Raw genomic sequence first — 115,343 nt, 5'->3', positions numbered from 1 at the left:
CGAGCGACGAGACGGAGACTCCGGCGCATCCTTCGATGTCGCCCGCCGCGGTCGCGTACCCGTTGGCGAAAGCCGTGACCGCGACCGCGCCGGGAACAGCGAGCGGAGCGCCCCAGCCGGCTCCGGCGTTCGATGTGCGATACACCGTGTGATTTGCACAGAGCACCGCGGCAGACGAGGCGTCCCGTACGGCGAGCCCAACCATCGACGGGCAGGGCGCGGGCACATTACCTTGCGGGGAGTGCACGGTCGTGGGACTGCTCGGGTCCAGGTACCACGACCCGGTCAGCTGATCGTTGTAGGTCGCCCAGTTGGCGCCGGCAACGTAAGTACGCATGTATTGCACCGCACAACTCGGCTTGTCGAGGGTGATCGCCGCCGCTTCGGTGTTGGATGCCACGGTGATGCGCAGCACCGACGATGCACCCGACAGGCTACCCGCGTCGGCCGGCTGCCACGTCCCTCCGCCGTCGGTGGTGTGTTCCAGACCGGCGGCCGTGGCGGGGCACGCACCAGTGGTGGCGCGCCAGGCGACCTGATCATCCAACGCCGACAGCACGCGCGTCGGTGCCACGGCGTTCGGAATCGCCGCCTGCGTCTTCGTTGCGGTGGGAGTCGGACGAGGCGTGGACGCATTCGTCGCGACTGCGGTCGCCGGATCTTTCCGCGCCTTCGGCGAGGCGTTCACAGAAGCGAGGGCCCACGCGACGAGAAGCACGTCCACCACAACGAAGACGATCAGACCCGCGATCGCCCAGGTTCGACCAGGGCCATACATCCGCCCAGGCACACTCGTTCGTCTCGTCCGCGCCACCGGCTACTCCTGCGCGAACGCCGCGGTCGCATCGAGCATCACAGATACGATCGAACGCACGGCTTCCACAGTGGTGCGCACGGAACTCTCGTAGACCGCATCGTCTTGTCGATAGGGGTCGACAATGTCGTCGTCGTCCGGGTTTTCCAGAGGGGCCACAACCCCCCGATTGGATGCGGCGATCGCCACTAGCGTCGTTGCGCGCTGCACGGCGTCGCCGACCGAGGCGATCTCGGCTTGGTCGTCGATGTTCAGCGTGGCCAGGAGCCGCTCGAACTCGCGCAAGGTGAACGTGTACTGAGATGCCCTCGGCAGAGTCTCCACTACACGGCGCCGATGGTCGCGCGATGCGGTGAGCACGAGGTCGGCATCGCGAAGTTGCTCGACGGTAAGCTGGCGGGCACGGTGCTTCGAAGGATCTCCGCCGGACTGCGCCGAGTAGCGCGCGGCACGTTCATCCATAGGCCGCCCGACCAAGGCCTCGGTGCCTGCGCTGTTCACCGCCACATCGAGCCCGTCGAGGCCGACTCGGAGTAGCTGCTCCGCAAGCGGTGACCTGCAGATGTTTCCGGTGCAGACGGTGAGGATGCGGAACCCGCTCATGCCCGCGCCGCTCTGCGGGTGCTGCGTGGCGCCTCCTCGACGCCTTCAGCGAACTCGTGATCGATCCCATAGCCGTACTGCCCGTAACCGTAGGAGTCCGGGCCCTTCGTGGGCAGCATGGTGATGACCATGCCGACCAATCGGCTGCCCACGTGCTCCAGGGCGCGCACGGCACCGGCGAGCTCGTTCTTCTTCGTCTGGCCGGAGGCGACCGTGATGATGGCTCCGCCGGTTATCTTGCTGACGACCGCGGCATCCGTCACCAGTAGCAGGGGCGGGGTATCGATCAGTACAAAGTCGAACGTGTCGGTGAGAGTGCCGAGCAGCTGGGACATAGCCCGCGAACCCAGCAGCTCGCTCGGGTTGGGCGGGATTCGCCCGGCCGGGAGCACATACAACTGGCCCCGACCCCACTTCTGCATCACGTCGGCTAGTTCCGCGCGGCCGATCAAGACATCCGTCAACCCGACGGCACCCTCGATGCCCATGTACTCCGAGATCTTCGGAAGACGCAGATCACCATCGACGAGCGTGACCTTGGCACCGGTCTCCGCGAGCGCGATCGCCAGGTTCGCCGCGGTGGTGCTCTTGCCCTCGCCCGGAACGGAGCTGGTGATCACGTAGCTGCGGGGACCGTCGCCGATGTTGATGAACTGCAGGTTCGTACGAAGGCTGCGGAACGACTCTGCCCGGGGGTTGCGTGGATCGGTGTGCACGATGAGCGGCCGCTTCTGCGCGTTCGGGTCGAGGCTGATCCCTCCGAGGATCGGTCGGTCGGTGACCTGTTCGACATCGTGGGAGGAGTGGATGCGCGTATCGAGCACGTTGCGCAGTACGGCCACAGCCACCCCGACGGCGAGTCCGATGAGCAGGCCGAGCGCGACGTTCAACGGGATCTTCGGGCTCGACGGGGCATCCGGTGCCACGGCCGCCTGCACGGTCTGAACGTTCACCAGGCTCACGCCGCCGGCCGGCTTCTCGAGCTTGTTGGTGACGATGTATGCGGTGTTCTGGCCGATGGAGTTGGCGATCTTCGCGGCGAGTTGTGGATCGTTCTCGGTCACCGTGATGTCGATGAGCACCGTGTTCAGAGGCGACTGCGCCGACACCTTCGTCGCGAGTTGGCCCGACGTCGTCTTCAGATCGAGATCTTTGATCACCCGATCGAGCACCGCCGAGCTACTGACGACGCTGACGTAGCTGGTCACCGCCTGCTGCGCGAAGTTGGTGCCCTGCACCAGATCGCTCGTGCCGCTTGTGCCGTTGTCGCCCGCACGTACTGACACGTACAACTCGGTCTTCGCCTGGTACTCCTTCGTAGCAAGCAACGAGTAGCCGGCGGCGATGGCGACACCGGCCAGCGCACAGACCACGATGAGAATCCAGCTCTTGTGCAGGATCCTGAGATAATCACGCAATTCCACGTGTCAAAACCTTCCCCGAAACACGGCATTCGCCGCGAAGGCCGCCCGCAAAATCGTCTCATGGACGGGATCGGATTGCGCCAGGGCGATCACAGTTCGGAGCGCGACCACGCCTTCTCCTGCCGCCGATCCGTTCAGGCGCAACGGCAACGATGAGGGCCTGTCAGGTAGCTAGACTACCGTCGGCCCGGGCCCGAAACCGCTTGACCCTGTACCCCGTAAACAGGGGGCATGCGCGCGTGGCGGGCGCGAACTGGGGACCGGTGAATCGTCCGGGCGATGAACGACGAGCCGTGCTCCTCCCGTACGAGCACGCGAAAAAGGGGCCGGGCCCGAAGGCCCGACCCCTTTCGAGATCGACGTAGCGAAGGCTACTTGATGATCTTGGTCACCGTACCGGCACCCACGGTGCGTCCACCCTCACGGATGGCGAAGCCGAGGCCCTCCTCCATGGCGATCGGCTGGATCAGCTCGACCGTCATGTCGGTGGTGTCGCCGGGCATGACCATCTCGGTGCCCTCAGGCAGCGAGATCACGCCGGTGACGTCGGTGGTGCGGAAGTAGAACTGCGGACGGTAGTTCGCGTAGAACGGGTTGTGGCGGCCACCCTCATCCTTCGACAGGATGTACGCGGTGCCCTCGAACTGGGTGTGCGGGGTGACCGAGCCGGGCTTCGCCACGACCTGGCCGCGCTCGACATCCTCGCGCTTGGTGCCACGGAGCAGCAGACCACAGTTCTCACCGGCCCACGCCTCGTCGAGCTGCTTGTGGAACATCTCGATGCCCGTGACCGTGGTCTTCTGCGTCGGGCGGATGCCGACGATCTCGACCTCGGAGTTGATCGCGAGAGTACCGCGCTCGGCGCGGCCCGTCACGACGGTGCCACGACCGGTGATGGTGAAGACATCCTCGATCGGCATCAGGAACGGCTTGTCGCGGTCACGCACCGGGTCGGGGATGGACTCGTCGACGGCCTCCATGAGGTCGAGGATGGACTGCGTCCACTTCTCGTCGCCCTCGAGCGCCTTCAGGCCCGACACGCGCACGACCGGCGCGTTGTCGCCATCGAAGCTCTGGCTCGACAGGAGGTCGCGAACCTCGAGCTCGACGAGCTCCAGGATCTCCTCGTCGTCGACCATGTCGGCCTTGTTAAGCGCGACCAGCAGGTAGGGAACGCCGACCTGCTTGGCGAGCAGAACGTGCTCACGGGTCTGGGCCATCGGGCCGTCGGTCGCCGCGACCACGAGGATCGCGCCGTCCATCTGAGCGGCACCGGTGATCATGTTCTTGATGTAGTCCGCGTGACCCGGGGCGTCGACGTGCGCGTAGTGGCGCTTCGGAGTCTCGTACTCGACGTGCGAGATGTTGATCGTGATACCGCGCTGGCGCTCCTCAGGAGCGGAGTCGATCGACGCGAAGTCACGGGGGACGTTCACGTTCGACGGGTACTTGTCAGCGAGCACCTTCGAGATCGCCGCAGTAAGCGTCGTCTTTCCGTGGTCGACGTGACCGATCGTTCCGATGTTGACGTGCGGCTTGGTCCGCTCGAACTTGGCCTTAGCCACTGTGGGTCCTCCTCAGGACTCTCGTGTAGAAGCTGCGGGCGGCATGGACCGGCCGGACATTCTACGGGGATCAGGGATATGTTACGGGATATTGCTGGGGTGTTACTCGCCCTTGGCCTTCTGGATGATCTCGTCGGCCACAGCCTTCGGGACCTCCGCGTAGCTCTCGAACGACATGGAGTAGACGGCCCGGCCGGAGGTCTTCGAACGAAGGTCTCCGATGTAGCCGAACATCTCCGACAGCGGCACGTGCGCCCGCACCACCTTGACGCCCTGAGCATCCTCCATGGCCTGAATCTGACCACGGCGTGAGTTCAGGTCGCCGATGACGTCGCCCATGTACTCCTCGGGCGTGCGCACCTCGACCGCCATCAGCGGCTCGAGCAGCACCGGGTTGGCCTTGCGAGCGGCCTCCTTGTACGCCATCGAACCAGCGATCTTGAACGCCATCTCGGACGAGTCGACCTCGTGGTAGGCACCGTCGAGCAGCGTCGCCTTGACGCCGACGGTCGGGTAACCGGCGAGCACGCCGACCTGCATGGCATCCTGGATGCCCGCATCGACCGAAGGGATGTACTCGCGCGGAACGCGGCCACCGGTGACCTTGTTCTCGAACTCGTACGTCGTCTCGGCGGTGACCTCCAGCGGCGCGAGCGCGATCTGCACCTTCGCGAACTGGCCGGATCCACCGGTCTGCTTCTTGTGCGTGTACTCGAGCTTCTCGACCGTCTTGCGGATGGTCTCGCGGTAGGCAACCTGGGGCTTGCCCACGTTCGCCTCAACTTTGAACTCCCGCTTCATGCGGTCGACGAGGATGTCCAAGTGCAGCTCGCCCATACCGCCGATGACGGTCTGGCCGGTCTCCTGGTCGAGCTCGACGCGGAACGTCGGGTCCTCTTCGGCGAGCTTCTGGATGGCCGTGCCCAGCTTCTCCTGGTCGGCCTTCGTCTTCGGCTCGATCGCGACCTTCAGCACCGGCTCCGGGAACGTCATGGACTCCAGCACGATCTGCTGGTTCGGGTCGCACAGCGTGTCACCGGTGGTGGTGTCCTTCAGGCCGATCACCGCGTAGATGTGGCCTGCGGTCACCGCGGCGACCGGGATCTCCTTGTTGGCGTGCATCTGGAAGATCTTCCCGATGCGCTCCTTCTTCTGCTTGGTCGAGTTGATGACCTGCGCGCCGGACTCGAGGTGGCCCGAGTAGACGCGGATGTAGGTCAGGCGACCGAAGAAGGGGTGCACGGCGATCTTCGAGACCAGCGCGGAGAACGGCTCGGTGGCATCCGCGTGACGCTCCAGCACCTTCTCGGGGTCGCGCACGTCGTGACCCTGCACGGCGGGCACGTCGAGCGGGCTCGGCAGGAAGTCGACGACCGCGTCGAGCATGGGCTGCACACCACGGTTCTTGAACGCGGAGCCGCACAGCACCGGGTAGATCTCGTTGTTCACGGTGAGCTTGCGGATGGCCGCCTTGATCTCGGCGACAGTCAGCTCCTCACCGCCGAAGTACTTCTCCAGCAGCTCGTCGCTTGTCTCCGCGACGGTCTCGAGCAGAGCGTGACGGTACTCCTCGGCCTTCTCCTTGAGGTTGGCCGGGATCTCCTCGATCTCATAGTGGGCGCCCATGGTCACGTCGCCCTTGGCGTCGCCCGGCCACACCAGCGCGCGCATCTCGATGAGATCCACGACGCCGACGAAGTCGTTCTCGCTGCCGATCGGCAACTGCAGCACGAGCGGCTTGGCACCGAGACGGTTCACGATCGTGTCGACGGTGAAGTAGAAGTCGGCACCCAGCTTGTCCATCTTGTTGACGAAGCAGATGCGCGGCACGTTGTACTTGTCCGCCTGACGCCACACGGTCTCGGACTGGGGCTCGACGCCCTCCTTGCCGTCGAACACGGCGACCGCGCCGTCGAGGATGCGCAGGCTGCGCTCCACCTCGACGGTGAAGTCCACGTGACCGGGGGTGTCGATGATGTTGATCTGGTTCTTGTTCCAGAAACAGGTGACCGCGGCAGACGTGATGGTGATGCCGCGCTCCTTCTCCTGCTCCATCCAGTCGGTGGTCGAGGCGCCGTCGTGCGTCTCGCCGATCTTGTGGTTGACGCCCGTGTAGAACAGGATGCGCTCGGTGGTTGTGGTCTTACCGGCATCGATGTGCGCCATGATGCCGATATTGCGGACCTTCTGCAGGTCGGTGAGCACGTCTTGTGCCACGGGGATTCCTCCGGAGAAAGATTGGTGTGATTTGCCGGCCGACTGAGCCGGCGCGCGGGGCGGGGAAAGGGCATCCTGCCGCCCCGTGCGTCCGTTCAGATACAACCCGTTTCGGGGCCGTTTTGTTCCGGCTAGGGAGGCGGATATCTACCAGCGGTAGTGAGCGAACGCGCGGTTCGACTCGGCCATCTTGTGCGTGTCTTCGCGACGCTTGACGGCGGCACCGAGACCGTTGGAGGCATCCAGGATCTCGTTCATGAGACGCTCGGTCATCGTGCGCTCGCGACGGGCCTTCGCGTAGCTGGTGAGCCAGCGCAGGGCGAGAGTGTTCGCGCGGTGCGGCTTGACCTCGACCGGCACCTGGTAGGTCGAACCACCGACGCGGCGGCTCTTGACCTCAATGGTGGGGCGCACGTTGTCGAGCGCCTTCTTGAGCGTGGCGACGGCATCCTGACCGTTCTTGGCGGCGACGCCCTCGAGCGCGTCGTAGACGATGCTCTCGGCGAGGGACTTCTTGCCGTCCTTCAGGATCTTGTTCACCAGCTGGCTGACGACCGGAGCACCGTAAACCGGGTCGGCGACGACGGGGCGCTTAGGAGCGGGACCCTTGCGAGGCATTACTTCTTCTCCATCTTCGCGCCGTAGCGGCTGCGAGCCTGCTTGCGGTTCTTCACGGCCTGGGTGTCGAGCGCGCCACGGATGATCTTGTAGCGAACACCGGGCAGGTCCTTCACACGACCGCCGCGCACGAGCACCATCGAGTGCTCCTGCAGGTTGTGGCCCTCACCGGGGATGTACGCGGTGACCTCGGTACCGTTGGAGAGCTTGACGCGGGCGACCTTGCGGAGCGCCGAGTTCGGCTTCTTCGGCGTGGTCGTGTACACACGGGTGCACACGCCGCGCTGCTGCGGGTTGGCCTTGAGCGCCGGCGCCTTGGTCTTCGAGACCTTGGGCGCGCGGCCCTTGCGGACCAACTGCTGAATGGTTGGCACTGTTTCTCCTAGTTGTGCTGCACGGTGACAGCGTTGATGATTCTTTTCACATCGCGACCCACCGGATGCCGCAGAGCAGCGGCATCTTCTTTGTTGGTGGGTATGCCGTGGGGGTAGCCCGCGAGTGCAAGGCTCCCTGAACAGTGTGGTTTCGGATTGAGCTGGTTCCTCGTCCGCCGTCGCGACGGGCACGGTTCAAGCGCGCACAGAGCGCACACCCGCAATAGCTTACTCGACGCGGCGTGTCGCTCCAAATGCGCGTGGGTGGGGCGGTAGTGGCTGGGGCGGGCGGGGCCGTGCCGTGGGCGGGGACGTGCCGTGGCTGGGGCGGGCGGGGCCGTGCCGTGGGCGGCGACGTGCCGTGGGCGGCGACGTGCCGTGGGCGGCGACGTGCCGTGGGCGGCAGCGCCGTGCCGCGCCGGCGGGTGCGGGGCATCCCACCTCGCGGGCGGGCGGGGCGAGGCATCCCATCTCCCTGGCGGGCGCAGCGAGGCATCCCATCTCCCTGGCGGGCGCAGCGAGGCATCCCACCTCGCTACGGACGCGGGCGCATCCACCTCGCTGGCGGGCGCGAGCGTCCCCGCTGTCGAGACTACGATCTACCGCCGAAACTACGAACTGGTCATCGAGGCTACGAAACTCCCGCCGGGACTATGGACTTTGACCATAGTGTCGGCGCGAAAACCGAAGTCTCGATGGCGCGCGCGGCGCGACGGAGGCGTGGGATGCGCATCCCACGCCTCCGCGGATGCGCTTATCCACAAGCGCTAGTTCTCCACAGATCGGGTGGGATGCGTCGCGCGGTGTCCGGCGGCGACCGACCATCGGGAGATGGTCCAGTTTGTTCCCTCCCCCATCGCCCTCCGTGTCGCTGGGGACGCGGCTGGTAAACCGCTGCACCGCGACTCGGCGTTCACGCGTGTGCACTCTCGCGTTTTCGCGCCGAAAGCGGAGTGGGAAGCGTTGCCCCCCTGGGACCGATACCTCGCGCGTGTGCATGCTGTACGGCTCAGCCGCCCGGGCGCGGTGTTCTGCCTTGAGTCGTCGGCGAGTCTGCTCGGCCTTCCGGTGTTCGGTGAGCCGAAGCATGTGCACGTGCTCAGCGACTGGCCACAGGCTCACTCCACGTCGGCAGCTGGGCTCGCGTTACACAAGTTCGCCGACAGCCGGGCGATCACCTCCACGGAAGAAGGAGCCGCGGTCGGCATAGCGGACACCGTCCTCGACCTTGCTCGCGTGTTGCCGCCGGCCTTCGCGTTGGCCGTCATGGATGCAGCGTTGCGCACCGCTGGCCGCGGAGTGACGACATCCGCATTGTTGGAACGAGCTCGACTCCAGAGCTGGAAACGCGGCATTCGCCAGCTCGAGTGGGTTCTGAGCGAGACAAACCCACTTGCGGAATCCGTTGCGGAGTCCGTGGGACGAGCGGCGATCCTCTGGTTGGGCTACCCACGGCCGGAGCTGCAGATCGAATTTCACTATGAAGGTGTCACTGACCGGGTCGACTTCTACTGGCGAGCACGTCGCATCGTGGGTGAATCGGATGGCTACGGAAAGTACCGGGCCGCCGACGTTCGAGAGTCCGAAAACCGTCTCATCGCCGAGAAGGAGCGAGAAGACCGCCTGCGGCGACACGAAGGTGGATTCGCCCGCTGGGACTTCGGGGACAGCGTCCACCCAGGACGGCTGGACCGCAAGCTTCGTGCCACGGGCCTGCAGCCCATCCGTCCACAGGATGCAAGGATGCTCGCGACGCTGAGGCACAACCCGCGATCATTCTCGCCCGAGACCGGTCACCACATCAGCGCAGGCTCCTCCGCTCGAGCACACCGGTTACACGTCTCAGAAGAGCGGTGACCGTCATGGCGGCGGCGGTGCGCGACGATGAGGAGACGCGTGCGCGTGTATGCCGCAATCCCCCGTCCTCGGGCTGCCGCGGGCGGGCTAGAGCCCGCCCTTGCCCTCCACGCTATGGGGCGTCGTGGCGACCGGAACCTGGTCTCCGACTGCCCGAACCTGGCAACCGCGCCGAAGCTATGGATGCGGGGCCGACGCTTGCGGGAACGGGCGTAGTCTCCACGCGGCGTCTATAGCGTCAGCGGCGATTGTGCAGTTTCGGTGCGCCCTTGCCAGCCGGAGACGGCGGCACCCGGGTGCGCGGCAGCCGGGGCGGCAGCACGATGGCGCGCACCGGTCGCTAACGTGAACAGCATGCGATTTGGAACGTTTCTCCCTCAGGGCTGGCGATTCGACCTCGTCGGCATCGATTCGGCCGAGCAGTGGCCCACCATGCGCGGTCTCGCGCAGAAGGCAGACGCCGGCCCCTGGGAATCCCTTTGGGTATACGACCATTTCCACACCACTCCCGTGCCGAGCGAAGAGGCGACACACGAAGCGTGGACACTGATGTCGGCGTTCGGCGCGTCGACCGAGCGCATCCGTCTCGGACAGATGTGCACGTGCATGGGGTATCGCAACCCGACGTACCTGGCCAAGGTCGCGGCGACCGTCGACCACGTCTCGGGCGGACGCATCGAGATGGGCATCGGCGGCGGCTGGTACGAACACGAGTGGCGGGCATACGGCTATGGATTCCCCGAGGTCCCGGACCGGCTCCGGATGCTCCGCGAGGGCGTCGACATCATGAAGCAGGCGTGGACGACCGGCACCGCGACCCTCGACGGGCGGTACTACCAGGTGGACGGCGCGATCGTGCAGCCGACGCCGCTGCAGCCCGGCGGCATCCCGATCTGGATCGCCGGCGGCGGCGAGAAGGTCACGCTGAAGATCGCGGCGCAGTACGCGGACTACACCAACTTCACCGGCTCGCTCGACGAGTTCGACCACAAGTCGCAGGTGCTTGCCGAGCACTGCGAGACGCTGGGGCGCGACTTCGGCGCGATCACCCGCTCGTCGAACTTCAACACGATCATCGCCGAGACCGAGCAGGAGGCCAGGGACCGGCTGGATGCCGTGCTCGCCCGACTGCGTCCCCACCTCGGTGACGAGCGCACGGCGCGCATCGAGCAGGAGTACCTCGGCTCAGACGGCTTCGGCACACCGGAACAGGTCGTGGAGCGACTGCGGAAGCGGGCCGAGCACGGGCTCGGGTACAGCATCCACTACTTCCCGGAGCTTGCGTACGACACCTCCGGGTGGGAGCTGTTCGAGCGGGAGGTCATCCCGGCGCTGGCGTAGGGGGCCGCGCAAAGCGGCCGAGGTTCCGGCGCTTGCGTGGCGGTCAGCGGAACGCCGGCTACGACGTATCGGTCAGCGGAACGCCGGCCCCGACGTAGCAGTCACCGGAGCGCCGGCCCCGACGTAGCAGTCACCGGAGCGCCGGCCCCGACGTAGCAGTCACCGGAGCGCCGGCTACGACGTAGCGGCCAGCGGAACGGCGGCCACGGTGACGGCGTACGGCGGGCCCGGTCAGAGCGGCCAGGACGCATCCGGGATCGCCAGATCCGGTCGGCGCGCGCGGAGGAACTCGATCAGCTGCGGGTAGCCCAGCAGGATGCGGGATGCGTGGAACAGCCGCTTCGTGGCCGAACGCGCCACCACCCCGCCGTAGTTGTTCGAGGCCAGAGGCTTGAGCGCGGCAATGTCGCCGACCGCGACCGCACGAGGTGCCCCCACTCCGCGAAACACCCAGACCGTGTCCGACGTCACCTCCAAACGTGACCTCGCCATGCCGTGCGCCAGCCAGACGAAGAGGATGCCCACGACCGCCATGACCACGGCCGCGATGCCCATGCCCGGCGTTGGGGACTCACCCGGTGCGGTCAGCGCGACGAGAAGGAGGAAGCATCCGATCACCATCGCGGCGATGCCCACGGTGCGCACCAGAACGCGCTGCCATCGTCGCGAGCACACCACGAACAACACGCCGGCACGAGTCGCCTTCCACGTCGCCGTAGACGGCGCCCGTCGAACCAGGCTCGAGACGACCGCGGTCACGAGGAACAACACCACAATCGGCAGCAGAAAGCTGATCAGGAGCGCCGTGGCCTGGTTCATTCATCTCCCTCTTGGCGGATAAACGTCGACCGCCCGCCATGCGTGTCGCCGGAGGCGACTCGAAACGCGAGTCTATGGCGCTTTGCGCCAGGATTCGGCCGTGGCTCCGGAAGAGCCGAGGCTCAAGTAGACACGCGAAAGCCAGCCGAAACGGAAGTCGTAGTCAGTGTGCGGCGCGAACTGGCGTGCCGCTTCCTTGACGTTGTCGGCTCGGACCCCCTTGTTGTACCAGACCTGGCCACAACTCGTGGCGAGTTTCACCGTGTAACCCGTGACCCTGGTGCCGGTGCGCGTCGGCGAGGACGAATAGACCTCGCACCTCACCCACTTCGGGTCGACCTGCTCCAGCCACGGCGACGCGAAGGTGTACCCCAGGAACAGCACCATCAGGGCCAACGCGACGAGGAGCACGACCGTGCCGATCGTCTTCTTCCTGGTCGTCGTTCGGTTTCCTTCCCCACCTGGCCGCCCCACCAGGCTACCGCCCGCCTGGTCGCTTCGACACGGCGCTCAGGGGCACGGATGCGTTCACGGAGCCGCGTGTGCGGGCACGTGACTGACGCCCGGCATGACGTTGGGCATGAGCAGACCAGTGGCTGCCGCCTTCGCATTGCTCGCGGGGTCGATGCCGTTGACCGCCATGTCGTTCGCGGTCGTACCCACTGCTCCGACGACGTGTCTGCTGATCGACGACGATACGACTGCGCTCTGCGGGAGGGCATGGCGACCCACGCCCGCCGCATGCTGCGGCATGTGAACATGCGAGCCGACCAGATCCTTCACCTTGTCGCCGACGGAATCGGTGACCACCGAGGTCGCCGCGCCTGTTCCGAAGCCGATTCCCGCGTTCGCGAGGTAGCCGGAGGCGCTGCCGTGGAAGTCCGTCTTGAAGCCGTAGGCCAGGGTGTTCATGGCGGCACCGCTGGAGCCGCCGCTGAGCGCCGACTGCACGAGTGCCGGTTTCAGAACGGTGGCACCGGCTTTCGTCAGAAGACTGGCGCCGTCGGCCGCTGCAGCCCCGCTCAGCGACGTCGAAGCCACGGTCAGACCCTCGGCGACTCCGGCCCCGACGGCGCCTCCGAGGGCGCCGACCGCAGCATCCTCACCCACGGTCGCCCAATCCACCTTGCCCGTTGTGGCCTTCTGGATGGCGATCGAGGTGCCACCGCTGATGAGGGCACCGGAGCCCGCCAGCAGCGCCACCCCGAGTGGCCCGCCGACGCCGGTGCACATGAGGGCGATGCCCCCCGCGATGGCGACGCCTGCGACGATGTATTCCCAGTTGTGGCTCACCCAGTTGGTCGTGGCGTTCCAGGCCTTGGAAAGCCACCCCTGGGTCTGCTGCTTCAGCTCAGCATCCGTGAGCGGGTGCAGACCCGTTGGGTCGCTGAACGCGAGCGGGTTGTTTCCCGCGTAGCTGTACGGGTTCGCTGCCCAGCCTGCGCCCAGAACGGGCGCCACCGGGTCGGTGGCCAGGAACGCATGGGTGGCAGGATCGTAGGGGCGCGCTCCGAGCCACTCGAGAGGGTTGGACCCGGTGAGGGCCCCTAGGGTGAGGGTTCCCGTCGCGGTGAGGCCGAGACCGCCGGCCACTCGCAGCACGGGGTCGACGCGCCAGGGATCCGCCGTGTCTGCCCTGTTCGCGCGCCAGCCGGGAGACATCCATTGGCTTCCGATGCCCGTCACCGCGCCGAGCGGCAGGACCGCCGTGTGGTCGATGCCCGCCAGAGTGGGGACCGGCGCGGCCGTGTCCCACCAGAGCGTGCTCGTGCCGGCGGCGGTCAGTCGCCCGAGTGCGTCGCTGTGCAGCGGAACCGTGTTCGCCCTACCGCCGGTCGACGTGTCGACGACGCGGTTCAGCCATCCTGTTGCAGTCCATTCGTAATCGCGTACGGCGCCGTCCGAATGGATGGTGCGGGTACGGTGACCGTCGAGGTCATACGTATGCGTCGTCGTGGTGCCGTCATCGTGATGCTCGGTGATCAGCTGACCGGCGGGGTCGTAGCCGTACGTCTCCGTGACCTCATCGTCGGTGCGCTGCACCAGGCGACCGTTCAGGTCGAACGACCAGCTCTGGCGGTTCCCCTCGGTGATCGCCTCGGTGAGCTGCTCGGCCAGGTCGTAGCCGTAGTCGGTCGACACGCCGTCGCGCGTGATGCGCGCTATCCGGCCCTCCTCGTCGCGGTGGATCACCGTGAGGTTCGAGCCCTCCGGCCCGGTGATGGTGTGTGCTGCCGTATATCCGTCGACCCACTCCCAGACCTGGTCCGTGACATCGCCGGACGGATCTGTGGTCCGCGCCGTGACGAGTTGGCCTGCGCTGTCGTATCCGAGCGTGACGATGCCGAGTCCGGGATGCTCGACGCGGTCGAGTCGCCCGGCCAGGTCGTAGTGGTACTGCGTGACGCGACCGAAGGCGTCGACCATGGAGGTACGGCGGCCCGCGGCGTCGTAGGTCCAGGACATCCCCCTGGCCCGACCGTCGGCGCCGATACGGCTGTCGCGCACCAGTCGCGCCGCGCGATCCCACTCCATGACGTGTGTCACGGGTGAGTCACCCGTGAGGTCCTGGATGGTCTGGGTGCGGTTCGGAAGGTCGCGAGCGACCGTGCTGATCACGGCGCCGTCGACGCTGAGCGCCACATTCCGGCCCGATGCGTCGTACTCGAAGGAGATCCGTCGCCCATCAGGCGACTGCTGCCACATCTGACGTCCGGCCGCATCGTATCCGGCGGCGGTCACGCGGCCGAGGGGATCGGCCTGCGCAACGAGGCGGTTCATCCCGTCCCATTCGTGCCTGATCTCACCACCGGCGGGATCGATGATCCGCACGAGACGGCCGTTCTCGTCGTATTCGTAGCGGGTGACGCCGCCGAGTCCGTTCGTCACGGCGACCAACTGCCCGGCCCGGTCGTAGGAGAAGCGACGCGTCCCCCACCAGGTGTCGGCGGCGGAGACGATTCGACCGCACTTGTCGTACCGGTAGGTCGCCGTTCCTGACCCCGGCTGGTGCACCTGGACCAGCCGGCCGCACTCGTCGTACTTGGCCCAGGCGGCGTCGCCGTTCGGAAGGGTCTGGCGCGCCAGGAACGAGTCGGCGTCGTACTCGCGCCTCGTGACCCCGCCATCTGGCGCGATCTCCTCGACCAGGCGGCCGCACACGTCGTACGTGTACCTGGTCTTCAGGCCTGTCGGATCCGTGACTTCCGTAGGGCGACCTGCTGCATCCCGCTGGATCAGGGTGAGAGCACCCTCCGGATCGAGGATCTCCACCACTCGTCCGCAGGCATCGTAGACGAACGTGTGCGAGTCGTCGTCTCCGGATGCCACGGCCTGCGGCCGGCCCAGCGCATCCAGGCGCAGAGTGGAGGCGAACAGTCCATCGTCAACGGTCACCGAGTTGTTCTCGGCGTCCATGACGACCGTTCGGGTCACTCCCGTCGGATCGGTCGTTCCGACGAGCTCGCCGTCGGCGTCGTACCGGTTGGACCAGACCCCACCCGTCGGGTCGACTGTCTCGATCAGGCGGGAGAGCGAGTCGTGCGAGTACGACCAGACCGAACCGTCGGGCAACTGCACCGAGGCCAGATTTCCGAGGTCGTCCACCGTGCGCGTGATAGCGCGGCCGAGCGGGTCGATGCTTCGCGTCTCTTCCCCTGTCGGACCGTACTCGATTTCCGTACGGCCGCCATCGGGCGCCACCACGGCCGCGAGCCTGCCGGCCGCGGTGTGCTCGAACCGCCACACGCCGCCATCCGCATCCCGCCGGCTTACCAGCACACCAGCGTCGTCGTACGAATACGTGGTGCGATGCCCGGACGGCGTGACCGCCGCGATCACTCGACCCGCGAGGTCGCGCTCGAGCCTGGCAACATCTCCGACCGCGTTCGTCGTCGAGATGAGGTCGCCGTGCTCGTCATAGCCGAACCGGAGCACCACACCGGTCGGATCCGTCACCTGGGACAGCAGGCCGTTCTCCCAGACCATGACGCTGCGACCGCCGACGGGATCGAGGATGACCGACGGACTCCTGTCGTCGCCCTCGTACTCGTAACTGGTCACGGCATCCGCTGTGCTTCCGTCTGCGGCGCCGACGACGACCGTGACCACTCGGTCCCTGTCGTCATACCCGTACTGCAGGTCCACCCCGTCGGGGGTGACTTGATGGATCAGCCGCCCGCGGTCGTCGTACTCGCGAACGGTCTTCTGGCCGAGGCGGTCTGTTGCCTCCACCATGTCGCCGTATGCGTCCCACACGTACGATTGCCGGTTCCCGTCGGAATCGATCACACCGACCAGACGCGCTAGACCATCCGCGATCCAGGTGTTCGCCCGTTCCCCGTTAGTGTCGGCGACCTCGGTCACACCGCCGGGCAGGTACGTGTACCGGCTCGTGCGACCGAACGACGATCGCTGCCAAGTGACCCGGCCCGCCTCGTCGTAGCCGTTCACGAGAAGAATGACGCCGTCGGCGTCGATCACCTGCTCGATGAGACCCGACTCCTCGCCCCAGAGGTACTGACGCGTACCGGAGGGCCCGGACACCGAGGTCAGTCGACCCGCGTCGTCGTAGGCGTAAGCGACGCGTCGTCCATCGGACCCCTCGATCGCGGACACACGGCGGTCGTCCCACTCGATCGAGATCGACCGCGCCCGCTCATGCACGAGGCCGATCAGCCGCCCGTCCCCGTCGTGCATCAGGTCCACCCGGGTGCCCGCACCACGCGCGAATGAGGCGAGGCGACCGGATGCTGCGAACATCCAGGTGCCGCCGGCGTTGTCGGACACGACGAAGCCTTCGTCGATCCTCTCCAGCCAGTACGACGATCCCGTCGCCCTGTCCCACCCGTCGTTGGAACGCGGGAACACCACGTGCCGGCCATCCGGCTGAACCCAGTGCGCGGCATCCTCGACGAAGAGCAGTCCGCTCTCGGTCCACGACGACCAGCCCGGGCCGAAAGCGCCAGGGGTCGGGTCGACCGAGTTGTACATGCGTGTGAAGACGAGCGCGCTGCAGGCCCCGTCGAACGCCAGGTCGGTCTCCGGCTCGATGAAGTTGCCGGTCGCGGTGTTCACCGGGTCGTCGGCGTAGCCGCTCGTCACCAGTCCGCCCTTGACCGTGGGCATGCTGATGGTGAGGTCCTGCCGCGTTGCGGACACGTGAGCGGCGGCCAGTGCGGCGGAGATCGCCGCGTTCGACAGCGTGCACACGCTGCCGGAACCGCCGGCCTTCTCGAATGCCGCGGCAACCACCTTCGCCCAGGTGGCTTCCTGGGTGTTGCCCTGGATGAACTGCTGGAACGCGGTCAGAACGCTGCTGGCATCCAGGCTCCCCCAGCCGCACGACGAGGTGAACGCCGTGTAGGCCTTCTGTACGGCGGAATGCTGGGTCGTGAGCGCGGTGTCGTTCGTGCCCGTGGTGCTCGCGAACGACGTGAGGTTGTCCGGAATCGCCGAAGACGTTCCCGACGAGGCGCCGCCGGACCCCGGGTGAGGAGTCTGCCGGGGTCCGACCGGGGGCTTGGCGGCCACCGGGTTGAGCGGCGGAGCGGGCGGGCCAACCGGAGGCGTGTCGCTCTGGCCGAACACGTTGTGCTCGACCCAGCCCCACGCGGAGCTGAGCCCGCTCTGATGCTTCTGGTCCTCTTCCCACTTCCGCGCCTTCTCGCGGCGCTGCTGCTCAGCGTCGGCGGCCTTCTGCAGCTCCCCGGTGAGCGTCGCCACGGCGCGCAGGGCAGTGGACAGCTCACCGGCATCCTTCACCTGCGTCGCACCGTTCGATGCGAACAGGGTGGAGAAGTACCCCTTGAACTGCTCCTCGCCCTTTGTGCGCGCGGACTGCATCGAACCCTTCTGGCCGTCGATCACGCCGGCAGCGGTGTTGCACGCCGAGATCAACGCCTGAGCATCCGAATCGGAGAACTTCACGTTCTCCTTGTATGCACCCAGATCAGCCATGGCAGACGCCTACTCCCCTACGAAATCCTCGAATTCACCGACATCACGGGAAACGGGCTCGGTCCGCAGACCGGCCCGGTTCGCCTCTGGAGCCGAGCGACCCCGTCGAGCTCAGTTACCGCCGCCGGCGGTGAAGATGTTCGTCGAGATCGTCTTCAGCTCGCGGTGAAGCTCGTCCAGCTTCTGGATCGCGTTCTTCAGCGCCGTGTTCGTGCTCGGCCAGGTGTCGTTGCGGAACGTCTCCGCCAGCGGCCCGTCCCAGTTGTTCGGCTCGGACAGGATCTTGCCCTGCGCGTCCAGAGCACTGATCTGGTCGGTGAGACCGCCGTTGATGATCGTCTGAATCTGCGAGATCGCCGCCTTCGCGGCCTCCGTCGACAAAACACGAGAAGACATGGATATCCCCTAATTCCTTTTCGCCTGCTGAGCAGGACACGATAAGACCCCGGGTCATCCCGTACGAGAGCAGAGGATGACCGCGAAGCACTTCCCTACGATCCCGCCGGATTTCCGTTCCGCGGGCCGTTGAACCGATGCTAACGGCACCATCGGTCACGAGGACATGGGGACAACTCCCCATGCTCACGGCAACGGCAGCTGCACTCGTTCGAAGGCGCCCCTGGCGACGTACACGCCTCGCCCCGGCGGGAATTCGTTGCGCGCCGCACGCGGCAGCGGGGTGTTCAGGATGATGTCGCCGTCGGTGCTCTCCGGTTGCAGCAGGAGGCCGCGCCTGCTCGACTTCGCCTCGCCGATCATCCCCCAGCCGGATGCCCAGCCGCCTTGATCGCCATCGGCGAGAAGGAAGTGGTCGCTGCGGTTCACGGCCTTGATGAGGTCGGTCAGCGCCGAGTCCGCCGCGGACTGCGAGAAGTCGCCGATGGACTCGATGAAGACGGCGATGCGCGTGCCGCCCTCCTCGCGCACCGAGGCGCTCACCTTCGATGCGAGAGCGTCGGCCGCCTCCGCTGACGTGGCGACCTCCGCCCAGATGGGTTCGCGCGACGCGACGGACCGCGAATTGCCGATGTAGTACAGGAGCGCCGAAGGGTCGAAACGCCGCAGGGAGCGGGCCATCGCGATGAACGCCGTCGTGCGTCCGCTGGCAGGCGGACCGGACAACACCATCGCACCGACGGGGTCGAATCCGATCGGCACCAGATCGGTCTCACCGACGCCGAGCACAGGGCTCTCGCCCACCCGGTCGGGGAGAGAGGCTTGCGGATACTCCACGGGCAGCGACCCGACCTCCGGAGCCGGCGTCACGCCCGCTCGCTGCATGGCCTCCGCCAGCTTGGCGACCTTGGCCGACTGCTCGGAGACGACGGAGGAACCGCCGAGCACCGCGATCTGGGTCTCCAAGCCGTCCACGAGCGCCCGGCCGGGTGGGGAGGTGGAGGAGAGCACGTCGTGGGGTGCGTCGAGCATCCGGTAACCGTCGTCGTCGGCGAGCCGCAGCACGACGTTGCGCTGCACGCTGGCCGACACGGAGCTCGGTACCGCGCCGCCGCGGTCGGCCGTGAAGGCGGTGTGGATGCCGAGCTGGCGGCCGTCGGTGAGGATGTCGCGGAAGATGTCGTACAGCTGCGCCCGGTTGCCCACCGCCTCGAAGTCCTCCCGGAAGCTCGGGAACCCGTCGATCAGGAGCAGTATTCGCGCTTCCTGCGGTCGCGCGGTGAGCGCGCGGTACTCGGTGATGTTGGATGCGTTGGCGTTCGCGAAACGCACGGAACGGTCATCCAGTTCCTTACGGAGCATGCGAAACAGCCTCGCCACTCGCTCGATGTCGTCGCCCTTGACGACCGCGCCCACGTGCGGCAGCTGATCGAGCATCCGAAGAGCGCCCGCACCGAAGTCGAGCGCGTATACCTGCACGGGACCGCCACGCGGCGTGATGGCTGCCGAACAGGCCAGTGTGCGGAGCACCGTCGACTTGCCCGAGCCGCCGGTGCCGTAGATGGCGAGGTTGCCGTCGACGTCGGGCTGGAAGTAGATCGGCACCTGCTCCTGCAGATCGGGCACATCGGCGACCCCGAGCAGAAGTTCCGAGTCGGTGCGCTGCCGCAGCAGGCTCAGGTCGTACGCGGGCGCAAGCTCATCGAGCCACGGCCGCCGAGGAGCGGGGATGCCTGCGACGCCTTGCGCGTCGATCATGGATGCGACGAGCCGCTGCTGGTCCGTCGGGCCCGGGTCGCGCCTCAGGTCGGCGTCGGGGTCGGGTGCTGTCGGGTCCTCCCAGCGCACCTCGCCGCCGAATCGCAGCTCAGCGACGTCGATGCCCGCGCGTTCCGGCTCTCTGCTCGTCCAGCCTCCCGCGTAACCGGACTGGAAGAGCGTGAGCCGCCCTGGGCCGGTCTTCGCCACACCTCTGCCGGGGATTCCGGGGTCGAAATGGGCGGCATCCTTCGTTCCCACCACGTCGGTGGAGTCGGCCTCGTCGGCCATGCGCAGCGCGACCCGCAGGTTCGTGTTCGCGCGCAGGTTGTCCCGGATCACACCGGCAGGGCGCTGCGTCGCCATGATGAGGTGGATGCCGAGGGAACGGCCGCGCTGAGCGATGTCGACGACACCGTCGACGAACTCGGGCACCTCGCCGACCAGGGCGGCGAACTCGTCGATGACGAGCACCAGGGCGGGTGGACTGTCGGGGTCGCCGCGTCGCTCGAGTTCGAGCAGGTCCTTCGCCTTCTTGCGATTGAGCAGGTGCTCACGGTGCCGCAGCTCGGCCCGCAGGCTGGTCAGGGCGCGGCGCACCAGGTGCGGGCTCAGGTCGGTGACGAGGCCGACGCAGTGCGGCAGGTGCACGCAGTCGGCGAACGCTGATCCGCCCTTGTAGTCGACGAACAGGAACGTCACCCGGTCGGGGCTGTACTCGGCCGCCATGCCGAGCACCCACGCTTGCAGGAACTCGGACTTGCCGGCACCGGTGGTGCCGCCGACGAGCGCGTGCGGGCCCTGCGTGCGCAGATCGAGGTGCATGGGATCGATGCCCGCGGATCCCACGGTGGCACGCAACGTTCCGGTACGGCGGGGAGCCGGGGCCGCGCCGCTTCTGTCGTGCACCGAGTTGTTCTGGCGCCAGCGATCCACGACCGCCTCGCTCGCCTCGACCAGGTCGTGACCGAGCAGCGTCACGAGCGAGATGGATCGCGGCAGGTCGCTCGAGTCCGCCGTGACGGCGCCCGCATCGATGACCGCCGCCATCCGCCGGGCGAACTCGAGCGCGCGCCCGCCGTCGACCGTCTCGGTCGCGACATCCTCGATGACCTCGCCGAGCCGCACAAGGCCGACGCGGCCCTTCCCGGGGTCGTCGCTCAGCTCGAGGTAGGTGCGGCAGACGGCGGGCAGCGCGGGAACATCGTCCGCGATCCAGATGGGATAGACACCGGCATCCGCGGCGCGCTCGGCGAGTTGAACGAGGCGCGCCCGGTCGACCGACGCATCATCGGAGATGAGGACGACCATGGCGGGGATCTGCGCCTGGGTGCCCTGGTCGGACTGCTCCTTGCCCACCTCGGATCCGCGGTCGAGCTTGGCGGCGTCGGCCTTCATCGCACCTCGGCGCTGCACCTGCCTCGAGGCGAGGCGTGATTCGATGAGGCCCTCGAGCGCCGAGACCAGGGTCGCCCCGCTCGACGCGCTGTCGGCGAGATGCCCAACCCCGATCGGAGACTGCGGGCTCGAGGTGTGCGGGATCCATTTGAGCCACTCGAGCTCGGCCGACCACCTCGGGGAGACGATCGCGGCGACGGCGAGTTCCGCCGGAGAATGCAGCGATGTCAGCTGCACCATGATCGAGTTGAGGCTGCCGATCGCCTGATGCGGAGACCCGGCGATGCCGAGAGCGCCCGAGTCGTAGAGGTCGTCCACGATAGGCACGTTGTCGATCGTCGCGTGCGCGGCCACCACGTCGTCGAGGCGCTCCTGGTAGGCCTTGAGGATCTCGCCGCGGCCACCCGTCTTGATGGTGTTGCGGCTCTTCATGCGCCCGACGCCGAGCCGCACGTTGAGGAACGACCAGTGCTCCGGCCGCCGCGTCCACAACAACGGCCCGCGGAGTATCGCCTGGTTCAGCGCGTCATCGGTGGACGGGGACTCCTTCGTGCGCAGCCGCGTCTCGTTCGCGAGCTCCGCGTCCAGCTCCTCCGTGAGCCCGGCAAGCCGTTCGTCGAACTCGGCGATCGACTTCTTCAGGCGGCGCTTGCCCCTGCGCTTCTCGGTGAGCGAATTCCCTATCATCATGACCGGCGACATCAGGATGAACAGCAGCGAGGTGATCTGCTGGGAGAACGCGAACATCAGGCCACCGACCAGCAGCGGCGCGATCATCGCCAGAAGCGGGAACGGCTGCGGTTCGGGCTCCGCGGGAGGCTCCGGTGCGGCGAACTCCTGCCCGGCGTAGCGCACCTCGACCTTCGGCGACCGGTTGAAGAACACCGGCCCTGCCTTCGGTGCCATGCCGGAGGCATCCGGATGCGTCACCGTGACCTTCACCTCGGAGTCGCCGATGACCAGCACCTCCTCGCGCTTGATGCGCAAGCGCGGAACGATGCCCCCGTCGACGACGATTCCATTGGCGCTGCCGAGGTCGACGACCTCGACCGCATCGGACGTCTCGAATCTGACGTGCCGCTTCGAGACGAGTCCGTCGTGCAGAACGATGTCGCAGCCGGGGTCGCGCCCGAGCACCGTCGTGCCGAGCGCCAGAGGGAAGCTGCTGCCGGCATCCGGGCCGCTCAGCACGGTGAGGGTCGCAACCTGGATGCGACTGCCGGCTTCGTTCGCCGTGAAGTGCACATCGGCCGGCGCGAGCTGCACCACCGCACCGCTGGCGATCCACGCCTCGCCGACCGGCACATCCGGCGGGAGCGGCACCGACTCGGCCTGGCCGGGAAGCGTGGCGCGCAGTGTCAGCGGCGCCGCTTCGGCCGATGGAACGGATGCCAGTGCCTGCGCGCCCATCGGGTCGAGCAGCGCGATCGCCGTGGCGATCTCGGAGATGCTGGCTGCGGCATCCGCGGTGACGACGATGTCGGCGGGTGTGCCGGAGGGCCGATTGAGCGTCAGCTTGAGGCGCATGGCGGAGACTCCGAGACGGTCCGGCGCGGAACCCACAGGCGGGAACCGTGCGTCGCGGGAGCGACATCCGCGACCCACCCACCCTAACCGCCGCCCGGCCGTGCGCCGCCGCCGGCTGCGCTCCGCGGCGGCTGGGCTCCGCGGCGGCTGGGCTCCGCGGCGGCGCCCGACCCAACGCGGACGCCGGCCACCGCGACGCGGACGCCGCCCAGCCCCGACGAGAGTGTCGCCACCCCGACGCGGACGTCACCACCCCCGACGCGAGTGCCGCCACCCCGACGCGGATGCCACCCCCAACGCGAGAGCCGCCACCCGAACGCGAGAGCCGCCACCCGAACGCGAGAGCCGCCACCCGAACGCGAGACTAGGTGTACGCGACGAGACCGGGCGCTGTGCACCTAGGGTCGTCGCGTACACCTAGTGTCGCTTGATTGGATGGGGGGCCGGCGCCGTCACAGGCTGCGCTGGTACCCGCGTAGCGCCCGCACCGACCACACGAAGGCCAGCACCGCGAGGACGACCAGGCCACCGACGAGCAGCAGTGCCGAGGCATCCGTCGTGCCTGCCAGGGTGTTGCGGGCGAGGTCGACCGACCAGGTCATCGGGTTGAACTTCGACACGTTCTGCACCCATTCCGGCATCAGCGACGCCGGCATCATCGTGGTGGAGAGGAACGTGACCGGCAGCACCACGATCTGCGAGATGCCGATGAGCGCGACCTGGTTGCGCGTGGTGAGCGCGGCCGCCGTGGACAGCGAGCAGAAGATTGTGCCGAGCAGCAGCGCAGTCAGCAGGGCGAGCGCCATCCCGCCGACTCCGCCGGGGTAGCTCGCGCCGCCGAGCCAGCCGATGAAGAACACGACGATCGACTGTCCGAGGCAGATGATCAGCTGCTGCACGAGCTGGCCGGTGACGATCGCGGTGCGGGAGACCGGTGCGGTGAGCAGCTGGTCCATGACGCCGGACTTCATGTCGTCGATGTAGCCCGACCCCGCCCACGCGCCGCTGTACAGCACGGTCATCATGAGCACGCCGGGCACGAGGAATGTGGCGTACCCGGTGCCGCTGAACCCGGGCAGCTTGCCGAGCGAGGAGAACACCTGCCCGAACAGCAGGATCCACACGATCGGCTGCACGAGCGAGAACGCCGCACCCCACACCTGCCTGCGGGTGTTGGTGATCCAGCGGCCGGTGATCTGCGCTGTCTGGGTGAGCCATCCGGCTCGTACGGGGTGGGCCGGCGCGACGCCGGCGACAGTGGTGGTCATGCTGCTTCTCCGTTCAGGGTTGTGGATGCCTCCGGCTTCGCCGCCGCGGATGCTTGCGGCTCCGCTGCGGCGTCGGCGGTGTCGAACGAGCGGCCCGCGTAGTGCAGGTACACGTCGTCGAGGCTCGGGCGGGATGCAGAGACCGCCCCGAACACGATGCCCGCCGCTTCGAGTGCCGCGATCGCGGGTGCCACGGCCGACGACGCGTCGTCGGTGCGGGCCACGAGCTGACCGTTCGTCCCCTGTGTCTCCACGACGACGTCGCGCAGGCCGCGAACCGTCGAGGCCGCCCTGCGCACCGTCTCGACATCCGGTTCGACGAGCGAGACGCGGAGCGTGTCGCCGTTGAGGGATGCCTTCAGCTCGTCGGGACTTCCGCCAACGACCTTCGTGCCGTGATCGATGATCATCACGTCGTCAGCGAGCCGGTCGGCCTCCTCGAGATAGTGCGTCGTGAGGATGACTGTGATGGCGCTCTCGGCGGACAGCCGGCGGATCTCCGCCCACATCGCCGCCCGCGCCTCGGGGTCGAGCCCGGTGGTGGGCTCGTCGAGGAACAGCACGCGCGGTGCGTGCACGAGCGCGGCCGCAACATCCAGCCGGCGCCGCATGCCGCCGGAGAACTTGCCGACCGGGCGATCGGAGGTGTCGCCCAGCCCGAACTCCTTCAGCAGAGCGGATGCCCGGGCGCGGGCATCCGCCCCGCTCATGCCGCGCAGGCGGCCGGCCAGCACCAGGTTCTCGGTGCCGGTGAGGAGCGGGTCGGTGCTCGCTCCCTGCGAGACGTAGCCGATGTGCTGGCGCACCTCGGCCGGGTGGCGCACCACGTCGATGCCGTCGATCCGTGCGGATCCACCGCTCGGGCGGCTCAGCGTGGTGAGGATCTTCGTGGTGGTGGACTTGCCTGCGCCGTTCGGGCCGAGCATCGAGAAGACGATGCCGGCCGGCACCTGGAACGTCAGGCCGCGCAACGCCTGCACAGGCGTGCGGTGCGCGCCGCGGTAGGTCTTCGTGAGCCCGGCCGCGTCCACAGCCAGGGTGCCGGCGGTGCTGCGTGCGGGCATCCGCTCATTCATGGTGTGCTCCATTCGATTCGTTGCGGCCGGCGGGGAAGAGCATCCGCGCCAGCACGAGGAAGAAGACGACGAACCCGGCCACCAACGCCAGCCACGACCAGACGAAGCCGACCGTGAGGCTGAGGATGACGAACACTGCGACCGAGACCACCATGATCACCACCGTGTAGATGCCGAACCGGGCCGCCGCCGCAGGGTCTTTGCTGAAGCGGTCGCCACCGTCGAACTCGTTCGTGTAGACGCTGCGCAGCCTGGCCATCCACGGCTTCTTGCGGTTCGTCTGCGTCGCGCCGAGGTAGCTGAACCAGGCGATCGAGACGACCACGAGGGGCGCCGCGATCACGATCAGCCACAGCTGCGCCAGGTGAGTGGCGTAAAGCGCGCCGAGCGCGAGGCCGGCGAGCCCGAGGAACGCGGATGCTCCGTACCCGATCGCGCGGCGGCCGGGCACCGGGTAGTTCGTCGTGGTCTCCTGATGCGTGCCGTCGCTCACGATCACGCCGATCGGGGCGGCCAGCAGCACGATCGCGGCCACTGCCGACGCGCCGATCGGCCAGCCGAGGATGCCGAGCGCCGCCAGCACGGTGAGCGCGAGCCCCGCGGCGGCCACCACGGAGAGCAGTACCGTGCGCACGACGAACGCCGGACGAGGACGCACGCGATGCCGCTGCACCAGCTCGAACGTGCTGCGGCCCGTCGCGGCATCCGCTCCCCCGGCTTTCGTGTCGGCGGCCGCCATACGTGCGGCTGCGTCTCTTGCGAACGCGGTACCTCGCACCGGCTCACCGGCGGCGGGGCCTGCAGGTTCGCCGGCGACCTCGGCGGCCAGCTGCTCGATGTCGCCGAGCTCGGCGAATGCCGTCGACACGGCCGCCATGGGTCCGGCACCGGATGCCTCCAACTCCGCGACGCGGGCGGCCAGGCTCGCGCGCAGCTCGTCTTTCAGGTCACGCAGGTCGTCTGTGTCGGGAAGGCGCCGGAACGCCTCGTCGAGGCGGGCATCCAGTTCCCCACCGGCAGACGTGTTGTCGCTGCCGCTCATGAGCGGCCCCCTTTCAGGTTCAGAAGTGTGTTGATGATCGCCTGCGTCTTCAGCCAGTCCTCGACGTTGCGTCGGTACACGGCACGCCCGGCGTCGGTGATGCGGTAGTACTTGCGGCGGCCGCCCTGCGTCTCGTCACCCCAGTACGGCTCGATGAGTCCGTCTTTGGTGAGGCGACGGAAGCTCGCGTAGAGCGTCGCTTCCTTGATCTCGTACTCGCCGCCAGTGGCGTCGCGGATCGCCTTGTGGATCTCGTAGCCGTACCCGTCGCCGCCACGCAGCACGCCGAGCACGATCGTGTCGGTGTGGCCGCGCAGCAGGTCGGCGGTGAACGCCGCGGATGCCTGCGAGTCTTCTTGCATGGCCAGTACTGTAACAGATCAAGTACTCTCGCTGCAATCACGCTGTGTGCATGGGATTCGGTGGTCGCAAATTGCGGGTGTTCCCCGGGCGGACTCGCAATTTGCGACAGCGGAATGGGGCACGAACACCATCCGGTGGAGCGCGGGGGGTTAGTGGGGAGTCAGCGAGCGTCGATGGCCGTCCGGACGCGGCGCACCAATTCCTGGGGGTGATCGAACAGGAGCCGCTTCGTCACGCGGATGACCCGCCACCCGTGTGCGGTCAGGGCGTCGTACCGGTCGACGTCCTTGGCCCATTGCTGCGCATCGCTGCGATGGTGATCGCCCTCGTATTCGATGGCGATCCTGAGTTCCGGGTAGGCCATGTCGACGCACGCCAGGAACATTCCGTACTCGTCGAAGACGTCGTGATCGAGCGTCGGCTCCGGCAGACCGGCATCCATCAGCGTGAGGCGCGTCCAGGTCTCGGGCCGCGATGAAGCGCCCAGCCGTACCAACGGAAGCGCATCGCGAAGCGTTGAGACTCCGACGCGGCGGCCGGCCCGTACACAGGCATCCAGTTCGGCGATCGTGCCGAGCGGTCGGGAAAGCGGTCGGGCAAACGCACCGGGTGCCCGCGGCACGCGGACAATGGCATCCGCCATGGCGACGACATCGTACGGATGCTCGAGCATCGGCGCCACGGCCGCCCAGGTCGAGACCGGGCTCGAGACCCGAAGGCCGGTCTTCGGATGCCGCCGCACGGTCGTGCTGCCCTTACGCGCCTGGTGTCCGTGGACGCCTCGACCACGGGACGCTCGTAACGGCGCGAACACGCTGACGTCGAGCGCGCTCGTGTTCTCGATCGCAGGCGGAAGCGGCAGACCCCAGATGATAGCCGCCGAGAGGTGACTGAAGAACTCGTGCTCGGTCATCCGGAGCGCGTATTGACGAGCAAGGGCGATGATCGGATGTTCCTTCACGACGTCCGGGTCGTCCTCGTCGTTCTTCTGCAGTCCCTCTTCCGTCGGCGGCCTCACACGCACGCCGTGAAACGGGGTCTGCAGGTCCCGGGCCCTCAACCTGGACGCTGAAACCCCGGCATCCCGGGCTTGCTTGGCGGTGAACGACGGTCCGAGCTCGGAGGGAATCGGCGACGGCTGCATGCCCGCACCCTGCCCGAAACCGGCCTTCTCCCGCGCGAGCCCTCCACAGGCATCCGAAGCGCATCGCCTCACGCTTCCGCTGTCGCAAATTGCGGGTGCGCCCGCCACCAACCCGCAATTTGCGACAGCGGAACGCTGGCGTGCAGCCGTTCAGCGGTCGCGCTTCTCCCACGGCCAGCGGGGGCGGCCGCGCTCGTCGATGCGCGACGACAGCACGATCATGTCCAGGAGCACGACGACGAGGGAGAGGATGCCTGCGGCCGCCGCGAACGGTCCGATCAGCTGCTCGACGACGAACGGCAGGAACTGGAACGGGTCCGTGACTCCCACGACCATCGCGCCGGCGACCGCATAGCCGACGTAAGATCCGGCGCCGCTCAGCAGTGCAACCCCGATCGCGATGTCGTGCGCGTGACGCGGCACCCGGAGCGCTCGCACCATCAGCACCGCGAAGACGACAGCGGAGGCGACCCCGCAGGCGATCGGACCGGCGTACAGGCCGGCATCCGCGTTCTCGATCACGTCGCGATTGAGCATCACGCTGAGTACGCCGAGCGCGGCGATCAACAGCGCGACGTACAGCACCGTCGCGAAGAAGGCGAGGGTGGCGGCGTATCGACGGAATTCCATGGCGGGATGCTGCGCTTCGGCGATTCGGCGGCGCTCACGCACGCGCTGGTCCACGCTCATCGAACGTGGAGCCGGCGTTGAGCGTGCGGTTCAGGCTCCCGGGCTCGTGGTGGGCCCGGCGGCGATCCGCCTGTCGTACTCGCGCTGCGCCTCCAGGTTAGCCGCGCGGATCCGTCGGCCGCGGGCCGCGATCCAGGCACCGAACCAGAGGGATGCCTCGCGCGCGATGACACCGGCGAAGATCGCGGTCGGGCTGACCGCGATGGTCCTGAGGAACTGCCCGGCAAAGGAGGCAGACACGTGCAACACGTCGACGGAGAGCAGCGTGCCGCCCATGTAAGCGAAGTAGACGACGACGCCGACGAAGAACGATCCGAGTACGTGCGCCCACCATCCGGCGCGGTTGACGATCGTGATGAGGAGCGCCTCAGCGAGGAAGAAGACCACGACCGGCAGCCAGAATGCGGCCGTCTGCAGGAAGTGCTCCCACGTCACCATCGAGCCCTTCTGGCCGCTGGCCACGATGAGCGCAAGGCTCACGAGCGCGAAGACCACCGCGAACGCGACCGTGGCGACGATGTCGATGAGGATGCCCATCAGCCGGTTGCCGCGCCGCTTGGGCGGAGTCGGAGCCGTGACGTACATCGGGGTGGGCGCCGCCACCGTCGCCGACGCGATCCCGCCCTCGAGCCCTGTCGTGCCCGCCTGCTCGGCGGATGCCGTCTCTTCGTACGGAACAGGCTCCGGTGCCGCCGGCGCGTGTTCCGCCGCCGGCTCACCGTCATACCCTGCTGCCGGGTGTTCGGATGTCTCTCCCGACGGCTCGGGCGGCAGGATCACGGGTTCCGCTCGCTCGTCGGGCCGCGCCTCGTCGTGTTGATCGGAGACCACGTCGAACGCCGCCGTGTCGTCGCCAACGGAGGACTGGGCCGGCTGATCGACGGGACGCCGCGCCGCTACAGGAGCCGCCACGGGAGCGTCCTCGGCGGGAGCCTCGCGAGGGGTTTCCGCCTCGACGGGAGCCTCACCCGCGGCGGGATGCTCCTCGGTGACGAGAGGCTCCTCTTCGGCCGGGACTCCCTCGACCGAGTCCTCCGCGGGAGCGTGCGCCGATTCGTGGCCAGACGGCGTCACGTCATCGGATGCGCGGTTCAGGTCGGCGGGCTCCGACGGCTCGTCGGCGCCTCGTGCCTGCGGTGTGTCGTTGCTCATGGTGCCCCCTGTTGTGTGAACGCGGCGCACCGCGTGGCGGGCTGGGTCGGCTGTCGCCGTGCACGGCTTTCGCCGCTCAGACAGCTTTCGTCACGGTAACAGCGCGCGCCAAGGGCTTGCGCGAGGCGCACCGCGCGGTCTCGAGGCGACGAGTGGCGAAATGCGCAGGAGCCCCGCGCCTTGCGGCGCGGGGCTCCTGAACGGCTTGGTCAGTTATATCGCGGCTTCGCCGCTCACAACTTCAATCGGTCGGGGAAAGCGAGCAAGCTCGCTCTGCTCTCACCTTGGTCAGTTATATCGCGGCTTCGCCGCTCACAACTTCAATCGGTCGGGGAAAGCGAGCAAGCTCGCTTTCCCCTCCCTCAATCAGTTGTAAGTCCCCGGGGTGTAGTCGTCCGAGCTGAAGCTGTCAAAGTCGACGAAGCTCAGGTCGTTCTCGTTGAACACGGTGTCGTCGGTGAAGATGCGGTTCGGGTAACGCTCCGCCTTCGCCTCCTCCGTGGCCTCGACCGTCACGTTGCGGTAACGCGGCAGGCCGGTGCCGGCCGGGATCAGCTTTCCGATGATCACGTTCTCCTTGAGACCGATCAGCGGGTCGCGCTTGCCCTCCATGGCGGCCTGCGTGAGAACACGCGTGGTCTCCTGGAACGACGCGGCCGACAGCCACGACTCCGTCGCGAGCGAGGCCTTGGTGATACCCATGACCTCCTGGCGGGCGGATGCCGTCTTCTTGCCCTCGGCGAGCGCGGCGCGGTTGATCGCGTTGTACTTCGACCGGTCGACGAACTCACCGGGCAGCAGGTCGGTCTCACCGTGGTCGACCACGGTGACCTTGCGCAGCATCTGGCGCACGATCACCTCGATGTGCTTGTCGTGGATCGGCACACCCTGCGAGCGGTACACGCCCTGCACGCCGCCAACGAGGTGCTCCTGCACCGCGCGGATGCCGCGCACGCGCAGCACCTCCTTCGGGTCGACCGTGCCGACGATGAACTGCTGACCGAGCTCCACGTGGTCGCCGTCCTCGACGAGCAGCGTCGAGCGCTTGAGCACCTGGTAGCGGTGCTCCTCGTCGCCGTTGTCGGGGGTGAGCACGACGTAGCGGGCCTTCTCGGTGTCCTCGATGCGCACGCGGCCTGCGGCCTCGGCGATCGGGGACGCACCCTTCGGGGTGCGCGCCTCGAACAGCTCCTGCACGCGGGGAAGACCCTGCGTGATGTCGTCCGCGGATGCCGAACCACCGGTGTGGAACGTACGCATCGTCAGCTGCGTGCCCGGCTCACCGATCGACTGCGCCGCGATGATGCCGACAGCCTCTCCGATGTCCACGAGCTTGCCCGTGGCCAGCGAACGGCCGTAGCACGCCGCGCAGACACCGACGGCGGACTCGCAGGTGAGCACGGAGCGCACCCGGATCGTCTCGACACCGGCCGCGATCAGCATGTTGATGAGCACGTCACCGACATCCGATCCGGCCTCGGCGAGGACGGTGCCCTTCTCGTCCACCACGTCGGTGGCGAGGCTACGACCGAACACCGAGTTCTCGGCGTTCTCGTCGCGGATGAGCACACCCTCGGAGTCGCGCGCACCGATCCTCAGGTCGAGACCCTTGGTCGTGCCACAGTCGTCTTCGCGGATGATGACGTCCTGCGAGACGTCCACCAGACGACGCGTGAGGTAGCCGGAGTCGGCCGTGCGCAGAGCGGTGTCGGCCAGACCCTTGCGGGCACCGTGCGTCGCGATGAAGTACTCGGCCACCGAGAGTCCCTCGGAGTAGCTCGAGATGATCGGACGCGGGATGATCTCACCCTTCGGGTTGTTCACCAGCCCTCGCATACCGGCGATGTTGCGCACCTGCAGCCAGTTACCACGAGCACCGGAGGACACCATGCGGTTGATGGTGTTGTGCTCCGGGAAGTTCTCGCGCATGGCCTTCGCGACCTCGTCGGTGGCATCCGTCCAGATCTTGATGAGCTCCTGACGACGCTCGGCCTCGGTGGTGAGACCCTTCTCGTACTCGCTCTGGACCTTCGCCGCCTTCTTCTCGTACGAGGCGATGATCTCCTTCTTCGACGGAGGCGTCACGATGTCGCTGAGAGCGACGGTGACACCGGAGCGCGCTGCCCAGTAGAAACCGGCATCCTTGATGCGGTCGAGCGTTGCCGCGACCTCCACCTTCGGGTACCGCTCCGCCAGGTCGTTCACGATCGACGACAGCTTGCCCTTGTCGGCGACCGCCTCCACGTAGGGGTAGTCCTCCGGCAGGGTCTCGTTGAAGATCGCGCGACCGAGCGTGGTCTCGCGCAGCGCGGTGCCGCCCTGCACGAAGCCCTCGGGGGCATCCTCTTCCGCAAGGTAGAGGTTCTCGAGACGGATGCGCACCTTGGCGTTCAGGTCGAGCGAGCCCTGGTCCTTGGCGAGGATCGCCTCGGACACCGACGAGAACGCACGGCCCTCGCCCTCAGCGCCTTCCCTGATCGTCGTCAGGTGGTGCAGACCGATGATCATGTCCTGTGCGGGCAGGGTCACCGGGCGACCGTCGGACGGCTTCAGGATGTTGTTCGATGCGAGCATCAGGATGCGCGCCTCGGCCTGCGCCTCCACCGACAGCGGCAGGTGCACGGCCATCTGGTCACCGTCGAAGTCCGCGTTGAACGCGGCGCAGACGAGCGGGTGCAGCTGGATGGCCTTGCCCTCCACGAGCTGCGGCTCGAACGCCTGGATGCCCAGACGGTGCAGCGTCGGCGCGCGGTTCAGCAGAACGGGGCGCTCACGGATGATCTCCTCGAGCACGTCCCACACCTGCGGGTTCGCGCGCTCCACCATGCGCTTGGCGGCCTTGATGTTCTGCGCGTGCTGCAGGTCGATCAGCCGCTTGATGACGAACGGCTTGAACAGCTCGAGCGCCATGTCCTTCGGCAGACCGCACTGGTGCAGCTTGAGCTGCGGGCCGACGATGATGACCGAACGGCCCGAGTAGTCCACGCGCTTGCCCAGCAGGTTCTGGCGGAAGCGGCCCTGCTTTCCCTTGAGCATGTCGCTCAGGGACTTCAGGGCGCGGTTGCCGGTGCCGGTGACGGGGCGGCCGCGGCGGCCGTTGTCGAACAGCGCGTCGACGGCCTCCTGCAGCATGCGCTTCTCGTTGTTCACGATGATCTCGGGGGCACCGAGGTCGAGCAGACGACGAAGACGGTTGTTGCGGTTGATCACGCGACGGTACAGGTCGTTCAGGTCGCTCGTGGCGAAGCGGCCACCGTCGAGCTGCACCATCGGGCGCAGCTCCGGCGGGATGACCGGAACCACATCGAGCACCATGGCGGCCGGCGAGTTGCCGGTCTGCAGGAACGAGCTGACGACACGCAGCCGCTTGATCGCGCGGATCTTCTTCTGGCCCTTGCCGTTCGCGATCTGATCGCGCAGCATTTCGGCTTCGGCGACCAGGTCGAACGCCTCGAGGCGCTTCTTGATCGCCTCGGCACCCATGTAGGCCGTGAAGTACAGGCCGTAACGGTCGAGCAGCTCGTTGAAGTCGGCATCCTCGGGCTTGAGGTCGCCCACCTTGAGCGTGCGGAACGACTCCCACACGCGCTCGAGTCGCGCGATGTCCTCGTCGAAGCCCTTGCGGATCTGCGACATCTCCTTCTCAGCGCCGTCCCGGGTGCGGCGCTTCTGGTCGGCCTTCGCGCCCTCCTCTTCCAGCGCGGCGAGGTCGTTCTCGAGCTTGGCCAGGCGGTCGGCCACACGGGCGTCGCGCTGGTCGGTGAGCGCCTTGATCTCCAGGCGCAGCTCGTTCTCCAGGCCCGGCAGGTCTTCGTGACGACCGTTCTCGTCGACGTCGATGACCATGTAGGCGGCGAAGTAGATGACCTTCTCGAGGTCCTTCGGCGCCATGTCGAGCAGGTAGCCCAGGCGCGACGGCACACCCTTGAAGTACCAGATGTGCGTCACGGGGGCGGCGAGCTCGATGTGACCCATGCGCTCACGGCGCACGGAGGACTTGGTGACCTCCACGCCGCAGCGCTCGCAGACGATGCCCTTGAAGCGCACGCGCTTGTACTTGCCGCACGCGCACTCCCAGTCGCGGGACGGACCGAAGATCTGCTCACCGAACAGACCGTCCTTCTCCGGCTTCAGGGTGCGGTAGTTGATCGTCTCGGGCTTCTTGACCTCACCGTGGGACCAGCGACGGATGTCGTCTGCCGTGGCCAGGCCGATACGCAGCTCGTCAAAAGTTGTTGCGTCGAGCAATTTCTCTCCTAGTAGAAAGTTCGTCAGTAAGGGTCTGGCTGGCTTCAGATCTCGTCGATCGACGACGACTCGAAGTGGCTGGACAGGTTGATGCCGAGCTCTTCGGCGGCACGGTAAGCCTCGTCATCCGTGTCGCGCAGGCTCACCGGGGTACCGTCGGCCGAGAGCACCTCGACGTTCAGGCACAGCGACTGCATCTCCTTGATGAGAACCTTGAAGGACTCCGGGATGCCCGGCTCCTGGATGTTCTCGCCCTTGACGATGGCCTCGTACACCTTCACGCGGCCCAGGATGTCGTCGGACTTGACGGTGAGGAGCTCCTGCAGCGCGTAGGCGGCGCCGTACGCCTCGAGGGCCCACACCTCCATCTCGCCGAAGCGCTGACCACCGAACTGCGCCTTACCACCGAGCGGCTGCTGGGTGATCATCGAGTACGGTCCGGTCGAGCGGGCGTGGATCTTGTCGTCGACCAGGTGGTGCAGCTTCAGGATGTACATGTAGCCCACCGAGATCGGCTCCGGGAACGGCTCGCCGGAGCGGCCGTCGAAGAGCTGCGTCTTACCGGTGTGGTCGATCAGGCGCTCCCCGTCGCGGTTCGGCAGCGTGGAGTCGAGCAGACCTGCGATCTCCTCCTCCAGCGCACCGTCGAACACCGGCGTCGCCACCTTCGTGTTCGGCGCGGCCTCACGGGCGATCTCGGGCAGGCGAGCAGCCCACTCCGGGTTGCCCTCGACCTTCCAGCCCTGCTTGGCGGCCCATCCGAGGTGGATCTCCAGCACCTGGCCGAAGTTCATGCGGCCGGGAACACCGAGCGGGTTGAGGATGACGTCGACCGGGGTGCCGTCCGCGAGGAACGGCATGTCTTCCACCGGCAGGATGCGCGAGATGACGCCCTTGTTGCCGTGGCGGCCGGCGAGCTTGTCGCCCGCGGTGATCTTGCGCTTCTGAGCGATGAACACCGCGACGCGCTGGTTCACACCCGAACCGAGCTCGTCGTCGCCGTCGACGGCGTCGAACACCTTGACACCGATGACCGTGCCCTCTTCACCGTGCGGCACCTTCAGCGACGTGTCGCGAACCTCACGGCTCTTCTCGTTGAAGATCGCACGGAGCAGGCGCTCCTCGGCGGAGAGCTCGGTCTCGCCCTTCGGCGTGACCTTGCCCACCAGGATGTCGCCGGGGCGAACCTCGGCGCCGATGCGGATGATGCCGCGCTCGTCGAGGTCGGCCAGCAGCTCCTGGCTCACGTTCGGCAGGTCGCGCGTGATCTCTTCCTTGCCGAGCTTGGTGTCGCGGGCATCCACCTCGTACTCCTCGATGTGGATCGAGGAGAGGGTGTCGTCCTTCACCAGGTTCTGGCTGAGGATGATCGCGTCTTCGTAGTTGTAGCCCTCCCACGGCATGAACGCCACGAGCAGGTTCTTGCCGAGCGCGAGCTCGCCGTCTTCGGTCGCGGGACCGTCGGCGATGACCTCGCCGGCCTCGATGCGCTCACCGGCGTTCACGATGACGCGGTGGTTGTAGCTCGTGCCCTGGTTGGAGCGGTCGAACTTGCGCAGGTAGTAGGTCTGCGTTCCGCCCTCGTCGAGCTGGATGGTGACGGCATCCGCCGAGACCTCGGCGACCACGCCGGACTTCTCCGCCGTGAGCACGTCGCCGGCGTCGATGGCCGCGTAACCCTCCATGCCCGTTCCGACGTTCGGCGACTCGCTGCGCAGCAGCGGCACGGCCTGGCGCTGCATGTTCGCACCCATCAGGGCGCGGTTCGCGTCGTCGTGCTCGAGGAACGGGATCAGCGAGGTGCCGACCGACACCATCTGGCGCGGCGAGACATCCATGTAGCCGATCTGGTCGGCCGGAACGAGGTCGACCTCGCCGCCCTTCTGGCGGGCCAGAACGCGATCCTCTGCGAAGTGGCCGTCGGCCTTCAGCGGAGCGTTGGCCTGGGCGACGATGAAGTCGTCCTCTTCGAACGCGGTCAGGTAGTCGATCTGGTCGGTGACCTTGCCGCCCACGACCTTGCGATAGGGCGTCTCGATGAACCCGAACGAGTTGATGCGAGCGAAGGATGCCAGCGAGCCGATCAGACCGATGTTCGGGCCTTCAGGCGTCTCGATCGGGCACATGCGGCCGTAGTGCGAAGGGTGCACGTCGCGCACCTCGACGCCCGCACGGTCGCGGGACAGACCACCGGGGCCCAGCGCCGAGAGGCGGCGCTTGTGGGTCAGGCCAGCGAGCGGGTTGTTCTGGTCCATGAACTGCGACAGCTGGCTGGTTCCGAAGAACTCCTTGATCGCAGCCACGACCGGACGCACGTTGATCAGGGTCTGCGGCGTGATCGCCTCGATGTCCTGCGTGGTCATGCGCTCGCGAACCACGCGCTCCATGCGGCTGAGGCCGGTGCGCACCTGGTTCTGGATGAGCTCGCCGACCGCACGGATGCGGCGGTTGCCGAAGTGGTCGATGTCGTCGACATCCAGGCGGATGTCCGCGCTCTTGCCGCCGCGGGTGCCGTCGATCGCGTACACGTTCTCGCCGAGCTGCTTCACGCCGGGCGCGGTCGGATCGTGCAGGGCCACCAGGTACTTGATGGTCTTGATGATGTCCGCGTTGGTCAGCACCGAGTCGGAAAGCGGGGCCTCGAGGCCGAGCTTGCGGTTGATCTTGTACCGGCCGACCTTGGCGAGGTCGTAGCGCTTCGGGTTGAAGTAGTAGTTGTCGAGCAGGGCACGAGCGGCCTCCGCTGCCACCTGCTCACCCGGACGCAGCTTGCGGTAGATGTCCTTGAGCGCCTCCTCCTTGGTGAGGATGGTGTCTTTCTCCAGCGTGAGCTCGATGGACGTGAAGCCCTTGAACTCCTCGAGGATCTCCTCGCTGGTCAGGCCGAGCGCCTTGAGGAACACGGTCACGGACTGCTTGCGCTTGCGGTCGATGCGCACGCCGACCTGGTCGCGCTTGTCGATCTCGAACTCGAGCCATGCGCCACGGCTCGGGATGATGCGGGCCGAGTAGATGTCCTTGTCGGATGTCTTCTCCGCGGTGCGCTCGAAGTACACGCCGGGGCTGCGGACCAGCTGCGACACGACGACACGCTCGGTGCCGTTGATGATGAACGTGCCCTTCTCCGTCATCAGCGGGAAGTCGCCCATGAACACCGTCTGAGTCTTGATCTCACCGGTGATGTGGTTCATGAACTCCGCCTCGACGTAGAGCGGCGCGGAGTAGGTCTTGCCCTTCTCCTTGCACTCGTCGATGGAGTACTTCTTCTCCTCCAGGAAGGGGTTCGTGAAGCTCAGCTGCATGGTCTCGCTGAGGTCTTCGATCGGGGAGATCTCCTCGAAGATCTCCTCCAGACCGCTGTTGCCGGGCAGATCCTGGCGGCCCTGGGCCTCGGCTTCGGCGACGCGAGCCTTCCACGCGTCGCTTCCGACCAGCCAGTCGAAGCTCTCCGTCTGCAGGGCGAGGAGATCCGGAACGGTGAGGGTGTCGGTGATCTTGGCGAACGAAAGACGAGAGTGGTTTCGTCCGTTCTTGGGAGTGGTGGTGGAAGATGCGTTGCGCGCAGCAGCCAAGGAAATAACCTCCATGGGGTCCCGGGGAAGGGACCGCGGGTGACTGTCGGTCAGGTTGTGGTGTGGACGAAGACTCCCGTTACAGTGGTGCCCTGCCGTTGTGCTCTATCTGACCGGTCCCGCGCGTCGTAGACCCGTAACCCTGCTCTCGCAGAAGCCCCGGGTTCCACCACCGAAAGACCCAGCCCATGCACACACCGGAAGACACGCAGAGCCGACCGCAATATGAAGGCATGAGTGTGGGAGCGCAAAGAACAACTATACGTCAACGCGACGCGCCGTGTCCAGTTTTTTCTTGACCGATTTCGGATTCAGGGGTATAAGCGCGCAGGGGCAGCCGCTTATTCCGCTGTAAGGGCGCATCTACCCGCCGCTCAGGGGCGCGCCAGGGCGATTGCCTGGGCGCGGTCTCGCAGGTCGAGCTTTGCGAAGATCGAGTTGATGTGGGTCTTCACGGTGGCGATGCTCACATAGAGCCGGCCGGCGATCTCCGGATTGCTCATGCCCTGGCCGACCAGCTCGAGCACCTCGGCCTCGCGCGCCGTGAGCTGCGGATGCCGTCTGCGCAACTCGTCCGCCGGCAGCGCGCCGGTACGAGGCGACTGAAGGGCGTCCGGGCGAGCAGCCGATGGATGCGTCGGGCCCTCGAGCGGCGCTCCCGGCGACGCGGGCTCCGGCACCGACCCGGTCAGGCCGCCGATCAGCCGCGCACCGACCTCTCCGGACAGCGTCGTCTGCCCGCGGGCGACGGAGCGCACGGCGGCCGCGACCTCGGCGCGCGAGGCATCCTTCGTGAGGTACCCGCGGGCACCGGCCCGCAGCGCACCCATGACGGACGCATCGTCCGCGAACGTCGTCAGAACGAGCACCGCGGTGCCCGGATGCTCGGCGGTGATGCGGGCGGTGGCGGCGGACCCGTCGAGCACGGGCATCCGCAGGTCCATGAGCGCGACGTCCGGATGCCGCTCCCCCACCAGCGCGACGGCTTGGGCGCCATCGGCCGCCTCGCCGACCACCTCGATGTCGGGGAGCAGGTCGAGCACGGTCACCAGGCCGTCCCGCACGATGGCCTGGTCGTCGGCCACGATCACGCGGATGCGCGGCTCGCCGCCATCGCGGCCGTCCCGTCCGTTTCCGATGCCGTCATCGCCACCCGATGCGCTCATCCGGCTCCTCCCGCCACGAGTGCGGCCTCAGCGCGCACCTCGAACCTTCCGTCGTGCACGCCGGTCTCGACCGTGCCGCCTGGCAGCTCGGCGAACCGCTCCCGCATGCCGAGCAGCCCGTTGCCGGACCCGGTGGTCGCAAGCTCCACGCCCGGACGGGTCGCGTCCGCCGATACGGCGACGGCGTTCGCGACCTCGAGCACAACCCGGTCCGGATGCCACGTGATCCGCAGTTGCACCGGCTCACCGGGCGCGTGCTTGCGCGCGTTGCTCAGCGACTCCTGCAGAGCACGCCGCAGCGCGGTCGCGATGCGCTCCGGCACGTCGACCGGAGTGCCGAGCTGCTCGAAGTCGATGCGGCCTCCGAGCCGCTCGTGGGCGTCGACGAGGTCGATCAGCTGGGCGGCGAGATCGGCGGAGGAGACGGAGTCACGAGCATCCGTCGGCGTGCGCAGCGCCTCCACGGCGCGCCGCGCCTCGGCCAGGCCGGAGGCCGCCATCGAACGGGCGTCGTGCAGGCGGGTGAGTGCGGCATCCGTCTTTCCCGCCTCGAGCTGCGCCTCGACCGCGTCGAGCTGGATCACCAGGCCGCCCAGGCTGTGCGCCAGCACGTCGTGCATGTCCCGGGCGAGCGACTGGCGTGCGGCGAGCGCCGACGCCTTGGCCTGCTCCTCGCGCATGGCGGCGGTGCGCTCGGCGAGCTCGGCGGCGGCCACCTGCCTGGCCCGCGCTTGCCGGCGGTTGATGCCGGCGAGCAGAGCGACCAGCACCGCGAACTCCAGCGACAGGATGCCCTCGACCGTGACCCCCTTGCCGCCGCTGACCGCGACGGCGACGGGAACCACGACAACGCATCCGGCGGCGATCAGTGCGTAGGTGTAGCTGGTCCAGGGAGGATGCTCCAGGCCGCCCGACTGCATCACGCCCGAGATGACGGGAACGATGAGCAGGCCGTTCGTCGGCCACGCGGCGAGCGCGCCCGCGACGACCATCACCAGGAAGAGCACACGCGCGACCACGAACCAGTGGAACGGCACCACGAGCACGCAGATCCAGGCCAGCACCGAGATCAGAGCGAGCGGCACCGTCAACTCCGGCAGAGGGATCTTGCCGCCGAAGAACTCGGGCACAAGATAGGCGACGACCACCACGATGCCCAGGGCGTTGAGGGCGATGCCGAACGGAGTGCGGCGGAGCGGGACACCGGGTGCCGTCTCGAACACGTTCGCTCCTTCCCGGGTGGGCCATCCGTGGCCCATCCTGCCGCACGCTTCGGCACGGGCGCCCGCGCCCTGCAGTTGCCTACACAGGCAAACCTCGGCGTAACAGGCAGATTCTGCCTGTTACGCGGAGGTAAGCGCCTTCCTGCCTGTTTTCGAGTGGATGCCGCTTGCGCGCACCTCGGCAACGCAACACGCTCCGCGTCGCGGCGGCGTGTACGCCGCGACAAACGCAACCATCCACCAAGCCGACCGCGGCGCGCCGCCGCTCGCGCGGCGCGCCAGACAGCTCAGACCCGCACGGGCTCCGCGGGGACGCGTGCTGCGCGGTACAGGATGACGCCGACCCGGGCGAGGCGGTTCGCGGCGACCATGAGCAGGATCACCCCGGTCGAAGCGGCGAGGTGCGAACCGGCCATGCTTGCCAGGGCGTCGATGCCGATGCGCACGGCGATGAGCGCGATCCAGAGCGCGATGCCGAGCCATCCGGTGCGGGTCTCGAGGGTCACGGGCGCGAAGCTCGGTCGACGGTCGTTCGCGTGCGCCTCACGGTAGAGACGGATGCCGTCGGCCGTCATCGGACGGAACCTCGCGATCGCCCCCATCGCTGCTCCCAGCGCGAGCGAGATGACGAGCTCGCCGAACAGCACGGCGATGTCGGTGCCGGTCAGGGCGTTCATCTTCGTCATGCTGCCGAGCGTGACGACTCCCACGATCCCGAGGATCGCCGGCATGCGCCACATGCGTCCGGGATCCACGGCTCGCCAGGTCATCTGGCGGTAGCCGACGAAGGCGACGAGGGCGACGATGAGGATCGCGTTGGTGATCAGCTGCAGGGAAATGGTCATGCATCCACTCTCATTTCGTGCGCGTGCTCTGCCCACAAACCAGGGGTGGAGATGCGGGTGGAGATCGGGTGGAGGGCCGGTCCCTATCCTGAAGGGGTGCAGGAGCATCCGTCGGTCGTCTTGAAGAACAGCGGCTTGCGCGCCGTGATCGAGCCCGACCGGTGGGTTCCCGGCTCCTTTCAGCTGGTGGTGGATGGCACGCCGCAGTCGCACGTGGACCTCGACGACCCGACCCGGTTGTTCTTCGAGTACGTGCAGCGCATGGGAAACGTGATCGACCTGCTGCACGAGCCGGGCGAGCCGATCACCGCCGTGCACCTCGGCGCCGGCGCGATGACGCTGCCCAGGTACATCGCGGCGACCCGGCCCGGATCACGCCAGCAGGTCATCGAGCTGGAGAGCGACCTCGTCGAGCTCGTGCGGTCCGAGCTGCCGCTGCCGAGGTCCGCACAGATCAGGGTGCGGCACGGGGATGCCCGCGAGGTCGTCCGCAAGCTGCCCGCCGGGCTGCGCGGAACGGTCGATCTGCTCATCGTGGACATCTTCAGCGGAGCGCGCACTCCCGCTCACGTGACCAGCGTGGAGTTCTACCGGGAGGCGGTGTCGCTGCTCGCGCCGGACGGCGTGGTGCTCGTCAACGTCGCCGACGGACCGCCGCTCTCGTTCGCGCGGGGGCAGGCATCCACCGTCGCCTCCGTCGTCGAGCACGTCGCCGCGCTCGCCGAGACGCAGGTGCTGAAAGGCAAAAGGTTCGGCAACATCGTGCTCGTCGGATCCAACGCCGCCCTGCCGCTGGACTGGCTCCCCCGCCTGCTGGCGAGCGGGCCGCATCCGGCGAAGGCCGTCGCCGGCGAGGAGTTGCGACAGTTCGTCGCGGGGGCGCAAGTTGTGACGGATGCGACGGCCGTCGCGTCCCCGCTGCCAGGGCGCAGCGTGTTCCAGCTGAAGGGATGAGGCGCCTCGCCGGCCGTGCTCAGTAAGGGCGACTGTGGCGAAAGCGCACGCGCTGGCCTGGCCGGAGTTGCGCGAAGAGGTCGAGGTCGGCATCCGCGACTACGGCGATCACCGGGTATCCGCCGGTGACGGGGCCGTCGGCAAGCAGCACGGTGGGCTCGCCCGACGGCGGCACCTGGATCGCGCCGGGCACCATCGGCTCGCTCGGCAGTTCCGAGGGATGGGCCGGGTCGTCGGATCGCTGCAACATCACGCCGTCCGCGTGCAGGCGCGCCCCGACACGATTGGAGTCCTGCGTGACCTGCCAGCCGGTCTCGTAGAACGCGACGACGGCTTCCCGTGTGAACCAGTCCTGCCGGGGTCCCGTCACGACGTGCACGTCGACCTCGTCGTCCGGCGGCGACCACACGGTGAGCGCGTCCACTGCGGGGATGCCGCCCGCGACGTCGTCCGCCAGTGCGATCGGGTCACCGTCGGTGAGGGGAGACGGCCCGAGCCGCGCGCCGATGTCGCTCGAGGCCGAGCCCAGCTCGTGCGGCACCGCGATGCCGCCGCGCAGGGCGACCACGTACCTCAGGCCGTGTTCGGCGGCGCCGAGCTCGAGCACCTCGCCGGATTCAGCGCGCGCCGCGGCATCCGGCTCGATCGGATGCCCGCCCAGCGTCAGCGCACCCCTCGCCCCGGTCACGGCGAACCACGTCGGCCGTTCGAAGCGCAACCGCGCACCGACGACCGCCTCGAGCCCCGCGGCTGACTCGGCGTTGCCGATCAGGCGGTTGCCCAGCCGGAGTGCTCCGCGATCGAGTGCGCCAGAGCGACCGGCGCCGATCGACGCGGAAGCCGGGCGGCCGAGGTCTTCGATGAGGAGCTGCGGGCCGGACTGCAGCACCGTCACGGCGGGGTCCGGGGTTGCTGGACTCGTTGCGGTTGCCCGGAGATCACCACCGAACGATCCGCCGGAGAACGCACGATCCGCCGCTTCCGAAAGCGATTCCCTAGGCGGCCGATCGTGCGTTCTCCGGCCGACCGTGCGAGCGGTGGCGGGTGTGCCGTCCGTCACGTTCGAGGGGGCGGCGTCCGAGGGGGCGGCGTCCGAGGCGGCGGTCTCCAAAGACTCCGCCTCCGACGGGACCGGGCGGCCGGACACCTCGACCGCGCGGAACCTCACCGTCGTTCCCGGAACAAGGAGCGCGGGACGGGTGCTGTCCGGGCGCCAGAGAGGCGCATCCGTTCGTCCGATCAGTTGCCAGCCGCCGGGGCCCTCTCGGGGATAGGCTCCGCTGAATCCTCCGGCGAGACCGACCGCTCCGGAGGGAACGCGCGTGCGCGGGCTCGAACGACGCGGCACATCGAACCACTCGTCGTCGGTCACGAGGTAGCCGAACCCCGGCGTGAAGCCGGAGAAGGCGACGCGCCACGTGGCATCGGTGTGCCGGCGCACCAGCTTGTCGGTCGTGATGCCGACGAGCGCGGCGACCTCGTCGAGGTCCTCGCCGTCATACACGACATCGATGACGACGGGCTCGGCGTCGTCGCGCGACGCGCTCGCGGCACCGGCTTCTGCGGGCATCCGGTCGAGCATCCGGTCAAGCCAGGTGCGGGCGGCGTCGGCCGAGAGGCGTTTCGGGTCGAAGAGCACGGCCAGAGTTCGCGCGGCGGGCACGATGTCGTCGACGCCGGAGCGGCGCGCCTGCGACAGGAGGTCGCGTAGCGCGAGCACGGCGTGAAGATCGGGCAGGTCGACGAGCAGCGCGCGGTCCCCCAGCCGGTGGATGGTGTACGGAGGCAGCGGTGCCGGTCCGTTCACGCGAACGCCTCGATCCGGATGCCCGCCTCGGCCAGCGCCTCCCGCACGGCGATCGCCATGGCGACGGCATCCGGGCTGTCACCGTGCACGCACAGCGACGCCGCGTCGAGCTCGATCGTCGCTCCGTCGATCGTCTGCACGACGCCGTCGGACGCCATGCGGACGGCGCGCTCCGCGATCCCGTCGTCGACTGAGAGCACCGAGCCCTCCCGGCTGCGCGGCACGAGCGTGCCGTCGCCGAGATACGAGCGGTCGATGAACGCCTCGCGCACGAACGGCACTCCGCGGACCTCGCACGCCCGCTCGATCGCGCTGTGCGGAAGCCCGAGCACCGGCAGCTCCGCGGGGAAGGATGCCACGGCATCCGCCACCGCTGTCGCCTGCTGCCCATCGGTCACGATGCGGTTATACAGCGCGCCGTGCGGCTTCACGTAGCGCACCTGAGCTCCGACGGATTCCGCCATGCCGGCGAGCGCGCTCAGCTGGTACAGCACGTCGGCGTGCAGGTCGGACGGCGCCACGTCGACGAAACGGCGGCCGAAGCCTGCCAGGTCCCGGTACGACACGTGGGCACCGATCGCGACGCCGCGATCCCGGGCTGCACGGCAGGTCGCGAGCATGGTCGCGGGGTCGCCGCCGTGGAACCCGCAGGCGATGTTGGCACTGGAGACGACGTCGAGCATCGCCTCGTCGTCGCCCATCGTCCAGGCGCCGAACGATTCGCCGAGGTCGCAGTTGATGTCGATCGCGCGCATCCCTTTCATTCTGCCCGCCGTCTCACGGTTCGCCAGGGTCGCGGATGACTTCCACGCTTTCCCTCCCCAGCCTGCGGGCAAGCAGGCGCGTGCACAGCCCCTCCGTGAGCGACGGCCTCGGTCGCACGTCGTCGTTAGCCTCATAGGGTGGCAGAACTGGTAAAGGTACGCAGGTGGGCCGAGGCGCTGATCGCGATGCACCTCGACACGGATGCCTGGACCTTCGGTTTCGACAACGCGAAGACCCGCGGCGGTCAGTGCAACCACTCCACGAAGCGCATCACCGTCTCGCGCTACCTGGCCGCCCGGTTCGACGACGACGAGATCCACCAGGTTCTGCTGCACGAGGTGGCGCACGCCCTTGCCGGACCGGCGGCCGGGCACGGGCAGCGCTGGCGGGCGATCGCGCGCGACCTCGGCTACGTCGGCGAGCGCACGCTCGACAAGCCGGTCGCACAAGACCTCGCGCCCTGGGTGGGCCGCTGCCCGCGCGGCCACGTGCACTACCGGTACCGCAGGCCGACCCGCACGATGTCGTGCGCGAAGTGCTCGCGCCGGTTCTCGCACGAGTTCCTCATCCAATGGGAGCGGCGGCGGGTATAAGGGCCGTCCTGCGACACCGATCGCGCACGGGCAGGGCATCGCTCCGGTGACCGCCGTACTCGGTTACAGTATCGAGCGGCATGGACACACCCGGGTCCGCCGGGCTGAACCACGAGGCGGGATCAGGGCATGAACACGCAGACCACAGCCGCGGTGCCGGCCGAACGCGAGCCGATCGCGGCCACGTCGAGCCCTGAGCGGGCGCGGCTCGGGGAGACCGGCCAGTGGTTCGACTCCGCTGACGGGGTGCACTGGTGGTTCGACTCCGGATGCCTGTGCCTCGACTTCGCCTACACCGGCGGCATGGCTGCCCCTGGTGACGGCGATCGCGTGCCGAACGAGCCGTGGGAGCGGCTGCGCACGCCCGACGACCTCGCTGCCTGGCTGCACGACCGGTTTCCCGCCATCGACGCGACCTGCGCAGACCACGAGCTCCGCGACGCGCTCACCCTGCGGGAGGCGATCTCGAACCTCGCCTACGCGGCGCTGCACGGGCATCCGTTCGCCGGTCGCGACGTGGATGTCGTCAACCTCTACGCCTCCACGCCCGACTTGCCGCCGGCCCTCTCCGGAGGCAGCAGACAGGCGGGCCGCTCCCGGCCGAGGGCGACGCAGGCCTTGTCGGCGATCGCCCGCGACGCGGTCGCGGTCTTCGGCGGGGAGGAGGCGCGGGAGCGAATCCGCTCGTGCGGTGCAGAGGACTGCCCGCTCGTCTACCTCGACGTGTCGCGCAGCCGCAACCGCCGCTGGTGCTCGATGCAGCGCTGCGGCAACCGGGCGAAGGTGCGTGCGCACCGGGCGCGGCACGCCGCTGCCGCCGAGCTCTGAGCCGCGACCTACCCCGATACTGACCCGACCTGACCGGACCGACCCGGCCCAGCCCGAACTGCCCGGGCCCACCCGAATTGTGGACGCTGTTTGTCGTTTGGGGCCGGCGATGCGACCAGAGGCGTCCACAAGTTGCGGCCTCGTCCTCGCCTGCGTCGGAGGTACGTGCCAGAGTCGCGGTATGACCAGCGTCGGCGCGATCTTCAGTCCGTATCCATACCCGCCGGAGGCGCTGCCGTATGCCGCGCGCGCAGCCGAGCGCTCCGGTGTCGCCGAGTTGTGGCTGTGGGAGGACTGTTTTCGCGAGTCGGCCTTCGCGTCCGTCTCCGCCGCACTCGCGGTCACGTCCCGACTGAAAGTAGGCATCGGCATCGCACCGATGCCCCTCCGCAACGTCGCCGTCACGGCGATGGAGATCGCCACGATCGCCCGGATGTTCCCCGGCCGTTTTCTGCCCGGCGTGGGACACGGCGTCCAATCCTGGATGGCGCAGGTCGGCGCCCGCGTCGCGTCGCCCTTGACGCTGATGCGTGAGCAGGTCTCGGCACTTCGGGCGCTCCTGGCAGGCGAGACCGTGACGGCCGAGGGGCGCTACGTCGCACTCGATGCGGTGCGCCTCGACTGGCCGCCCACCGAGGTGCCACCCGTGTTCGCCGCGGCGGAAGGCCCCAAGACGCTGCGGCTCGCGGGCGAGGTGGCCGACGGCGCCGTGCTCGACAGCCGCCACACCATCGACGAGGTCGCGCATGCCGTCGCCGAGTTGCGCGCAGGGCGAGCGGATGCCGGCCGCGCCGGCCATCCGGACATCGTCGCGTACGCGGCGGCCGCGTTCGGACCGAACGCGCTCGACAACCTCGTCGCGGACTGGGACGGCGACGTTCCGGAGGACGTCGCCCAGCGCGTGCTCACCGGCACGGTCGACGAGGTGGCTGCGGGGGTGCGCCGTTTCGCGGGGGAAGGCGTGCAGCACGTCGTGCTGCTGCCACCCCGCTCCGAGCCCGACCTCGCGGCCTACTTCGAGCAAGTCGGCGAGGTGGCGCGCCTCGTCGGCTGACGGCGTGACCCGCCGGCCGCGGCGCGCGCTCGACGGCTAGCGTCTGGCGCCGCCCGCCGCCTTCGCACGGAATCGGCCTACGGCCTCCACGATTACGTCCACGAGCGAGGCAAACTGCGCATCCCGGTCGCCGAAGAGCGACTCCCCCGCTTCCGCGACGAGTGGATGCTCCGCTGCGCCCACGCGCTCGGCTCGCGCCTTCGGGTCGTACTGCTGGCGGCCATCCGCTTGCAACACGGCCTGCTCCTCGATGCAGAAGCCGACGACGAAGCTGCTGGTGAGCGTGAACGCACGCACGGTGTCGGCAACGGTGAAGCCCTGTGCTGCCCAGCTGCGCATGCCCTCCTCCTGCGAGGCGAGCACGTCGGCGTCCGTAAGGTAGGTGCCGCTGAACGCCTTGGCGCCGTCCCTGTGGCGCAGCAGCGCCGCACGCAGCACCTCGGCGAAACGCCGCAGGCCTACGTCCCATGCCGCGTCAGCCGGCGCTCCCGCAAGCTCATCGACGATCTCGCGCCACACCTGCGTGGCCATCTCGTCGAGCAGCTCCGCCTTGTCGCGCACGTGCCAGTAGAGCGCAGGGGCCTGGACGCCGAGTTCGGCGGCGAGCGCGCGCACGGTCATGCCCTCCATGCCCACGTTGTCGAGCAAGCGGAGCGCTGCGTTCACGATGGCCGCCCTCGTCAGACCCTTCGCCATCCTGCGACCTCCTGCCGGGCGCTCTCATTGCGCGCTTGACAGTTTAACGTTGTTAAGGAACGCTAATCCTTAACAAAGTTAAGGAGAGCTGATGAAGGCAGCTGTGATCGAATCCGCCGGCGCGGTTCCGCGGTATGCGGACTTCGACGAGCCGAAAGCCGACGAGGGGCACGAGATCGTCTCGCTGGTGGCGGCCGGCATCCACCCGGTTGTGCGATCACTCGCCGCTGGCCGGCACTACGGATCGCACGGGATCTGGCCATCGATTCCCGGCGTCGACGCCGTCGCCCGTATGACCGACGACACCCTCGCCTACACCGGCTTTGTCACGCCGCCGTTCGGCACCATTGCGGAACGGATGTCCGTTCCCGTCCGGATGCGCATGCCTCTGCCGGATGACGCCGACCCGGTGCAGGTGGCCGGTGGAATGAACCCCGGGCTCTCCTCGTGGATGCCCCTCACCGCGCGCAAGAGCGAACTGGACTCGGCTGGACGTGACAGCGGGCTGGGCACCGTCCTGGTGCTGGGAGTGACGGGCACAGCCGGCGTCCTTGCGGTGAAGAACGCGCTCGCATTGGGCGCGACCCGGGTGATCGGGGCCGGCCGCGACGAGAATCGGCTGCGCACCGTGACCGGGCTCGGAGCCGAGACGGTGCAACTCACCGGGGGAAGCGAGACGGACGCGACGAACATCCGGTCCGCGCTCAGCGGCGTGAGTCCGTCGATCGTGCTCGACTTCGTGTGGGGCGCACCGGCTGAGGCGACGTTCGACGCGCTCGCACGCCGAGGTCTCGACGAAGACGAGGGCGACGTCGCGTATGTGCAGATCGGCTCGCTGGCCGGTGCAGAGGCATCCGTGCCCTCCGCGCTGCTGCGCAGCACGCGCATCCGAATCAGCGGTTCGGGCGCCGGCAGCAGTTCTATGGCGGTGCTCATGCGCGAGGTCCCGGTCTACCTCGGGCTCATCGCCGCCGGCACCGTCGACGTGCCGACCTCGGTGTTCCCGCTCAGCAGGATCGCGGACGCCTGGACCGCCGCGGGCGCGTCGGGCACGCGCGCCGTGATCATCCCGGACTGAGCCGGGACAGGATCAGTCGACGACCTGGACCTCTTTCCAGAACGCCACGTAGTCGCTGAAGTCCTTACCCACCCGATCGAACGCCGTGGGGTACGGGTGCGGGTAGCTCCAGGCGCGGTCCTGCAGGTGCTGGCCGCCGGCGTTGACCGTGAAGTACTGGCACTCGCCCTTCCAGGGACAGGTGTAGGGAGTGGGACTCGTCTCCAGCAACTCGGACTTGACGCTCGACGGCGGGAAGTACCAGTTGCCCTCGATCTTGATCAGTTCTTCGACCGGGGCCTCGGCGATGACGGTGTCGTTCACGACGGCTTTCACGGTGATCATCCTTCCTCGCGAGCACGCTTCTGGCGTTCGCGACGCTGTGGTGGGCAACACGATGAGAGCGGATGCCATTCCCGCCCGACGCGCGCCGGTCGCCCTCTGGCGACACCCCGGTCTACCCTGCTCTTGCGTTGCTCCGCTGCGCAGATAGGCTGTGCTCGCCACGGCGCACGCCGCCCTTCGTACTACGGAGCACCTGATGACCGGACCAGTCCCGCCCGACGATGCGACGGAAGGCGCCGAGACCTCGCCGCACACCGAGCCGGGGGCATCCCCGACCAGACCCGCTGACGCTGAGCCGATGGCATCCCAGGCCGATCCGGCATCCTGGCCGGCTCCGACGGAGCCACCGCAGTACGGACCACCGCCGGAGTACGGGGCGGGCCAGCAGCCGACGCAGCAGTACCCGACCCAGCAGTACCCGACGCAGCAGTACCCGAGCGAGCAAGCGACCGCTGAAGCGGCGGCCACGCCCAAGCGATCCCGCCTGCTCACCTGGTTGATCGCGGGCGGCGCCGCCGTCGTCGTGCTGATCATCGCGGGGGTGGTGTGGGCATCCGTCGAGACCGCTTCTCACACACCCCAGGCGGCGGTGAAGCCGTACCTCGACGCGCTCGTGAAGGGCGACGTGAAGGCGGCCGTGAAGGCCGGGAACATCGACACCCGCAGCCCGCTGGTGACGCAGAAGGTCTACTCCAAGACCAGCCAGCACGTGACTGGTTACTCGATCGAACCCGCACACACGGCGGGCAGTGAAGCCACAGTCACTGTCAAGTACCGGCAGGGCACGAGCCGCTACAGCGAGGTGCTCCGGCTGAAGAACAGCGGCACCGACATGCTGTTCTTCACGAAGTGGAAGCTCGAGCCGATCAAGCTCCCGACGGTGAAGATCGCGGTCGGGGCACCCGCCTCGGAGGGCGTCACCGTGAACGGCACGACCGTCGGCTCGCACAGCGACATGGAACTGGATGCTCTGCCCGGCCATTACGACGTCTCACTGCCCAGCACCGCGAATTACACGGTCGCGGAAAAGAGCACCACCATCACCGACCTGAACTCAACGGCAGCCTCGTCGGGCAAGGGCGTCGTCGTGCTCGAGGCGACGTTCACCAACGCCGGTCAGCACGCCGCGAACGACGCCGTCAACGGATGGGTCGCGGGGTGCATCGCCCAACCCACCCTGACGCCGACCGGGTGCAGCTTCTACCTGAACAACACGTATCCGGATCTGCACCTCTCGAACCTGAAGTGGACGCTCGCCTCGGCTCCCGTCTTCGAAATCGGCCCCTGGGATGGGCACGGCTGGCCCGTCACGACCACGACGAACGGGTCCGCGACGTTCCTCGCCGACTACACCGCAGACGACGGCAGCTCCGGAATCGTCTTCTCCGAGGCGCCGGTTCCGGTGCAGGTGGATGGCGAGATCACCGGCTTCGACAAGGACGGTAAGGCGATCTTCGCCTCGATCGACTGGTCAGGAAAGGCTTCCCAGGGCTCGGCGTGATCCCGGCAGGCTGCGGATGTCAGGGCTCTGCCGCTGCGGACGGCCGCTGGAAGAGCCGTTAACCGTCTCGGAAAAGTCCGGTCAGCGGAAAGGATTGCGGATTTCGACGCCTGCAATGACCTGGCCGTGATTCAGGTCCTCTGTCCACAGCACGGGACACTGCATCCGTGATGCGCTGCGGATGATCATCGCGTCCCACACCGAGACCTGCGACTCCTCCGCTATCGCGACCGCAGCCACGACGTCCTCCGGAAGAGGCGAATGCACGGGGCCACGAGAGAGAAGTTGTAGCCGCTCTCGAGCGGCCCCGGCAGAGAGTGGAGCCGGGTTGCTGATCTTTCGCGTGAGCGTCACGTAGAACTCGAGCAACACCTGCGTGCTGACGACCGCGGACCTAGTTCGGATCGCCACTTCGAACAGTTCCACCGCCCGACGGTGCCGATCGTCGTCAGTGTCGCCGTACGCGTAGACGAGAACGTTCGTATCGAAGAATGCGCGCTGCGAGTCACTCACGGACCGGACTCCTCAGGCCCGCTCATGCAGCTCATCCCGCGTCCACGTCACGTCGGCGACCCGATACATACCGCTCCGCATCAGCTCGAACTCGCGAGCCCATGCCTCGTCGTAGTCGTCTTCCAACTCGACACGATTGGCCAACACATCTGCAACGAGAGCAGAAATCGAGGTGTCGTGGGCGGCCGCGTAGATCTTCGCGCGCCGGATGAGGTCTGCCGGCAACGCGAGTGTGATGTTCCGCGTCGTTGCCATGTGAACCAGTGTAGCACTGGTCCATGTGCTACCCCACGTAGTCATCAGGAAACAGCTGCCGGATGCCGCCGTCGTGCAAGAGGAACTGCGCCCGGAGCGGCGCGCCGAGCTCTCGAGCCGCCTGGGCCATGGACTGCGCCCATGCAGCAGTGTTTTCATCGATCGATGTGGGGCCAAGACGTTCCCAGACGAACACGAGGGCCGCGTTGTTCGAGGCGCCGCGGATCATCTCGGCGCGATGCATGAGCAGGCTGGAATGCGGCAGATCACCAAGATCGTCTGTCGACATGACGCCATCCGGGTTCTCGGGATAGTCGTCCATCGGCATGATCGGGTCGGCCAGGCGCCGTCGGTCGTCGAGGAAGAGCAGCCACATCTGTCGACGATTCGCGCGGAGCAGCAGGAATTTCAACAAGGAGGCCAGGTCGTCGTCGCGATCGAGCGCACGCTCACGGAGGGCGGCAGGATTACGGGAACTCATGCGGTCGATCCTGGTCCCGTGTCCGGGGTCCGAGCCCCGATGTCTCGCCTTTTGTGGATAGTCCGCTCTATGCCGGGGTCCTGTGGAAAACTTCGAGCTCTACACGATGCCGTTCTCCGCGAGGCCGAGTGGCGCCGACGTAACGTTCCACTCGGAGCGCAGGATGCCCATCAGCAGGATGTCTTCGTAGCGTCCGCGGACCCACGCATGCTCGCGTTGCCGTCCCTCGATCACGAAGCCCGCCTTCTCGTAGGCCCGGATGGCCGCGAGGTTCGACGAGATCGCCTGGAGATGCACGCGGCGGAGGTTGCAGCGCACGAAGCCGAACTCGACGATCTGCGAGATCGCGGCGGTTCCAATCCCCTTCCCGCGGGACTCGGACCGCAGCGCGATGCCGACCTCGGCGTGGCGGGCGAGGTCGTCGAAATCGAAGAGCCCGATGCTCCCGACGGCTTCGCCCGCCACATCGATCACGAAGCGCACATTCTCGTCAGCGTCGGTCTTGGTGAGACGATCCTCGTACGCGCTCCGCGTCAGCGGGGCTGGTGCGGAGGGGTTCCGCTCCTCCCACGTGCTCAGCTCCGCGGCGATGCTGTACAGCACATCGAGGTCGGCGTCGGTTCGAGCGCGAAGCGTGACGGAGGGTTCGGTGACCATGCCCAAACGTTACCCAGCGCTGGTCAGCCCGGGGTTGCGGCAGCGACCTGTTGCGGCGACGCATCCGTGAAGACCCCGCCGACGAGTACCGGGACGACGGTGGAGACATCCGTCTGGTAGGCCGCCGCGATGTCCTCGCCCTGGTCGTCTTTCAGCAGCTCGCCGCCGCTCACGGACGCCGTGAACATGTGGCGGATGCCCCGCTCCAGTCCCGTGAAGGCCGCGCACGCCGCCGCGGCCTCGGGGGAGCACGCGTCGATGCCCGCCTTGCCGAGGGCGTCGATCACCCCACCGGCGGTGAGGAGGTCTTCGACCGCGAACCGCAGGGTCTCGTCGGTGCGCGTCTCGCCCGCTGCGACGACGGCGACCATCGCCCGGCGGCCGAGGCTCTCCTGATAGTCGAGGATCCAGCGAGCGACCGGGGTGCGGTTGCGCAGGCTGGCCGCGAGCACGGGAACGCCGTAGCCGGCCGCGAGAGTCGTCAGGCGGGAGCCGTTCAGAGACGGCACCACCGCTCGCTCCGCCCCGAACGAGGCGACGTTCTGCTCCGTCATGCTGGAGGGAGAAAGCGAGACTCCCGGCGAGCCACGGCGACCGGCGAGGCGGGCATCCGGGAACTCGCCGGCGGCATCCGCTGCTTCTGCCTCGTGTCGCAGCCCCGCGTACGGCTGCACCTGAAGCCCGAGCGCGACGCCCATCTGCACCGTCGTGGTGAACGAGATGGCGTCGATCACGACGATGACGCCGGCGGTCTGGGCGATGCTGCGGAGCCCCTCGCCGCCCCAGTCGAAGCGCACCTCGTAGCGCTGCTGGGTCGGTTCGTCGGGACTCAGGGGCGTCTTCACCCGGCCATGGTAGCGGCGCCGGCCAGGGTGGATCGGCAGACGATTAGCACTGCCTGCGATCGGGTAGAGGCGTTACGTGAGCACAACGGCCGGGGAGACGGCATCCTTCTCCACTTCGCAGCGCTGGCGGCGACTTCTGCCGATCGTCTTCGTCACCTACAGCTTCGCCTATCTCGATCGAGGCAACTACTCGATCGGCGCTGCCGGCGGGCTGCAGCACGACCTGAACATCTCGAGCTTTCAGGCCGGGCTCCTCGGTGGCCTCTTCTTCCTCGGCTACTTCATCTTCCAGGTTCCGGCTGCCGCGTTCGCCGAGAAGCGCAGTGCGAAACGGCTGCTGTTCTGGTCGCTCATCCTCTGGGGACTGTTCGCGGCAGCCCAGGGCGTCATCCCGAACTACCCGCTCCTGCTGGTGGACCGCTTCCTGCTCGGCGTTGTCGAAGCGACCGTGATCCCCGCACTGCTGGTGTTCCTGATGCACTGGTTCAGCGATGCGGAGCGAGGGCGAGCCGACTCGTTCATGATCCTCGGGCATCCGGTCACGCTGCTCTGGATGTCCGCACTCTCCGGCTACATCATCCAGGCCACGAACTGGCGCTGGATGTTCATCATCGAGGGGCTGCCGGCCATCGTGTGGGCCTTCATCTTCCGCTACCTCGTCGACGACCGGCCGTCCGACGCCGACTGGCTCCACGATGCCGAGCGGGAGGAGCTGCGGCGACGCCTGGACGACGAAACGCGGGGCGAGCCGCCTGCCAAGCAGTGGTCGGCGCTCAAGTCGCCGCGGGTCATCCTTCTCGCGATCCAGTACGGACTGTGGAGCATCGGCGTGTACGGCGTCGTGTTCTGGTTGCCCACCGTGCTCAAGTCGATGTCCGGTGCCGGCATCGGCGCCACCGGAGTGCTCACCGCGATTCCATACGCTCTCGCGACGGTGCTCATGATCATCGCGTCGTGGGTCTCGGACCGCACCCATCAGCGACGTTGGCTGGTTCTCGGATGCCTGCTCGCCGGCGCGGTCGTCTTCTACTTCTCGTTCCTCATCGGGATCGGCAACTTCCTGCCGGCGTTCATCCTGCTGATCGTCGCCACCGGCCTCCTGTACGCGCCGTACGGGCCGTACTTCGCACTCATCCCGGAGGTCGTGCCGGAGAACATCGCGGGCACCGGCATGGGTGCCGTCAACGCCATCGGCGGACTCGGCGGCTTCATCGGCCCGGTCGTCGTCGGATGGCTCGTCGGGGGCACCGGGTCGACTCTCGCCTTCCTGTTCCTTGGCGCATGCCTCGCGGCTGCTGGGCTGCTGATGCTTTTCGTCCACCCGAGGCGGCGTGCCCCGGGCGCGAACCAGGACAGCGGCGAGAACCGGCGCGCCGAGGGCGGTGCTAGGACGAGGGACGCACAAGAGTGAGCCGCTGCGTCGGCCGCGTCATCGCGACGTAGAGAGCGGATGCCCCGCGCGGCGACTCCGCGACCAGTGCGTCGGGATCCGCGATCACGACGGCGTCGAACTCGAGGCCCTTCGCGTCCTGCGCAGTCAGCACGACGATCGGCTTCACCAGACCGGATGCGCCGCGGCCGGCATCCGCTCCGAAGCGGCGGGAGACGGCATCCGCCACCTCGTCGGCGAGCGCAACCGGCACGATGACGGCCAGGGTCCCGGTGTCGTCGATGCCCCGGTCGTGCGCAACGGCCTCGACCGTCGCATCCACGATCCCCGCTTCAGGTCGCGAAGTCTGCCGTTTCGACGGGCCGTAAGCGACCGAATTCGCGACCTGAACGGCGGGGGCTATCACCTCACGCACCGGCCAGTCGCCCTCGCGCACGGCCCGGGCGGGCGTTATCGGCAGCCCGTGCGAGCGGGCGAACGCCTCCGCCTGCCGCGCGATCTGCGCCGGCGTGCGGTAGTTGACGGTGAGTTCCTCGAGACGCCAGTGGTTCTTGAAGAGCGGGCCGACGGCATCCGCCCAGCTGCGTCCTCCGCTCGCCGACGACGACTGCGCGATGTCGCCCACGATCGTGAACGACTTCATCGGGCAGCGTCGCACCAGAAGGCGCCACTGCATGGGGCTGAGCTCCTGCGCCTCGTCGACGACGACGTGCCCGTACGCCCAGGTGCGATCGGATGCCGCCCGCTCGGCGGTCGTGAGCCCGTCGCCTTGGCCTGCGGCCTGGTCCACCAGCTGCTCCGCGGTGACGAACGACTCGGCACCGGCATCCGCGATCGCCGCCCGGGCCACGCGGAGGTCGCGTTTGCGCTGCTCCTTCGCGGCCTGCCGCTGCGCCTGGTCACGCACGTCGGCGGCCTCGCCCAGCACCTCGGCCGCCTCGTCGAGCAGCGGGATGTCGCTGATCGTGAACGGGGCATCCCGTGGCCGCCGCAACAGCGCACGCTTCTCGGCGCTCCACCTCGGGGTCAGCTCCGCCAGCCACTGCGGGCGGGCGTACAGGTCGGCAAGCAGCTTCTGCGGCGTCAGCGGCAGCCACGCCGTGTTGAGCAGAACGCGCACGTCGTAGCTCGTGCGCACGTCTTCGCGCAGCACGGCGAGGTCCTCCTCGTCGAGCGTCTGGCCCTTCTTGCGCAGCTGCTCGGCGAGCCGGGCGGTGAGCGCCGTCAGCGCGTGCTTGACGAACGTCACCCGCGCCTCGTTGTGCGGCTTGCCGGTGCGCTGGGCGCGCCGTAAGGCATCCGCGATGAGCGCCGGCTCGACCATGAGTCGCTCGTTGTCAACCTCGACGACGGATGCCTCCGCCGGCACCCGCTGGCGCGACTCGACGGCTCTGTGGATCAGGTTCACCAGCTGTTTGGAGCCTTTGAGCTGGGCCGTGGCGGGCGGGTCATCCGTGTCGGCGGAGACCCCGGGGAACAACTCGCCGAGGCTCTGCATCACCACGCCGGACTCGCCGAGCGACGGGAGCACCTCCTCGATGTAGGTGAGGAACGCGTGCGTCGGCCCCACGACCAGCACACCGGAGCCTTGCAGCTTCTGCCGATGCGCGTACAGCAGGTAGGCGGCGCGGTGCAGCGCTACCGCGGTCTTCCCGGTGCCGGGACCACCCTGCACCACGAGAGCGTCACGCAGCTCGGAACGGATGATGCGGTCCTGCTCGGCCTGGATCGTCGCGACGATGTCGTTCATGCGTCCGGTGCGCTGCGACATCAGCGCCGCCATCAGGGCGGCGTCGCCGGAGACCTCGTCTGGCCGGGTTCCCGGCTGCTCGAGCAGGCGGGAGTCGAACACCTCGTCGTCCACCCGCAGCACGTTGCGGTCGCGCATGGTCAGCCGCCGCCGTGCCGCGACGCCGAGCGGATTCGCGGCGGTCGCCTGATAGAACGCGCTCGCCTGCGGGGCACGCCAGTCCAGCAGAACGGTGTGCTCGTCATCGTCGCGCAGTCCGGTGCGCCCGACGTAGCGGAGCCGCGGGTCGCGAAGCGGGTCGTCGGACTCTGGTTCCTCGGAAGGATCGGATGCCTCCAGCTGCAGGCGGCCGAACACGAGACGGGGCTCGACCTCGCGCAGCTGCAAGATGCGGTCCTCGTAGAGCCGCGCGTAGGCATCCCGTTCGCCACGTGCCTGGTGTGTGCCGCCCGCGGTCTGCCTGCGGACGGCTGCCAGACGTTGCACGGTGTCCTCGCGGAGTGCGTCGAGCCGGGCGTAGAGGTCGGCGACGACGCGGCGTTCGCGAACGAGTTCCGATTCGTGCACGCGTCCCCCCGGTTCGCAGTCAGGATCGACCAGTTTAGTGGCCGTGCCCCGCTTCGCGCCCGCGAGACTGCATGCCCCGCCCGAGACGTCGGGTAACGACCGCAGTCTCGGGGTGGGCGTGCACTCTCGGCGTTACAGCACGCGCAAGCCTGATACGCTGGTGGCTCTTGCGTTCCCGCTGTCGGGACACGCCTGCGTCGTCAGAGCGCATCAGCTCGCGAGACAGCCCGTGCACACCGCACGCCGGCACCCTCGCTTTTTCGATTCCTTCTCACGGCGAACGGATGCGCCACCCGGCGCCTTCGCCACACTTCCGTCGTGCGCGCCACGACGGCTGCCCGAAAGGCACCCCATGACTTCCTTCTCCGACCTCGGCGTACCCGCGCCCCTCGTAGCCGTGCTCGAACGCGACGGAAAGGTCGAGGCGTTCCCGATCCAGGCCGACACGCTTCCCGACACGCTCGCCGGGCGCGACGTGCTCGGCCGCGGCAAGACCGGATCCGGCAAGACGATCGCCTTCGCGCTGCCCATCGCCGCGCGACTCGGCACGACGCTCGCCGGCGGCAAGCGCAGGGCCGGGCATCCGCTCGCCCTCGTGCTCGCCCCCACACGCGAGCTCGCCACGCAGATCGCGACCGCACTCGAGCCGCTGGCCGCCGCCTACCGCCTGACGACCACCACTGTGTTCGGCGGCGTCAACCAGAAGCGGCAGGTGGATGCGCTGCGAGCGGGCGTGGACATCCTCGTCGCCTGCCCCGGCCGTCTCGAAGACCTGATGAAGCAGGGCTTCGTCTCGCTCGACGCCGTCGAGATCACCGTGCTCGACGAGGCCGACCACATGGCCGACCTCGGGTTCCTTCCCGTGGTGACGCGCATCCTCGACAAGACACCGGCATCCGGTCAGCGGCTGCTGTTCTCGGCCACGCTCGACAACGGAGTGGACAAGCTCGTGAAGCGGTTCCTGCACTCCCCCGTGCTGCACTCGGTGGACGACGAGACAAGCCACGTCGACCGCATGACGCACCACGTGTTCGAGGTCGACAGCGTCGAGTCGAAGAACGATCTCGTGCAGGCGCTCGCATCCGGCAAGGGGCGCAGCATCCTGTTCATGCGCACCAAGCACCACGCCAAGCGACTGGCCAAGAAGCTCACCGAGTCGGGCATCCCCGCCGTCGATCTGCACGGCAACCTGTCGCAGCCGCAACGCGACCGCAACCTCGCCGCGTTCGGCGACGGCAGCGTGCGGGTGCTGGTGGCGACGGATGTCGCAGCCCGCGGCGTTCACGTCGACGACGTCGAGCTCGTGGTGCATGTGGATCCGCCGGCGGAGCACAAGGCGTATCTGCACCGCTCCGGGCGCACCGCCCGCGCCGGTGCCACCGGAGACGTCGTCACAATCGCGTTGCCCACGCAGAAGGACGACCTGCGCGTCGTGCTGCGCAAGGCCGCCATCGCGGCGACCCCCCTGCCCGTGACGGCGACGTCGCCCGAGGTGGCGCGTCTCGTGGGCGAGGTGGCTCCCTACGTGAAGCCGGCGCCGAAGGCTGCACAGCAGCGACCGCAGCGCGCGGCCAAGGGCGGCAGCCGCACGGTCGCCGAGGCGCTCGACGCCTCACGCGGCGGCCGTCGTCGCGGCCGCGCGTCGGGCGGAGCGGATGCCCGCTCGCAGCAGGCGGGCGGGCGTGGCTCGCAGCCAGCGCGCGCCGGCCAGGCTGCGTCCAGTCGCGGCGCCCAGTCCGCGAACGGTGCGCAGGCCGGTGGCGAGTCGCCACGTCGCGGCGGGCAGCAGCCGGCCGGGCGCCGCGGCGGCGCTCCGCAGAGTCGTACCGGGTACCGGGTGGGCGACGTCGTGCGTCCGAACGGCGGCACCGGTCGCGGCCGCGGTCCGCGCCGCGCCCAGGGCTGAGGCTGCCGCCTCCTCCGTTCATAACTCAGGCCCGCTTAGCACCGCGGCCTCTCGGTCCCGCGTATTCTCGCGGGCTCGGTCGATGGCCTCTGCTTGAATTCCTGAGTTATGAACGGCGAGAGGCGCCGAGCACGGTCTGCGATCGGACACCCGCGTGCTGGCCCTAGCTCTAGGAATAGGCCAGCGCAAGAGCCGTCCGCCAACCGATCGGAAAATGCGCGAACGGGCCGAGACCCACGCTTTCGCGTCAAGTCTCGGCCCGTCCGTGATGATTCAGTGGCGAGCGCCCGGCGTCACCCCTGCGCGAGCTCGGCGACCGACTGCCACTCCTCCCACGTTGCGATCCGGGCCGCGTAGTCGGCCTTCGCCAGCGCGAGCGGACCCGACCCGAAGAAGACACGCAACGGCGGCTCCTCGGCGTCGACGACCTTGAGGATGGCCGCGGCCGATGCCTCCGCGTCGCCGGGCGTCGAGTTGCGCTGCTTGCGGCTCTCGGCCACGGCGCGATGCACGTCGGCATAGTCAGGGGACTCTGCCGAGTGCTTCGACGACGATCCCGCCCAGTCGGTGGCGAACGCCGCAGGCTCGACGAGCGTGACGTGGATGCCGAAGGATGCCACCTCCTGCGCGAGCGCCTGGCTGAAGCCTTCGAGAGCCCACTTCGACGCGTTGTAGATGCCGACGAGCGGGAAGGCGGTGATCCCGCCGATCGACGAGACCTGGATGATGTGGCCGCTGCCCTGCGCGCGCAGATACGGCAGCGCGGCCTGCGTCACCCAGAGCGCGCCGAAGACGTTGGTCTCCAGCTGCGCGCGCGCCTCGTCTTCCGTCACCTCTTCGATGAATCCGAAGTGCCCGTATCCCGCGTTGTTGACGACGACGTCGAGCCGTCCGAAGCGGTCGTGCGCGACCCTCACCGCCGCGAAGTCCGCCTCCCGGTCGGTGACATCGAGCTGCACGGGCAGTAGCCGATCGCCGTACTTCTCGACGAGATCGTCGAGGGATGCCACGTCGCGCGCTGTCGCCGCGACCCGGTCACCGCGCTCGAGCGCTGCTTCCGCCCACGCGCGTCCGAAGCCGCGCGAGGTGCCCGTGATGAACCAGACCTTGCCGTTGTTCTCCTCTGCCATGGGGACAACGGTAGGGCCGGCGCCGCAGCCGCGCGACGCCGGCGACACCGTGTTACTGACCGGACCGGTGCTGGTGGTAGTAGTCCAGGAGCGCCCGGGTGGAGGCATCCTGTGCCTCGATCGCCGCCTCGTCGCCCTCGATCGCCGGAGCGATCTGCAGGGCGAGTTGCTTGCCGAGCTCGACACCCCACTGATCGAACGAGTTGATGCCCCACACCACGCCCTGCGTGAAAGTGATGTGCTCGTACAGCGCGATCAGTTCGCCGAGCACCTTCGGCGTGAGCGCCGTACCCATGATGGATGTCGTCGGCCGGTTCCCGGGGAACGTGCGCGCGGCGACAAGCGCTCCGGTGGTGCCCTCCGCCTCGACCTCTTCGGCCGTCTTGCCGAACGCGAGCGCCTTCGTCTGCGCCAGGAAGTTCGCCAGGAACAGCCCGTGCACGTCGCGGTCGCCGTCCTTGAGCGGATACGCCGGGTCGGCGAATGCGATGAAGTCCGCCGGGATGAGGCGGGTGCCCTGGTGGATCAGCTGGTAGAACGCGTGCTGCCCGTTGGTGCCTGGCTCGCCCCAGAAGACCTCCCCGGTCGTGGTCGTGACCGGGGAACCATCCCACCGAACGGACTTGCCGTTCGACTCCATGGTGAGCTGCTGCAGGTACGCCGGGAAGCGGTGCAGCAGCTGCGAGTACGGCAGCACGGCGTGCGACTGCGCGCCAAGCAGGTTCGAGTACCAGACGTTCAGCAGGCCCATCAGCACCGGCACGTTCCGCTCCAGCGGAGTGGATGCGACATGCTCGTCGACGGCGTGGAACCCGGCGAGGAAGTCGGCGAAGTTCTGCGGTCCGAGCACTATCGCCAGCGACGTGCCGATTGCGGAGTCGACCGAGTACCGCCCGCCGACCCAGTCCCAGAAGCCGAATGCGTTGTCGGTGTCGATGCCGAACTCGGCGACCTTGTCGAGCGCCGTCGAGACGGCGATGAAGTGGTGGGCGACGGCATCCTTCTTGCTCTGCTCGTCGCCGCCGATGGCACCGGATGCCTGCAGCCCCTCCCACAGCCAGTCTCGAGCGAGGCGAGCGTTTGTCAGTGTCTCGAGCGTGGTGAACGTCTTGGACGCGACGATGAAGAGCGTGGTCTCCGGGTCGAGGCCCGACGTCTTCTGCGCCAGGTCAGTGGGGTCGATGTTGGAGATGAAGCGAGCCTCGATGCCGGCATCTGCGTAAGGCTTGAGGGCCTCGTAGACCATCACCGGTCCGAGGTCGGAGCCCCCGATGCCGATGTTGACCACGGTCGCGACCTTCTTGCCGGTCACGCCCGTGAACTGTCCGGAACGCACTCGATCGGCGAACGCGGCGATGCGGTCGAGCACCTCGTGCACGTCGTGGTCGACGTGCTGGCCGTCGACGACCAGCTCGGGCGAGGCATCCGCGGGCCTGCGCAGCGCGGTGTGCAGCACGGCACGGTCCTCGGTGGTGTTGATGTGGCGGCCTTCGAGCATCTGGGCGAAGCGATCGGCAACGCCGACCTGCTCTGCCAGGCGCACGAGGGAAGCGAGGATGTCGTCGGTCACGAGGTTCTTGGAGAGATCGACGTGCAGGTCGGCGAGCTCGAGGCTCAGTCGCTCGACGCGTCCCGGGTCGGCGGCGAACCAGCCGCGCAGGTCAGGGGCGAAGGCTTTGCGGTGGGCTTCGAGCTCTGCCCAGGCGGATGTCGTGGTGGGGTCGACGGGTGCATTCACCCGGTTAACGCTAGTGGCGATTGAGCCGAGAGCCGAGCGAGTTTGCTCGCTTGGCCGAGGCGATTGAGCCACTGAGCGGCGTCAGCCGCGATAGCGGCGATTGAGCCGAGAGCCGAGCGAGCTTGCTCGCTTGGCCGAGGCGATTGAGCGGGTGAGCGGCGTCAGCCGCGATAGCGGCGATTGAACTGTCATGTTCACTCCTCGGGCTGTAGGCGCAGCGTGTTCGGGTGGGCCTTCTCTCCCACGACCGTTCCGACGATGCGCTGCCCGTAGCGGTCGTACTTGCGGTGATACTCGGCGTCGAGCGTCGCACCCTCCACGTCGTCGGCGGGAGTCAGCGTCACGTCGCGCTCGACGCCTCCGGCACGGATGCGCGCACGTCCGGCCCGCTTCGCCCGCACGAACCAGGGATTGGTTGCGCCGTACGCGGAGCGCACGTACACCTCGTCGCCGATGCGCACCGTCCAGATGGTCACGTAGGGACGCAGCGAGCCGTCATCGCGGCGGGAGGCGATCTGCAACTCGTCCGATCGCCCGATCGCGTCGAGCTCGGCGGCGCTCCAGCCACTCTGTTCCGGGGTCATGTCCCCAGTCAACTGCACCGCGAGCGTGAACGGGAGTGCGGACCGTTCCCGGTAACGCCAGTACCCCCTTCGAGGCAGCCGGTTACGCCGTCTTCATCACCGTAGCGGTGAAGTTGTGCACCCGGCCGAGCAGGGCATCCGCTCGCTCCGCGATGTGCTCAGCGGACTGCGCGTGCGGCGGGGTGATGCGGATGAGCAGCGAACACGCCAGGTCGTCACAGATGTAGGAGCCGATCGTGTTGCCGTTGCGCCCGGACTCGCCGGCCCGCGGCGCAGTGAACATGCGCACCTGCGTCGCCGGCTGCGCGGAGTGGCAGAACGAGCACATCGCCGCGATGCCCGGCCGCAGCCCGCCGCTTGCCGCGCGCAAGACGATCCCGGTGGGGCGGTCGTTCATCCAGTGCACGATGTAACCGAGGTGGGATGCCTGCGGGTCGCGCCAGCCGAGGAACTCGCGTTCGTCCCAGAGCGTCTCGTGGATGCCCGGAATGGGCAATCTCGCCAGTTGTTCCGGTGTGGCGTTCACGAACGACGAACGGATGTCTTCTACTGTCAGCGGCTTCACGCGGCTCCTATTCCGTCTCGGCACGACGACGGCCCCAGGATAACGGCGGTGCACGGATGCCGCACCCACGGCTCGCACGTCGCACTATCGTCCTGGTATGGCCGAGGAGCAGGCATCCGTGAGCATCCGCAAGGCGACGACCGCGGATGCGCTGGGCATCGCCCGCGTGCACGTGCGGTCGTGGCGCGAATCGTACGGCCACGTGTTCTCGGCGTTCCTGCTCGATGGGCTGAACGTTCAGGCGCGTGCGGAGCGGTGGCGTCGCATCATCGCCTCCGGCCTCACGGTGTGGGTCGCCGAGGCGCAGACGCCGAGGGGCGAGCGGATCGTCGGATGGGCGTCAGCGGGCCCGGCTCGCGACCCGAACGGGCCTGCACCGCATGAGTTGCAGGGCATTTACGTGCTACGCGATCACTACGGAACCGGCGCCGGGCAGCAGCTTCTGGATGCCGCGCTCGGCGACTCTCCTGCGTACCTGTGGGTGCTCGCCGACAACCCGCGGGCGCAGGCGTTCTACCGGCGCAACGGCTTCGAGCCGGACGGCACCACGAAGGTCGACACGTTCGGCGGGGAGCCGGCGAGTGAGGTGCGGATGGTACGTCGTGGCACGGCAGCGGTTGCGCACGATGGCGATGTCGACAGGCCGGGCTCCGCCTCGCACGATGCCGAGGGTGGCGAGGGATGAGCGGGTACGAGGCGGGCGCTGCGGTCGCGATCCTGCCTCTGGATGCCGGTCTTCCGCTCGGCGGCTATCTCGCGGATGCGCGCGAGGCGACGGCCCCGAACTCGAGTCTCACCGTGCGCGCTGTCGTGCTCGCCTCCGGCGATGTGCGAGTCGCCATCGTCGTGTTCGACCTGCTCTACGCCGGAGCGGGACTCACGTCGCGCCTTCGCGAACTGCTCGAGACGCGTCTCGGGATGCCCGCCCATCGCGTGCTCGTCGCGGGCACGCACACGCACTGCGGACCACGTGACATCACGCTCGAGACGGGACCGGAGCTCGTCGAGACACTCGCCCAAGCCGGGTTCGGCGTGGTGGAGGAGGCTCTCTCACACCTCACCCCGGTGCGGGTCTTGTCGGACGTCGTCGGCGGCGTCGCGGTCGGACGAAGCCGCCGTGATCCCGAAGCTCCCGTCGACCACGACGCGCATCTCGTCGTGTTCCAGGCCGCGGACGACAGCGTCGTCGCCACGCTCGTCAACCTCGCGTGCCATCCGGTCGTGCTCGACGACGCCTGGCGTCAGTACGACCCCGACTTCGTCGGGCCGCTGCGCTCGCTCGTCGAGGATGCAACGGATGGTGTCTGCGTGTTCCTGCAGGGCTTCGCCGGCGATGTGAACCCGGTGCGAGTGGAGAGTTCTGCCCGGGAGGCGCGACGCGTGGGTCTCGGCGCCGCCGGCGCCATCGTCGCCCGGATCGCCGAGATCGCCGCCACCGGTCGCGAAGCCGGCGTGATCAATCTCAGGCTCGACACGGTCGTGCCGGTCGACCTGCACCAAGCCGCAGTGCATTCCGGGCCGCTCGCCACGGCATCCGTCGTCGTTCAGGCCGCGCGACGTGCGGGAGGGGTGGAGCGAGGCCCCTCCGCCACTCCGACAGCTATTGCCATGGAGGAATGGATCACGGGCCTGCGCAGAGAGCACAATCCGGTCTTCAACTCGATGGAGCTCGGGGCATCCGATGCCGACATACCGCTCGAGGTTCAGGTGATCGGGGTCGGCGACTCGCTTCGGCTGGTCGCGTTCCCCGGCGAGCCGCTCGGTGCGCTCCGTGCCGAAGTCGCGGCGCGGTTCCCCAACGCCCACGTCCTGACCATCGGCTACGCGAACGGAGCGCCCGGCTACCTGCCCGATCGTGCGGCCTTCGCGGAATCCGGTTACGAGGTGGGATGCTCCGTTGTCGCGCCCGACACCGCCGAGCGCCTCATCGCGGCGATACCCGAGCCGGGCGCGGGCGCGGGTTGAGCCTGTGCCTGTAGACACCAGCTCGGCCTAAGGCGCCGCTGATCGACAAAGTTCCTGTCCGGGATGGTCGTTATCGGCGCCGGAAACGGCAACCGCGGACAGGAAAGTCTCGAGGCCGCGAGACTTGCCGTCCGAATGTGTCGTCACGCGGCCGAGTTCGCGACCACTTCGGACCGGAATTCCGAGACGGCGCCCACATGACCCCTACGGCAGCACGCCGACCGAGGCGAGCGCCGCGCGCACGAGCGCGCCGCGGCCGCCCTCGAGGTCGGCACCGACCTGCGGCGAGGATGCCTCGGCCGGCGACATCCAGGTGAGCTCGAGGGCATCCTGCCGCGGCTCGGTCGTGCCGGTGACGGGCACGACGTAGGCGAGGGACACAGCGTGCTGGCGGTCGTCGTCGAACGCGGAAACGCCGGGAATCGGGAAGTACTCGGCGACCATGAACGGCACAGGGCTCGCGGGCAGCTGCGGGAATGCCATCGGCCCGAGGTCCTTCTCGAGGTGCCGGAACAGCGCGTCACGAAGGGTCTCGCCGTACATCACGCGGCCCGATACGACGGTGCGGGTGATCTCGCCGACCGCGTTGGCGCGCAGCAGCAGGCCCACCTCGGTGACCTGGCCGAGCCCGTCGACTCGAACGGGAACGGCCTCGACATAGAGGATGGGCATCCGCCGCCGCACCTGCTCCAGCTCGATGTCGCTGAGCCAGCCCGGTCCGACGCCGGGCAGCGCCCCGTCGTTCGACGCCTGGTCGTCCGGGTCGGGGTCGGGTGTGCGCACCTCCATGGGTCGATCTTACGGATGCCCGTGGCTGCGCCCGCCCAGCGGCTCATGTCCCGCTGGGCTCGCCTCGGTCGACGGATTGGAGATCCGACCGCAGCAGGCGGAACTCCTTGCGCTGCAGCATCCTGAGCAGCGCCGCTGCCGGGAACCCGAATGCGGCGCGCCCAGGCTCGACGGGATACGGCTCGATGGCGGTCACGACATAGTCCTCGCCGCGAAAGACGACCTCGCAACGACCGGCAGCAACGATGTTGCGGTACCACTGCACCTCGGGGCCGTAGGTGAGCTCGGCCACGAAACCGTCCGGCACCTTCGCGAGGATCACCGGCGTCTCGTACACCGTTCCGCTCTTCCGGCCGACGTTACGCACGAGCGAGAACGGCCCGATGCCACGGCGGGCGAGCCTGCGCGTCACCCGGTTGAGGCTGTTGTTCAGCACGGAGAGAAACCCGCGCTTGGAACGGCTCATCGCTGCCATGTGTCGCCTCCCCTTCCTGGCGTTGGTCGACGCATCGACGGGATGCGACGGCCTCCGGCATCTGCGTCGCGGCGACCATTGCAATCTAGCCAGGCACCCGAAGTCTGGCAGTCGTGCACCGACGAGCGGGACGGACTCTGTGCCGCGAGTCATCGCGGCACGCATGTTCATGCCCTTCGCTTCTAGCAATCACGCTAGACGCAATTTAGCACTAGTGCTAAATTGCTAACGTGACTGATGCTGCGAGCGACGTATTCACCGCCCTTGCCCACCCGACTCGGCGGCAGATCCTGCAAGACCTCAAGGACGGCGAGATGGCGGCAGGAGAGATCGCCGGGCGGTTCAAGGCGACCGGCCCGACCATCTCGCGTCACTTGAGCGTGCTGCGGCAGGCAGGTCTCGTCACCGAGCGACGTGATGCGAACCGCATCCTCTACTCCCTTGTCGGGGACCGACTGGCACTGTCTGTCGGCGACTTCCTCTCGACGGTGTGCCCGGAGCAGATCGTCCTACGCGAGGTGCGCAAACGCTCCACCTCTTCCCGCAGGGACCGCCCGACGGAGGCGACGGCATGAGCGCCTTCGGCTCCCTCAAAGCACAGCTGCGTCGTCGACTTCTCATCAGCTATGCAATCGATCCGACAGTTGCCTCTCGGCTTCTGCCGCAACCTTTCCGCCCGAAGCTGGTCGATGATCGGGCTGTCGGTGGATTCTGCGTCATCGGGATGCGCTCAGTCCGGCCGGGATGGCTGGCGGCGCCCGTCGGAATTCGTACGGAGAATGCCGCACACCGAATCGCCGTGGAGTGGGACGAGCGCGGGCGAACCCGATCGGGGGTCTACATCTTCGAGCGGCACAGCTCTTCGCTGCTACCCGTAGTCACCGGGGGCCGGTTATTCCCCGGAATACAGAAACACGCCAGGTTCAAACTCGAGGAGACCGCGACGCGCTTCAGAGTCGAAATGGACGCCCGCGACACGTACGCACTGGCTGATGTCGAGCTCAATAAGGACTGGTCGAGTCGGCTCTTCCCAACCGTCCAGGCTGCGTCTGACTTTTATCGCAATGGCACGATCGGCTGGTCCCCGCGTCGCGACGGTCGCAGCGCCGAACGCATCGAGCTCACGTCGAACGCGTGGGCGGTACAGCCGGGCCGCATCAACGAGATCCGCTCGTCGTTCTTCGACTCACTGCCCGGCAGCGCCGCGGAGCTCGACAGCGTCGTGATCATGCGCGATCTGCCCCTCGTTCTCAGCAGCCCTCGCGGTGCCGCTCTCGATGGTGGCGAGCTAGACCTGGTCGACGCGTAGACACGCGGCACCGCGCGCACGAGGGTCGGCCGGACTCCGGGTCACCGGCCGAGACGGGGCATCATTCGTCCGGCCTCGGTGTCGGACTCGACGTAGCCCGAAGCGACCAGGCTTGGATCTCCCAGTGTCGTCCTCCTTGTGGATTCGAGTTCGAAGTCAACAACAGCGCCAGGCCACAGCTGGTGTCCGTCAACGAGTGGCGTTTCCGGCCGGTGAGGTGGCCGGTCATGATGTGGTACGGGTCGAGGGAATTCAGGAGGCGGAGCTTGAAGGTTCCCGGATCGATGTTCCCGCACAGGCTGATCGCGTTCTCGAGTTCGGATTCGGGCTCCTGTGGGAAGAGCTTCCGCAGTGCCGGCAGCTCGGGCCCGGACGGCTCGGCGAGCACAGCCAGCGTCTTGTCGTAGAGCGGTCGAAACGAACTCGGGTTCGCGTCTTCGGTCGACAACGGATGGGACGGCCCGACGCCCGAACTGCAGCCACTGAGCGCTGCGCCGACCGCCAGCAGAGACACCGCCCATCCCAGGATGTGCCGCCCGCCTCGACGCGAACTTCGGATCATGAGACAGCGATCAGAAGCAACCCAGCGGCCCGAGCGAAGAGGGCGAGGCTCCAGTTCACAGGTCGAGACTAGCTGCCACCTCCGGCGAAGCAACTGCCTGAGCTCATTAGCGGTGGTACACGTCACGACGGTGGGAAGTGGAGACGGCTTCGACGATGAGGCGTTGATCAAGGATGCGATAGATCACGCGATACTCGCCCCTGCGGGCGGAGTAAAGAGGCGCAAGGGGCTCACGCAAAGGCTTGCCGAGCCCGCGCGCGTTCTCGCGCAGTGCTCCCATGATGAACTCGAACGCGGCGGCCGCGACTTTCTCTGGCAGGTCCTGTTCAAGAGCTCGTCGGGCGACTCGCGTAAAGACGACCTCGCAAGGCCGGTCACGTCGTACGCCTACCGCTGCAGAGCCGCCAGCACGATTCCGATCGGGATGCTGACCAGCAGCACCGCAACGACGATTCCGTAGAGCCACGCCGCCCAGCGCAGCCTGGCGGCGACGTGCCGCAGGTGCAGGAGCTGCAGCACCAGCATGACCACGAGAAGCGCTCCGCCGATGCCGACGACGAACGGAATGCGCACCAGGTCGCCGACAACGACCGCGGCGTTCCCGAGGTTCCAGCACACAAGCTCCACCGGGAAGCCGACCCCCGTCATCGGCGACGGCGCCACATAGCGCCGCATGATGCCGAAGAGGCACTGCGCAACTCCGCAGACGAGCACGAGGTAAGCGGCCAGCCACGGCCCGCTCGCGAACCGGAGGGGTGTCGACACGGCTGCGACGAGCCCGCCGAGGACGACGAATGCGGAACCGATCAGAAAGAAGGTGAGGGCGAAGCGAGCGTTCATCGCGCCGAAGCGTAACGCGTGCTCATTCCGCGCGATCGTCGCCGGTGTGCACGAACTGCAGGCTCCAGGCCTCCGGTCCGCGCTTCAGGTATGTGACCGCGAACCGATCGCCAGTGCGGTCGCGGACCTGCGCCAAAAGCGGGAGCGGATCGTGCGATGCGACGAGTACGAGGCCGTCTCGCGGCCGCAGCGAGTCGAGCGCCCCGAACACGGTGGCGTGCCGGATGCTGTGCGGCACCTCGCGCACATCCAATTCCGGGAATGCGCCACCCTCCACCACGCCGCACTCGCACACGGCGGTCTCGAGCAGCGGGCGGTGCTCGGGCGACGGGGCGTGCGCTCTTTCCACCCCGTCGCCGTCCTGGTCGGGCTCGGCGGCGGCATCCGCTCTGCCCACTTCGGTCCCGCCGACGCCTGCCCTGTCCGAGGGCGCCCGCGTTGCGGCGTCGGCGAGAGTCAGAAGCACGTGCGCGCTCTCCACCGCGTGGAGCGCGTGTCGCACGTGTGCGGCGATGTACAGGATGCCGCCGGCCTCGAATCGCTCGGTCGCGTCATCGATCTCGATGTCGACGACACCGGAGAGCACCTGGATGAGGATGGGCACGGCCGCCTCGTGCTCCGACATGGTCTGTCCCTCATCGAGAGAGAGCCGCACGACACCGAATCCGGGAGCCTTGAGGATGCGCTTGCTTGCGACCGCATCCTCCCGCAGCCGAAGCAGATCGATCAGCGACTCCGCATCGTTCGCGATCGTGATGCTGCGCTCGGCAGCCCCTGAAGCGTTCACCGGATCCTCCTGTTCATCTCGATCCGAGTTTAGAGCATCTCCGTCCGTTTTATTCAGCAGTGCTGAAACACGTAGGCCCGGTTCCCCTTCGGCACCAGGTTCCGGTCCCGCAGAATCGTCATGGCCGGTCTGCTCGGCCGTGCACAGTTCGAGGTCCATGACCCCTTGAGATCGTCGGTGTACTCGATGTCGATGACGCGGCTGCCGTAGACCTTCTTGTACGACCCGCACTCGCTGTACGTCAGGCACTCCTCAGCGATGGCGAAGTCGTAGCCGGCCGCTTTGGCCCGCCTTGACTCATCCGGCGTGTTCTTCTGGCCGGCCGCCAGTCCACGTTCATGCGCTCGGGCCACAAGGATCCTCGCGAGAGCGAAGTTGCCGGCTTCCGTGAGCCGGCCCGTGAATCGTGTGTAGGAGTCGAGGTTGTCGAACTCGACCGCGTCGAAGCCCCGCGAGGCGCACCGATCGATCGACTTGCCGAGGACGCTCGCGATGTCATCGCGTTTGGCCGCCGTCGTCGTGTCGAGGATCATCTCGTCCGGCCAGCCGGGGTCGTGCAGGGGTTTTCCACTCGAGTCGCGGAGCACGTCGGAGCCATGCGCCTTCAACCACATCGCGTTCTCCTGGCCGCCCTGCGTCTGGAATCCGTTGATGTAACAGATGTTGTATCTACCGGCCGCAGGTCGCGATGTGCTGTCCCGTTCGACGATCGTGACGTCGGGCGCGGGCGGGTACGACCCGCCGAGTTGGTAGTCCGGGATGCCTGACGTCGGCAGTTCACTGACCGACCGGGTGCTCGAGACGGTGGCCGACGGCCGCTTCGAGGTGGTCGAGCAGCCAGCTAGCGCGGCCACGACCACGACCACGAGTACGAGCGAGGTCATCGTCTGAGGAAAACGCACGGGAGGATCCTGGCACGCGGCGACCCCGGGTTCGCTTACATCGAGGTGCGCTCGTCATTCGACCGACGCGGACCCTCGGCGCGCATCGACGGCACGACGACGTGTCTGCGACGCCACGGCGCAGAGAGCTGCGACCGCCGCGAACACGACGGCCGCTCCCGCGAACATCCAGCTCACTCGCGGCTCGAATGCTGCGGCGGATGCGTCCCCCGCGAGCACTCCGAAGACGGCCACTCCGAGCGCGCCGCCGACCTGCCTCGCGGTGTTGCTGGCCCCGGATGCCGCACCCGAGGCATCCGGTAACGCCGCCAACGCCGCGGAGACGACAGCGGGCGTCAGGATGCCGATGCCCGCTCCCCAGACCGCGAGCGACACGGCAAGCGCCACGAGCCACGCCGGCCCCACGATGCGGATGCTCGCAGCCAGTCCCGCGAATCCGAGCCCCGCGACGGCCAGCCCGATCGCCGCAGTGCGCCAGTGCCCGAACCGCGCGACCAGCCGCCCGGCCGGTGCACCGAGCAGGGGAAGGGGCAGCATCCCGGGCAGCAGGAGCAGCCCCGCGGCCAACGGCGGCAGGCTGCGAACGTCTTGCAGGGTCTGCGTGAGCACGAACAACGCGCCGAGCACGCTGAAGTTCATCAGGCCGGCGACGCCGCACGCCGCCAGGAGCGGGCGACGTGCCCCCGTCGGCACGCGCAGCAACGGATGTCTCACACTCAACTCGAACCGCCACAGCGCCAACGCCGAGACCACGACGACCGCGATTGCGGCGCCGGCGAGCACCGGATTCTCCAACTGCACGACGGCGGTGACCAGCGCTGCGAGCATGACGATCAGCGCGGACGCTCCGAGCCAATCGACGCGCCCGCCCCGGCGCTCTCCGGATTTTGCCGGAGCGCGGGATGCGATCACCGGGACGACCGCGGCGACGACGACCGGTACGTTCAGCCAGAACACCGCCCGCCAGCCGGCCCCGCCGACGAGAAGGCCACCGACGAGGGGTCCAGCGGGCAGCGCGGCCCCTCCGATCGCCGCCCACACGCCGACCACCCGGGAGCGCGCTGCGCCGTCACCCGCGCGGTCGACGAGCAGGGCGAGGGTGCCGGGCAGCACGAGGGCCGCGCAGACTCCCTGCAGGGCGCGTCCGGCCACGAGCATCGGCCATACCGGGGCGGTCGCGCAGATCACGGAGGCCAACCCGAAGCCGAGGAATCCCGCGATCACGAGCCTGCGGTGGCCGAGACGGTCTCCGATCGCCCCCGATGCGAGCAGGAGTGCGGCGAGCGGCACGGTGTAGGCATCCACCACCCAGACGAGGCCCGGCGAGTGCACGCCGAAGCCGGCGCCGATGCTCGGCAGGGCGACGTTCACCACCGTCACGTCGAGCAGCACGAGGAAGTAGCCGCCGCACAGCGCAGCGGTCAGGGTCGGGCCTGCCGTCAAAAACGATGCCCGCGTCGGAATCGAGCCGGTTCGTTCACGCCTCACGTTCACCCATCGTTGTCGAGGAACGCTTCGGGATGCGCCGAAACGATTGCGACGTAGCCTGGCGATTATGCCGATCATCAGCTCCACCACCACGAGCAGCGCGCGCGGCGAACCGGATGTCGCCAGGGCCGCGTCCGCGTTCTCCGACCCGCGCCGCGCCCGGGTGCTGATGGCGCTGGCGGATGGCCGCGCGCTGCCCGCGGGACGACTGGCGGAGGAGGCCGGAGTCGCGGCATCCACCGTCAGCGAGCACCTGTCGCTGCTTCTGGACCTCGGCCTCGTCGCGGTCGTGCCACAGGGACGGCACAGGTATTACCGGCTGGCGAGCGCCGACGTGGAGGGCGTTCTCGAGGCGCTGGCGCGTATCGCCCCGCGCACGCCGATCACGTCACTGCGCGAGCACACCCGTGCCGAGGCGCTCCGCACGGCCCGCACCTGCTATCACCATCTCGCCGGCCGCCTCGGCGTCGATCTGTTCCGGCACCTCATCGCCACCGGATGCGTCGTGGGCGGGGACGGCCTGCACCACCGCGATGACACCGCCGATCGACTCTCGGCTCCCGGTCGCAGCGACCGCTACCGCCTCACGGAAGCGGGCGCCGCGACCCTCTCCGCTTGGGGCATCCCGGATGCGGCGCTCAGCACCCGAACGCCCCTTCGGTACTGCGTCGACTGGACGGAGCAGGCACACCATCTCTCCGGTGCACTGGGCACCGCGGTGGCGACGAGGTTCTTCGAAGCCGAGTGGATCGAGCGCGGGAGAGTGCCGCGGAGCATCCGGGTCACCGATCGAGGGCACGACGCACTCGACGAGTTGCTCGGAGCCGCTCCCGCCACACGGTCGGCGTAGCGGGCCCCCTGCCTCACTCGGCCAGCGCGTCTACGATCAGCTCACTCAACTCCTGCGGCTTCGTGAACTGCGGCCAGTGTCCGGTGGCAAGACCGGCGATGTGCAGCGACGACAGCCGCGGGGTGTCACCCAGCCAGCCGACGCCACGATCGATGAGCTCGTTCAGGTCCTCGGCCGACATGGTGGTGATCACGATGGTCGCCGGCACGTCCAGCCGCCGTTCGTCTGTCAGGTGCAACGGGTCGGTCGCCGCATGCGACGGCGACGGGTGCGTGTGCGCGGCGATCTCCTCCCCCAACTCGGGCGTGATGTCGCGCACGTCGCCCTCCTCGAAGGCATCCCAGCCGGGGAAGGGCATGTCCGCGTCGTCGTGCGGAACCTCGTCGTTGACGATCGACCCTTCTGCGCCGGGCCAGCTGTCGACATAGACCACGCGATCGACGCGATCGGGGCGCCGGTCGATTGCGCCGTATGCGACCAGCGCTCCACCGCTGTGCGCCACCAGGGCGACCTTCTCGTCGGCGGGCACCTCGTCGATGAGGTGCACGACATGGTCGATGTGCGTGTCGAGAGTGATTCCGTTGCGGTCGGCGTCGTCCGCCTCCAAGCCGGGCATGGTGAGCGGATGCGTGCGGTGGCCGGCAGCCTCTATGGCGGGAGCGACCGCATCCCACGATGAAGCGTCGAGCCAGAGTCCGGGAATGAGGAAGGTCTGCATTCGCCCGACGGTAGCGCGAGCCACTGTCGTTCGCGCAAGGCGGACGACAGTGGTCTGTGCTGTCATGGAGCGATGAGCGACGTGCTCGACCGCTTCTCCCCCGCCACCCGTGCGTGGTTCGAGGGGGCGTTCGACGCGCCCACGACGGCCCAGCTGGGAGCGTGGGATGCCATTTCCCGTGGCGAGCACACGCTGGTGATCGCCCCGACCGGGTCGGGGAAGACGCTCGCGTCGTTCCTGTGGGCGATCGATCGCTTGATGCATGACCAGGCCGGCGAGAAGCCGAACAAGAAACGCGGAACGCGGGTGCTCTACATCTCCCCGCTGAAGGCGCTCGGCGTCGACGTGGAGCGCAACCTCCGCTCGCCGCTCGTCGGCATCACGCAGACCGCGAAGCGGCTCGGAGCGGAGCCGCCGAACGTCACCGTCGGCGTTCGCAGTGGCGACACGCCCGCGAGCGACCGGCGAGCGTTGCTGTCGAAGCCGCCGGACATCCTGATCACCACCCCCGAATCCCTGTTCCTCATGCTCACGTCGCAGGCGCGGGAGACGCTCGCGAACGTGCAGACCGTCATCGTCGACGAGGTGCACGCCGTGGCCGCCACCAAGCGTGGCGCGCACCTCGCGGTGTCGTTGGAGCGCCTGGATGCCATGCTCGCCTCGCCCGCACAGCGCGTCGGCCTCTCTGCGACCGTGCGACCGCCGGAGGAGGTGGCGCGGTTCCTCGGCGGACGCAACCCGGTGACGATCGTCGCCCCGCCTTCGCAGAAGCGGTTCGACCTCAAGGTGATCGTGCCGGTCGAGGATATGAGCGACTTGAGCCCTGCGGCACACGAAGACGATCAGACACCGCAACGCGGATCGATCTGGCCGCACGTCGAACAGGCGATCGTCGACCGCGTGCTGGAGCACCGGTCGTCGATCGTGTTCGCGAACTCTCGCCGGCTGGCCGAGCGGCTGACCGCGCGGATGAACGAGATATATGAGGAACGGCTCGACGAGGGCGCCGAGCACGTCGCGCCCGGCTCTGTGGCACCGCGCCGTGCCCCCGCCGAACTGATGGGCGGTTCCGGCCAGACAAAGGAAAGCCGCGCGGCCGCGTCCGCCGATCCCTGGTCCGTCAGCACGGTCGTTGAAGAACGCCGTCGCCCCGACGAGTGGACGGCAGGAGCGGACGAGACGCATTCCGCCTCCGGCATATTGGCTCGCGCCCACCATGGATCGGTGAGCAAGGAGCAGCGCGCCGTCATCGAGGACGACCTGAAGAGCGGACGCCTGCGTTGCGTGGTCGCCACGAGCAGCCTCGAGCTCGGCATCGACATGGGCGAGGTCGACCTGGTCGTGCAGGTCGAGGCGCCGCCGTGCGTGGCGAGCGGCCTGCAGCGCGTGGGCCGAGCCGGGCACCAGGTGGGCGAGGTGTCGAGGGGCGTGATGTTCCCGAAGCACCGCTCCGACCTCATCAACACCGCCGTCGCGAGCGAGCGGATGGTCGCAGGCCTCATCGAGGAGCTGCGGGTGCCGGCGAATCCCCTGGACATCCTCGCGCAGCAGACGATCGCGGCGACCGCGCTCGATCCGATCGACGTCGACGGATGGTTCGACACCGTTCGCCGCAGCGCTCCGTTCGCCACTCTGCCGCGCAGCGCCTTCGATGCAACGCTCGACCTCGTCGCCGGACGATACCCGAGCGACGAGTTCGCGGAGCTGCGTCCGCGGGTCGTCTGGGACCGCGACCGCGGCATCCTCACAGCCCGCCCCGGCGCGCGGCGGCTCGCGGTCACGAGCGGCGGCACCATCCCCGATCGCGGCCTGTTCGGCGTCTACATGGTCGGCTCGACCGATGAGACGAATCCGGCGAAGGGCGGCCGGCGGGTCGGCGAGCTGGACGAGGAGATGGTGTACGAGTCGCGGGTCGGCGACGTGTTCGCGCTCGGGGCGACGAGCTGGCGCATCCAGGAGATCACCCACGACCGCGTGCTCGTGACCCCGGCATTCGGCGAACCGGGACGCCTGCCGTTCTGGAAGGGCGACGGCATCGGGCGGCCTTCCGAACTCGGCGAGGCGGTCGGCGCGTTCGTGCGCGAGGTGTCGTCGGCATCGGAGACGGATGCCCGTGCTCGCGCCGCCGACGCCGGGCTCGACGTGCTCGCGATCGGCAACCTTCTCGCGTATCTCGACGAGCAGAAGAAGGCCACAGGACACCTGCCGACCGACCGCACACTCGTGGCCGAACGGTTCAGGGACGAGCTCGGGGACTGGCGCATCATCTTGCATTCCCCGTACGGCATGCAAGTGCACGCGCCCTGGGCGCTGGCGGTTGCGGCTCGCGTACGAGAGCGCCTCGGCGTGGAGGGATCGTGCATCGCCAGCGACGACGGCATCGTGGTGCGCGTTCCCGACACGGAGTCCGACCCGCCCGGCGCCGACCTCTTCGTCTTCGAGGCGGACGAGCTCGAGCAGCTCGTCACCGACGAGGTCGGCGGCTCCGCCCTGTTCGCCTCGCGGTTCCGCGAGTGTGCAGCGCGGGCCCTCTTGCTGCCGAAGTACAACCCGGGCAAGCGGTCGCCGCTGTGGCAGCAGCGGCAGAAGGCGGCACAGCTTCTGGATGTCGCGCGCAAGCACCCGCAGTTCCCGATCATTCTCGAGACCATGCGGGAGTGCCTGCAGGATGTCTACGACCTGCCCTCGCTGCGGCGCATCGCGACGCGGATCGCGGCGCGTGACATCCGCATCGTCGAGGTCGGCACCGAGGAGGCCTCGCCGTTCGCGCGCTCGCTGATGTTCGGGTATGTCGCTGCGTTCATGTACGAGGGCGACTCGCCGCTGGCGGAGCGCAGGGCGGCCGCGCTATCGGTGGATGCCTCACTGCTCTCCGAGTTGCTCGGTCGCGCGGAGCTGCGCGAGCTGCTCGACCCGGCAGTCATCGAGCGCGTCGAGCGCGAGGTGCAACGGTTGACACCGGAGCGACGGATGTTCGGCCTCGAGGGGGCCGCAGACCTGCTGCGCCTGCTCGGGCCGCTCACGGCCGACGAGGTGGCGCGGCGGTGGCGCACTGGGCGGGTGATGACAGAGCAGGTCGCCGACCCGGGGGTCGCCGATTCGGGGGACGCCGACCCGGGGGTCGCCGATTCGGGGGTCGCCGACGAGGAGGTCGCCGATTCGGGGGCCGACCCGGGGGTCACCGACGAGGAGCTCACCGATTCGGGGGTCGCCGACGAGGAGATGACCGGCCCGGCGGCGGCCCGCGCGGCTCTCGACGAGCTGGTCGCCGCGAAGCGCGCGCTCCGCGTGACAGTCGCGGGCGCGGAGCACTACGCCGCCATCGAGGACGCGGCCCGGTTGCGCGACGCACTCGGCGTTCCACTTCCGATCGGCGTGCCGACGGCCTTCATCGAACCGGTGGCCGATCCGCTCGGCGACCTACTCGGCCGCTACGCGCGCACGCACGGCCCGTTCACTATCGGCGACGCGGCATCGCGCTTCGGCCTCGGCGCGGCCGTCGCACACGACACGCTCCGCCGGCTCGCGCAGGACCGCCGCATCACGGAGGGCGAGTTCCGCCCCAACGCGAGCGGCACCGAATGGTGCGACGCGGAGGTGCTGCGGCGCATCCGCCGCCTCTCGCTCGCCGCGCTTCGGCACGAGGTGGAGCCCGTCGATCCGAAGACCTTCGCACGGTTCTTGCCGGACTGGCAGCATGTCGGCGGCGGACTTCGGGGAGTGGATGCCGTGGCATCCGTCATCGAGCAGCTCGCCGGAACTCGTATTCCCGCCTCGGCATGGGAGAGCCTCATCCTGCCGTCGCGCGTGGCGGACTATCAGCCGGCGATGCTCGACGAGCTGACCGCGAGCGGCGAGGTGCTCTGGAGCGGCAGCGGCTCGCTGCCCGGCAACGACGGGTGGGTGAGCCTGCACCTGACCGACAGCGCACCGCTCACGATGGCACCGCCGCCGGAGCACGCCACCGACGAGCTGCAGCGCGAGGTGCTCTCGGCTCTCGGTGCGGGAGGCGCGTTCTTCTTCCGGCAGCTGTCGGATGCCGTGGGTTCGCTCGACGACGCCGCCCTCACGACCGCGCTCTGGGACCTGGTGTGGGCCGGGCTCATCACGAACGACACGTTCGCGCCGCTGCGCGCTCTGACGGGCGGTCGCGGCGCACACAAGCCTCAGCGAGCGACGCCGCGCGCACGGGTGAGAATGCCCCGCGCCTACGCGAGGCCGACGATGGCGGAGGGTCTGCGCGCGGCATCCGCACGTTCCGGCCCGCCCACCACTGCCGGACGCTGGTCGATTCTGCCGCTGGCCGAAACGGATGCCACGGTGCGCGCGAAGGCCGTCGCCGAGACCCTGCTCGACCGGTACGGCGTCGTCACGCGGGGCAGCGTGATGGCCGAGAACCAGCCGGGCGGCTTCGCGCTCGCCTACCGCGTGCTCAGCGGATTCGAGGAGTCCGGCCGCGCCCGCCGCGGATACTTCGTCGAGACGCTCGGCGCCGCGCAGTTCTCCACGAGCACCACCGTGGATCGGCTGCGCACGTTCACGCTCGACACCACACTCGAACCGCCGCGCAACGCGGTCGCGCTCGCTGCGACCGACCCCGCGAACCCGTACGGGGCGGCGCTGCCGTGGCCGCAGGCATCCACGGCGGGAGGCGTCGTCTCGGCCACTGGCCACCGGCCAGGACGCAAGGCAGGCGGGATCGTCGTGCTCGTGGATGGCGCGCTCGTTCTGTACGTCGAACGCGGCGGCAAGACGACGCTGCTGTTCGACCACGACGAACAGGTGATGCTGCCGGCGACGCGCGCGCTGGCGGATGCCATCCATCGCGGTCGCATCTCGACGCTCACGATCGAGACGGTCGGCGGCGATTTCGTGCTCGGCACTCCGTTCGGCGAGGCGCTCATCGCCGCCGGCTTCGCGCCCAGCCCGCGCGGTCTGAGGCTGCGGTCGTGACCCGACGATTGCACGCACCAGCGCAGTTCCACTCACCAGCGCAGGCAAACATCCCGAAAACAGGCGCATCCTGCCTGTTTTCCAGAGGAAAGCGCTCTTCTGCCTGTACTGGCCGGGTGGCGTGCGTGTCCATCGGGTGTGCTGACGCTCCGGTAAGGGTGATGGATGCCTGAGGGCGACAGTGTCTACCGCCAGGCGCGCATGCTGAACGAGGCGCTGGCCGGCTCGGTGCTCACCCGCTGCGACCTGCGTGCGCCCGCCTTCGCCACCGTCGACCTCACCGGACAGCTCGTGCACGACGTGGTCAGCCGCGGCAAGCACCTGCTCATGCGAGTGGGACCGCAGACGATCCACAGCCACCTCAAGATGGAGGGCGAGTGGCGGGTCTACGCGCCGGGCGAGCCCTGGCGCCGGCCGGCGTTCCAGGCACGTGCGGTGCTGGGCACGGCGACAGCCCAGGCGGTCGGTTTCGAGCTGGGCCTTCTGGAGGTGCTCCCGACCACTCGCGAAGCCGATGCCGTCGGCTACCTCGGCCCCGATCTGCTCGGTCCCGACTGGGACGAGCGCGAGGCTGTGCGCAGGTTGTCGGAGCATCCGGATGCGGCGATCGCGGTCGCCCTGCTCGACCAGCGCAACCTCGCCGGGCTCGGCAACGAGTACGTGAACGAGCTGTGCTTCGTGCGAGGGATGCTGCCCACTCGCCCGGTGCGCGAGGTGGACCTGCCGAAGACTGTCGCCCTCGCCCACCGGATGATCGTGGCCAACAAGGACCGCGCGATCCGCTCGACGACGGGCGAGACCCGACGAGGCCGCACGTCGTACGTGCACCGCCGGGAGGGGATGCCGTGCCGACGCTGCGGCACCCCGATCGAGCGCATGCGGCTCGGCCGTAACGACCTCGAGCTCCGCGAGACCTGGTATTGCCCGGTCTGCCAGACGTAAGCACACCCTGCGCTCCCCGCTCCGCCCTCGTGCGGCCGCTCCTCCGCTCCGCAGCCCCTAGGCACTACAGGCGGAACGCGCCGGAACAGGCAGATCTTGCCTGTTCCGGCGTGGCAACCGCATTCCTGCCTGTTTTCGCGTGGCACGAGCGGCGGGAAGGCCGCCTCAGGCCGCGGGGCCCGATGTCAGAGTCACGTTCGCGGAGTGCGAACCTGCGCTGTCGACCCACGTGATCGTCACGGAGTCGCCCGGCTTGTGCTGCGCGAGGGCCGCGGTGAGGCCGCTCGAGGACGTGATCGCCGTGCCGTCGACCGCCGTGATCGTGTCACCGGCCGTGAGACCCGCGGATGCCGCCGGCGTCCCGTTGATCACGCCACCCACAACTGCGCCCTGCGTCGCGTTCTGCCCACCGCTGTATCCGAGCTCGGAACTGCCCAGACCGGCACCGCCGAACCCGGAGTAGCCGGAGGAGGCATCCGATGCCACCTCGACTCCGAGGAACGCCGGCAGCCCGAGGGTCACGGTCGAGCTGGCCTGCCCGGACTCGATCTGGTGTGCGATGCCGAGCGCTGTCTCGATCGGGATCGCGTAGCCGTCCGACACGTTCTGGTTGGCGGATGCCGCCGTGTCGATGCCGACGACCTCGCCCTGCGAGTCGTAGAGCGGTCCGCCCGAGTCGCCTGCCTGGATGTCGGCGTTGGTCTCGATCATCCCGGTCAAGGATTCCGATGCGACCACGCCTTCCGCCTGCGTCGTGACCGACTTGCCAGTGCCGGTGACCGCTCCGGGCGCCGCGACCAGAGTCCCCGTGCCGCCGGCATTGCCGACGGCCGTCACGTTGTCGCCGACCGAGACTCCGCCGTCGTCATCGAGGGTCGCGGTGGCGAGCCCGGATGCTCCGCTCAGCTGCAGCACGGCGACGTCGTCGGTCGCGTCCGTGCCCACCACGCTCGCCTTGTAGCTCGCGCCGGTGGCCGGGATGGTGACGGTGATGCTCGTGGAGCCCTCGACGACGTGGTTGTTCGTGAGGATCTCGCCGGAGCTCGTCAGCACGATGCCTGTTCCTGCCGCCTCAGCGCCCTCGTAGGCGAGGTCGGTGTCGATCACGGCCACGCCCTTCTCCTCGCTCGCGGTAGCGGTCTGACCGCTGCTGGAGGACGAACCCGTCGAGCCCTGCCCGCCGCCGTATGACCAGCCGGCGCGCTCGCTGTTGTGAGCTATCGCTGTCTTGGAGAATGCCGCGGCGACGCTGTCCACGGTCGCCACGCTGGCCGTCATGCCGGCCAGCCCGAAGGCGACGGATGCCGCCACTGCGGCCGTGATCCAGCCCGCCGTGCGTCGCTTGTTGCTGTCGTTGCGCATGATCTTCGTTCCGTTCAGGTCGAGTCGATGCATCTAGTGCACCGCGGCGAGTCGGAAAAGCTCTTTGCTTGCTCCATGTACTTCCTATGAACGGTGAGGACTTCCTTTGCGGCGGCTATGCGACCGTCGCTTGACACCATCGCGGCGCTTCCTTAGCGTGTGTGGAAACAATTCGTACGGATGACGAAACTTTTCGTCGCCCGATTTGCCCGAGATTCCGGTACTCCTACCAAGACAGTGAGGTCAGCGTCATGCCACAGACACCCCCGCCCGGATTCGTCCGCACCGACGGGAGCCGATTCCTCGACGGATTCGGCGCACCCATCCGCTTCACGGGGGTCTGCGTCGGCGGCTGGCTGAACATGGAGAACTTCGTGACCGGCTACGGGGCGAACGAGTCCCTGATGCGCTCCGAGGTGCGCAAGGCGATCGGCGACGATCGCGCCGACCGGTTCTTCGAGCGTCTCCTGACGTCGTTCTATGGCGAATCCGATGCGCGATTCCTCGGCGAACTGGGGATGACGATCATCCGCATCCCGGTCAACTACCGGCACTTCGAGTCGGATGCCCGGCCGTTCGAGATTCTGCCGACCGCCTTCGACCACCTCGACCGCGCTATCGAGGCATCCGGAAGGCACGGCGTCTACTCCATCATCGATCTGCACGCTCTGCCGGGCAGCCAGAACCACCACTGGCACTCGGACAACGAGACGCACGTGCCCCACCTCTGGCAGCACCCGCACTTCCAGGATCGCGTGGAGAACATCTGGAAGGCGATCGCCGAGCACTACAAGGGCAACACCTGGGTTGCTGGCTACAACCTCATGAACGAGCCGGCCGACGAATCGCGTGCGGTCGTCGGCCCCCTGTACCGGCGACTGTTCGAGGCGGTGCGCACGATCGACCCGCACCACACGATCTTCCTCGACGGCAACACGTACTCCACAGAGTTCGACATGTTCGAAGCGGAGCCGTGGGAGAACACAGTCTACTCGCTGCACGACTACGTGGCTGCCGGCCTCGGAAGAGGCGGCGACTACCCCGGCTACACGGACGGCGTATGGATCGATCGCGACTACGCCTATCAGAAGTTCCTGCAGCGGTCCGAGTACGCCAGAGAGACGGGAACACCCATCATGGTCGGCGAGTTCGCGCCCATCTACACCGGCGACGAACGCAAAGACGCGATGCGCAGGCAGATCCTCGCCGATCAGCTCGAGATCTACCGGGAGAATGACGTGAGCTGGACGAGCTGGATGTACAAGGACGTCGGCCGTCAGGGCCTCGTGCGCGTCACCCCGGAGTCCCCGTACCGGAGACGCTTCGACCCGTTCATCGCCAAGAAGAACCGGCTCGCCGCAGACCAATGGGGAAGCGACCGTCTCGGCGGTGACGGGGTCCGCGAGGTCAGTCGGGCTGTGCAGGACCTGGTCGCTCGAGAGTTCCCGACCTTCAACCCCTACCCATGGGGGCGCTTCGACTGGGTCGCGACGCTGCTGAACAACCTGCTGTTCGCTCAGCCGCTCGCCGAGGAGTACGCGGAACTGCTGAAAGGCCTCGACGATCACGAACTCGACGCACTCGCCGACTCGTTCTCCTTCGAGCAGTGCGCCGTCGATGAGAACCTGCGGGATCAGCTCGTCGGTGGTCAGGATCCGCTCCCTGAACGGGCGGCCTGATCGTGCGCGCGGTGGTTCTGCGCCACGTGGGAACTGCTCCCGCGGTGGAGCAGGTGGAACTCGCCGATCCGAAGCGAGGCGAGATCGTCGTGCGCATCGAGGCCGCTGGCGTATGTCACAGCGACTACCACTACATGTCGGGCGATCTTGCGGCGCCACTGCCGCTGGTGCTGGGCCATGAGGGATCCGGCGTGGTCGAGAAGCTGGGTCCGGATGCCGGCGACGCGGGGGACGGGGAACTCGCGATCGGAGACCGCGTCGCATTGCTCTGGCGACCCAGGTGCGGAAGCTGCGACGCCTGTCTCTCGGGAAACCCCGCCCTGTGTGTGAAGGGCGGCGTGCAGGCATCCACGGGCGGACTGCCGGACGGAACGAGCCGCCTCTCGTTTCCCGATGGGACCGAGCTGCACCACCTGATGGGCGTCTCGTGCTTCGCCGAACGCGTCGTGGTGAGCGAGAGCGCCGTCGTGAAGGTGCCGGAGGGCGTGCCGCCCGAGGTGGCCGCCATCTCGGCGTGCGCGGTCGTGACGGGTGTGGGCGCCGTGCTCAACGTCGTGGAGCGGGCGGCCGGAGCCGGCCTGCTGGTCGTCGGTGCCGGCGGGGTCGGACTGTCCAGCGTGATGGGGGCGCGACTGGTCGGCGCGAATCCGATCATCGTCGCAGACGTGGATCCGGCCAAGCTCGACCTGGCCCTCGAGCTCGGGGCCACCCATGTCGTCGACAGCCGCCGCAGCGATCTCGTCGAGGAGGTCACGAGGATCACAGGAGGCACCGGTGTGCCGTGGACAGTCGAGGCAGTGGGCAGGCAGGCAACCCTCGAGCAGGCGTTCGAGTGCGTCGCCGCCGGCGGCACCCTCGTCGCTGTCGGGCTCGGAGCATCCGATGCACGCTTCACCGTTCCGCTCAACCGGCTGGTGCAGAAACAGAAGCGGGTCGTTGGCTCGCTCTACGGCTCCGCCAATCCTCCGATCGACCTGCCCCGCATCTTCTCCCTCTACCTGGAAGGGCGTCTGCCGCTGGACCGCCTCATCGGCGAACGGATGCCGCTCGCCGATGTCGGTCGCGCGTACGATGCGCTGATGAGTGGCTCGGTGGGCCGCAGCATCCTGGTGCCGTGACCGCGCCACGAGTCCCCGGTGCACCGCAAGTCCGCTGTCCCGCGCGTCCAATTGCGCGCAACTCGAACAAATTGTGCAGACTGGATGCTGCGTCTGCGCCGGAACCTGTCGGCGCGGCGCTTCGCACCGTGACGCCCAGAAGCGAAGGAGCTTGCCCATGACGCTGCGCAGCCAGGACTGGTATGGCGGCGAGGGCCGCGATCCATACATCCACCGCGCCTGGATGCGTCGCGGCATTCCCGCGGATGCCTTCAACGGCAAGCGCCCGCAGATCGCCATCGCGAACACGGCCGGCGACCTCGTGCCGTGCAACATGCACCTGAACGAGGTGGCGCAGTACGTGAAGAACGGGGTCTACGAGGCGGGCGGCATCCCGGTCGAGATCCCCGTCATGGGACTCGGCGAGACGCTCGTGAAGCCGACCGCGATGCTGTGGCGCAACCTCGCAGCGATGCAGGTCGAGGAGATGCTCCGCGCGAACCCGGTGGATGCCGTCGTGCTGCTCGGAGGATGCGACAAGACCATTCCGGCGCTGCTGATGGGCGCGGCATCCGTCGACATCCCGGCCGTCGTCGTGCCAGGCGGACCGATGCTGAACGGTCATTTCCGCGGTGCCCTGATGGGATGCGGAACGGGCGTATGGCAGCTCAGCGAGGAGGTGCGTGCCGGAACACTGAGCGAGGCGGAGTTCGAGCGCTCGGAGACCTCGATGATCCGTTCCAAGGGGCACTGCAACACGATGGGCACCGCCTCGACCATGGGCATCATGGCAGAGGCCTTGGGGATGACGATTCCCGGGCTCGCCGGAACCCCGGCCGCCGACTCGCGCCTGCTCGAGGCATCCCACGCCACCGGACGCCTCGCCGTCGAGCTCGTCGCCGAGAACCGCACGGTGTCGAAGGTGATCACGAAGGAGTCGTTCCACAACGCGATCGTCGCGCTGGCCGCAATCGGCGGCTCGACCAACGCGGTGGTGCATCTGCTGGCCATCGCGGGACGCCTCGGCATCGATCTCACCCTCGACGACTTCGACCGCATCGGTGCGAACGTGCCGCTGCTGGTGAACCTGCAGCCGGCCGGCGAATACCTGATGGAAGACCTGTTCCGCGCCGGCGGCGTGCTGGCCGTGTTCGACCAGGTGAAGGACCTCTTCGACCCGGCGGCACAGACCGTGATGGGTGCACCTCTGGTGGACTTCCTGGGCGCGCATCCCGTGTGGGACCGCGACGTCATCTCGCTGCGCGAGGATCCGCTGCTGGATGACGCCGGCATCGCCGTTCTGCGCGGCAACCTCGCCACCCGCGGAGCGATCATCAAGCCCGCCGCGGCGACGCCTGAGCTGCTCGTGCACCGGGGCAAGGCTGTCGTGTTCGACTCGATCGAGGACTTCCACGCTCGCATCGACGACCCCGACCTGGATGTCGACGCCGACTCCGTGCTCGTGCTGCGCGGCTGCGGGCCGAAGGGCTACCCCGGAATGCCCGAGGTCGCCAATCTCCCGCTCCCGCCGAAGCTGCTGAAGGAGGGCGTGCGCGACATGGTGCGCGTCTGCGACGGACGCATGTCGGGCACCGCGTACGGAACCGTCGTGCTGCACGTCTCCCCCGAAGCCGCGGCAGGCGGCACACTCGCGCTCGTGCGCGACGGCGACATCATCTCGCTGGATGTGCCGAACCGGCGCATCGAGGTCGAGCTCAGCGACGAGGAGCTCGCGCTGCGCAAGCCTCCGTTCCGGGAGACCGGCTCGTTCGCGAACGCCGACCGCGGCTGGCAGAAGCTGTACATCGAGCACGTGCAGGGCGCCGACACCGGCGCCGACCTCGACTTCCTCGTCGGCGCCAGCGGCGCCAAGGTGACGAGGGAGTCCCATTGACCGCTCCCTCGTGTTCATAACTCCTGCAAATCGGCTCACTGAGGATGTGCATCGCCGGTGCTGTCGCGGCGGGCGACCTCGGTGGCCGCGATCTTGCAGGAGTTATGCGCGACAGAGCCGCGAGAAGATGACGAGAGACGAGAGTCAGGAAGAGCAACGATGAATGACACGACGACGCGCGCGGCGCTTGCGCTGGCGCGGGTGCGCTCCAGCGACGAGGTGCTGTGGACGGTGCGCTCGGGCGACGCATATGCACCACTCGGCATGACGCTTTCCGAGCTCCTTCGGCTGTCGCGGGAGGATGCCCGGGCTGCAGTCGAGCGTGCATCCGCCGGCACAGGCATCCGCGTAGACGCCGTGCTCGCGCCGGTGGACCCCGCCCAGGAGGTGTGGGCCGCCGGCGTCACGTACCTGCGCAGCCGCGACGGCCGCATCGAGGAGGCCACCGACGGCGACCCGTACGACCGTGTCTATGTCGCCGAGCGGCCGGAGTTGTTCTTCAAGGCGACCGGCGCCCGTGTCGTGCCCGACGGCGACCCTGTCGGTGTGCGCGCGGACTCCACCTGGGACGTGCCGGAGCCCGAGCTCGGTCTCGTGCTCGACGCGCACGGCGAGATCTTCGGATACGTGCCGGGCAACGACGCATCCAGCCGGTCGATCGAGGGCGAGAACCTGCTCTACCTCCCGCAGGCGAAGGTCTACACCGCCTCCTGCGCGCTGGGAGCCGAGATCGTGCCCGCGTGGATCGCCGAGGCTCCCTTCGACATCGCCATGACCATCAGCCGGGAAGGCGAACCGGTGTTCGAGGGCACCACCTCGACGGATGCCATGGCCCGCACGCTGCCCGATCTCGCCGACTGGCTCTTCCGTGGCCTCGGCTTCCCGGACGGCGCCATCCTGCTCACCGGGACCGGGATCGTCCCGGGCGCCGACTTCACACTCACCCCCGGCGACGAGGTCGCGATCAGCATCGCGGGAGTCGGCACCCTCACCAACCCGGTCGTCCGCGTGGGGAGCTGAGCTCCCCTACCGGATCGCGCGTGATGGTCGAGGCGAGATCACTGCTGCCACCCACCGTCGACGACCCAGGTCTGGCCCGTGCACAGCCGTGAGTCCTCGGCGGCAAGCCACAGCACCATGCGCGCGACGTCGGCGGGATACAGCAGCTCGGGCAGCGCCTGCATGCGATGGATGTGCTGCTTCTCCTCCTCGCCGACCCATTTCTCCAGCTGCCTGGGCGTCATGATCCAGCCCGGAATGACGCAGTTCACCCGGATGCCTGCGCCGCCGAATTCCCTCGCCAGCGTCCTGGTCAGCCCCTCGATGCCTGCCTTGGCGGCGATGTAGACGGGCAGATCCCTGAGATCGATGTGGGCGCTGATCGAGCCGAGATTGATGATCGATCCGCCTCCGGCCTCCCGCATTCCGGGTACGACCGCCTGCGCCGCGAAGAAGTGGTGCCTGATGTTCACGGCCATCCGGTCGTCCCACAGGTCGACATCGACGTCTTCGACGCGATGCCGCGTGTCGTTCGCCGCGTTGTTGACCAGAACCGTCACCGGCCCGAATCGCTCGGCTGCGTCGGAGATGGATGCGACGAGCGACGGAATCTCCCGCACGTCGACGTGCCAGAAGTGCGGCTCCGGATCCCCGCGGTCGACGATCTCGGCGAGAAGGGATGCTGCCGAGGCGTCGTCGAGATCGACGAACGATACGTGGGCCCCCTGCGAGGCGAGCTGACTGACGAATTCCCGTCCTAGGCCTGAGGCACCGCCGCTGACGAACGCGTGCCGGCCACGCAACGACGGATAGCTCGCGAACCCGGCTGCCCGAGGCGACGCCTCGGACGGCTGAGTCCCGTTCGCAGCGACTTCTGCACGGTGGGGTGCCGAGTCGGACATCCTCGCTCCTTCACGACCTGCCTCGCCGTCCTCAAGTTTTCTCCTGTTGGGCGAAACTTCTCGTCCAGTCACAGTAGGACGCACTGGCGCACCGGTCAACCTGACCCGCGACGCAAGAAACTTTCGCGGCCGCAGCGCGTGACATACAGTGTGCTCATGTCCGATCGCGAGCCAGTCGAGTCCGCCCCCTCACGGGCGACGCTGGCTGAGGTGGCCGCTCTCGCACGGGTGTCGGTCGCCACAGTGTCCAAGGTGCTCAACGGCCGCAAGGGAGTGTCGGACGAGACCCGCAGCCGCGTCGAGGCCCTGCTCAACGACCGCAACTACAACCGCCGTTCGACCCCGCAGGGCACCGCCCCGCTGATCGAGGTGCTCTGCTTCGAGATCGACAGCCCGTTCGGCGCTGCCGCTATCGCCAGCATCGAGCGCGTCGCCAGGGAGCGGCAGATGGGCATGGTGGTCGCTGCCGCAGAGGAAGACCATCGACCCGGCCCAGCATGGGTTGACGGAGTGCTGCGCAGACAGCCCATCGGCGTCATCCTCGTGGCGTCGGAGCTCGACGCGAAAGACGCGCAGCGATTGCGGTCGCGAAGCATTCCCATGGTCATGGTGGACCCGTACGGCGCTCCCGCGTCAGATGCGCCGTCCATAGGCTCCGCCGACTGGAACGGCGGGTTCCTGGCGACGCAGCACCTCATCGACCTGGGTCACACGGACATCGCGATCATCACCGGGCCCGACAATCAGATGGCCTCCACGGCGCGCCTTTCGGGCTATCGGGCCGCACTGGATGCCGCGGGAATCGCGATGCGGTCCGAGTATGTCCGGGCCGGCCGGTTCCATCACCACGACGGCTATGTCGGAGGCACCGAGCTCCTCACCTCCGCCCACCCGCCGACCGCGATCTTCGCGTCATCCGATCTGCACGCTCTCGGCGTGTACGAAGCCGCCCGATCGCTCGGGGTCTCGATACCCGCAGATCTGTCTGTCGTCGGGTACGACGACCTGGCGATCGCGAAATGGGCCGGGCCGCCGCTCACGACGGTGCGTGTGCCGCTTTCCACCATGGCCGAGCAGGCCACCCACCTCGTCACGAGGCTCCGCGCCGAACCAGAACTGGCCTTCAGCCGCGTCGAGCTCGCCACGACGCTGGTGGTGCGCGAGAGCACGGCCGCGCCTCAGCGCTGATCCGAGCACGGATGCCTCAGCCGCGGGACCCGCGGTTCGTCCTTCGACGCTTCCCTCGGGCCGCGCCTCGCGTATCCGCGTTTCACGTGCGAAATGTTTCTATCTTGGCTGGAAATCTTGACACGAAGTTTCGCTCGGCATAACGTCGTCTGCACAGCGGAAGGCATCCGCCGCTGACGCAAGAACGACGGCGTCCACAGCGCGATCCCTCGGGATCAGGAACGACAGGCGCCGATCTTCTGCGAACGCCGGGACCGCACATTCTCCCGGCTCCCCATTCGGATACGACGCCGTACCCCAACCGAAGAGGATCACAATGCACTTGCCATTCCGATCGAAGAAGGCGCTGAGAGCAGCCGCAGTGGCAGCGATGGTGGGCATGACTGCCCTCGGTCTCACCGCGTGCAGCAGTGGCAGCAACCAGGGCTCGAGCGGCTCAGCCACCAAGGGAACGATCAACTGGTGGGGCTGGACACCCACCAACAGCCAAGAGGCGAAGGACTTCATCGCCCAGTTCAACAAGAAGTACCCGGACATCAAGGTCAACTTCAAACTGATCGACATCACGAGCTATGACGCGACCATCCGGGCCGCACTCGCCTCGAGCGCCGGTCCGGATCTGTTCGACCTTCAGCCCGGCGCTCGAGTGCAGCAGTTCGGGCCGTACGCGGAAGACATGACGCCGGTCGCCAAAGCCGCGCTCGGCTCCGACTGGAAGTCGAAGATCGCGCCCATCGCGATCAGCGGCATGACCCTCAAGGGCAAGCTGACCGCGCTGCCCGTCGGCTCCACCTATGCCGGAATGCTGTGGATCAATTCGCAGCTGTTCGACAAGTACGGCCTCAAACCGCCCACCACGTTGGACGAGTGGAAGAAGGACTGCCAGGTCTTCAAGCAGAACGGCGTCGGATGCTTCGTGCAGGGCGCCGCGCAGGAGGGCTTCGATCAGGACACCCTGCAGTCGATCGCCAACTCCATCCAGCCTGGGCTGTGGACGAAGGCATCGCAGGGTAAGGCCAAGTGGAACGACCCGGTGATCGTGAAGACGCTCGCGATCTGGAAGGACCTCTTCGACAGCGGCATCATGCAGGCCGGCGCGCTCGGCGCACAGCAATACCCGGACGCCAACAACCAGTTCCTCACCGGCAAGTACGCGATGATCATGATGGGCACCTGGTACACCCAGTACGCGACCGAGAATGCGATGAACGAGGCCATCTCGGCTGCCGGAGTCGCGGGAGCGAAAACCTTCCCCATCCTTCCCATCGCCTTCCCGGATGTCGCGGGCAAGGGCCACGTCAGCGAGATGTACGGCGATGCTGACTACGGGCTGGCCGTGGCATCCAAATCGAAGAATCGGGCAGCGGCCGAGACCTTCGCGAAGTGGATCGCGACTACGAAGGAGGGTCAGCAGGTCATCGCCAACCGGCTCGACACGCTGCCTACGCTCAAGGGCGTCAAGCCGGACTTCGCACAGATCAAGTTCGTCGACCCGAACCTGCAGAGCACTCCGGTCAACGACCTGCTGAAGAAGGTCGGGAGCGTGACCGAGCCGCGTGAGGCACTCCTGAGCGCCGACGTGCAGAATGCGATTCTCGCTGCCGCGCAGTCGGTGGCGGGCGGAAGCGCGAGTCCCCAGCAGGCTGCCGACACCCTCGAGAAGGCCGCACAGGCCGCCGCGAACCAGTGAGCGAGTTCACGATGGCCGCCGAGCAATCGGACCAAGGGCGCACCCCGTGACCGCCTCCGTCGTGCGTACGCAAGGCGCGCCTCGCTCCGCGGCGAAAGGCGACCGGTCTCCTCGTGGGACCGGTCGCCGGCGCCGCCGGCTCCAGGCGTCGGGACTGCCCTGGATTCTTCCTGCGCTCGTCCTCGGCATCGGACTCATTTACTACTGCATCGGCTACACCGGCTATATCTCGCTCTTGAACTGGGACGGCCTGAGCCCGGAACCCGAGTGGGTCGCGCTGCACAACTACGTGCGGATCTTCCAGGACCCGGTGTTCTGGAAGGCCGTCTCGCACACGATCGTGTTCTTCATCGTCACGTTCGGCTTGCAGACAGTGCTCGGGCTCGTGTTCGCCGTGATGATGCACTCGAAGATCAAGCTCGGCGTTCTCTACAAGGTGATCGTCTTCGTTCCCGTCGTGCTCGCACCGGCGATCACGGCGCCGGTGTTCCGGCAGCTCTTCGCGGCGAACGGCCAGTTCAACTGGCTGCTGGAACACATCGGCCTCGGCCTCCTGGCTCAGCCGTGGATCGGACAGGAGAGCACGGCGCTTCCGGTGATCATGGTGATCACGATCTGGCAGTGGACGGGCCTCACTTTCGTTCTCTATTTCGCGGCCATGAGTCAGATCGACCAGTCGATGATCGAGGCAGCGCGCATCGACGGTGCCGGCAACCTCCGAACGCTGATCAGCATCATCTGGCCCAGCGTGCGCGGCACAACGGTCGCGCTGGCCATCCTCAGCGCCATCGGCGCCCTGAAGACCTTCGACGTGCCATGGCTCGTGACCGTCGCGGGGCCGAACAACGCCACGCAGTTCCTCGGCACGTACATCTACCAGACAACGATTCAGCTCGCGCACGCGGGATACGGCGCCGCGCTCTCGGTCATCCTGCTCGTCGTCGCTCTCGGCATGGCGATCATCTTCCAGACGGCCGGGCGTGAGCGCAGCGAGAAGAGCACGATCAGGAAGGGCGCCCGCTGATGTTCGAAGTCAGGAGCTGGTGGGGCAAGGCACTGCTGCAACTGGCGGCGACGGTTTTCGTTCTGCCGTTCCTCTTCCCGCTGATCGTCATGGTTCAGGGCTCGTTCGCCGGTGCCGGCTGGGGCAACTACTCCGCCGTGCTCGGCGTGCCCGGGTTCTTCCGATTCTTTCTGAACAGCGCCATCATCGCCATCGGAGTCATCGTGCTCGTCTACGCGGTCACGATGCTGGCGTCGTACGGGTTCGCCAAGCTGCACATCCGGGCGCGCGAGGTGTACTTCTGGATGCTCCTGGTCTGCCTCACCCTGCCCGAGGTCGTGTTGCTCACCCCGCTCTTCTCCACGGCGCAGCAGCTCGGCCTCTACAACACGTACCTGTCGGTCATCCTGCCCCTTGCCGCGTTGCAGGTGCCGTTCGCGGTTCTTCTCACCCGCAACTTCATCAACGGGCTGCCCGACGAGATGTTCGAGGCTGCTCGGGTCGACGGGGCCAACTCGTTCCGGGGATTCCTGTACCTCGTGATCCCGCTCACGCGTCCGATCGCGGCTGCAGTGCTCATCTTCACCCTCATCGGCGCCTGGAACGACTACCTCATGCCGCTCGTGTTCCTGCAGTCGCAGAACATGCAGACGATCACCCTGGTTCCGCAGTTCTTCGTCGGGGAGTTCAGCAACGACCAGACGAAGGTGCTCGCATCGGCCGTGCTCACCGCCATTCCCGAGATCGTCGCCTACCTCTGCCTTCAGGGCTTGTTCGAGCGCGGCCTGTCGGCGGGAGCGATCAAGTAGCCCGACAGGGGCGACGCCTCCACACTGTCGCGCCGCTTACACCCCTTTCAACCCACATCAGAGAGGACGGCCTCGTGCCACTCATTCAGGTAGACCTCGCCCGCGAACTGTTCGACGCGTCGCACGACGCGATCGGCGCCGCGATCCACCAAGCGCAGATCGAGGCGCTCGGCATCCCCGCCGACGACCGGTTCCAGGTCTTCCGGCCGCACGGGCCCGAGGAGCTGAAATTCGACCCGACATACAACGGCGTGGATCGCCGGTCGCTGCTGCTGATCCACGTGACGGCCGTTCACATGTATCCGGTCGCCACGAAGCAAGCGTTCTTCCGCGCGGTGGTCGAGAAGCTCGAGCCTCTCGGCATCCGTCGTGAAGACGTGCTCATCTGCCTCGCCGAGAACGGCTTCGAGGACTGGTGGGCCGGGCGCTGATCGCTTCGCGGTCCTTCGTTCGGCTCGTCCCGCATCTTCCAGAGAGGAAACCACTGTGCTCCAGCACGACAACGCACCGCTGAGCGTGCTCTTCATCGGCGGAACCGGCACCATCAGCGCCTCGTGCGTTCGACTGGCCTCGGCCACGGGCATGCGGGTCACCGTGTTGAATCGCGGTGCCAACCGAGCGCAGCGGGAGTTGCCGGCATCCGTCGAGCACCTCGCCGCCGACGTGACCGACGAACACGCTGTCGCCTCCGCGATCGGCGAGCGCCGGTTCGACTCGGTCGTCAACTTTCTGTCCTACGACGAGAACGACGTGCAGCGGATGCTTCGGCTCTTCTCCGGCCGGATCGGCCAGTACGTGCACATCAGCTCCGCCTCGATCTACTCGAAACCCGTGCGGCAGGTACCCATCACGGAGTCGACGCCGACGGGTCCGAACCCTCCGCTGCCCTACGCGACCGCCAAATGGCGGGCGGAAGGTGCGCTGTTCGACGCGCATCGGGCATCCGGGTTCCCGGTGACCGTCGTGCGGCCCTCGCACACCTACGACGACCAGAACCCGCCGCTGCCGGGGGGCTGGGCGGTTTTCGATCGGCTCGCCAGGGGTGAGGAGGTGCCCGTGCACGGCGATGGCACCTCGCTGTGGACCCTCACTCATGCCGAGGACTTCGCGCAGGGCCTCGTCGGCCTGCTGGGCAACTCGCGCACGATCGGCGAGGTGTTCAACATCACGGGCCATGACGTCTACACGTGGGATCAGATCTACGGCATCGTCGCGCGGGCGCTCGGCACGGAGCCTCGACTCGTCCACGTTCCGAGCGAGTTCTATCCCGTGATCGCTCCGGAATGGTTCTGGTCGGGCGAGATGGTCGGCGACCTCGGGCATTCGGCGGTCTTCGACACGACGAAGATCCGCCGCTTCGTGCCCGGGTATGCCCCCAAGCTCACGTTCGAAAGGTCTGTCGCGCGCATGGTCGGCTGGCGCACCGAGCATCCGATGCTCGCACGCGGCGACGATGAGACGGATGCCGTGCTCGATCGTCTCGTCGCGGCCTATCATTCTGCGCGTACCGCTGTCGCGGAGTACGCCCCGGCCGCACAGCCGGCCGTGCCCCGCGAAGCAGCCGCGACCGACGCAGAGACTGCAGGAAGCCTTCGATGACGCTGAAGACGACGCCACTGGGCGCTGGCGGCGTGCAGGTCACCGAACTGTGCTTCGGGACGAGCCCGCTCGCGAGTATGGCCCGACTGTACGGCTACGACGTGGACGAGCGGCGAGCGGTCGACACGGTGCTGGCCGTGCTCGACAGCCCCATCCGCTTCATCGACACCTCGAACGGTTACGGCGAGGACGGCACGGCGGAGCGCAGGATCGGAGCGGCGATCCGGGAGTACGGCGGGCTCCCCCGCGATGTGGTCCTGGCCACGAAGATCGATCCCGACCCGGCGACCGGTGATTTCTCGGGCGCGAGGGTGCGGGCATCCTTGCACGAAAGCCTCGAACGTCTGGGCATCGACGCCGTGCCGTTGCTGCACCTGCACGATCCGGAGCGGATCGCTTTCGAGCAGGGCGTGGCAGACGACGGACCGGTGGCCGCACTCGCCGACCTCAAGCGCGAAGGCGTTGTCGAGCAGATCGGTGTGGCGGGAGGCCCCGTCGAGCTTCTCGCACGGTATCTCGACACGGGGCTCTTCGACGTGGTCCTGAGCCACAACAGGCACACGTTGCTCGACCGTTCGGCGGACACACTCTTCCAAGCCGCTCGCGCACGTGGGATCGGCGTCCTCAACGCTGCACCCTTCGGCGGCGGGATGCTCGCCAAGGGACCGGCCGTGCAGCCCAAGTACGGCTACGGCGACCGCGACGACCGCATCGCCAGCGCTGCGACGGCGATGCAGGATGCCTGTGCTCGCCATGGCGTGCCCCTCGCCGCCGCCGCGTTGCAGTTCTCCCTCCGCTCCCCACTCGTCGATTCGACCGTCGTCGGGATCTCGACGCCGGAGCGTGTCGAGCAGACGCTTGAGTACGCCGCGGTGGAGATCCCGCAGGAATTGTGGGATGAGCTGGAGCAGCTAACGCCCGCACCCGAGCTCTGGCTGCACTGAAACCCCGGCTCCTCCGCTGGACGACCGATCCGCTGTGGCTGTCTCGCGACCGTCGACCACGACCGTCCACGATTTCCGCTCTACGACGAGTCCGCAAGGTACCAGCGGCACAGCCGGTTGCAGGGCCACCGACCTATGCTGAGCCCCATGCAGAGCGCTACCACCGCGCCTAGCGCGGCCACGACGCCGCGCGCCGCTGCACCACGCGGGCGCATCCTGTACGCGATCGCTGCGGGGTGCGGAGTCGTGGCCGCGCTCGCCGCATGGGGCGTCGCGGAGGTGCTTGCGGTGTTCGTGGGCGCCGCATCCAGTCCGCTGTTCGCGGTCGGGTCGTGGGTCATCGACCTCACACCCGGATGGTTCAAAGACCTCGTCATCGGCCTGTTCGGCACCGGCGACAAGGTGTTCCTCTTCGTCTGCCTCGGCATTCTCGTCGTGGTGCTGGCGGGCCTCGCGGGCATCCTCGAGCTGATCAGGCGTCCGTTCGGGGTGCTTCTGCTTGGTTTCATCGGCCTCGTCGCCCTGATCGCGGTCATGACCCGAGCGGATGCCACCTACTGGTGGCTCCTTCCCACGGTCGCAGGCACGCTGGTCGGTGTCTACGTGCTGGTTCGTGCGGTCGATCGACTGCGCGAGTGGGCAGCCGCGTCCGAACCATCGCGCGTGCCCAGCAGCGCTCCCGAGCGCACGCGCCGGTCGTTCCTTGCGTTCGGAATCGGCGTCGGCGCCGTCGCGCTCGTCGCCGGCGTTGTCGCGCGCACGATCAACGCGGGAAGCGTGGCGATCGCCTCCGCTCGTTCGCTCGTGCACCTGCCGAAGCCGGTGATGCCTGCCCCGCCGGTGCCAGCGGGCGCCGACCTTCACCTCAGCGGGCTCACCCCCTACATCACCCCGAGCACCGACTTCTACCGCATCGACACCGCGCTGCAGGTGCCGGCTGTCGATCCGGACACGTGGAAGCTCACGATCGACGGCATGATCGGCAACCCGATCACGCTCTCGTTCTCGCAGCTGCTCGCGCTCCCTCTCGAGGAACACGCGATCACGCTGGCATGCGTCTCCAACGACGTCGGCGGCGACCTGGTCGGCAACGCGGTCTGGCTCGGGTATCCGGTGCGCAAGCTGCTGGCGCAGGCGAAGCCACGGGCATCCGCCGACATGGTGCTGTCGCGCAGCGTGGACGGATTCGCCGCGGGTACGCCGCTCAGCGTGCTCACCGACACCGGAACGGATGCCCTCATCGCGGTCGGCATGAACGGTTCGCCTCTGCCGCTCGAGCACGGGTTCCCGGTGCGGATGGTCGTGCCCGGCCTGTACAGATACGTCTCGGCGACGAAGTGGTTGAGCCGGCTCACGGTCACGCGCTTCGATCAGGCCCAAGGCTACTGGACCGACAAGGGCTGGTCGGCGAAGGGGCCGATCAAGACGGCATCGCGCATCGACCGCCCGCGGGACGGCGCTTCGATTCCGGCGGGGCGGTACGCCGTGGCGGGCGTCGCATGGGACCAGCACACGGGCATCCGTTCCGTCGAGGTGCGCGTCGACAACGGACCGTGGCAACAGGCGCGGCTGGCCGACACCGTCTCGGCCGACACCTGGCGGCAGTGGGTGTGGGAGTGGGATGCCACACGCGGCAACCACCAGCTGCAGGTGCGGGCGACGAACGCGGACGGGTACACGCAGACATCCGCGGTGGCGCCGCCCGCACCGAACGGCGCCACCGGTTGGCACACCATCTCGGTGACGGTGCGGTAGGTGTTGGCGGTATCCCCGTTCGGGTCGCAGTTTCTGTCGGCATCGCCGGCACATGAGGACAGAAACTGCGACCTGAACGACGGGGTAAACAGTGCGAGAATGGCCCAGGAAACGTTTTCTCGGGCGACGATGGCACGACATCGAAGCGATGCGGATCACAAGGAGAAACCATGAGCGAAACGACGACGGAAGCCCCTGCGAGCGCAGACCTCGACGCTGCGATGGCCGGCGCAGTGGGGGCGGCGCCCGTTCTCGCGGCGTCGACACCTGCGGAGCGCGCGACGTGGATGCAGGCGATCGCCGATGCTCTGGATGCCGATACCGCCACGCTCGTTCCGCTTGCGATGCGGGAGAGCCACCTCCTCGAGCAGCGACTCAAGGGCGAACTCGTGCGCACGACCTTCCAGTTGCGCCTGTTCGCCGAGCTGCTGGAACGCGGCGCCTATCTCGAGGCCACGATTGACCATGCTGACCCGGACTGGGGCATGGGCCCGCGTCCCGATCTGCGCCGCATGCTGCGCCCGCTCGGTCCGGCCGCGGTCTTCGCGGCGAGCAACTTCCCGTTCGCGTTCTCCGTGGCAGGCGGCGACACGGCGGCCGCGATCGCGGCAGGATGCCCGGTCATCGTCAAGGCGCATTCGGCTCACCCGGAGCTGTCGCGCGCGGTCGCGGCGCACGTGAGCGGCGCGCTGAAGGCATCCGGTGCTCCCGAGGGCGCGTTCGCGCTGGTGGAAGGACGCCAGGTCGGCCGCGACCTCGTGCTGCATCCGGATCTCACCGTGGCGACCTTCACCGGTTCGCTGCACGGCGGACGCGCCCTGTTCGACCTCGCCGCGTCGCGGCCGACGCCGATCCCGTTCTACGGGGAGCTCGGCAGCGTGAACCCGGTCTTCGTCACTGCAGCGGCCGCAGCCGAACGAGCGGATGCGATAGCCATCGGATTCGCCGGCTCGATGACGCTCGGCGTCGGCCAGTTCTGCACGAAACCGGGCGTGCTGCTCGTGCCGCGCGACGCGGGGCTCGAGAACCTCGTCGTCGAGGCCGTGAAGACGACGTCGGGCGGCGAGATGCTCGATGCGAAGATCCGCGACGGATTCTTCGACAGCCTCGACCCGCTCGCCGGCCGCGACGACGTCGCCCTCCTCGTCGGCGACCCGAGTCACGCTGAGGTGCCGACACCCACCGTGTACGGCACCGATGCCGCCACCCTGCTCGCCTACCCCACCGAGCTGCTCGAGGAGCACTTCGGTCCCGCTGCCCTGCTCGTGCGCTACGACTCACCGGCCGAGGCGCTAGCTATCGCCGACGTGCTCGAGGGCCAGCTGACCGCGACGGTGCAGGGCGCCGACGACGACGCGGATGCCGCAGCCCTCGTCGCGGCCCTCGCCGACAAGGCCGGCCGCGTGCTCTACAACGGCTGGCCCACCGGCGTCTCGGTGACGTACGCCCAGCAGCACGGCGGACCGTACCCGGCGACCACGGCGCCGCACTTCACGTCGGTCGGCACAGCATCCATCGCCCGGTTCCTGCGCCCCGTCGCGTACCAGGACGTGCCCGACGCCGCGCTGCCGCCCGCACTGCAGAACGACAACCCGTGGCACCTGCCGCGCACGGTGGACGGCGAATACACCCCTGCCTGAATTCGTTCACGTCGCGCAGCCGGCCCTTATGGCGCACCCTAAAGGGCCAGCTGCGCGGCTTGAGCGGGAGGGCGTCCTACGGCGCGACGAAGCGGCCGTCTGCCGCATCCTGCGGCGCCTGCTCCTTCAGCTTGAAGTGCTGCTTCTTGCCGGTGGCGGTGTAGGGCAGCTCAGTGACGAAGGCGTACCTCCGCGGACGCTTGTAGTCGGCGAGCGCGACGCTCGCACGCAGGTACGCGTCCAGGTCGCGCGCAGCCTCTGAGGCATCCGTCAGCTTGCCCTCGCGCGGCTGCACATAGGCCACGACGAGCTCCCCCCACTCGGAATCGGGCAGTCCGACGACGATGGAGTCGGCGACGCCCTCGTGGCCGGCGAGCACCTCTTCGACCTGCACCGGATGCACGTTCTCGCCGCCCGAGATGATCATGTCGTCTTTGCGTCCGACGATGGTGACGATCTCGTCCTCGTTCCACGTGGCGAGGTCGCCCGGATACACCCAGCCGCCGCGGAACTTCTCCGCCTGCTCCTCCTCGTTGCCGAGGTAGGCGTATCCGCTCTTCGTCGAGCGCATGATCACCTCGCCGATCTCCTGGCCGTCCTTCTCGGCCTGCTCGTCGGGAGCGGCGATGCGGTCGGCGAACACCTTCACCACGGCGACGTCGTCGTCGAGGCAGGCGCGGCCGGCGGCACCGGCGGCATCCGGCAGGTCGTCCGGCCGTAGGTAGGTGTTCCAGAACGCCTCGGTCGTGCCGTACCCGTTCGCGATGCGCGGCGTCAGCACGCGCTGGTAGCGCAGGGCGGCGGCCCGGTCGAGCGGGGCACCCATCGTGACGATGCCGTGCAGCGACGTGAGGTCGCGGGGCTGAGCCTCCTGGGCATCCGCGAGGCGTTCCAGGTTGGTGGGCGCGCCGATCACGTAGGTGAGCTTGTAGTGCTGGATGCCGTCCAGCACCACCTGCGGATCGAACCGCGGCAGGGTCACCACCTCCGCACCCACGTAGAACGCCGTGTTCGGGCCTGCGCAGTAGTTGCCGCCGCGGTGGAACCAGGGCGACATGTTCATCGTCTTGTCCGTCGGCGCCAGCGGGAAGTGCATGATCACGTCGTGCGCGGTGAGTACCTCGTTGAGGCTCGTCAGCGGCACGGCCTTGGGCATGCCGGTGGTGCCGGAGGTGTAGAGGCGGGATGTCTCGTCCCACGTCGACGCATCGGCCGGCGCGCGGAAGCTGGGTGCAGCATCCGCCAGCAGCTCCTCGAAGCGCACCGCGCCGGGGAGCAGCTCACCATCGCCGACTCCGGCGAGGATGCGCGGGCTGTGCGACGACAGCTCGAGCGCGCTGCGCACGTTCGCCGTGTCGTCGATGTCGTACACGAACACGGTCGGGGTCTGTGCCGAGAGGATGTGCGCGGTCTCGGCCGGCGCGAGCCGGAAGTTCATCGGCGAGCTGACGGCACGCAGCCCCTGCGCCGCGATGTAGAGGAACGCGAACTCGGGCACGTTCATCAGCTGGTACGCGACGATGTCTCCCACGCCGACCCCACGGGAACGCAGGCCCTCAACCAGGCGCCCGGTCACCTCGCCGAGCTGTTCGTAGGTCCAGGATCGGCCGGACTGCGGGTCGGTCAGGGCCGGCCGGTGCGCGTAGCGGTGGGTGTTGCGCTCGAATGCGGCCGCCCAGGTGAAGTGGTTCTCGAACACCCGGCGGAACTCACTCGGGTCGTACTCGGTGTTGCGGGTGCTCGCGCCGGTGCCGGCACTCTGGCTCTTCGCGTCGTCCTGGCTCTTCGCGTCGTCCTGGCTCTTCGCGTCATCCTGGCCGACGAGGTCTTCTACCGTCATGGCAGCCTCTTCTCTACTCGGGTCGTCGTGCACCCCGTGACGCCTCTTCGCGCCGGGTGTGCACCGTTGAATCCGACCGTAGTACGGCGGTTGCCTCCGGTACCGGCGAATAGTTGGCGCTTCATGCCGCTATTCGGCGCTGCAACGGCAACACGGGTCCACAATCCGGCGTCGTACGCTGTAACGGCTATGCAGACCCCGGCAGCAGACATCCAGGTGGACGAAGCACTCGTGCGCGCGCTCCTGGCCGAGCAGCACCCGGACCTCCAGGGCGATCTCCGGCTCGTGTCGAACGGCTGGGACAACGCGATCTACCGCCTCGGCGACGACCTCGCCGTGCGCATCCCCAGGCGCAATGTGGCCGCTCACCTCCTCGAGCACGAGCAGCGGTGGCTCCCGGTGCTCGCGCCGCAGCTGACCGTGCCTGGCCCCGTGCCGGTGCGCGTCGGCGTGCCGAGTGCGCTGTTCCGCTGGCCGTGGAGCGTCGTGCGCTGGGTCGAGGGCATCGACGGGGCGGATGTCGCGGCGTCCGACCGTACGCCCCTCGCGGTTCCGCTCGCCCGCTTCGTCGCCGCTCTGCACACGCCGGCGCCGCGCACGCCGGACGGGCTCTTGCATCCGGATGTTCCGCTCAACCCGGTGCGCGGCATCCCGCTCGCCTCGCGCGATCGCGTCGTGCGCGAGCGGTTCTGGGAGTTGCGGCGCCTGTGGGACATCACCGCGCTCGGCGAGCTCTGGGACGAGTCGCTGGCCGCACCGCCCTGGCGTGGTGCGCCGATCTGGCTGCACGGCGACCTGCATCCGGGGAACCTGGTTCTGGATGCCCGCCCCGGCCACCCCGCATCCCTCGCCGCCGTGCTCGACTTCGGCGACCTCACCGCCGGCGACCCGGCCACGGACCTCGCGGCGGCATGGCTCACGTTCCTGCCGGAGGCCCGCGCGGTGTTCCGCGCGGTGGTCGCCGATGGTTCGCATCCCGAGGCCGGCGCGACGGATGCCGCAACCTGGCTCCGCGCCCGCGGCTGGGCGCTCATCATGGGGACCGCGCTCGCGGTGTCGTCCGACGACAACCCGCGTATGCGCTCCCTCGCCACGCACGCGCTCGCCCAGCTGCTGGCGGAGTCCTACCAGCGCTGACGCCACGCCCACGGGGGATCGGTCGCCGCCGTCCCCGTCGCGAGACTAGGCGTTTGAGCCGACACTGGGCGCACTGCGCGTAGTGTCGGCGCAAACACCTAGTACGAGTGGACGGCTGGCCTCACTGGACGGCTGACCTCAGTGAACGGTTGGCCTCAGCGGACGGTTGGCGCGTTGTCGCGGCGAGATGACCGCGAATGCCCGCACGTCAGGCGATCGAGCGGAACCCGCGCAAGCGCAGGCTGTTACCCACCACGAACACGCTCGAGAATGCCATCGCGGCGCCCGCGAGCATCGGGTTCAGCAGGCCGAGTGCTGCGATCGGCACGGCAGCCGTGTTGTACGCGAACGCCCAGAACAGGTTCGACCTGATCGTGCCGAGGGTGGCGCGGGAGAGGCGGATCGCGTCGACCGCACCCCGCAGGTCGCCGCCGACGAGCGTGAGGTCGGACGCGACGATCGCGGCATCCGTTCCCGTTCCCATCGCGATGCCGAGGTCGGCCTTCGCCAGCGCGGGCGCGTCGTTCACGCCGTCGCCGACCATCGCGACGGTCTTGCCGTCACGCTGAAGGCGGGCGACGACATCCACCTTGTCTTTGGGCAGCACGCCGGCGATGACCTCGTCGATGCCGACCTCGGATGCGATGTGCCGAGCGACGGCTTCGTTGTCTCCGGTGAGCAGGATCGGCGTGAGGCCGAGCCGCTTCATGCGCGCGACGGCGTCGGCGCTCGTCGGCTTCACGGTGTCGGCGACGATGAGGATGCCCCGTGCGGCGCCGTCCCACGCGACGGCGACCACGGTCCTGCCGTCGCGTTCGGCAAGGGCCATCTGCTCCGCCAGCTCCGCGGTGAGCGGTGCCGCCCACTCCGCCAGCAGCGCCGCCTTGCCGACGAGCGCCGCGTGCCCGTCGACGACACCCTGCACGCCCTTGCCCGGCACGTTCACGAAGCCCTCCGCATGCTGGAGCTCGCTCGTCTCGCGCATCGCCGCGCTCGCGATCGCCCGCGCGATCGGATGCTCCGACGCGTTCTCCAGCGCGCCCGCGACTCGCAGCACGTCGCGGCGGTCCTCACCGGCGGCCGCGATCACGCCGACCAGCGCCATGCGGCCCGTCGTCACGGTGCCGGTCTTGTCCAGCACGACCGTGTCGACCTTGCGCGTCGACTCCAGCACCTCTGGGCCCTTGATCAAGATGCCCAGCTGCGCCCCGCGCCCCGTTCCCACCATCAGAGCGGTCGGAGTCGCGAGTCCGAGCGCACACGGGCACGCCACCACGAGCACAGCCACAGCCGCGGTCAGAGCCGCTGCGACGGGGAAGCCCGCGAGCAGCCATCCCACCAGCGTGACGACCGCCACGCCGAGCACGATCGGCACGAAGATGCCCGAGATGCGGTCGGCGAGCCGCTGCACCTGCGCCTTGCCGGCCTGGGCATCCTCGACCAGCTTCGCCATCTGCGCCAGCTGCGTGTCCGAGCCGACGCGCGTCGCGCGCACCACGAGCCGGCCGCTCGCGTTGACGGTCGCGCCGGTGACGGCATCCCCCACGCCGACTTCGACCGGAACCGACTCGCCCGTGATCATCGAGACATCCACCGCGGATGCCCCGGAAACGACGACGCCGTCGGTGGCGATCTTCTCCCCCGGGCGCACGACGAACTCGTCGCCCACCCGCAGCTCGCCGACCGGAACGGTCGTCTCGCGCCCATCGCGCAGCACCGTCACATCCTTGGCGCCGAGCTCGAGCAGCGAACGCAGCGCGGCGCCCGCCTGCCGCTTGGAGCGCTTCTCGAAGTAACGGCCCGCCAGGATGAACGTCGTCACGCCCGCCGCGACCTCGAGGTAGATGTTCCCGGTTCCGTCGGTGCGCTGCAGCGTCAGCTCGAACGGATGCCGCATGCCCGGCATCCCCGCCGTCCCCAGGAACAGCGCGTACAGCGACCACAGGAACGCGGCCAGCGTGCCCATCGACACGAGGGTGTCCATGGTGGCGGCGCCGTGCCGGAGGTTGATCCAGGCGGCGCGGTGGAACGGCCACGCGCCCCACACCACCACCGGCGCCGCCAGCGCGAGGGATGCCCACTGCCAGTAGGTGAACTGCAGCGCCGGGATCATCGCCATCGCGATGACGGGAACCGACAGCACGGCAGAGGCGATGAGCCGATTCCGCAGCGACAGGAGCTCGGGGTCGGAGCCGTCCCGATCGGATGCCCGCGCGTCGGACTCCGCCGGCCGCGGCGGCTCCGGGGCGTGCACCCGGGCCGAGTACCCGGCCTTCTCGACCTCGGCGATCAGTGCCTCGGCATCGACGTTCGCGGGGGCGGTGACGCTCGCGCGCTCCGTCGCGTAGTTCACGGTCGCCGTCACGCCGTCGAGCTTGTTGAGCTTGCGCTCGATGCGGTTCGCGCACGACGCGCACGTCATCCCGCCGATCTCGAGCTCGACGTTCGGCCGGGCATCGGCGGATGTCAGTGGCACGGTCACCTGCGTCTCCCTTCGGCGCTTTCTCTCATTCAGGTCGCACTTTCTGTCGGGCTCACCGATCGCGCGCGACAGAAACTGCGACCTGAACGTTGCGGCTCTGACGACCGAGCGCCGCTCAGCGGCGGACCGCGGTGTAGCCGGCCTCGCGCACGGCGCTCAGCACGGCGTCGTCGTCGATCGTGGCGCTCGAGGTCACCACGAGGCGCCCGTCCTGCGCACTGACCCGGATGTCTTCAACACCCGGAACCTCGCTCACCTCTTCGCGCACCGACAACTCGCAGTGCTCGCACGTCATTCCCGTCACGTCGTACTCGGCGGTCGTCATTCGAAGTCCTCTCGTTCTCGATAGGCCAACTATACCCCTAGGGGGTATCAGCGTTCAAGTCGCTCAGATGACCCTTGCGAGGCGTTGACAGGGGTCATCTGCGCGACCTGATCGGCGCTGGGGACGCGATCGTGACACGCTGGAGCACGTGCGCCCGTTCCTGCTGCTCGCGACCCGCTTCGACGATCACCTCGCCGACGCAGAGTACGCCGCGTTCCGCGACTTCGCGGGCCTGCAGGAGGGCGAGCTGACGCGCATCCGCCTGGAGCAGCATCCGATGCCGGAGCTCGACCTCGATGAATACTCCGGCGTCTTCGTGGGCGGCAGCCCGTTCAACGCGAGCGATCCGCGGAGCGACAAGTCCATAGTGCAGCTCCGCGTGGAGGCGGAGATGTCGAGCCTGCTCGACCGCATCGTCGAGCGGGACTTCCCCTTCTTCGGTGCCTGCTACGGCGTCGGCACGCTGGGCGTGCACCGAGGCGGCGTGATCGATCGCACCTACGGCGAACCCGTCGACGCGGTGGAGGTGCGACTCACGGAGGCGGGTGTGCGCGATCCGCTTTTCACGGGCATCCCGCCGGCATTCCGTGCATGGGTGGGACACAAGGAGGCGGTTACCCGACTGCCTGCGGATGCCACGCTGCTCGCCGCCGGCGACGCTTGCCCGGTGCAGGCATTCCGCGTGAAGACGAACCTGTACGCCACGCAGTTCCATCCCGAGCTGACCGCCGACGACATCCTTGATCGCGTGCGTACCTACCGTTTCGAGGGCTACTTCGAGCCGCATGAGCTGGATGCGACGGAGCAGACGATCCGATCGGCGCCGCCCGTCACGTGGCCGGCTCGGCTCCTGCGCACCTTCGTCGACCGCTACGCCCGCTGACCGCCTCCGGCGCGCGGAGCTAGGAAGCGGCCATCCGTTTTCAGCACGGCCAAAACTGTGTCAAATATGTAGCTGAGGACCGCTGCCCAACATGGATGCATGCCCGACTACTCAGCACAGATCGAATTCGTCGCCCACGATTTCGCCGGGGCGGAGTTCCGGATGCTCCGGCGCCAGCTCGTCCCCTTGCTGGAGGAATCCGACGGGGTGACCAGCGTGCGCACCGACCGCGCCGCGCGCTCCATCAGTGCCGATGTCGCCGTGCGTGCGCCTAGTTCGTCGACCGCATCGGCCAAGGTCGGCTCGCTTGCACGAGCGCTGCAGGCGCAGACTCGTAAGGTGCGCAGGGAGCGGATCGCGGTGCGCGTCGAAGTCGCGCACCCCGACTGACCGCACAGCATCGTCGCTTCGTCCACGAAGCTGCGGCTCGGGTCACCATTGCACATCAGGCTTTCGCAAATCAACCCCCAAATGGGGGCCACGATATGGAGTACATTGGTATTCATATCCTCTGGATGTGGCACCAGGCACTCCCAGCAGGCATCCCCAGGAGGGGAGGCCAACGGTGCGTTTCCCAGAGGGGTGAAAGGGAATCCTGGCGGCCGAGTGTTCGGGTCACTTCGCCGCCAGGATTCCCGCTTTTCATTCGGCCCGCCTCACCCTTGACGGCTCTGCCGCCGAGACGTACGGTCCGACCATGCCAGCACCCACCACCGCCGTGCGCTCCGCCGACGGCACCGAGATCGCCTACGAGCTGCACGGCGACGGGCCGGGCGTCATCCTGATCGACGGAGCGATGTGCTTCCGCGACTCCGGCCCGATGCGCCCGCTCTGCACTCAGCTCGACGAGGACTTCACCGTGCTCCTCTACGACCGGCGTGGCCGCGGTCGAAGCGGCGACACGGAGCCGTACGCGGTCGAGCGTGAGTTCGAGGATCTGGATGCGCTGCTCGACGCTCTTCTCGACTCCACCGGCACCACGTGCGGGTCGCCGGCGCTTGTCGGCATCTCGTCCGGCGGCGCGCTAGCACTCAGGGCTGCGTCCCGGCTCGGCAACCGCATCCGCGCCGTCGCGGTCTACGAGCCGCCGTTCATGCCCGAACCCCTCACCGCAGCCGGGGGCGAGTACAGCGCCGCCCTCACTCGAGCTCTTGCCGACGGGGACCGCGACACGGCCGTGGAACTGTTCCTTCGCCGCGTCGGGATGCCCGAGCAGGCCGTCGCGGGCACGCGCCAGTCGCCTGCGTGGCCTGGCATGACGGCCATCGCGCCGACGCTCGCGTACGACGACGCAGTCCTTGGCGACGGCCGCGTGCCGTCGGAGTTGGTGGCATCCATCGTCGTGCCGGTGCTCGCGCTCGCCGGCGACGCCGGACCGCACATGATGCAGCACGGCGCCCGCGAGGTCGCCGAGTGCGCACGCGGCGGAGAGTTCGACGTTCTTCCCGGACAGCGACACGACGCGGATGCCGGTGTGCTGGCCGCGCGCCTCCGCGCGTTCCTGAGGCCACAATCCCTGCAGATCCGCACATTTGCCATCCCGGCAAAGTTGCATCATCAGTAAACTTGCACAGGCTGCACGATCGGCGTATTCTTGCACCGCCTGCAAGAAATTGCCCGCCAACGTCGGCGCCCGGCGCCGGCTGACGGTGACGAGCGCGACGCGTCCCGAATCACTCGTCACTCGAAGGGCCGGCATGTCCACCGCTACTGCTCCTGTACGAACCTCACCGGGTTCGGCATCGGGATCGAAGCCGATCATGACGCATCGGCAGATCCTCCTCGTCATCTACGGCCTCATGGCCGGCATGTTCCTCTCCTCGCTCGACCAGACCATCGTCGGCACCGCCATCCGCACGATCGGCGACGACCTGCACGGCCTCGAGCAACAGGCCTGGGTCACCACGGCCTACCTGATCACCTCGACCATCTCGGTGCCGATCTACGGCAAGCTGTCGGATGTCTTCGGCCGGCGCCCGCTGTTCATCTTCGGCATCGTCGTCTTCGTTCTCGGCTCACTGCTGTCGTCGTTCTCGACCTCGATGCTGATGCTGGCCGCGTTCCGCGCGTTCCAGGGCATCGGCGCCGGCGCGATGATGGCGCTGCCCCTGGCGATCATGGGCGACATCCTCGCCCCCCGCGAACGAGCCAAGTACCAGGGCTACTTCTTCGCCGTGTTCGGCATCTCGAGCGTGATCGGCCCGCTCGTCGGCGGAATCTTCGCCGGCACCGGCCAGATCCTCTGGATCACCGGATGGCGCTGGGTGTTCCTCATCAACGTTCCGATCGGCATCATCGCGCTGCTCATGGTGATCGCGTTCCTGCACCTGCCCAAGGTGGGCAGCCGCGCCAAGCCGCGCGTCGACTGGTGGGGTGCGACCGCCGTCATCGTGGCGCTCGTTCCCCTGCTCCTCGTCGCCGAACAGGGTCGCGAATGGGGCTGGACCTCGGCGGGCTCACTCGCCTGCTACATCGTCGGCGCGGTCGGGATCGCCTCGTTCATCGTGATCGAGGGACTCATGAAGGATGACGCGATCATCCCGCTCAAGCTGTTCCGTTCCGGAACCTTCTCGATGGCCACGGTCATCGGCGTGTTCGTCGGTTTCGGCATGTTCGGTGCCATGATGACCATTCCGCTCTACCTGCAGATCGTCACCGGGCTGAGCCCGACAGCATCCGGGTTCGCAATGATCCCGATGGTGATCGGCCTCATAATCGCGTCGCTGGGCTCCGGCCAGCTTGTGGCACGAACGGGCAAGTACCGCATCTTCCCGGTGACCGGAACACTGTTCACCGCCATCGGGTTCGTGGTGCTGACGTTCCTCAAGTACGACAGCCCGCTCTGGTTCCTCATGCTCGGCACGTTCGTGATCGGTCTCGGCCTCGGTCAGCTGATGCAGTCGCTGGTGCTCGCCAGCCAGAACGCCGTGAAGGCCACAGACATGGGTGTGGCCAGCAGTGCCGCAACGTTCTTCCGCCAGATCGGTGGAACGCTGGGCACGGCCATCATGCTCTCCGTGCTGTTCTCCGCGCTGCCGGCCAACATCGTGCACGCCACGGCCGACAAGCCGACCCTGACCGCCGCGCTCGACGCCGCGCTCAACCCGCAGGTCGCGAACGCCGCCGGCAACAAGGCGATCATGAAGCAGCTGTGGACGCCCATCGTCGACCCGATCAAGTCGAACGTGCAGAAGGGGCTGGACCAGGCATCCCTTGCCGCGAAGACCGCTGCAGACAAGGCTGTCACCGACCAGGTGAGCGCCGCGGTGGATGCGCAGGTCGCCGCAGGCGCCATTCCCGAGGCCGCGGCCCCCGCCGTGATCCAGCAACAGGTTGCCGCCGCGACGCCGGCCGCGGAGAGCGCGGCCCTGACGGCGGTCGCCCAGAAGGCGTACGCCACGGTGGTCGACGGGCGCGTCGCAGTGAACTGGTCGAACTCGAACCAGCGCACGCACTGGGTGGACCAGCTCACGCCGACGCTGGAGAAGCAGCTGACGAAGGCAGGCTCCAAGGCCTCTGCCGCGTCGAACACGTCGACCAGCGACACGTCGTTCCTGAACGGCGCCGACAGCCGGCTGAGCAAGCCGTTCATGGTCGGATTCACGCAGGCCGTCGTCTTGGTCTACTGGGTCGGCTTCGGCGTGATCCTGCTGGCGTTCATCCTCAGCTGGTTCTTCAGGGTGCCGCCGCTCCGCCAGACGTCGGCGCTGCAGGAGCAGGCGGATGCCGCGGGCATGACCGAGACCGGCTCGATCAGGCTGCAGAGCGCCTGAGCAAGCACTGTCCGCCCGGGACGGCCGCGATCCGGCCGTCCCGGGCCGCGACAGAGCAGAATGGAAACACCATGAGCATCGCGCAAGAGCCCGCCCCCGACACGCTGCGAGAGCGCAAGAAGCAGCAGACGAGGCAGGCCATCCACGAGGCAGCGCTCGACCTCGTCGACCGGAACGGCCTCGACGGCACGACCATCGAGCAGATCTGCCAGCACGCCGATGTCTCGCCGCGCACCTTCTTCAACTACTACCCGTCAAAGGCCGCAGCGGCGCTCGGCCTTCCCGAGACGGCGATCTCCGACGCGGTGGTCGCCCAGTTCCGCGCAGCGACCGGCGACCTCGTGCCCGCGCTGTGCCACCTGGTCGGCGAGCCGGCCGACGCGCGCCTCGACCACCGGCGCATGAAGCAGGTCATCAAGCACCGGCCCGAGCTCGTCCCCGCGTTCAGCCAGTGGATGGCCACCGTGCGCGAGCAGTTCGTGCAGCTCGCCGAGGAACGCGCCCCGTCGCACGAGGTGGCCGTCGCCGCGGTCACTCTGGTGATGGCCGCGTTCGGACTCGTCATGCACGACCATTCGCAGAAGGATGCGCCTGCCGTCGAGCGCCTGCAGCAGGCCGTCGACAAGATCGTCGCGGTGCGCTACGCCGAGATGACGCAGCCGTAGCAGCGTCCCCGTCCCATAGCCCGCGGCACCGGTCAGCGCTGCACGGCGAACGACTCCCCCGGTCGCACGGCGCGCAGCTGGTAGGCGCCGTCGAAGCCCAGCGCGCGGGTGATCCAGCGCGGCGAGACGGTGCGGGCATCCGTGTCGAAGGCGAGCCTGAGCCGATGCGGCGTGTCGATGAACGCGACGTCGACAAGCACGACGCCATCGGACGAGCGGATGCCACCGCGCACCGCCACCGGGACCTCGAGCGTTCCGGAGTCGGAGCCCTCGGTCACCACCCAGCCGCCGTCGCCGATGCGTCCGCCGACCGTACCGGAGGGCGTTCCTGAGGTGCGGCGCGGACCCACGGCCTGAACCCATCCGTCGGCGCCATCGGCCGCCTCCGCGTTCCCCGATTCCGGAGTGCCGGCATCCACAGCCGCATCGCTCTCGCGCAGCGTCACCCGCCAGTCGTCGCCGTCGCGTTCCAGCGTCACGGCTGCGAGCGCCTCGTACTCCTCGCGCGACGTCGCATCGTCCGTGCGGCGGTACTCACCGGCGATGGAGACGTCCAGTCGCGTCAGCGAGCCGAGCGACTCATCGAAGCCGATGCTCAGCCGGTTGCCGTGCAGTGCGTCCCCGCCACCGGGCTGCGGCGAAAGCGGCGCATCGTGGAACGCGGGCAGCAGGTGCTTCCACACCCGGTTCAGCACGTCTTGCATGTCGACCGTCTGCGATGTGATCGCCACGACGGCGTCCTGTTCGGGCAGAACGATGCAGTACTGGCCGAACGCTCCGTCGCCCCGGAAGCCGTGCCGGGCCATCCAGAACTGGAAGCCGTACCCCTGCTCCCAGTCGGAGTCCGCCTTCGTCAGCCCGCCCGGCGCCGCGTTGTCCACGTGCTTGCTCGTCGCCTCGCGCACCCACGACTCCGGCAGCAGTCGCCGGCCGTTCCACACGCCGCCGCTCAGGTACAGCTGCCCGAGCTTCGCGACCGACTCGGGGGTGGCGAACAGCCCCGAGAAGCCGAGCTCGACATCCACCGGCTCCTGCTGCCACCCCACGGGAGCGATGCCCAGCGGCTCGAGCAGACGCGTGCGAAGGTACTCGCTGAGTCGCATCCCCGAGCCGCGCTGGATGATCGCGCCGAGCGTGTAGGTCGCCAGCTGGTTGTAGGTGAAGACGCTGCCCGGCTCACGCTCGGGCGGTGCCGCCAGGAAGGCCTTGATCGGATGCTCCGCGTCGATCGCGAAGGCCACGATCATGTCGTTCAGGTGCCCGGTGGCCATCGACGCCAGGTGCCGCACGAGGATGCCACGGCTCGCCGGCGCCACACTGTCGGCGTACTCCGGAAAGTAGTCTGCCGCCGGCTTGTCGAGGTCGAGCAGTCCCTCTGCGACCGCGAATCCGGCCGCGGTCGTGGTGAAGCTCTTGCTCAGCGAGTACACGAGCTGAGGGCGCTCGAGCGCGTACGGCTCCCACTGGGCCGACGCGACCACCGCGCCGTGACGCACCACGACGAGCGCATGCGGATCCATCTCCGGATCGCTGTCGAGATCGTCGATGAGGGCACGGATGCCTGCCGGGTCCACGCCCTCGGCCTCGGCGCTGCTGCGGCGCCAGCCGCGCTCGGCATCCATCGTTGCGCTGTCGGGATGCTCAGCATCCGCGATCGTGTCGGAGAGGTGTGCTGGGTTCGTGCTCACGTGCATCCTTCGCTTCGTCGTCGGGGCGATCTCGACGTGGCCTCACGAGAGCCTCGTCAGGGTTCGAGCCTCTCACGTCGGCCCCGCCAGTGGCTCCTGAACCGACTCTCACGAGCCCGTCGACCGTTGTTCACGAGGAGTTCTCCGTTCCGGATGCCTGCTGCCGGTCGGATGCGTCTGAGAGCCGCCGCACGGGCGGCTCACTCGAGGGAGTTCATTGTGAGACATCGTTGGATTGCGCTGGCCGCGACCACTGGGTTCGTCGCGGTCGCGACCTTCGGGGGCGTCGCCGCCGCGCAGGCGCGGACCGTGCCCACGGATGCCGCGGCGACGCGAGCCGGCTCGCGGCACGTACTCGTCATCTCGATCGACGGCATGCACCAGACCGACCTCGCCGGATACGTGAAGTCGCACCCGTCGTCGACGATCGCGGGGCTCGTCAACCACGGTCTCGAGTACACGGCCGCGAAGACGACGCTGCCCTCGGACTCCTTCCCCGGGATGGTCGCCCAGTTCACGGGGGCCGGCCCAGGGGCGAGCGGCGTCTACTACGACGACACGTACAACCACGCACTGCTCGCCCCGGGCACCACGGACTGCACGACCGCGGTGCCGGGAACGGAGGTCCCCTGGACCGAGGCGATCGACAGGTCGCAGAATCCGATCACATTGGACGCGGGCGAGGGACTGAAGGATCCGGCGCTCACCGCCCTCCCCACCCAGACGAAGGCGCAGACGCTGGCGAACGCATCCGCCATCACTGCCGGGGCCCTGAAGATGACCCCGACGCCGCAGACCCTCATCGACCCTGCCGCTCTCCCGGTCGACCCGCAGACGTGCCTTCCGGTTTATCCGAGTCAGTACCTGACCACGAACACGGTGTTCGAGGTGGCGCGCTCGCACGGCTTGCGAACGGCGTGGTCGGACAAGCACCCGGCGTACGAGATTTTGAACGGCCCCTCGGGAACGGGAGTGCAAGACCTCTTCACTCCGGAGATCAACTCCGTTGCCGACGCTTCAGGAGACGACTGGACGACGGACAACGCGCTCACGCAGGAGTACGACGGCATCAAGGTGCAGGCGGTGCTGAACGAGATCGACGGATACGACCACTCGCGCACCAGCAAGGTGGGAACGCCGGCGGTCTTCGGCATGAACTTCCAGACGCTCTCCACCGCGCAGAAGCTGCCGAACTCCGACGGTCTCGCCGGCGGATATCTCAGCGACGGCAAGCCCGGTCCGCTCGTCTCGCGCGCGATGGACTACGTCGACGCGCAGCTCGGCCGCATGGTGGCGCAGATCAAGCAGGACGGGCTCGAGAACGACACCACGATCATCCTGTCTGCCAAGCACGGCCAGTCGCCGATCGACTCCTCCGCGCTGCGGCGAGTGGATGACGGAGCCATCATCGAGGCGCTCAACACGGCATGGGCGGCTCAGCATCCTTCCGAGACGGAACTCGTGTCGTTCTCGGTCGACGACGATGCGATGCTCCTCTGGCTCTCGGACAGGTCGTCGGCGGCGTTCTCGTTCGCCAAGTCGTACCTGCTTCAGCACTCGGCGCCCGCGAACACGGTGAACGACGCCAAGGGCGTCTACTCGACCACCGTGAGCGCGTCCGGCCTTTCCTCCGTCGCCACGGGAGCGCAGGCAGATGCGCTGCTGGGAGCGAAGGCCGGAGACACTCACGCTCCCGACCTGGTCGGAATCGCCCAGCCCGGCGTCGTCTACACGGGCGGAGTGAAAAAGATCGCCGAGCACGGCGGAGCATCCGCCGACGACCGCGACGTGGCTCTTGTCGTCTCGGGTGCGCAGGTGGGGCACTCGCGCACGATCGGCGCAGCCGTGCAGACGACCCAGATCGCACCGACGATCCTTCGGCTTCTGAAGATCGACCCTAAGGAGCTGAGCGCCGTCAAGACGCAGGGGACGAAGACCTTGCCCGGTCTCGACGGCTGACATCGCCTCTTGGCGAAACGGATGCCCGCACTGCCTCGGTTGTGCGGGCATCCGCATGATTACTACCGCGCCTGGTCGATATACAACATAGTTGTATAGTTCTTCTGACCCCCGAGGAGACCTATGAAACTGACCCGGCACAACCACGCCTGCGTGACGATCGAGCACGACGGCACGACGATCGTCATCGATCCGGGCACGCTGACGCCCAACGCCGCCGAGCTGCTGCACCAGGCCGACGCCGTGCTCGTGACGCACGACCACTTCGACCATTTCGACCGCGACGCCATTCGCGCGGCGCTCGCACAGCGACCGGAGCTGCGCATCTACGGCACGCAAGCCGTCGTCGATGCGCTCACCGACACGGATGCCGCAAGTGACGGGCAGGCGACGGCGCTCACCGACACGGACGCCGCAAGCGACGGGCAGGCGACGGCGATCACCGAAGACACCGAATTCACGGTCGGGCCGATCTCAGTGAGCGCCTTCGCCGGCCTGCACGGCGTGATCCACCCGGAGATACGGGTGCACGAGAACGTCACGTTCCTCGTGGGCGGCGCGGTTCTGCACCCCGGCGACTCCTATTCCGCGCCCGGCGTGCCGGTCGACACCCTCCTGCTCCCGACATCCGGGCCGTGGACGGTGATGGCGCAGGCCATCGACTTCGTGCGTGAGGTGGGGCCACGGCAGTCGATCCCGATCCACGACGCCATGCTCAGCGACGTGGGCAAGAAGGGCGCCGACCGCATGCTCGGTGAAGGCAGCCTGACCGCCGTTCCGATGCTTCCGCTGCAACCGGGCGAATCCGTCGAACTGTGACACCGTCGCGGCCCGCCGCATCGCGGGCATCCGATCCCGGCTCCCGGCATGAGGAGATGCCCGAAACGGATGCCCGCGAGCTCGCCGAGAACCTCCGCGTGGCCATCAGCCGTCTCGTCCGATCGGTGCGCGCGCAGACTGCCGGCGCGCCTCGAGCGCATACGGAGGCGCTCGCGCAGCTCGATGCCGAGGGCGCCCAGACTATCGCTCAGCTCGCCGCCCGTCGCGGCGTGCGGCATCAGGGCATGAGCCGCACGGTCGCCGAGTTGGAACGGAACGGCTTCGTGTCGCGAGCGCCGAACCCGGCCGACCGCCGCGGATTCGTCATCTCGCTCACCGAGCCCGGCCGTGCCGCCCTTGAGCGGGGCAGGGACGTTCGGCGCGATGTGCTCGCCCGCGCAATCACTGAACGCCTCGACGAGGGCGAGCAGGAACTGCTGCGCCGCGTTCCCGATTTGCTGCAGAAGCTCGCGTCATAAGCGCGATCCATCGGGCTTGAGCAAATCCTGAGGATTTCTAGGGTTCGCACCGGCGGCGAGGTTGGCAGTATGGGTCGAGTCGCAGTTACTGCGACAAGCCCTCAACCCGAGAGCGGGCGAGCACGACCCGAACGTGTCTCGCCCAAAACGAACCTTCCGGTTCGTTCGACGCAGTTCAGGCGCCGGATCCTGGGTCCCCCAGTGCAACCCCCTTGCACTGCTCGGCAGGACAGGGTCCGGCGTCCGCGTCAGTTCAGGACGGCTGAGGCCGACGTCCCGCCCACGGCCCTCAGCCGGCCAGCGCGGCGGGGTCCGTGTCGGTCACCGCCGTAGCGATGGCCCGTTCGCCTTGCACGAATGCCGCATCGATGCCGTGCGAGGTAAGGCTCGCCTCCACGACGGTCTCTATGCGCAATTCGCCGAATGCTGGGAACGACACCGTCAGGAATCGAGGCGGGGCGGCGTAGACATACTCGTGAAGCCGGGCCGATGCATGGAGCAGCAGCATTCCCGGGAGGTGGTCGACCGGGTGGTCGAAGAAGAACGGGTCGGCCTCGTTGAGCGATAGACGGGCACGCACATGATGGGCATCCTGTTCCAGCACGTCGAGCAGGCTGGTGGACGACTCACGGATGTCGTCGCCGAGCCGCTCAGCATGCCGGCGGATCGCTGCATACTCACTGTCGTTGAGCACACGGGCGCCGACGTGTCCCGTTGCGACTCCAGGCAGCCGGTAGTCGACCTCGAGGAGGTGCGGAAGGTCTTTGCGATAGCGCACGTCGGTGAACGTCACCTCGAGCTTTCCCTCGAGAGCTCCGAATCGCGGAAAGTGCAATTCCTCGGCCTCCACCCGAATGGTCATCGTCGAGACCACGAACTGCACGGACTGTCCCATGCCGAGCCCGGCGACGCAGATGGCCAGTCCCGCCTGCCTGAAGGCCTCCGCGAGCAGTGTCACGGGCACACGTGAGGGCGCTGGATGGCACAACCAATGGCTGCGCGGAATCTCGATGTCTGCAGACCAGGACTGCTCAGAAACCTGCTCGATGGCCCACACGAGCGTCTCCGAACGGGTGGAACGGTGAGCGGCACTGCTGTCGATGAGAGGCAACTGTACGCACCCTTAACTTGTCGATATCGCGCCGACTGCAGCGTGTCGACCATGACACGAACCGCGGGACCGGCTCCGACCGCATTCGGGTACGGCCGCGCGAAGGTGATTCAACCCTAGTCACGCGCCCGGCGGTCCGGCGACCTCAATCACGCCTGCTGCTACCCCCCGATCAGGGCCCCGGGTACCCCCCGATCGGGCTCCATGGATGCTCGGTCAGGGCTGCATCGGCAGGGTCGGCAACGGTGTCGACCCTGCCCGCGCCGGCAGCCGTACCGTGAACGTCGAGCCTTGGCCCGGCTCGCTTTCGACGAGGATGGTCCCGCCGTGCGCATCCACGATCGTCTTCACGATGGTCAGCCCGATGCCGACGCCTTGGATAGCCGCCTCCCGCACATCCCGGGTTCTGAAGAACCTGTCGAACAGCCGGGCCTGATCCGTCTTGCTGATGCCGCGGCCGTCATCCGCGACCGCGATCGAGACGGTGTCGTCGGCGCGCTCGAGCGTCACGGTGATCGTGCCACCCTCTGGCGTGTACTTCGCGGCATTCGAGATCAGGTTGTCGACGACCTGCTTGATCCTGGCACCGTCGAGGTGCGCGA

Annotated in this window: 94 protein-coding genes (2 of these 94 running past the window's edge); 39 read left to right on the top strand and 55 right to left on the bottom strand. The window is 68.1% G+C overall.

Going from position 1 to position 115,343, the window contains the following annotated elements:
* From ACYVI5_RS00800 to rpsL, 7 genes are all read right to left on the bottom strand, one after another.
* Window positions 1-814: the 5' portion of a beta propeller repeat protein gene (locus ACYVI5_RS00800; RefSeq protein ID WP_460578591.1), read on the bottom strand. 155 nt of this gene lie to the left of the window's left edge; the window shows 814 of its 969 coding nt (coding positions 1-814); the start codon lies at window positions 812-814; the stop codon falls past the left edge of the window.
* A gap of 3 nt (window positions 815-817) precedes the next feature.
* Window positions 818-1,417 (bottom strand): low molecular weight phosphatase family protein, encoded by a 600-nt coding sequence (locus ACYVI5_RS00795; protein ID WP_460578590.1) that lies wholly within the window; start codon window positions 1,415-1,417, stop codon window positions 818-820.
* Window positions 1,414-2,841, bottom strand: coding sequence for a tyrosine-protein kinase domain-containing protein (locus ACYVI5_RS00790; protein ID WP_460578589.1), 1,428 nt, complete (start codon window positions 2,839-2,841; stop codon window positions 1,414-1,416). Before ACYVI5_RS00790 ends, ACYVI5_RS00795 begins: the two co-directional genes overlap by 4 nt.
* 371 nt (window positions 2,842-3,212) lie before the next feature.
* Complete coding sequence (tuf, locus tag ACYVI5_RS00785; protein ID WP_325454851.1) at window positions 3,213-4,406, bottom strand: elongation factor Tu; 1,194 nt, start codon at window positions 4,404-4,406, stop codon at window positions 3,213-3,215.
* A 102-nt stretch (window positions 4,407-4,508) separates the two neighbouring features.
* Window positions 4,509-6,623 (bottom strand): elongation factor G, encoded by a 2,115-nt coding sequence (fusA, locus tag ACYVI5_RS00780; protein WP_460578588.1) that lies wholly within the window; start codon window positions 6,621-6,623, stop codon window positions 4,509-4,511.
* A gap of 147 nt (window positions 6,624-6,770) precedes the next feature.
* Window positions 6,771-7,241 carry a 30S ribosomal protein S7 gene (gene rpsG / locus ACYVI5_RS00775; RefSeq protein ID WP_022900966.1) on the bottom strand — a complete coding sequence of 157 codons (471 nt, stop codon included), beginning with the start codon at window positions 7,239-7,241 and terminating at the stop codon, window positions 6,771-6,773.
* Window positions 7,241-7,615 (bottom strand): 30S ribosomal protein S12, encoded by a 375-nt coding sequence (gene rpsL, locus ACYVI5_RS00770; protein WP_460537808.1) that lies wholly within the window; start codon window positions 7,613-7,615, stop codon window positions 7,241-7,243. The genes rpsG and rpsL overlap by 1 nt, the downstream gene beginning before the upstream one ends.
* A 993-nt stretch (window positions 7,616-8,608) precedes the next feature.
* On the opposite strand from rpsL, the gene ACYVI5_RS00765 reads away from it, so the two are divergent.
* Window positions 8,609-9,472, top strand: a complete 864-nt coding sequence (locus ACYVI5_RS00765; RefSeq protein ID WP_460578587.1) for a hypothetical protein — start codon at window positions 8,609-8,611, stop codon at window positions 9,470-9,472.
* Between the two features lie 354 nt (window positions 9,473-9,826).
* Window positions 9,827-10,813: an LLM class F420-dependent oxidoreductase gene (locus ACYVI5_RS00760; RefSeq protein WP_460578586.1), complete on the top strand. Its 987-nt coding sequence runs from the start codon at window positions 9,827-9,829 to the stop codon at window positions 10,811-10,813.
* A gap of 231 nt (window positions 10,814-11,044) precedes the next feature.
* Here the strand turns inward: ACYVI5_RS00760 and ACYVI5_RS00755 are convergent, their stop codons facing one another.
* The 17 genes from ACYVI5_RS00755 to ACYVI5_RS00675 form a co-directional block, all read right to left on the bottom strand.
* Window positions 11,045-11,632 carry a hypothetical protein gene (locus ACYVI5_RS00755; protein WP_460578585.1) on the bottom strand — a complete coding sequence of 196 codons (588 nt, stop codon included), beginning with the start codon at window positions 11,630-11,632 and terminating at the stop codon, window positions 11,045-11,047.
* A 72-nt stretch (window positions 11,633-11,704) separates the two neighbouring features.
* A complete protein-coding gene (locus tag ACYVI5_RS00750; protein ID WP_460578584.1) occupies window positions 11,705-12,106 on the bottom strand; it encodes a hypothetical protein in 402 nt (133 codons plus the stop codon).
* A 54-nt stretch (window positions 12,107-12,160) separates the two neighbouring features.
* Window positions 12,161-17,590, bottom strand: coding sequence for a DUF6531 domain-containing protein (locus ACYVI5_RS00745; protein ID WP_460578583.1), 5,430 nt, complete (start codon window positions 17,588-17,590; stop codon window positions 12,161-12,163).
* Window positions 17,591-17,701: 111 nt separating this feature from the next.
* Window positions 17,702-17,986, bottom strand: a complete 285-nt coding sequence (locus ACYVI5_RS00740) for a pyrophosphorylase (RefSeq protein ID WP_423354985.1) — start codon at window positions 17,984-17,986, stop codon at window positions 17,702-17,704.
* Window positions 17,987-18,172: 186 nt separating this feature from the next.
* On the bottom strand, window positions 18,173-22,669 hold the full coding sequence (locus ACYVI5_RS00735) for an FtsK/SpoIIIE domain-containing protein (RefSeq protein WP_460578582.1): 4,497 nt from the start codon (window positions 22,667-22,669) through the stop codon (window positions 18,173-18,175).
* Window positions 22,670-23,121: 452 nt separating this feature from the next.
* Window positions 23,122-23,937, bottom strand: a complete 816-nt coding sequence (locus ACYVI5_RS00730; RefSeq protein ID WP_460578581.1) for an ABC transporter permease — start codon at window positions 23,935-23,937, stop codon at window positions 23,122-23,124.
* Window positions 23,934-25,001 (bottom strand): ABC transporter ATP-binding protein, encoded by a 1,068-nt coding sequence (locus ACYVI5_RS00725; RefSeq protein WP_460578580.1) that lies wholly within the window; start codon window positions 24,999-25,001, stop codon window positions 23,934-23,936. Before ACYVI5_RS00725 ends, ACYVI5_RS00730 begins: the two co-directional genes overlap by 4 nt.
* Window positions 25,002-25,005: 4 nt before the next feature.
* Window positions 25,006-26,055 (bottom strand): permease prefix domain 1-containing protein, encoded by a 1,050-nt coding sequence (locus ACYVI5_RS00720; protein ID WP_460578579.1) that lies wholly within the window; start codon window positions 26,053-26,055, stop codon window positions 25,006-25,008.
* The gene (locus ACYVI5_RS00715; protein ID WP_460532864.1) at window positions 26,052-26,417 is read right to left on the bottom strand and encodes a PadR family transcriptional regulator; all 366 of its coding nucleotides are present in this window, start codon (window positions 26,415-26,417) and stop codon (window positions 26,052-26,054) included. Before ACYVI5_RS00715 ends, ACYVI5_RS00720 begins: the two co-directional genes overlap by 4 nt.
* A 161-nt stretch (window positions 26,418-26,578) precedes the next feature.
* The gene (locus ACYVI5_RS00710; RefSeq protein ID WP_460578578.1) at window positions 26,579-27,436 is read right to left on the bottom strand and encodes an endonuclease domain-containing protein; all 858 of its coding nucleotides are present in this window, start codon (window positions 27,434-27,436) and stop codon (window positions 26,579-26,581) included.
* A 276-nt stretch (window positions 27,437-27,712) separates the two neighbouring features.
* Window positions 27,713-28,192, bottom strand: a complete 480-nt coding sequence (locus ACYVI5_RS00705) for a DUF6121 family protein (RefSeq protein WP_460532870.1) — start codon at window positions 28,190-28,192, stop codon at window positions 27,713-27,715.
* A 90-nt stretch (window positions 28,193-28,282) separates the two neighbouring features.
* Window positions 28,283-29,404, bottom strand: coding sequence for an MFS transporter (locus ACYVI5_RS00700; protein WP_460578577.1), 1,122 nt, complete (start codon window positions 29,402-29,404; stop codon window positions 28,283-28,285).
* A 366-nt stretch (window positions 29,405-29,770) separates the two neighbouring features.
* The gene (locus ACYVI5_RS00695) at window positions 29,771-33,652 is read right to left on the bottom strand and encodes a DNA-directed RNA polymerase subunit beta' (RefSeq protein ID WP_460532876.1); all 3,882 of its coding nucleotides are present in this window, start codon (window positions 33,650-33,652) and stop codon (window positions 29,771-29,773) included.
* A gap of 44 nt (window positions 33,653-33,696) precedes the next feature.
* Window positions 33,697-37,224 (bottom strand): DNA-directed RNA polymerase subunit beta, encoded by a 3,528-nt coding sequence (rpoB, locus tag ACYVI5_RS00690; RefSeq protein ID WP_460532879.1) that lies wholly within the window; start codon window positions 37,222-37,224, stop codon window positions 33,697-33,699.
* Window positions 37,225-37,598: 374 nt separating this feature from the next.
* Entirely contained in the window at window positions 37,599-38,390 is a 792-nt protein-coding gene (locus ACYVI5_RS00685; protein ID WP_460578576.1) for a response regulator, read from the bottom strand.
* Window positions 38,387-39,613 (bottom strand): sensor histidine kinase, encoded by a 1,227-nt coding sequence (locus ACYVI5_RS00680; RefSeq protein ID WP_460578575.1) that lies wholly within the window; start codon window positions 39,611-39,613, stop codon window positions 38,387-38,389. Before ACYVI5_RS00680 ends, ACYVI5_RS00685 begins: the two co-directional genes overlap by 4 nt.
* Window positions 39,614-39,900: 287 nt before the next feature.
* Window positions 39,901-40,458: a hypothetical protein gene (locus tag ACYVI5_RS00675; protein ID WP_460578574.1), complete on the bottom strand. Its 558-nt coding sequence runs from the start codon at window positions 40,456-40,458 to the stop codon at window positions 39,901-39,903.
* A 96-nt stretch (window positions 40,459-40,554) separates the two neighbouring features.
* Here ACYVI5_RS00675 and ACYVI5_RS00670 point away from each other — a divergent pair, with 96 nt between their 5' ends.
* On the top strand, window positions 40,555-41,412 hold the full coding sequence (locus ACYVI5_RS00670) for a spermidine synthase (RefSeq protein ID WP_460578573.1): 858 nt from the start codon (window positions 40,555-40,557) through the stop codon (window positions 41,410-41,412).
* A gap of 19 nt (window positions 41,413-41,431) precedes the next feature.
* On the opposite strand, the gene ACYVI5_RS00665 is transcribed toward ACYVI5_RS00670, so the two are convergent.
* Window positions 41,432-43,219: a 5-oxoprolinase subunit B/C family protein gene (locus tag ACYVI5_RS00665; RefSeq protein ID WP_460578572.1), complete on the bottom strand. Its 1,788-nt coding sequence runs from the start codon at window positions 43,217-43,219 to the stop codon at window positions 41,432-41,434.
* Window positions 43,216-43,974, bottom strand: coding sequence for a LamB/YcsF family protein (locus ACYVI5_RS00660; RefSeq protein WP_460578571.1), 759 nt, complete (start codon window positions 43,972-43,974; stop codon window positions 43,216-43,218). Before ACYVI5_RS00660 ends, ACYVI5_RS00665 begins: the two co-directional genes overlap by 4 nt.
* Window positions 43,975-44,121: 147 nt before the next feature.
* On the opposite strand from ACYVI5_RS00660, the gene ACYVI5_RS00655 reads away from it, so the two are divergent.
* The 3 genes from ACYVI5_RS00655 to ACYVI5_RS00645 all read left to right on the top strand — a co-directional run bounded on the left by ACYVI5_RS00655 (window position 44,122) and on the right by ACYVI5_RS00645 (window position 46,459).
* Complete coding sequence (locus ACYVI5_RS00655; RefSeq protein ID WP_460578570.1) at window positions 44,122-44,577, top strand: SprT-like domain-containing protein; 456 nt, start codon at window positions 44,122-44,124, stop codon at window positions 44,575-44,577.
* Between the two features lie 129 nt (window positions 44,578-44,706).
* Window positions 44,707-45,405: a CGNR zinc finger domain-containing protein gene (locus tag ACYVI5_RS00650; protein WP_460578569.1), complete on the top strand. Its 699-nt coding sequence runs from the start codon at window positions 44,707-44,709 to the stop codon at window positions 45,403-45,405.
* Window positions 45,406-45,586: 181 nt separating this feature from the next.
* Window positions 45,587-46,459, top strand: a complete 873-nt coding sequence (locus ACYVI5_RS00645; protein ID WP_460578568.1) for an LLM class oxidoreductase — start codon at window positions 45,587-45,589, stop codon at window positions 46,457-46,459.
* 36 nt (window positions 46,460-46,495) lie between these two features.
* On the opposite strand, the gene ACYVI5_RS00640 is transcribed toward ACYVI5_RS00645, so the two are convergent.
* Entirely contained in the window at window positions 46,496-47,155 is a 660-nt protein-coding gene (locus tag ACYVI5_RS00640; protein ID WP_460578567.1) for a TetR family transcriptional regulator, read from the bottom strand.
* Between the two features lie 91 nt (window positions 47,156-47,246).
* Between ACYVI5_RS00640 and ACYVI5_RS00635 the strand changes: the two genes are divergently transcribed.
* Window positions 47,247-48,233 (top strand): quinone oxidoreductase family protein, encoded by a 987-nt coding sequence (locus ACYVI5_RS00635; RefSeq protein ID WP_460578566.1) that lies wholly within the window; start codon window positions 47,247-47,249, stop codon window positions 48,231-48,233.
* 12 nt (window positions 48,234-48,245) lie between these two features.
* On the opposite strand, the gene ACYVI5_RS00630 is transcribed toward ACYVI5_RS00635, so the two are convergent.
* Complete coding sequence (locus ACYVI5_RS00630; RefSeq protein ID WP_460578818.1) at window positions 48,246-48,548, bottom strand: DUF427 domain-containing protein; 303 nt, start codon at window positions 48,546-48,548, stop codon at window positions 48,246-48,248.
* A gap of 205 nt (window positions 48,549-48,753) precedes the next feature.
* Here ACYVI5_RS00630 and ACYVI5_RS00625 point away from each other — a divergent pair, with 205 nt between their 5' ends.
* The gene (locus ACYVI5_RS00625) at window positions 48,754-50,058 is read left to right on the top strand and encodes a zinc ribbon domain-containing protein (protein ID WP_460578565.1); all 1,305 of its coding nucleotides are present in this window, start codon (window positions 48,754-48,756) and stop codon (window positions 50,056-50,058) included.
* Between the two features lie 81 nt (window positions 50,059-50,139).
* Here the strand turns inward: ACYVI5_RS00625 and ACYVI5_RS00620 are convergent, their stop codons facing one another.
* The 5 genes from ACYVI5_RS00620 to ACYVI5_RS00600 form a co-directional block, all read right to left on the bottom strand.
* Window positions 50,140-50,571, bottom strand: a complete 432-nt coding sequence (locus ACYVI5_RS00620) for a PIN domain-containing protein (RefSeq protein ID WP_460578564.1) — start codon at window positions 50,569-50,571, stop codon at window positions 50,140-50,142.
* 12 nt (window positions 50,572-50,583) lie between these two features.
* Window positions 50,584-50,826, bottom strand: a complete 243-nt coding sequence (locus tag ACYVI5_RS00615; RefSeq protein WP_460578563.1) for a DUF6364 family protein — start codon at window positions 50,824-50,826, stop codon at window positions 50,584-50,586.
* A gap of 28 nt (window positions 50,827-50,854) precedes the next feature.
* The gene (locus ACYVI5_RS00610) at window positions 50,855-51,202 is read right to left on the bottom strand and encodes a hypothetical protein (protein WP_460578562.1); all 348 of its coding nucleotides are present in this window, start codon (window positions 51,200-51,202) and stop codon (window positions 50,855-50,857) included.
* Window positions 51,203-51,406: 204 nt separating this feature from the next.
* Window positions 51,407-51,964, bottom strand: coding sequence for a GNAT family N-acetyltransferase (locus ACYVI5_RS00605; RefSeq protein WP_460578561.1), 558 nt, complete (start codon window positions 51,962-51,964; stop codon window positions 51,407-51,409).
* A gap of 23 nt (window positions 51,965-51,987) precedes the next feature.
* The gene (locus ACYVI5_RS00600; RefSeq protein WP_460578560.1) at window positions 51,988-52,809 is read right to left on the bottom strand and encodes a 2-phosphosulfolactate phosphatase; all 822 of its coding nucleotides are present in this window, start codon (window positions 52,807-52,809) and stop codon (window positions 51,988-51,990) included.
* Window positions 52,810-52,885: 76 nt separating this feature from the next.
* Between ACYVI5_RS00600 and ACYVI5_RS00595 the strand changes: the two genes are divergently transcribed.
* A complete protein-coding gene (locus ACYVI5_RS00595) occupies window positions 52,886-54,220 on the top strand; it encodes an MFS transporter (RefSeq protein ID WP_460578559.1) in 1,335 nt (444 codons plus the stop codon).
* Here ACYVI5_RS00595 and ACYVI5_RS00590 read toward each other — a convergent pair.
* Window positions 54,195-56,516, bottom strand: coding sequence for a HelD family protein (locus ACYVI5_RS00590; protein WP_460578558.1), 2,322 nt, complete (start codon window positions 56,514-56,516; stop codon window positions 54,195-54,197). The genes ACYVI5_RS00595 and ACYVI5_RS00590 overlap by 26 nt on opposite strands.
* 352 nt (window positions 56,517-56,868) lie before the next feature.
* Here ACYVI5_RS00590 and ACYVI5_RS00585 point away from each other — a divergent pair, with 352 nt between their 5' ends.
* Window positions 56,869-58,422 carry a DEAD/DEAH box helicase gene (locus ACYVI5_RS00585; RefSeq protein WP_460578557.1) on the top strand — a complete coding sequence of 518 codons (1,554 nt, stop codon included), beginning with the start codon at window positions 56,869-56,871 and terminating at the stop codon, window positions 58,420-58,422.
* A gap of 293 nt (window positions 58,423-58,715) precedes the next feature.
* Here the strand turns inward: ACYVI5_RS00585 and ACYVI5_RS00580 are convergent, their stop codons facing one another.
* From ACYVI5_RS00580 to ACYVI5_RS00565, 4 genes are all read right to left on the bottom strand, one after another.
* A complete protein-coding gene (locus ACYVI5_RS00580; protein WP_460578556.1) occupies window positions 58,716-59,552 on the bottom strand; it encodes an SDR family oxidoreductase in 837 nt (278 codons plus the stop codon).
* Between the two features lie 52 nt (window positions 59,553-59,604).
* Window positions 59,605-61,290 (bottom strand): glucose-6-phosphate isomerase, encoded by a 1,686-nt coding sequence (gene pgi, locus ACYVI5_RS00575; RefSeq protein WP_460578555.1) that lies wholly within the window; start codon window positions 61,288-61,290, stop codon window positions 59,605-59,607.
* A gap of 194 nt (window positions 61,291-61,484) precedes the next feature.
* Entirely contained in the window at window positions 61,485-61,874 is a 390-nt protein-coding gene (locus ACYVI5_RS00570) for a DUF2255 family protein (RefSeq protein WP_460578554.1), read from the bottom strand.
* Window positions 61,875-61,956: 82 nt separating this feature from the next.
* Window positions 61,957-62,439 (bottom strand): FBP domain-containing protein, encoded by a 483-nt coding sequence (locus tag ACYVI5_RS00565; protein WP_460578553.1) that lies wholly within the window; start codon window positions 62,437-62,439, stop codon window positions 61,957-61,959.
* A 97-nt stretch (window positions 62,440-62,536) separates the two neighbouring features.
* On the opposite strand from ACYVI5_RS00565, the gene ACYVI5_RS00560 reads away from it, so the two are divergent.
* Both ACYVI5_RS00560 and ACYVI5_RS00555 read left to right on the top strand, forming a co-directional pair.
* Window positions 62,537-63,124 (top strand): GNAT family N-acetyltransferase, encoded by a 588-nt coding sequence (locus ACYVI5_RS00560; RefSeq protein WP_460578552.1) that lies wholly within the window; start codon window positions 62,537-62,539, stop codon window positions 63,122-63,124.
* Entirely contained in the window at window positions 63,121-64,404 is a 1,284-nt protein-coding gene (locus tag ACYVI5_RS00555) for a hypothetical protein (protein WP_460578551.1), read from the top strand. Before ACYVI5_RS00560 ends, ACYVI5_RS00555 begins: the two co-directional genes overlap by 4 nt.
* A gap of 204 nt (window positions 64,405-64,608) precedes the next feature.
* Here the strand turns inward: ACYVI5_RS00555 and ACYVI5_RS00550 are convergent, their stop codons facing one another.
* Together ACYVI5_RS00550 and ACYVI5_RS00545 are read right to left on the bottom strand one after the other, a co-directional pair.
* Entirely contained in the window at window positions 64,609-65,193 is a 585-nt protein-coding gene (locus tag ACYVI5_RS00550; protein WP_460578550.1) for an NUDIX hydrolase family protein, read from the bottom strand.
* 43 nt (window positions 65,194-65,236) lie between these two features.
* On the bottom strand, window positions 65,237-65,668 hold the full coding sequence (locus ACYVI5_RS00545) for a PNPOx family protein (protein ID WP_460578549.1): 432 nt from the start codon (window positions 65,666-65,668) through the stop codon (window positions 65,237-65,239).
* A 230-nt stretch (window positions 65,669-65,898) separates the two neighbouring features.
* Between ACYVI5_RS00545 and ACYVI5_RS00540 the strand changes: the two genes are divergently transcribed.
* Both ACYVI5_RS00540 and ACYVI5_RS00535 read left to right on the top strand, forming a co-directional pair.
* Window positions 65,899-66,243 (top strand): metalloregulator ArsR/SmtB family transcription factor, encoded by a 345-nt coding sequence (locus tag ACYVI5_RS00540; protein ID WP_460578548.1) that lies wholly within the window; start codon window positions 65,899-65,901, stop codon window positions 66,241-66,243.
* Window positions 66,240-66,977 (top strand): YqjF family protein, encoded by a 738-nt coding sequence (locus tag ACYVI5_RS00535; protein WP_460578547.1) that lies wholly within the window; start codon window positions 66,240-66,242, stop codon window positions 66,975-66,977. The genes ACYVI5_RS00540 and ACYVI5_RS00535 overlap by 4 nt, the downstream gene beginning before the upstream one ends.
* A 61-nt stretch (window positions 66,978-67,038) precedes the next feature.
* Here ACYVI5_RS00535 and ACYVI5_RS00530 read toward each other — a convergent pair whose 3' ends face one another.
* The 6 genes from ACYVI5_RS00530 to ACYVI5_RS00505 all read right to left on the bottom strand — a co-directional run bounded on the left by ACYVI5_RS00530 (window position 67,039) and on the right by ACYVI5_RS00505 (window position 71,556).
* On the bottom strand, window positions 67,039-67,491 hold the full coding sequence (locus ACYVI5_RS00530) for a hypothetical protein (protein WP_460578546.1): 453 nt from the start codon (window positions 67,489-67,491) through the stop codon (window positions 67,039-67,041).
* Window positions 67,492-67,645: 154 nt separating this feature from the next.
* Window positions 67,646-67,819 (bottom strand): type II toxin-antitoxin system RelE family toxin, encoded by a 174-nt coding sequence (locus tag ACYVI5_RS00525; RefSeq protein WP_460578545.1) that lies wholly within the window; start codon window positions 67,817-67,819, stop codon window positions 67,646-67,648.
* 107 nt (window positions 67,820-67,926) lie between these two features.
* A complete protein-coding gene (locus tag ACYVI5_RS00520; RefSeq protein WP_460578544.1) occupies window positions 67,927-68,379 on the bottom strand; it encodes a hypothetical protein in 453 nt (150 codons plus the stop codon).
* Between the two features lie 22 nt (window positions 68,380-68,401).
* The gene (locus tag ACYVI5_RS00515; protein WP_460578543.1) at window positions 68,402-69,166 is read right to left on the bottom strand and encodes a DUF2249 domain-containing protein; all 765 of its coding nucleotides are present in this window, start codon (window positions 69,164-69,166) and stop codon (window positions 68,402-68,404) included.
* A gap of 53 nt (window positions 69,167-69,219) precedes the next feature.
* Window positions 69,220-70,050 (bottom strand): endo alpha-1,4 polygalactosaminidase, encoded by an 831-nt coding sequence (locus tag ACYVI5_RS00510; protein WP_460578542.1) that lies wholly within the window; start codon window positions 70,048-70,050, stop codon window positions 69,220-69,222.
* 72 nt (window positions 70,051-70,122) lie between these two features.
* Window positions 70,123-71,556: an MFS transporter gene (locus ACYVI5_RS00505; protein WP_460578541.1), complete on the bottom strand. Its 1,434-nt coding sequence runs from the start codon at window positions 71,554-71,556 to the stop codon at window positions 70,123-70,125.
* Window positions 71,557-71,623: 67 nt separating this feature from the next.
* Here ACYVI5_RS00505 and ACYVI5_RS00500 point away from each other — a divergent pair, with 67 nt between their 5' ends.
* The gene (locus ACYVI5_RS00500; RefSeq protein WP_460578540.1) at window positions 71,624-72,406 is read left to right on the top strand and encodes an ArsR/SmtB family transcription factor; all 783 of its coding nucleotides are present in this window, start codon (window positions 71,624-71,626) and stop codon (window positions 72,404-72,406) included.
* Between the two features lie 13 nt (window positions 72,407-72,419).
* Here the strand turns inward: ACYVI5_RS00500 and ACYVI5_RS00495 are convergent, their stop codons facing one another.
* Complete coding sequence (locus ACYVI5_RS00495) at window positions 72,420-73,124, bottom strand: alpha/beta fold hydrolase (RefSeq protein WP_460578539.1); 705 nt, start codon at window positions 73,122-73,124, stop codon at window positions 72,420-72,422.
* Between the two features lie 72 nt (window positions 73,125-73,196).
* Here ACYVI5_RS00495 and ACYVI5_RS00490 point away from each other — a divergent pair, with 72 nt between their 5' ends.
* The gene (locus tag ACYVI5_RS00490) at window positions 73,197-78,077 is read left to right on the top strand and encodes a DEAD/DEAH box helicase family protein (protein ID WP_460578538.1); all 4,881 of its coding nucleotides are present in this window, start codon (window positions 73,197-73,199) and stop codon (window positions 78,075-78,077) included.
* Window positions 78,078-78,242: 165 nt separating this feature from the next.
* A complete protein-coding gene (locus tag ACYVI5_RS00485; RefSeq protein WP_460578537.1) occupies window positions 78,243-79,019 on the top strand; it encodes a DNA-formamidopyrimidine glycosylase family protein in 777 nt (258 codons plus the stop codon).
* Between the two features lie 165 nt (window positions 79,020-79,184).
* Here the strand turns inward: ACYVI5_RS00485 and ACYVI5_RS00480 are convergent, their stop codons facing one another.
* Window positions 79,185-80,414, bottom strand: a complete 1,230-nt coding sequence (locus tag ACYVI5_RS00480; protein ID WP_460578536.1) for a S1C family serine protease — start codon at window positions 80,412-80,414, stop codon at window positions 79,185-79,187.
* Between the two features lie 218 nt (window positions 80,415-80,632).
* Here ACYVI5_RS00480 and ACYVI5_RS00475 point away from each other — a divergent pair, with 218 nt between their 5' ends.
* From ACYVI5_RS00475 to ACYVI5_RS00460, 4 genes are all read left to right on the top strand, one after another.
* On the top strand, window positions 80,633-82,060 hold the full coding sequence (locus tag ACYVI5_RS00475) for a glycoside hydrolase family 5 protein (RefSeq protein ID WP_460578535.1): 1,428 nt from the start codon (window positions 80,633-80,635) through the stop codon (window positions 82,058-82,060).
* A 26-nt stretch (window positions 82,061-82,086) separates the two neighbouring features.
* Entirely contained in the window at window positions 82,087-83,178 is a 1,092-nt protein-coding gene (locus ACYVI5_RS00470) for a zinc-binding dehydrogenase (protein ID WP_460578534.1), read from the top strand.
* Window positions 83,179-83,335: 157 nt separating this feature from the next.
* A complete protein-coding gene (locus tag ACYVI5_RS00465) occupies window positions 83,336-85,051 on the top strand; it encodes an IlvD/Edd family dehydratase (protein WP_460578533.1) in 1,716 nt (571 codons plus the stop codon).
* Between the two features lie 159 nt (window positions 85,052-85,210).
* Window positions 85,211-86,071 carry a fumarylacetoacetate hydrolase family protein gene (locus tag ACYVI5_RS00460; protein ID WP_460578532.1) on the top strand — a complete coding sequence of 287 codons (861 nt, stop codon included), beginning with the start codon at window positions 85,211-85,213 and terminating at the stop codon, window positions 86,069-86,071.
* Window positions 86,072-86,109: 38 nt separating this feature from the next.
* Here ACYVI5_RS00460 and ACYVI5_RS00455 read toward each other — a convergent pair whose 3' ends face one another.
* Window positions 86,110-86,952, bottom strand: coding sequence for an SDR family NAD(P)-dependent oxidoreductase (locus tag ACYVI5_RS00455; protein WP_460578531.1), 843 nt, complete (start codon window positions 86,950-86,952; stop codon window positions 86,110-86,112).
* Between the two features lie 156 nt (window positions 86,953-87,108).
* Between ACYVI5_RS00455 and ACYVI5_RS00450 the strand changes: the two genes are divergently transcribed.
* The 9 genes from ACYVI5_RS00450 (at window position 87,109) to ACYVI5_RS00410 (ending at window position 97,580) form a co-directional block, all read left to right on the top strand.
* Window positions 87,109-88,140 (top strand): LacI family DNA-binding transcriptional regulator, encoded by a 1,032-nt coding sequence (locus tag ACYVI5_RS00450; protein WP_460578530.1) that lies wholly within the window; start codon window positions 87,109-87,111, stop codon window positions 88,138-88,140.
* Between the two features lie 316 nt (window positions 88,141-88,456).
* Window positions 88,457-89,830: an ABC transporter substrate-binding protein gene (locus ACYVI5_RS00445; protein ID WP_460578529.1), complete on the top strand. Its 1,374-nt coding sequence runs from the start codon at window positions 88,457-88,459 to the stop codon at window positions 89,828-89,830.
* A 46-nt stretch (window positions 89,831-89,876) separates the two neighbouring features.
* Complete coding sequence (locus ACYVI5_RS00440) at window positions 89,877-90,854, top strand: carbohydrate ABC transporter permease (protein WP_460578528.1); 978 nt, start codon at window positions 89,877-89,879, stop codon at window positions 90,852-90,854.
* Window positions 90,854-91,642: a carbohydrate ABC transporter permease gene (locus ACYVI5_RS00435; protein ID WP_460533029.1), complete on the top strand. Its 789-nt coding sequence runs from the start codon at window positions 90,854-90,856 to the stop codon at window positions 91,640-91,642. The genes ACYVI5_RS00440 and ACYVI5_RS00435 overlap by 1 nt, the downstream gene beginning before the upstream one ends.
* Before the next feature lie 74 nt (window positions 91,643-91,716).
* Window positions 91,717-92,073 carry a tautomerase family protein gene (locus ACYVI5_RS00430; RefSeq protein ID WP_460533032.1) on the top strand — a complete coding sequence of 119 codons (357 nt, stop codon included), beginning with the start codon at window positions 91,717-91,719 and terminating at the stop codon, window positions 92,071-92,073.
* 55 nt (window positions 92,074-92,128) lie between these two features.
* Window positions 92,129-93,241 (top strand): Rossmann-fold NAD(P)-binding domain-containing protein, encoded by a 1,113-nt coding sequence (locus tag ACYVI5_RS00425; RefSeq protein WP_460578527.1) that lies wholly within the window; start codon window positions 92,129-92,131, stop codon window positions 93,239-93,241.
* Entirely contained in the window at window positions 93,238-94,185 is a 948-nt protein-coding gene (locus ACYVI5_RS00420) for an aldo/keto reductase (protein ID WP_460578526.1), read from the top strand. Before ACYVI5_RS00425 ends, ACYVI5_RS00420 begins: the two co-directional genes overlap by 4 nt.
* A gap of 147 nt (window positions 94,186-94,332) precedes the next feature.
* The gene (locus ACYVI5_RS00415) at window positions 94,333-95,940 is read left to right on the top strand and encodes a molybdopterin-dependent oxidoreductase (protein ID WP_460578525.1); all 1,608 of its coding nucleotides are present in this window, start codon (window positions 94,333-94,335) and stop codon (window positions 95,938-95,940) included.
* Between the two features lie 170 nt (window positions 95,941-96,110).
* On the top strand, window positions 96,111-97,580 hold the full coding sequence (locus ACYVI5_RS00410; protein ID WP_460578524.1) for an aldehyde dehydrogenase (NADP(+)): 1,470 nt from the start codon (window positions 96,111-96,113) through the stop codon (window positions 97,578-97,580).
* Between the two features lie 76 nt (window positions 97,581-97,656).
* Here ACYVI5_RS00410 and ACYVI5_RS00405 read toward each other — a convergent pair whose 3' ends face one another.
* Window positions 97,657-99,420, bottom strand: a complete 1,764-nt coding sequence (locus tag ACYVI5_RS00405; protein WP_460578523.1) for a class I adenylate-forming enzyme family protein — start codon at window positions 99,418-99,420, stop codon at window positions 97,657-97,659.
* Window positions 99,421-99,609: 189 nt separating this feature from the next.
* Here ACYVI5_RS00405 and ACYVI5_RS00400 point away from each other — a divergent pair, with 189 nt between their 5' ends.
* Window positions 99,610-100,557, top strand: coding sequence for an aminoglycoside phosphotransferase family protein (locus ACYVI5_RS00400; RefSeq protein WP_460578522.1), 948 nt, complete (start codon window positions 99,610-99,612; stop codon window positions 100,555-100,557).
* 208 nt (window positions 100,558-100,765) lie between these two features.
* On the opposite strand, the gene ACYVI5_RS00395 is transcribed toward ACYVI5_RS00400, so the two are convergent.
* Complete coding sequence (locus tag ACYVI5_RS00395) at window positions 100,766-102,979, bottom strand: heavy metal translocating P-type ATPase (RefSeq protein WP_460578817.1); 2,214 nt, start codon at window positions 102,977-102,979, stop codon at window positions 100,766-100,768.
* Window positions 102,980-103,154: 175 nt separating this feature from the next.
* Window positions 103,155-103,364, bottom strand: a complete 210-nt coding sequence (locus tag ACYVI5_RS00390; RefSeq protein ID WP_460578521.1) for a heavy-metal-associated domain-containing protein — start codon at window positions 103,362-103,364, stop codon at window positions 103,155-103,157.
* A gap of 148 nt (window positions 103,365-103,512) precedes the next feature.
* Between ACYVI5_RS00390 and ACYVI5_RS00385 the strand changes: the two genes are divergently transcribed.
* From ACYVI5_RS00385 to ACYVI5_RS00365, 5 genes are all read left to right on the top strand, one after another.
* Window positions 103,513-104,247: a glutamine amidotransferase gene (locus ACYVI5_RS00385; RefSeq protein ID WP_460578520.1), complete on the top strand. Its 735-nt coding sequence runs from the start codon at window positions 103,513-103,515 to the stop codon at window positions 104,245-104,247.
* Between the two features lie 99 nt (window positions 104,248-104,346).
* A complete protein-coding gene (locus tag ACYVI5_RS00380; protein ID WP_460578519.1) occupies window positions 104,347-104,637 on the top strand; it encodes a hypothetical protein in 291 nt (96 codons plus the stop codon).
* A gap of 307 nt (window positions 104,638-104,944) precedes the next feature.
* Window positions 104,945-105,811, top strand: coding sequence for an alpha/beta fold hydrolase (locus ACYVI5_RS00375; RefSeq protein WP_460578518.1), 867 nt, complete (start codon window positions 104,945-104,947; stop codon window positions 105,809-105,811).
* A 196-nt stretch (window positions 105,812-106,007) separates the two neighbouring features.
* Entirely contained in the window at window positions 106,008-108,020 is a 2,013-nt protein-coding gene (locus ACYVI5_RS00370; protein WP_460578517.1) for an MDR family MFS transporter, read from the top strand.
* 71 nt (window positions 108,021-108,091) lie between these two features.
* On the top strand, window positions 108,092-108,685 hold the full coding sequence (locus ACYVI5_RS00365) for a TetR/AcrR family transcriptional regulator (protein ID WP_460578516.1): 594 nt from the start codon (window positions 108,092-108,094) through the stop codon (window positions 108,683-108,685).
* 32 nt (window positions 108,686-108,717) lie between these two features.
* Here the strand turns inward: ACYVI5_RS00365 and ACYVI5_RS00360 are convergent, their stop codons facing one another.
* Window positions 108,718-110,373, bottom strand: a complete 1,656-nt coding sequence (locus tag ACYVI5_RS00360; protein ID WP_460578515.1) for a serine hydrolase domain-containing protein — start codon at window positions 110,371-110,373, stop codon at window positions 108,718-108,720.
* A 219-nt stretch (window positions 110,374-110,592) separates the two neighbouring features.
* On the opposite strand from ACYVI5_RS00360, the gene ACYVI5_RS00355 reads away from it, so the two are divergent.
* The 3 genes from ACYVI5_RS00355 (at window position 110,593) to ACYVI5_RS00345 (ending at window position 113,630) form a co-directional block, all read left to right on the top strand.
* Window positions 110,593-112,332: an alkaline phosphatase family protein gene (locus ACYVI5_RS00355; protein WP_460578514.1), complete on the top strand. Its 1,740-nt coding sequence runs from the start codon at window positions 110,593-110,595 to the stop codon at window positions 112,330-112,332.
* A 123-nt stretch (window positions 112,333-112,455) separates the two neighbouring features.
* Window positions 112,456-113,151, top strand: coding sequence for an MBL fold metallo-hydrolase (locus tag ACYVI5_RS00350; protein WP_460578513.1), 696 nt, complete (start codon window positions 112,456-112,458; stop codon window positions 113,149-113,151).
* Window positions 113,148-113,630 carry a MarR family winged helix-turn-helix transcriptional regulator gene (locus tag ACYVI5_RS00345; RefSeq protein WP_460578512.1) on the top strand — a complete coding sequence of 161 codons (483 nt, stop codon included), beginning with the start codon at window positions 113,148-113,150 and terminating at the stop codon, window positions 113,628-113,630. Before ACYVI5_RS00350 ends, ACYVI5_RS00345 begins: the two co-directional genes overlap by 4 nt.
* Before the next feature lie 289 nt (window positions 113,631-113,919).
* Here the strand turns inward: ACYVI5_RS00345 and ACYVI5_RS00340 are convergent, their stop codons facing one another.
* On the bottom strand, window positions 113,920-114,741 hold the full coding sequence (locus tag ACYVI5_RS00340) for an AfsA-related hotdog domain-containing protein (protein WP_460578511.1): 822 nt from the start codon (window positions 114,739-114,741) through the stop codon (window positions 113,920-113,922).
* A gap of 216 nt (window positions 114,742-114,957) precedes the next feature.
* A protein-coding gene (locus tag ACYVI5_RS00335; protein WP_460578510.1) for a sensor histidine kinase crosses the window boundary here: on the bottom strand, window positions 114,958-115,343 show its 3' portion. Its footprint extends 1,648 nt past the window's final position; the window shows 386 of its 2,034 coding nt (coding positions 1,649-2,034); its start codon lies beyond the right edge, outside the window; it ends in the stop codon at window positions 114,958-114,960.

The sequence above is a fragment of the Humibacter ginsengisoli genome (assembly GCF_054780095.1).
This window is presented reverse-complemented; position numbering and strand designations above follow the sequence as displayed.

Excerpts from the sequence above, each read along its gene's own strand:
- ACYVI5_RS00585 (WP_460578557.1), top strand. The coding sequence starts at position 56,869 with ATGACTTCCTTCTCCGACCTCGGCGTACCCGCGCCCCTCGTAGCCGTG.
- ACYVI5_RS00500 (WP_460578540.1), top strand. The coding sequence starts at position 71,624 with ATGCCGATCATCAGCTCCACCACCACGAGCAGCGCGCGCGGCGAACCG.
- ACYVI5_RS00375 (WP_460578518.1), top strand. The coding sequence starts at position 104,945 with ATGCCAGCACCCACCACCGCCGTGCGCTCCGCCGACGGCACCGAGATC.
- rpsG (WP_022900966.1), bottom strand. The coding sequence starts at position 7,241 with ATGCCTCGCAAGGGTCCCGCTCCTAAGCGCCCCGTCGTCGCCGACCCG.
- ACYVI5_RS00350 (WP_460578513.1), top strand. The coding sequence starts at position 112,456 with ATGAAACTGACCCGGCACAACCACGCCTGCGTGACGATCGAGCACGAC.
- ACYVI5_RS00650 (WP_460578569.1), top strand. The coding sequence starts at position 44,707 with ATGAACACGCAGACCACAGCCGCGGTGCCGGCCGAACGCGAGCCGATC.
- ACYVI5_RS00445 (WP_460578529.1), top strand. The coding sequence starts at position 88,457 with ATGCACTTGCCATTCCGATCGAAGAAGGCGCTGAGAGCAGCCGCAGTG.
- ACYVI5_RS00535 (WP_460578547.1), top strand. The coding sequence starts at position 66,240 with ATGAGCGCCTTCGGCTCCCTCAAAGCACAGCTGCGTCGTCGACTTCTC.
- ACYVI5_RS00675 (WP_460578574.1), bottom strand. The coding sequence starts at position 40,458 with ATGACCATTTCCCTGCAGCTGATCACCAACGCGATCCTCATCGTCGCC.
- ACYVI5_RS00405 (WP_460578523.1), bottom strand. The coding sequence starts at position 99,420 with ATGACGGTAGAAGACCTCGTCGGCCAGGATGACGCGAAGAGCCAGGAC.
- ACYVI5_RS00460 (WP_460578532.1), top strand. The coding sequence starts at position 85,211 with ATGAATGACACGACGACGCGCGCGGCGCTTGCGCTGGCGCGGGTGCGC.
- ACYVI5_RS00755 (WP_460578585.1), bottom strand. The coding sequence starts at position 11,632 with ATGAACCAGGCCACGGCGCTCCTGATCAGCTTTCTGCTGCCGATTGTG.
- ACYVI5_RS00660 (WP_460578571.1), bottom strand. The coding sequence starts at position 43,974 with ATGCGCGCGATCGACATCAACTGCGACCTCGGCGAATCGTTCGGCGCC.
- ACYVI5_RS00730 (WP_460578581.1), bottom strand. The coding sequence starts at position 23,937 with ATGACCACCACTGTCGCCGGCGTCGCGCCGGCCCACCCCGTACGAGCC.
- ACYVI5_RS00715 (WP_460532864.1), bottom strand. The coding sequence starts at position 26,417 with ATGCAAGAAGACTCGCAGGCATCCGCGGCGTTCACCGCCGACCTGCTG.
- ACYVI5_RS00685 (WP_460578576.1), bottom strand. The coding sequence starts at position 38,390 with ATGAGCGCATCGGGTGGCGATGACGGCATCGGAAACGGACGGGACGGC.
- ACYVI5_RS00625 (WP_460578565.1), top strand. The coding sequence starts at position 48,754 with ATGACCGGACCAGTCCCGCCCGACGATGCGACGGAAGGCGCCGAGACC.
- ACYVI5_RS00740 (WP_423354985.1), bottom strand. The coding sequence starts at position 17,986 with ATGTCTTCTCGTGTTTTGTCGACGGAGGCCGCGAAGGCGGCGATCTCG.
- ACYVI5_RS00475 (WP_460578535.1), top strand. The coding sequence starts at position 80,633 with ATGCCACAGACACCCCCGCCCGGATTCGTCCGCACCGACGGGAGCCGA.
- ACYVI5_RS00735 (WP_460578582.1), bottom strand. The coding sequence starts at position 22,669 with ATGCGCCTCAAGCTGACGCTCAATCGGCCCTCCGGCACACCCGCCGAC.
- ACYVI5_RS00455 (WP_460578531.1), bottom strand. The coding sequence starts at position 86,952 with ATGTCCGACTCGGCACCCCACCGTGCAGAAGTCGCTGCGAACGGGACT.
- ACYVI5_RS00395 (WP_460578817.1), bottom strand. The coding sequence starts at position 102,979 with ATGACGTGCGCGTCGTGCGCGAACCGCATCGAGCGCAAGCTCAACAAG.
- ACYVI5_RS00605 (WP_460578561.1), bottom strand. The coding sequence starts at position 51,964 with ATGGTCACCGAACCCTCCGTCACGCTTCGCGCTCGAACCGACGCCGAC.
- ACYVI5_RS00610 (WP_460578562.1), bottom strand. The coding sequence starts at position 51,202 with ATGTGGCTGCTCTTCCTCGACGACCGACGGCGCCTGGCCGACCCGATC.
- ACYVI5_RS00580 (WP_460578556.1), bottom strand. The coding sequence starts at position 59,552 with ATGGCAGAGGAGAACAACGGCAAGGTCTGGTTCATCACGGGCACCTCG.
- ACYVI5_RS00390 (WP_460578521.1), bottom strand. The coding sequence starts at position 103,364 with ATGACGACCGCCGAGTACGACGTGACGGGAATGACGTGCGAGCACTGC.
- ACYVI5_RS00760 (WP_460578586.1), top strand. The coding sequence starts at position 9,827 with ATGCGATTTGGAACGTTTCTCCCTCAGGGCTGGCGATTCGACCTCGTC.
- ACYVI5_RS00720 (WP_460578579.1), bottom strand. The coding sequence starts at position 26,055 with ATGAGCGGCAGCGACAACACGTCTGCCGGTGGGGAACTGGATGCCCGC.
- ACYVI5_RS00635 (WP_460578566.1), top strand. The coding sequence starts at position 47,247 with ATGAAGGCAGCTGTGATCGAATCCGCCGGCGCGGTTCCGCGGTATGCG.
- ACYVI5_RS00400 (WP_460578522.1), top strand. The coding sequence starts at position 99,610 with ATGCAGACCCCGGCAGCAGACATCCAGGTGGACGAAGCACTCGTGCGC.
- ACYVI5_RS00435 (WP_460533029.1), top strand. The coding sequence starts at position 90,854 with ATGTTCGAAGTCAGGAGCTGGTGGGGCAAGGCACTGCTGCAACTGGCG.
- ACYVI5_RS00725 (WP_460578580.1), bottom strand. The coding sequence starts at position 25,001 with ATGCCCGCACGCAGCACCGCCGGCACCCTGGCTGTGGACGCGGCCGGG.
- ACYVI5_RS00705 (WP_460532870.1), bottom strand. The coding sequence starts at position 28,192 with ATGGAATTCCGTCGATACGCCGCCACCCTCGCCTTCTTCGCGACGGTG.
- ACYVI5_RS00795 (WP_460578590.1), bottom strand. The coding sequence starts at position 1,417 with ATGAGCGGGTTCCGCATCCTCACCGTCTGCACCGGAAACATCTGCAGG.
- ACYVI5_RS00485 (WP_460578537.1), top strand. The coding sequence starts at position 78,243 with ATGCCTGAGGGCGACAGTGTCTACCGCCAGGCGCGCATGCTGAACGAG.
- ACYVI5_RS00480 (WP_460578536.1), bottom strand. The coding sequence starts at position 80,414 with ATGCATCGACTCGACCTGAACGGAACGAAGATCATGCGCAACGACAGC.
- ACYVI5_RS00510 (WP_460578542.1), bottom strand. The coding sequence starts at position 70,050 with ATGACCTCGCTCGTACTCGTGGTCGTGGTCGTGGCCGCGCTAGCTGGC.
- ACYVI5_RS00450 (WP_460578530.1), top strand. The coding sequence starts at position 87,109 with ATGTCCGATCGCGAGCCAGTCGAGTCCGCCCCCTCACGGGCGACGCTG.
- ACYVI5_RS00555 (WP_460578551.1), top strand. The coding sequence starts at position 63,121 with ATGAGCGGGTACGAGGCGGGCGCTGCGGTCGCGATCCTGCCTCTGGAT.
- ACYVI5_RS00745 (WP_460578583.1), bottom strand. The coding sequence starts at position 17,590 with ATGGCTGATCTGGGTGCATACAAGGAGAACGTGAAGTTCTCCGATTCG.
- ACYVI5_RS00615 (WP_460578563.1), bottom strand. The coding sequence starts at position 50,826 with ATGGCAACGACGCGGAACATCACACTCGCGTTGCCGGCAGACCTCATC.
- ACYVI5_RS00370 (WP_460578517.1), top strand. The coding sequence starts at position 106,008 with ATGACGCATCGGCAGATCCTCCTCGTCATCTACGGCCTCATGGCCGGC.
- ACYVI5_RS00490 (WP_460578538.1), top strand. The coding sequence starts at position 73,197 with ATGAGCGACGTGCTCGACCGCTTCTCCCCCGCCACCCGTGCGTGGTTC.
- ACYVI5_RS00465 (WP_460578533.1), top strand. The coding sequence starts at position 83,336 with ATGACGCTGCGCAGCCAGGACTGGTATGGCGGCGAGGGCCGCGATCCA.
- ACYVI5_RS00700 (WP_460578577.1), bottom strand. The coding sequence starts at position 29,404 with ATGAGCAACGACACACCGCAGGCACGAGGCGCCGACGAGCCGTCGGAG.
- ACYVI5_RS00415 (WP_460578525.1), top strand. The coding sequence starts at position 94,333 with ATGCAGAGCGCTACCACCGCGCCTAGCGCGGCCACGACGCCGCGCGCC.
- ACYVI5_RS00380 (WP_460578519.1), top strand. The coding sequence starts at position 104,347 with ATGCCCGACTACTCAGCACAGATCGAATTCGTCGCCCACGATTTCGCC.
- ACYVI5_RS00570 (WP_460578554.1), bottom strand. The coding sequence starts at position 61,874 with ATGACCCCGGAACAGAGTGGCTGGAGCGCCGCCGAGCTCGACGCGATC.
- ACYVI5_RS00550 (WP_460578550.1), bottom strand. The coding sequence starts at position 65,193 with ATGGAGGTGCGCACACCCGACCCCGACCCGGACGACCAGGCGTCGAAC.
- ACYVI5_RS00645 (WP_460578568.1), top strand. The coding sequence starts at position 45,587 with ATGACCAGCGTCGGCGCGATCTTCAGTCCGTATCCATACCCGCCGGAG.
- ACYVI5_RS00495 (WP_460578539.1), bottom strand. The coding sequence starts at position 73,124 with ATGCAGACCTTCCTCATTCCCGGACTCTGGCTCGACGCTTCATCGTGG.
- ACYVI5_RS00520 (WP_460578544.1), bottom strand. The coding sequence starts at position 68,379 with ATGAACGCTCGCTTCGCCCTCACCTTCTTTCTGATCGGTTCCGCATTC.
- ACYVI5_RS00525 (WP_460578545.1), bottom strand. The coding sequence starts at position 67,819 with ATGGGAGCACTGCGCGAGAACGCGCGCGGGCTCGGCAAGCCTTTGCGT.
- ACYVI5_RS00560 (WP_460578552.1), top strand. The coding sequence starts at position 62,537 with ATGGCCGAGGAGCAGGCATCCGTGAGCATCCGCAAGGCGACGACCGCG.
- ACYVI5_RS00545 (WP_460578549.1), bottom strand. The coding sequence starts at position 65,668 with ATGGCAGCGATGAGCCGTTCCAAGCGCGGGTTTCTCTCCGTGCTGAAC.
- ACYVI5_RS00410 (WP_460578524.1), top strand. The coding sequence starts at position 96,111 with ATGAGCGAAACGACGACGGAAGCCCCTGCGAGCGCAGACCTCGACGCT.
- ACYVI5_RS00640 (WP_460578567.1), bottom strand. The coding sequence starts at position 47,155 with ATGGCGAAGGGTCTGACGAGGGCGGCCATCGTGAACGCAGCGCTCCGC.
- ACYVI5_RS00365 (WP_460578516.1), top strand. The coding sequence starts at position 108,092 with ATGAGCATCGCGCAAGAGCCCGCCCCCGACACGCTGCGAGAGCGCAAG.
- ACYVI5_RS00420 (WP_460578526.1), top strand. The coding sequence starts at position 93,238 with ATGACGCTGAAGACGACGCCACTGGGCGCTGGCGGCGTGCAGGTCACC.